The organism is Nonomuraea sp. NPDC050383 (genome assembly GCF_044459125.1).
GTDB lineage: Bacteria > Actinomycetota > Actinomycetes > Streptosporangiales > Streptosporangiaceae > Nonomuraea.
The window spans coordinates 226,866-338,773 of sequence record NZ_JBITIP010000001.1 but is presented as its reverse complement, the minus strand read 5'-3'; the positions used below and the strand labels follow the sequence as shown (position 1 = coordinate 338,773).

Below are 111,908 nucleotides of genomic sequence, written 5' to 3'. Positions count from 1 at the left end.
TGAGGCGACCGGCGTGATCCGCGAGCTGCGGCCGGACGTCGTGCTGATGGACATCCGTATGCCGGGCCAGGACGGCCTGGCCACGACCGAGACGCTGTTGTCCTGGCCGGAGCCGCCGCGGATCCTCGTGCTGACCGCCTTCGACGCCGACGACATGGTGCTGCGGGCGCTTCGCATCGGTGCCGCCGGGTTCCTGCTCAAGGACACCCCGCCGGCCAGGATGGTCGCGGCGGTCCGCGCCGTGGCCGCCGGCGAGCCGGTGCTGTCGCCGAGCGTCACCCACCAGGTGATCGCCGCCGCCACCGGGGGCCACGAGCCGCGCCGCGAGGAGGCCCAGCGCGAGCTGGCCACGTTGACCGACCGCGAACGGCAGGTCGCCGTCGAGGTGGCGAAAGGCCGTTCCAACACCGAGATCGCGCAGCAGCTCTACATGAGCGTCGCCACGGTCAAGGCCAACATCACCCGTATCTTCGCCAAGCTCGGCACCGACAACCGCGTCCAGGTCGCGATGAAAGTCCGCGATGCCGGCCTCCTCTGAGCAGGAGGGCGACGGCGAGACACCACCTCGGCAGCCGGGCGGGCGTCGTGCTCGCACGCCCGGGCGGCTCGGATCGCCTGCGACCTGATCAGCGGCTCCTGGCGACGACGTGGACCAGCACGGATTCGTCGGGGAACAGCGGCGGCACGGCGATGCCCGAGCCGGCCAGCGCGGAGCCGGGCAGGGCGAAGTCGCCGGTCGTCCAGGCCGGGGCGGTCCCGTGCGAGGTCACGGGCATGAGCGGGCGCACCGAGTAGACGGTCGCCGGGTCGAGCCCGGGCAGCCGGAGCCGGCCCGGCGGCCAGGTGGACGGGCGGTCCAGCATGGCGATCTCGTAGACGGCCTCGGAGGCGTCGGCGGCGACGACGCCATAGGCCTGCACACTCTCGGGAGCGTCGTCCACGCGGACCACCACGCCCGTGTGCAGCAGGTGGCGGTGCCGTTTGTGCAGGGCGACCCACGAGGCCAGGTCGTCCAGCTCGCCGTCGGTGAGCGTGGTGAGGTCCCATTCGATCCCGTAGTGACCGAAGAACGCGGTGGCGGCCCGGAAGGCGAGATCGTGGCGGCGACCGGTGGTGTGGGAGCGGCCGGCGCCGATGTGGCTGCCGATCAGCTCAGGCGGCAGCAGTTGCCCGGTCCAGCGCATGATCTGCCGGCGCTCGGCCGGGTCGATGCAGTCGCTGGCCCAGACGCGGTCGGTCCGCTCCAGGATGCCGAGGTCCACCCGGCCGCCGCCGCCCGAGCAGGACTCGATCTCCAGGCGCGGGTGCTCGGCCCTGATCTCGTCGAGCAGCCGGTAGACGGCGTGCGTCTGGGCGTGGACGGAGGCCCGGCCGCCTCTCGCCGTGGAGCCCGCGTCCACGAGGTCGCGGTTGTGGTCCCACTTGATGAAGTCGAGGTCGTACTCGCCGATCAAGGCGAGCAGCCGCGTCCTGACGTACGCGTACGCCTCGGGGTTGGTCAGGTCCAGCACCTGCTGATCGCGGGCGAGCGGCGGCAGGCGGTCGCCGGTCTGCATGATCCAGCCGGGGTGGGCACGGGCCAGGTCGGAGTCCGGATTGATCATCTCTGGCTCGAACCAGAGCCCGAACTGCATGCCGAGCTCCCTGACCCGCTTGACCAGCGGCGTCAGCCCGTCCGGCCAGACGGCGGCGTCCACGGTCCAGTCGCCGAGCCCGGCCCGGGCGTCGCGGCGGCCGTGGAACCAGCCGTCGTCCAGCACGAACCGCTCGACCCCGACCCTGGCGGCCCGGCCGGCCAGCTCCAGCAGGCGGTCGAGGTCGTGCTCGAAGTAGACGGCCTCCCACGTGTTGAGCATGACGGGCCGGGGCCCGGACGGGTGCGCGGGCCTGGCGCGCAGGTGCTCATGGAAGCGGCGGGCCGCGGCGTCCAGGCCGCGCCCGTAGGTGGCGTAGAGCCAGGGGCTTTCGTAGCTCTCACCCGGCGCCAGGATGATCTCGCCGGGCAGCAGCAGCTCGCCGCCGCCCAGCATGGTCCGGCCGCTGGAGGTGCGCTCGGCGTAGTGGCGGTGGTTGCCGCTGAAGCCGACGTGCAGGCCCCAGGCCTCGCCGCGCCGGAAGCCGAGGTCGGAGGTGCCCGCGAACAGGACGGTGGCGGCGTCGGGGCCGGTCCTGCCGCGGCGGTTCTCGCGCAGGTGGATGCCGGTGGTGAGGGAGCGGCGCTGCGGGATGCGCTCCTTGGCCCACCGCCCGGCCTGGTCGAACAGGTCCGTGGGGGTGCCGGGCACGGGGAAGGCGAGGTTGAGCGTGTCCAGGTTGTAGGGGGACTCGGACTGGTTGCGCAGGTCCGCGCGGGCCCGCAGGAGGCCGGAGTCGCCGAGTTCGATGACGATCGTGAGGCAGAGGAGGGCGTGCTCGTCCCTGGCGGTGGCGGTGAGGGTCTGCCCGGTCCGCCGGTAGACGACGCTGGTGAAGGCGGGGGACCAGTTCTGTCCCAGGTGATGCCCGGACAGGCCGGGCAGGCCCATCCAGCCGGTACGCGCCTCGGGCACCAGCGGGACCCGTACGGGCACGTCGACGCCGGCGTCGAGCCGCGGACGGAGATCGGCCGTCAGGTGGGCCAGCGCCGCGTCCTCGAGCGGGCCCAGGTCCGGACCCCAGTGCAGGATCGCCGGCAGGGCATCGGGCGGACACTCGATCACCACGGACACGCCGGCGGCTCTGAAGTGCAGAATCTCCATGGACGGCTGTTTCATCCTTTCAGTCCTCCGCTGAGCAGGTCCAGCCGCCAGAAGCGCTGCAGGGTCAGCAGCAGGACGATGAGCGGGATCACCGACACGGCGGCGCCCACGATGGCGATGCCGTACAGGGTGGGCTGGCCCGAGCCCTTGCTGAGCACGGTGTACAGGCCCACGGTGATCGGGAACTTGGTCTCGTCCGACAGCATGATGTAGGGCAGCAGGAAGTTGTTCCAGCTCCCGACGAACTGCAGCAGGAAGATCGTCACCATGCCGGGCACCATCATGGGCAGCCCGATCGAGCCGAAGATGCGATACTCGCTCGCTCCGTCGATCCTGGCCGCCTCCATCGTCGTGTCCGGGACGGAGGCCATCGCGTAGACCCTGGCCAGGTAGATGCCGAACGGGGAGATGAGGCTCGGCAGCAGGACCGACCAGTAGCCGCCCACCAGGTCGAGCTCGGACATGAGCAGATACTGCGGGATGGCCAGCGTCATGCCGGGCACGAGGACGCCGGCCAGGATGGCGTAGAACAGGACGCTCCGGCCGCGAAACTCGTACTTGGCCATGGCATACCCGGCCAGCGCCGAGATCAGGGTCGAGGCCGCGGCGCCGGCGATCGCGTACAGGGCGCTGTTGGCCGTCCACCGCAGGTAGAGGCCGTTCCCGTAGGTGAACAGGTCGCGCAGGTTGTCCAGCAGGCCCGTTCCCGGCGCGAAGGTGAACGTCGAGAACAGCTCGCCGCTCGACTTGGTCGAGGCCACCAGCACCCAGGCGACCGGCACCAGGCAGTAGATCGAGCCGAGGAGCAGGACGACGGTGGGCAGGATCTGGGCGCGCCGGTGCGCGAGCACGCTGTTGGCGGCGCTCATTGCATGCCTCCGAACGCGCGCTTCTGGGTGACCTTCAGGAGCACGACCGAGACCACGAGCGTGCCCACCGCCAGCAGGACGGAGGCGGCCGAGGCCAGCGCCAGGTCGTCGCGGACGAAGGCGTCGCGGTAGATGTGCATCAAGGGCACCCAGTCTCCGGAGATCTCCGGCGTCATCGGTTTCACGGTGGTCGGCTCGCCGTACACCTGCAGCGTTCCGATCAGCGCGAACAGCCCGGTGAGCACGAGGGCCGGCGCCACCAGCGGGATCTTGATCCGCCAGGCGATCTGCCATTCGGAGGCGCCGTCGATGCGCGCCGCGTCGTACAGCTCCGGCGGGATGCCGCGCAGCGACGTGAAGATGATGATCATGTTGAAGCCGACGCCGCCCCACACCGCGATGTTGGCCAGCGACGGGTAGATGCCGCCCGCCCCCAGAAACGGGATCTCGCCCAGCCCCAGCTCCCGGGTCAGGTAGCTGAAGGGGCTGGTCGAGGGCAGGTACATGAAGCCCCACAGCAGCGAGGCCGTCACGCCGGGTACGGCGTACGGGACGAAGATCGCCGTGCGCGAGAACCTCCTGGCCCGCGAACCGGCGTGGTCGAGGAGCAGGGCGAACAGCAGCGCCAGCCCGAGCGTGAGCGGCACGCTGATCAGGCCGTAGATCGCGAGCCTGCCGAAGCCGGCGAAGAACTCGGGATCGGTGAGCGTCTTGACGTAGTTGTCGAGCCCGACGAAGACCTCTTCGCGCGTGCCGAAGATGCCTTTGCCGGTCAGTCTCAGGCCGCGCGCGCTGAGGTGGATCGCGTAGCCGATGGGGACCGCCAGGAAGGCGACGAAGAGCAGCACGGCGGGCGCCACGAAGAGATAGGGAGCCCGGGACCTGCGCTCCGCCCTGGGCAGGGCGGTCATGGGCCGGCGACCTTGAAGCCGGTGGTCTTCATGTCCGCCACCACGAGGTTGTGCGTCTTCGTCAGCGCGTCCCGCAGCGGCGTGTGGTCACGGACCGCGGTGGCGACGGCGTCCTGGTACGCGCTGCTGGCGGTGCTGACGTTCGGGCCCCAGCTGATGTGCGGAATCGTGTGCTGGGCCGCCTTCGTGGCGATGTCCCAGTAGTCCTTCTGGTTCGCCGTGAGCTTGGGCGGCGCGCTGGTTGTCGCGGCCTGCTGCCCGGCCAGCGACGCCGGGTACTCGCCCAGCTCGATCTGGACAGCGTTCGCCGCCTTGTCGGTGTTCATCCACTTGGCGAACGTGGCCGCGGCCTCGGCGTGCTTGGAGGTCTTCGTGACGGTCAGCGCGGACCCGCCCTGGAAGGCCACCCGGTCGTCGCCCGCCTTCCACTGGGGAAGCGGCGCGATGGCCCAGTCGCCCGCCTGCTTCTCCGCGATGCCGTACAGCACGCCCGGCGCCCACAACGCGCTCGGCCAGGTGAGGATCTTGCCCTGGTTCAGCTTGTTGTTCCACTCCGGGGTGAGCAGCGGCTCGGCCTTGACGAGGTCCTTGTCGATGAGCCCCTGCCAGAAGTCGGCCACCTCGAGGGAGGGCTGGTCGGCGATCCCCACGGTCCACGTCTGGTCCTGGACCTTCCACCAGGACGCGCCGGCCTGCTGCGCCAGCCCGGCGAAGTTGCCGAACTCCGCGGGTGCGAAGGTCGCGAGGTAGGTCTCCGGGTCCTTCTTGCGTACGTCCGCCGCGACCTTCGCGAAGTCCTGCCACGTGGCCGGCGGCTCGATCTTCAGCTCCTGGAAGCGCTTCTTGTTGTAGACCAGCACCATCGGGCCGACGTCCTGCGGCACTCCGTACACCGCGCCGTCGAAGCTGGTCAGGTTCCACACTTCCGGGCTGAAGGCGGTCTTGACGTCGCCGGTGTGGGCGGAGATGTCGGCCAGCGCACCGGCCACGATCATGGAAGGCAGGGTGTCGTACTCGATGCAGGCGGCGTCGGGGCCGTTGCCCGCCCGGGTCGCCGTGAGCAGCTTGGCGGCGGTGTCCGTGCCGCCTCCCACGTCGGTGTGCTTGACCTGGATGTCCGGGTGGGACTTGTTGAACGCTTCGACCTTGGGCTTCTGAGTCGTGCCCCAGCACCAGAACTCCAGCGTGACCGGCCCTGCGGCCGCTGCCGGCGTGCTGGTGCTCCCCGACGTGCCCGACGAGCAGGCCGTGAGGACGGCAGCCGTGCTGAGCACCGCGATCGAGCCGGCGAGCCTCGTGATACGCATCCGTGCCTTCTTCCTACAAAGCGGACGAGCTTTGCAACAGAGCCAACCTAGGGAGAAGGTGAGAGGCATGTCACTACTTGTGCATAGATTTCGTGCGTGTTATGTGAACGCTTCGTGACGTGGCGGACATGCTAGCTTTGCCGCGAAATCAAGTGAGAGAGGCTGGCGCTGATGCGGGTGGAGCCCCAAGGATGGTGCGGCATGTGGGACGCCTTGCCCGACGCGGCACGCTCCATCGTCAAGGAGCTCATCATCCACGGTCCGCAGTCCAGGACCGCGCTGGCCAGGACGCTGCGCCTGTCCACCGGCAGCCTGACGCGGCTGACCAAGCCCATGGTCGACGCCGGGCTCCTCGTCGAAGGCGACGTGGTCCACGACCCGGTCAACGGCCGCCCGACCCGCCCGCTGGACGTGGCCGCGGGCGAGCACTGCTTCTTCGGCGTCAAGCTGACCGCGGACCGCGTCCACGCGGTCGTCACCGACCTTCGCGCCCAGATCGTCGCGGCCCGCGACGAGCCGATCTCCGACCACCGCCCCCAGGCCGTGTGCCGCCAGATCAGAGGGCTGCTCGACGAGCTGGCCGGCGGCGAGCGGACGCCGGTCGGGGCCGGCGTCACGCTCGGCGGCGACGCCCGCTCGGCGGTCCAGCTCGGCGGTGAGCGGCTGGTCGACTCGTCGTTTCTCGGCTGGCGGCAGGTCCCGCTCAAGTCACTGCTGGAGCAGGCTCTGGGCATCCCGTGCGTGGTCAAGAACGACGTGGCGGCGCTCGGTCACCAGCATCACTGGTTCGGGGCGGCCCGCGGGCTGCGCGACTTCGCGCTCGTCTCGATCGGGGCGGGAGTCGGCTACGCCCTGGTCGTACACGATCATCTGGTGACGGCGGCCGAGTCGGACCTCGGCATGTTCGCCCACCTGGTGCTGAACGCGGGCGGGCCGATGTGCGGGGAAGGCCACCGCGGCTGCGCCTCCGCCTACCTGGCCAGCGGGTCCATCGTGACCGCCGCCGGGCAGGGGCTGCGGCGGCCGGTGACGTACGAGGAGGTGATGCGCCTGGCCACGGAAGGCGACAAGGTGTGCCTCGGCGTCGTCACCGAAGCCGCGGACGCGCTCGGCAGGCTCATCGCCCACGTCGCGACGTTCTCCATGGTCAAGACGGTGATCGTGGCCGGTGAGGGTGTGGAGCTGGCCCGCGTCGCCAAGGACGGTCTCGACCGGGCGCTCAGCGAGAACCGGCGCGGCCAGGCGAACTCGGTCGACGTGCTGATCGAGGTGGACGACTTCCGCGAATGGGCCCGTGGCGGCGCGGTCGTGGCCATCCAGAGTTACGTAACCGGCAGCGACTGATCAGCGGCCGCGACACCCCCAGTTGGAGAGAGCATGTATTTCGGCGGAGACTACAACCCCGAACAATGGCCGGAGGACGTCTGGCTGGAGGATGTCCGGCTGATGCGGGAGGCGAAGGTCAACCTCGTCACCGTGGGGGTCTTCTCCTGGGCCCGGCTTGAGCCGTCGGAGGGCGTCCACGACTTCGGCTGGCTCGATCGCGTCATGGATCTGCTGCACGACAACGACATCCAGGTCAACCTGGCGACCCCGACGGCCTCTCCGCCGCCCTGGTTCGGCCTGGCCCATCCGGACGCGATGCCGGTGCGGGCCGACGGGACCCGGCTCACCCATGGCAGCCGTGACACGTACTGCGTCAACGCGCCCGCGTACCGGGCGGCCTCGCGCCGCATCGCGACGGTGCTCGCCGAGCGGTACGGCGCCCACCCGGCGACCGCCATGTGGCACGTGCACAACGAGTACGGCACGACCTGCCACTGCGATCACTGCGCCACGGCCTTCCGCGCCTGGCTGCGTGACCGGCACGAGTCCCTCGACGCGCTCAACGACGCGTGGACCACGGCGTTCTGGAGCCAGCACTACTCGGCGTGGGAGCAGATCATGCCACCGCGGGCCACCCAGTACCGGTCGAACCCCGCCCACCTGCTCGACTACCGCCGCTTCTGCTCCGACGCCCTGCTCGCCCACTACCGCGAGCAGCGTGACATCCTGCGCGTCCATGGGCGGCAGCCGGTGACCACCAATTACGTCATGGCGGGGTGGACGCCGCTGGACCACTGGAAGTGGTCGGCCGAGGTCGATCTCGTGGGCATCGACCACTACACCGACGAGCCCGGCGACGGCGGGCTCGCCCAGGTCGCCTTCGCCTCCGACCTGGCCCGCTCCTGGGCGCGCGGGAAGCCGTGGCTGCTGATGGAGCAGGGCGTCGCGGCCATGTACACCCCCGACGGGACGCTCCCGCTGGAGCCGGGAGAGCACGCGCGGCGCAGCCTGGAGTACGTGGCCCGCGGGGCCACCGGCGTGCTGCATTTCCAGTGGCGCGCCTCCCAGGGCGGGGCGGAGCAGTGGTACCAGGGCATGGTCCCGCACGCGGGCGCCGACAGCCGGATCTTCCGTGAGATCGCCGACCTGGGCCGGACGCTCGGCGCCCTTCCGCCCGCGGAGCCCGCCGAGGCCGCCGAGGCCGAGGTGGCCATTCTCTGGGACGACGAGGCCGCCTGGGCGCTGCGGAACCCGGCCCTGCCCGTGACCGGGATGGACTTCCGCGCGTCGGTGGAGCAGGCGCACCGGGTGCTGTGGCAGCGGGGTCTCGCCACCGACTTCGTCCACCCTTCCCACGATATTTCGCGCTATCGGGCGGTGCTGATGCCGTCCCTGTACCTGATCTCTGACGAGGCCGTCGCCAACCTCACCGCGTACGTCGAGGGCGGGGGCACCTTGATCGTGTCGTACTTCAGCGGCATCGCCGACCCCGATACCCGCGTCCGGCTGGGCGGCTACCCCGGCGCGCTGCGCGACCTGCTCGGCGTCCGCGTCGAGGAGTTCCGCCCCCTGACCGGCCCCGTCGCGCTGTCCGACGGGACAACCGGCGCCTTCTGGAGCGAGACCGTCCAGTTGACCGGCGCCACGGCGACCGTGACCTACGCCGGCGGCGGCCCGGCGGTCACCCGGCACCAGGCAGGCGCGGGCACCGCCTGGTACCTCTCGACCAGGCTGGACGCGTCCGGACTCGCGAACGTCCTGGCACAGGCCGGCCTCTGACAGCGGTGGGCGCGCGCTTCCGTCGACCCGTCATGCAAGGTCAGCGCCGACGGCCGCCTGTTCGTTCCGCACTCCCGGACGTGTCGCCGGCAGCGATGCCGGCTGCTCTCAGCGACGGGTCTGCCAGGTGCACAGGCAGGCCCGGTTGCCTTCGGGGTCGGCGAGCACCCAGAAGCTCGGCGCCTCCGCGTCGCTGACCAGCGTGCCGCCGGCGGCGAGCGCCGCGTCGATGCGTGGCTGGACCTGCGCGGGATCCACCCACACGTCGAGATGCCAGCGCTGGCGAGGTTCCTCGCTGTCGGACGTCTGGAACCACACGGTCGGCAGAACGTCGGCCGGGTCGCGGAGTTCGTCGCCGAAGTCGGGGCCGGACAGATGCTCCATCGCCAGCACCGCGGCCCAGAACGGCAGAATCTCCTCCCGGGCCGCGGTGTCGAGGGCGAGCTCGAGCCTGGAGACGTTCGAGGCTTCCAACTGAGCCCCGGCGTCGGCGGCGATGGAGGAGATGACGCGGGCCAACCGGATGTCGCGGTCCGTGACCGCGCGCTCGTCGTGACTGGTCAGCCGAACGTCTACGTGGGTGTAGCGCAGGTTGAGATCGGGATGATGATCCATCTCCTCGGCTGCCGCGCCGATGGCGTTGACGACCGACAGCCCGGCCGCGAAGTTCTTGGTGTGGATACGGGCCTGCAGACCGCCGAGCAGGTATGCCCACCCGTCCAGCCCTTCGTCCGCGATCTGCTGTCCGGTCAGTTTGCTCATGAGGCATCCTCGCATGTCGGGCATCCTGGCGACGAGCCGTACGGATCTTTCCCAGGAGCACGCCGGCGTTCTACGGGCCCGCATGGCGTGAGGCGGTCCTCAGTGGCCGTGGTGGTACTGGTGTGTCACCGCGTGACCCTTGCCGCGGGAGATCAGCCACTTGTTCACCGGTGTGGTCAGCACGAAGGCCACGAGCAACGACCCGGCCAGCGCCACCCAGAACAGCCAGTTGCCAAGACCCGCGTCCATGGCCCCAGGCACGATCAGCATCACCCCGTTGTCCAGGATCTCCATCATCGCGATGGAGATGGTGTCCGCGGCCAGCGCCACCTTCAACGCGGTGCGGAAGTCGACCCCGGCCCGCAGCACGCCGCGCATGGTCAGTGCATAGCCGAACACGAAGGCCAACGCCACGGACAGAACCACGGTGGCGAGATTGGAGAGGCCGGCGGCGGTGCCGATGACCATGCCCAGAACCTCGCCGATGGCGCAACCCGTCAGGCAGTGCAGCGTCGCCTGCGCAGCCATCGCCCAGGTGGCCGTGGGCGCGGTGTGGTGCTCGTGCTCCGCCGGCAGAGCGGGTTCCGGGGACGGATGGTGACCACTGTGGTCCATGATGAGGCTCCTTAGTAGTGGAGCCAGCATCATACGAGTACGGGGTATATAAAGAAAGTGGCTGAATGACGTCACAAGTCGGCTGTCACGGCGGTTTGGGGCTGGGCCGGCATGATCGCAACTCCTATAGGTCATAGTAGTGCCGGCGCGGCCTCCTAAGCGTCGCGAGCGGCGGTTTCGCGTGCCGTGATCGCCCGCTTGAGCTTGATCAGCTCCTTGGGGGAGTTGACGGCGACGGCGCCCACCAGCACACCGTCCCGGGCGAACGCCACGGCGAAGCGATCTTCTTCGGGTGAGCCGGTGACGATGCTCGCCGAGTCCGCGAGGTGCGGCAGCCCGGCCGTCTGGATGCGGGCGCCGTGCACATGGGTGGCGAAGTTCGGCACGTCCAGGAATGGCTGGGCGTTCTCCGGTCCGGTCAGGAGGTTGCGGGCGGCGACCGCGCCCTGCTCGTTGGCGTTGGACCAGTGCTCGACGCGCACCATCTCCCCGCCGAAGAGACCGTGCGGCCAGCGTGCGACGTCCCCTGCGGCCACGATGTTCTCGGTGTCCTGGGCGAACAGCGTCGGTTCGCACAGCACCCCGTCGTTCACGGCCAGGGCGCCGTCCAGCCATTCGGTGTTCGGCACCACGCCCATGCCGCCGACGACCAGGTCCGCGGCGAGGGAGCGGCCGTCGCCGAGCAGGACCAGGCCGCCGTCCACGGCGGTGACCCGCGCCTGGGTGATGAGCTCGACGCCGTTGCGCTCATGGTGCACGGCCAGCCAGCGCGAGGCCTCCTCACCCAGCCCGGCATGCATGGGGTACGGCGCGGCGTCGACCAGGGTGACCTTCCGGCCGAGCTGCCGAGCGGTGGAGGCCACCTCGCCACCGATGAACCCGCCGCCGATGACCACTACATGCTCATGTCCCGACTCCAGCTCCGCTCGCAGTGCCAGCGCGTCGTCGATGGTGCGGAGCCGGTGCACCCCGTCGAGCTGTCTCGGGCGTGCGCCGGTGGCGATGACCAGGCCGTCGTAGCCGAGCTCGGCGCCGTCGTCGAGCGTGACCGTCCGGCTTCGGACGTCGAGGTGTACGGCCTGCCGCCCACGCAGCCACTGGTCCCCGAGTTCCTCCGCGCCGGGGAGTGTGACGTCGTCGTCGCCGCGCAGCACGCTCTTCGACAGCGGCGGGCGGTTGTAGGGCACATGCGTCTCGGCGCCGACCAGCGTGACGTCGCCCTCGAAGCCCTCCCGGCGCAGCGCCTGCACGGCCCGGAGGCCCGCCAGGGATGCGCCGACAACGGTGATCCTGCTGAGTTCGCTCATGCTTCGACGATACCCATACGGGGTATCAAGTCCGCAATGTGACATGGGTCTCCCATGTCCCCGCCGCCTGGCCCTTGCCTCGGTGATCATCACGGCGTACCCTCTCGCATGACCGCTACCCGGTAGGGGTATGAACAAAGGAGGCATGGCGATGAGCACGAGCACGTACAAGGTGTCCGGGATGACCTGCGGCGGGTGTGCCGGCAAGGTGACGACCGAGATCGGCAAGCTCGCCGGGGTCTCCTCGGTGGATGTCGAACTGGCGACCGGCCAGGTGACCGTGACCTCGGATGGCCCGCTCGACGACGAGCGGATCAGGGATGTCGTGGAAGAGGCCGGTTACGAGGTGGTCGCCGGCTGAGCACCGAGCCGATCCTTGATCGGGGCTCCCCTCCACGTAGGCGCGGCGCCGCCCGGGCCACCGCGACAGCCGCGTCTACGATCGCCGGTAGCATCGGCGGCATGATACGAGGTCTGGGCGAGCTCGAGTCCGCGATCATGGATCGGATGTGGGCCCGACGCCGGCCGGCCTCCGTCCGCGAGGTGTTCGAGGACCTCAAGCAGGAGCGGACGATCGCGTACACCACCGTGATGACCGTGATGGACAAGCTGCACACCAAGGGTCTGCTCAAGCGCCGGCCGGTCGGCCGGGCGTACGTCTATGAGCCGGTCGCCTCCAAGGAGGCGTACACCGCCGACCTGATGCGCACTGTGCTCGCGGGCGGCGGCAACCAGGCCGCCACGCTCGTGCACTTCCTCGAGCGGCTCACACCCGAGGAGGCCGCCGCGCTGGAGGCGGCGCTGCAGGTCTTCCCGCCCAAGGGGCGGCCGGAATGAGCGCCGCCGTGGTCCTGGCGCTCTACACCATCGTGGCCGCGATCTGGCTGCCCAGGCCGGGCTGGGTCGCGAGCTGGGCGGACCGGGCGCCGCGGCTGGCGATCGTGTTGTGGCAGGCGGCGGGCGTGTCGGTGGTCGCGTCCGCCGTGCTCGCCGCGCTGGCCTTCGCCGTTCCCGCCGACATGGTGGGGCACGGTCTGGCCGGCCTGTTCGAGGTGTGTGCCGCCATGCTGAACGACGGTTCCGGGCTGAGCGCGGCGGGCGTGGCGGTCCTGCTCGTGGCGGGTGCGGTGCCGGCAAGGGTGGCCTGCTGCGGTGCGGTTGTCCTGCTCCGAGCCGGGATGGAGCGTCGCGAGCACGCGGCGCTGCTCGCCCTGCTGGGCCGGCGCGACGCCGGCCTGGACGCGATCGTGATCGACCACGAGGAGAGGCTGGCGTACTGCGTGCCCGGGAGGCGCGCCCAGGCGGTCATCACCACCGGTGCGCTGCGCACGCTGGCGCCCGAGCAGGTCGCCGCGGTGCTGGAGCACGAGCGGGCGCACCTGCGTGGCCGCCATCACCTCGCGCTCGCCGGTGCCGAGGCCCTGGCCAGGGCGTTTCCCGGCGTGCCGCTGTTCGAGCGGGGCAGGACGGAGATCGCCCGGCTGATCGAGCTGCTGGCCGACGACGTCGCCGCCCGCCGTCATCCCCGCGCGCAGCTCGCCGCCGCCCTGGTCCGCCTGGCCACCGGCCGGGCGCCTGCCGCCACGCTCGGCGCGGGCGGCGAGACGGCGCTCACGCGCGTGCGCCGCATGCTGAACCCCGAAGCGCCGCTCGCCCGCCGCGAGCGCGTCGCCGGGCTGCTGACGGTGGCGATGCTGCTCGCGGGCCCGGCGACGGTCGCGCTGGTGCCCGGCTTCAGCTCCTTCCTCGCCCACCACTGCCATTCGCTCCTCACGCTCTGACCCGCCGATTCACCTGCGGCGACAGGACCGCCGGCTGCCCGGGAGCGACCCGGGCAGCCGATGTTCATGCCTACAGCCGGGCGAGGATCTTCCTCATCTGCTCGACTTCGGCCCGCTGGGCGGTCTCGATGGTCCTGGCGAGCTCCTTCGCCTCCGGGTCGGAACCCTGTGACTGCTCGGTGCGTGCCATCTCGATCGCCCCGGTGTGGTGCAGGATCATCAGGTGAAGGAACTGCTTGTCGAAAGCGGTGCCTTCGGCCTTCTCCAGCTTCGTCATGTCCTCCTCGGACATGATTCCGGGCATGCCGTGGCTCATGCCGCCGGAGGGCATCGGCTTGCCCCAGGCGGTGAGCCAGCCCTGCATGGTCCGGATCTCCGGATCCTGGGCCGCTTTGATCTTCTCCGCCAGGTCCTTGACCGCCTTGTCCGCGGCCCGGGTGCCGGCCAGGTCGGCCATGTCGACGGCCTGCTGGTGGTGCGGGATCATCATCTGCGCGAACATGACGTCCGCGTCGTTGGCCACGGCCTCCGGCTGCGCGCTCGCCGTGGTCGTGGCGGGTGCGCTGCCGGACATGGTGGAGGCGTCGTGTCCGCCCATGGAGCCGTTGTCCGTGCCCCCGCACGCCGTGAGCAGGGCCAGCACGGCTCCCGACGTGATCACGGCAGCGAAGTTCTTCCTGATGTCGATGAACATGGTGCTCTCTCCGGTGAACGAGGTACATGGGCCTGCGTCCCGGCCGACCGCCCGGTCGTCCGGGGATGGCTCGGCCTAAGTACGCATCACCGAGAGGCTCGCCAGGGGCGGTGCCAGGCGGCGCGGAGGCGACCTGGCCACCCCGCCGGCCCAGGTTGTGCTGCCGGCGATCTTCCCCATCCACCGCCAGGCCGCCGCCTGTGCCGCCATGAGCAGCAGAACGACGACCGAGGACAGCACGGCCAGGCACACGACGGTCGGATCGAGCCATGGCGATGATCCAGAGCCGGCCGAGAGTCCGCCGGACGCGTCGGCGGACGGGATCGGCTCGATGGTGGTGCGGTGGATCGGCATCGTCTCGCCGGGCGCCGTCCTCGCCGCCTTGCCCGCGTCCGCCGGAGCGTGCGAACTCGAAGCGGTGGCCTGGCCGTGGTGCGAGGACACGTGCCCCAGCGTGTGCATGCCCCACACGCCCAGCGCGAGAACGACCGGCAGCAGCCATCGCAGCCAGGAAAGAGGCAGGCGCCGGGCCGATCCGCCCATGTGCCCCCTCCTCCCGCTGCCGCTGCCTGGTGTTCGAGAAACCGGCCACCCGTCATGGGCGTCGATCGCTGACAACTATGCCCGATAGTACTAGTGCGGTGCATCGGGCGGGCTCCCGGCCCGGTGGTCGGTCGCCGGCCTCGCGGCGGGCGGACGATCGTGACGTCCGCCCGCTCAGCCGGGATCGGCGCAGAGCTGGGAGGTCAAGGCGGTGCGGGCCCACTCCTCCCACCTGTCCGGCGACCAGTCGCGGTCGCGGACGAAGATCAGGTAGAGCTGCGGGCTGAGCAGGCCGAACAGCAGGTCCGCCGCCATCTCGACGGAGAGGCCGGGACGGGCGTCGGGCTTGCCGGCCAGGGCTTCGGCCGCCGCGTGCTGCACGGTGTAACGCGGGTCGGGGCCGTCCGGCCACTGCGCGGCGATCTCAGGGTCGGTGGCCGCGGCAGCCGCGATCAGCGGCATGATCGGGGCGACCCGGCCCAGGATCTCGCGGGTGCCGCGGACGTGCGCGCGCAGTTGCCCGGCAGCGGTGGGCTCGGCGCACGCGGCGCGGAACCACTCACGATCCATGGTGGCGACCGGCTCGGCGTCCCCGGCGATGGACGTGTCGACCACGTCCTTGAACAGCGTGCGCTTGTTGTGGAAGACGAAGTAGACCGTCTGGACGGCCACGCCCGCCCGGTCCGCCACTTCCTGCAGGCTCGTCGCCCCGTAACCCTGCGCGACGAACAGCTCGCGAGCCGCCTCGACGATCTTCTCGCGGGTGCGGCGTGAGCGCTCGGCTCGCTTGTCCGTCCGCTTGACTCCATCCATACAGCGAGTGTATCTCTAGTGCATGACACTAGAGTTCAACTCTAATAACTTGGAGCAGACGATGAACCAGCCCGCCGCCGCCCAGAGCCCCGACCTGGACCTGACCCCGACGCAGCGAGACCAGGAGGAGGAGTCCGTCCACCGCGCGCTGGAGGCCTACTACCGCACCGGCAAGGCACCGTGGGACACCGGCGTGACGCCGCCCGAACTGGTCGCCCTGGTGGAGGGGCACGGCGCGCTGCCGCCCGGCCGCGCTCTCGAACTCGGCTGTGGCACGGGGACCAACGCCACCTACCTCGCACGGCACGGCTGGGAGGTGACGGCCGTCGACCTGATCGACAGCGCCGTCGATCAGGCCAGGGAGAAGGCCGAGGCGGCGAGGGTGGCGGTCCGCCTCCTGCACGGAGACGCCACCCGCCTCGGCGAGCTGGACGTGCCCGGCCCCTTCGACCTGTTCTTCGATCTGAGCTGCTACTGCGGGATCCCGCTGCACCGCCGTGACGCCTACGCCGCCGGGCTCACCCACCGCGCCGCCCCCGGAGCCCGGTTGCTGATGTTCGGGTACGGCCCCGAGCCGCTCGGCAATCCGATCCCCGAGGTCAAGTCGTGGGCGGCGGGCGTCACAGCCGACGAACTCCGCGCCAGGTTCACCGGCTGGGAGCTGCTCGACGTCACACCGGGCACCAACCCGGTGCCGACCTTCTGGTTCACACTGCGCCGCGACGCCTAGCGATCTTCGGCCGCGGGTTTCCGCGCGGCATCTCGAACTGCCCTGGGCCGGTCATCTCCCCGGTCCGGAACGGCCTGCCGAAGTGACTGACCAATTGGACCATTTGGTCAGTTCGCCGTATAGCATGGCGGGGAGCCTAGGAGAGGAGCCGTCATGACGGAGGCGGGCAAGGGCGGGCGGGCCCTGGTGGTCGGACTCGGGGTCGCCGGCATCGCCACCGCGTTGCGGCTGTGCCAGGTCGGATGGCGGCCGGTGGTGGTGGAACGGGCGCCCGCGCGCCGCTCCGGCGGATACTTCATCGCTCTGTTCGGCGCCGGCGTCGCCTCGGCCCGGCGGCTGGGCGTGCTGGAGGCCATGGGCGACCGCGGCGGCCCCGGCGTCGTCTCCTACGACGTCGACCGCAGGGGGCGCCGCCGTCCCGGGATGAACCCCTTCGCCATGGCCGCGGGCCCCCGCCCGCTGTTGCGCGGCGATGTGGAGCGGGCACTGTTCGCGGCGTTGCCGGACGATGTGGAGATCCGCTACTCCACCGTGCCCACCCACATCGCCCAGGACGACTCCGCGGCGGAGGTGACCCTGCACGACACCGCCGCGGACACCACCGTCACCGAGCGCTTCGACCTGGTGATCGGCGCCGACGGGATGCGCTCCACTGTGCGCGATCTCGTCTTCGGCCCCGAGGAGTACCTGCACCCGCTGAACTACATGGTCGGCGCCACGGTGCTGGACGGCCCGGTCGACGGCTTCGGCCCGCACGAGGGCCTGGTCCTGGCCGAGCCGGGCCGTTCGGTGTGGGCCTTCCCGTTCGCCGATCACGCCCCGAGCCTGCTGTTCTCCTACCGCACCCACGACATCGACGCCGAGTTCCGCCGCCCGCCGATCGAGTCCATCCGCGCCGCCTTCGGCCCCGAACCCACCGGCCCGCTGCTGGAGGGGCTGCTGACGCGCTATGAGCGGGCCCCCGACACGCTGTTCGACTCGGTGCACCAGGTCAAGATGCCGCGCTGGCACCGGGGCCGGGTCGTCCTGATCGGCGACTCCGCCTGGTGCGTCACCCTGTACGCGGGCATGGGCGCCTCCAGCGGCCTTGCCGGCGGCGAACTGCTGGGCACCATGCTGCAACGCCACCCCGGCGACGTGCCCGGCGCGCTACGGGCCTGGGAGACGCAGATGAGGCCCTTCATCCACCTCCAGCAGGACAGCGCCCTGCCCGGACGCCGCATCTTCACCCCGCACGACCGCAAGGAGCATCTCCTGCGTGCGGGGATGATGCGCGTGATGCGGATGCCGGGCGTGGGCAGGGCCATGGGCAGGAGGATGTTCAACAACAAGGACATGCAGGCCAAGAACATCGACGTCGCCGCTCCCTGACCGGTTCCGGGCCGGGAAGCCGGCCGAGTCGCCGTCGAAGAGCCGCCGCGCCTGCAAGCCGTTGATGAGGGAGGCCGTTGCTGACGGGCCTGCTGGCCGAGCGCGGCGGCGTTCACCTGTTCACACCTTCACACCGGACGGGCCGGCGAGCACGCCTCCGCGCTGCGCTGGTCAGCCGTGGCCGGCTGCGGAGGCGGGGCGACGGCTCGCAAGACCTGCTGCGCCGCGTCCAGCAGGCGGCCCAGGTGCAGCGTGTCAGGGGCCAGAGCCGTGACGAGGATGGCGGGGCCCGCCAGGGGGGCCAGCACGGCCTGGCCGGTTGCCGGGTCGTCGCCGAGCAGCCGGGCGTGGGGCGGTTGCTGGTCCAAAGCCGGGTCGACGACGAGGATCTGGCCGACGGCGCGGTGGCAGGCAAGGACGGCGGGGCCGTCCCAGCCGGGTGCGCCGGCGCCGTACATCGTGTGCTGTTCCAGCAGGGAGCGTCCGTCGCGGCGGACGGTGAGGCGGGTGGCGAGCCGGCCCGGCGGCTCGCCGACACGGCCGAGGACGATTTCTTCACGCAGGAGGAGTCGTGCGGTCGCGGCGAGGTCGATGGTGCAGCTCTGGCGCAGGTTGCTGCGGGCGGCGGAGATGAGCGGCCGGGGCAGCCAGTGCAGGCTGGCCCGCTCGGCCACGGCCAGGCGCACGTCGTAGGTGGCGTGCTCGGTGGTGGGGCCGCGCAGGGCGATGGTGGCGGCGGCGGTGGTGATGTGCAGGTGGGCGTCGTGTTCGGCGGTGGCCTCGATGCGCAGCCGGTCGCCGCCGAGGGGGGCGCTCATGGCGCCGAGGATGCACACCCGTGCCTGGTTGCCGTGCGGGCGGGCGCGGCGCAGGTCGAAGGGGCCGTCACCGGCGAGGACGGGCAGGACGGTGGCGTCGCGCGCGCGGGTCGCCCGGATGCGGGCGGTGGCGCGGACGCCGGGCGGGGTGCGCTGGGCCGCTGCGGGCGGAGCGGGCCCGAGGGTCATGCGGGGCCACCGGTCCAATCGGCCAGGCGCCGGCGGACCCAGTCGGCCACGGGTGTGATGCCGCCCGGGGTCCTGACCGCGGTCAGGACGGTGGGCAGGTCGCCGCGCTGGGCTTTGGCGTCGCGGGCCATGGCCGCCAGGTCGGCGCCGACATGGGGGGCGAGGTCGGTCTTGTTGATGACGAGCAGGTCGGAGGCGGTCAGGCCGGGGCCGCCCTTGCGGGGGATGTCATCGCCGCCGGCGACGTCGATGACGAAGATCTGGGCGTCGGCCAGGCCCTTGGAGAAGGTCGCGGTGAGGTTGTCGCCGCCCGATTCGACGAGGATCACATCGAGGGGGCCGAGGTGGTCCTCCAGGTCCTCGACGGCTTCGAGGTTGGCGGAGATGTCGTCGCGGATGGCGGTGTGCGGGCAGGCGCCGGTCTCGACCGCGGTGATGCGCTCGGCGGGCAGGACGGCCTCGCGCAGCAGGAACTCGGCGTCTTCGCGGGTGTAGATGTCGTTGGTCACGACGGCGATGGACATCTCCTCGCGCAGCGCCCGGCACAGAGCGGCGACGGTGGCGGTCTTGCCGGAGCCGACCGGCCCGCCGAGGCCGATGCGCATGGCGCGACGGCGGCCGCCAGGTCGCTCGAAGGAGCCGCCGGGGCCGTGGACGTGGCCTTCGGGGAAGGTACCGCTGTGGTGGAGATGCATGGCTGCTCCCGGAGGGTCGAAGGCTTGGTCAGGAGGCGAACAGACGGACGGGGCGGGCGGCGTGCTGCTCGGCGGCGATGTCGAGCAGCGGCGCCGAGACGGCCGGCAGCGCGGCGGGCCCGTCGGCGTGGACGCGCTGCGCGGCCTCGGCCGCCCGGGCCGCGACGTGGTCGATGTCGGCGGCCAGGCGGGCCAGGACGGCGGCGGCGTCGAAGGGGTCCAGCCGCAGCAGGCGGACGGCCGCGGTGACCGGGCCGCCGATGCTCTCGTACGCCGCCACGTACGCGGCGTCCAGCGGGGTCAGCCCCGCGCAGCGGGCCGCCACGCCGAGGACCACAGGCTGGTGAGCGCCCCGCGGCCGTGCCGCGGCGAGGGCGTCGAGCTCGGCGCAGGGCCAGGCGGCCCGGGAGGCCCGCAGCAGTTGCCGCCCGAGCCTGCGCGACGTCTGCCGCAGGGTGGGGGCGGCCGTGCGGGCGTCGGCCGCCTCCTCCAGCAGCAGCGGGTCGTACCCGGCTGCGGCCGCGGCCGCGAGCCCTGCCGCGACCAGGCCGCTGGTGTGCAGCCGGCCGCGGCAGAACTCCTGCAGGCTCGCCACGTCGCGCACGCGTCCCGCGGTGACGGCCGCCTCGGCCCCACCGGAGTGGGCGTGCCCGCCGGCGGGGAAACGGCCGTCGGCCAGGACGAGCAGGGCGGCGCGGCTCATCGTGCGTGGCTCACCTTTCGTTCACGTCGGTCGATCTCGTGGGTCACCCGTCATGGGGCCGTCACGGCGGCCGATCAGGTGGCGGTGATCAGAAGAGGAAGTACCGCTGGGCCATGGGCAGCGTGTCGGCGAACTGATTGCCGTCGACGAGTTGGTCGTCGATCTCGGCCTTGACGTCCTTGGCCTCCGCTCCGCCGATCTCCACCTCGAAGGTGTCGGGATCGATGCGGATGGCGGGGCAGGCGTTGTTCTCCCGCATGTCGGCCTTGAAGACCTTGCGGGTGTCGCGGATCGCCTTGAACTCCTTGCTCACCTTGACCCGTTCGGCCAAGCCGGCCCTGATGGCCTGTTCGGTGACGAAGTTGACCGCGTTGGCGCCCGGCGCCCGCCCCGTGGCCCCCCACATGGGCCGGGGCAGGACCGGCTGCGGGGTGGTGATGGAGGCGTTGGCGTCGCCCACCTGCGCGTAGGAGATCTGGCCGCCCTTGATGACCCGGTGCGGCTTGACCCCGAAGAACTTCGGCTCCCACAGCACCAGGTCGGCGAGCTTGCCCACCTCGACCGAGCCCACTTCGTGATCGATGCCGTGCGCGACGGCCGGGTTGATCGTGTACTTGGCGACGTAGCGGCGGGCGCGGTGGTTGTCGGCCCCGGCGTCGCCGGCCCGGTCGCCCTCCAGCGGGCCGCGCCTGGCCTTCATCACGTGCGCGGTCTGCCACGTCCGTATGATCATCTCGCCGATGCGTCCCATCGCCTGGGCGTCCGACGACATGATCGAGATGGCGCCGAGGTCGTGCAGGATGTCCTCGGCGGCCATCGTGGAGGGCCGGATCCGCGACTCGGCGAAGGCCAGGTCCTCCTCCACCAGCGGGTTGAGGTGATGGCAGACCATCACCATGTCGATGTGCTCCTTGACCGTGTTGACGGTGAAGGGGCGGGTGGGGTTGGTGGAGGCGGGCAGCACGTTCGGCAGGCCGGCCATGGTGATCATGTCGGGGGCGTGGCCGCCCCCGGCGCCCTCGACGTGGAAGACGTGGATCGGGTGGTCGCCGATGGCCTCGATGGTGTCGGCGACCGCGCCCGCCTCGTTCAGCGAGTCGGCGTGCAGGGCCAGCTGGACGCCGGTCGCCCGGCACACCTCCAGGCAGCGGCGCAGGACTGCCGGGGTGGCCCCCCAGTCCTCGTGGATCTTGAACCCGAGGACGCCGGCCTCCACCTGGTTGTAGAGGGATTCGGTGGACATGGTGCTGCCCTTGCCGAGCAGCCCGACGTTGACCGGGAAGGCGTCCAGCGCCTCGAACAGCCGGGCGATGTGCCAGGCGCCGGGCGTGACGGTGGTGGCGGTGCTGCCTTCGGCGGGGCCGGTGCCGCCGCCGATCAGGGTGGTGACGCCCGCGGCGAGGGCCTCGCGGACCTGCTCGGGGCAGATGAAGTGCACGTGGGTGTCGATTCCGCCCGCGGTGAGGATCTTGCCGTTGCCCGCGACGACCTCGGTCTCGGGGCCGATCAGGAAGTCCGTGGCCCGCTCGTGCCCGTCGTGCAGGCGGTCCATGGTCTCGTCGTTGTAGGCCTTGCCGAGCGCGACGATCCGGCCGTCGCGGATGGCCACGTCGGCCTTGACGACGCCCCAATGGTCCAGGATGACCGCGCCGGTGATGACGGTGTCAGGTGGCTGCGGGGCGCCGAACCTCGCGGAGTCGCGCGGCGCGCACGACTGGCCCATCGACTCGCGGATCACCTTGCCGCCGCCGAAGATGACTTCGTTGCCGCTGCGTCCCGGACCACCCGACCAGTCCTCGCTGATCTCGATCCGCAGGTTGGTGTCTGCCAGCTGGATGCGGTCCCCGACGGTCGGGCCGAACCGGTCGGCGTACTGCGTCCGGGTGAGGGGCTGCTCGATCGGCGGGACCTCCGGTGCCGGCCCGCCGTCCCGCGACGATGCCTCCGCCACCGGCTCGGCGGGCTGGTCCGCCGATGTGTCCGTCAGGGACTCATCCATCGAGCCGCCCTCCGACCTCGCCGCGCAGGCCGGCCACGATGCGCCTGCCCTCGATGGGCACGAGCTGCACCGTCCGGGTGCACCGGGGCTCGAACCGGATGGAACTGCCGGCGGGAATGTGCAGGCGCTTGCCGTAGGCGGCGGAGCGGTCGAAGCTGAGGCGGGGATTGGCCTCGTAGAAGTGGTAGTGCGAGCCGACCTGGATGGGACGGTCGTCACTGTTGGTGACGGTCACCGTCGTGACCTCGCGGCCCTCGTTGAAGGCCACCTCCGCGGCGCCCTCAGGATGGTCGATCTTCCCCGGACGGACCAGCGTCTCCGCTTCCGCTTCGGCGAAGGGGGCACGGATGGTGACCAGCTTGGTGCCGTCGCGGAACGTCGCCTCGATCTGGATGTCGGTGATCATCTCAGGGACGCCCTCCATGACGTCGTCACGGGAGAGGATCTTCTCTTCGGCGGTCATGAGCTCGTGAACGGACTTGCCGTCCCGGGCCGCCTCGAGCACATGCGCCGTGATCAGCGCGACCGCCTCCGGGTAGTTGAGGAGAACTCCCCGCTCCTTCCGCTTGCGGGCCACGTCCGCGGCCACATGGATCAGCAGGCGTTCCTGTTCGTGCGGAGTCAGATGAATCTCGGCCACCTCACCTTCGCTCTGCTCCCGGGGGTCGTCCCGGGGCCACCAACGGCGCGGATCACGCGGCATGACCGGCCTTCGGCCCCACCGCGGTCCGCTCCTCCAGCCGAGAGGCGATCCCCTCGCCCTTGCGCCCCCACGGGCGCCCCGGGACTCGGCGATCGCCACCGTCCTGCACACCGAACGTAACGTGACGATCACTGACAGTGATATGGCGCGGCGGTGAGGGGTGCGTTGCCACGGCGGCGAGGAGGGCGGGATGAGGCCCTGGGCGCGCGTTGCCGGGGTCGCGACCGTAGCCGCGACACCTCGGCGAGCAGACCGACCTGCGCGAGCGGCTGCAGCAGCCGGAACCGGCCTCCGCGGCACTCCGGAAGATCAGCGCAGCAGCGGTACGAGCTGCTCCTCCTCGTAGTCCAGGTGGGCCTCCACCTCCTGGGTGAGCCGGTTCACCCCGCTCAGCAGGGTCTCAGGGGCGACATCCTCGGCGGCCAGCAGCGCCTGGAGCTCGTCGAGCAGCCGTGCGACCACTTCGTGCTCGGCCCGCAGCCGTGCCATCACCGCGGCCAGCTCCGGATGGCGGCTCTCCAGCTCCGGGAACATGTACGCGTCCTCCTTCGCGTGGTGGCCGTGCAGACCCTGGCACATGGTCAGGCAGTTGACGCGCAGCTGCGCGGCCACGCGGGGCCCCGACCGGGCCGCCTCCGCGCGGATGAGGGCCAGCTCGCGGCGGAAACCGTCGTGCATGGTGATCAGCGCGTCGCCGAGAGCGCCGGCGGGCGGCCGGAAGGCGATCGGCATCAGCGCCACCACTGGCAGGACACGGCCCGACTGCTCCTGGTACCTGCCCCAACCGGGGTCCGCCTCGACGGCGCGGGCGAACACGCGCTCGCGTTCCTCGCCCTCTAGTACGACCGCCTTGGCCTGGTACGTCCAGACGCCGTCCTCCACGGTGACCTGCGGGTTGGCGAGCAGGTTGTGATACCAGGCCGGATGCCGGGGCGAGCCGCCGGCCGAGGCGATGACGAGCATGCGGTCGCCGTCGGGCAGGCAGCCCAGCGGCGTGGTGTGCTCGGCGCCGGTCCTGGCGCCCACGGTGGTCAGCAGGAGCAGGCGGGCTCCTTCGAAGGGGCCGCCGACCTGGCCCTTGTTGGCGCGGTATTCGTCGATGATCTGCTGGTTGAAGTCCATGGGCATGCTGAGTCCGGCTCCTTGCTGCGGGTGTCGATGACATGGGAGACCCGCACGGGCATGCCGACGCGAGCGGGTGCTACGACACCGCAAGGGGCATGGGACGACGCGCGGGCGCGGTGTGCTCAGGCACGACCGACGGTGTGAGTGGCCACGGTGTCATCCCCTTTGATTCGGCGCCTCCATGCCTCCGTCCGTCCTCCCGGCGGCGACACGCGACGCGGCGGCTATTACGCCCACATTCCGAAAGAAGTGTCAAGCCGTACGAACTCCGCAGCGGCCCGCCTTTCAGCGGCGAAGCCGCCAGGAGGCCGCACGCCCCCGAGCGCCGTGCACCAGGCTGAGGGACAGCGCGGCGAGGCCGAAGGCGGCCAGCATGATGACCGCCATGGAGACCGTGCGGCCGTTCCCGAGGAGACCCGACAAGGGGGAGGCGGCCGCGCCGAGGATGAACTGGCTGCCGCCGAGCAGGCCGGAGGCCGCTCCTGGAGCGTCGTGGCCGAGTGACTGGACGATGGTCGTGGTGGCGGGCAGCGCCGTGCCCAGGCCGGCGACGGTGACGAACAGGCAGGCCCAGGTGGCGGCGAAGGAACCGCCGGTCGTGGCCAGCGACGCGACGAGGGCCGCCGTACCGGTGCCGGACACGGCCAGCCCCGCGACGAACAGGGTCCCTGCCCGGACGCGGGCGGACAGGCGGCCGAACAGGACGCTGGAGGCCAGCATGCCGAGGGCGTTGGCGGCGAAGACGAGACTGTACCGAGAGGCCGAGAGGCCGTAGACGTCCTGGAAGACGAACGTCGAGCCGGCGATGTAGGTGAAGAGCGCGGCCCCGGTGAAGGACGAGGCGAGCACGTACCCCACGAGGGCGGGCTGCCCGGCGAGCATCGCGATGGCCTTGACCACGCCGCTCACCCCGCCCGATCGCCTGCGGGCGGCGGGCAGGCTCTCCGGCACCCAGGCGAGGAGCCCCGCGATCAGCAGGACGCCGAAGCCCGCCAGCGCGGTGAAGACGAGGCGCCAGGAGCCGATGCCGAGGATGGCCCCGCCGAGCACCGGCGCGGCCACCGGCGCCATGAACACGATCGCGGACAGGGTCGCGAAGCGACGACCCGCCTCCGGGGTGCCGTGGAAGCGGTCGGTGAGCACGGCCCGGGCGACCACCATGCCCGCCGCCCCGGCGACGCCCTGCAACAGCCGCGCGGCGTCGAAGATCTCGATGCTGGGGGAGACTGCGCAGGCCAGCGACAGCACCGTGAACAGCGCGGCGCCGGCCAGCAGGACGCGGCGGCGGCCCACCGCGTCGCTGACCGGGCCCAGGAGCAGCTGCCCCGCGGCGAGCCCGACGAGAAAGGCCGTCAGGGACAGCTGGACCGAGGAGGCCGGGGCGCCGAAGGCTCTGGCCAGGCCGGGGAAGCCGGGCACGTACATGTCGACGGCCAGGGGAGCGACCGCGGTGAGGCCCGCGAGCACGAGAACGAGCCGGCCGGTGTGCTTCCGGCCGGTGGCCCCCCTGTGTCGGCACGCCGCCCGACAGACCTGGCCCGCGATCGCTGTCTCCGCTCCGGCACGCCGGTGATCAACGGCGGTGACGATTATCCATGGTCCGCCCGAAAAATGACACCACTGGTCATGGATGATCTCTCCGATTACCATCGGCGCTGACCGCCCAGGACACATCTGTCAACGTTCAGGTCGCGAGGCCGTCATACGTATCGCCGGCCCGTGATCGGCAACCCGGCAGCTCTTCCAGCAGGCTCGTCCTTCCCTGCCGAGGGTTGTTCGTTCCACCACGTCCGCGCCGCGGCCTGCCGCGCTGAAGGAGGACGGATGCGTACATCCGACATCTACCTGCGCAGTATCGGCGTCCATCTGCCACCGGTGGTCAGCATCGAGACGGCCGTCGCCGAGGGCCGCTATCCGGCCGGCGAGATGGAGTACTTCCGCCTGCGCGGTGCGGCGGTGGCGGGCGACGTACCGGCTCCGGAGCTCGCATTGCGGGCGGCCCGGCACGCGTTCGGGCGCTCCGGCGGGATGTCGCCGCGCGACCTGGACCTCATGCTGTACGCCGACGTCTGGCACCAGGGGCCGGAGGGCTGGCAGCCGCAGTACTACCTGCAGCAGCACCTGGTCGGCGGCGACGTCCTGGCCGTCGAGCTGCGGCAGGGATGCTGCGGGATGTTCGGCGCGCTGCAGCTCGCCGCCGGGTACCTGCGGCCGGGCGGCACGGCGCTGCTGGTCGGCGCCGACAATCACGGCAGCCCGCTGGTCGACCGGTGGCGCATGATCGAGGGCTACGTGGTGGGCGACGCCGGGTGCGCGCTGCTGGTCACCACGGACCCGGGCTTCGCGCAGGTGCGGTCGGTCAACGTGACCGTGCTGCCGGAAGCCGAGGCGGTCAACGACGGCGGGGTGCCGATGTTCCCGCCGGACGCGACCGTGGGCCGGCCGCTCGACTTCGCCGCCCGGCACCGTGAGTTCCGCAAGCGACTGCTGGCCCGCGACGGCGCCGGCGTCATGCTGGCGATGCAGAGCACGCTGATGGAGCTGGTGGAGCGGACGCTCAAGGAGGCGGGGATCACGCTCGACGAGGTGGAGCGTGTGGCGTTCCCGCACGGGCGCTGGGACAACGTGGAGGAGCGGGCGAGCTGGTTCGGGCTGACCCTGGCCGACACCACCTGGGACTACGGCGCCGGCATCGGGCACCTCGGGGTCAGCGACCAGTTCGTCGCCCTCGACCACCTGCTGGCCGACGGGGCGCTGGCCCCCGGCGACTACGTGCTGCTCATCGGGGTGGGCGCCGGCAAGACCCTGGCCTGCGCCGTCCTGCAAATCCTCGACATCCCCGCGGAGTACGCCTCCGAAGGGCCCGGCGGCCCCCGTCCCACGGACGACCCGGCCGGCCACGGCTGACGCGCAGGCAGCCCGGCGAGCTCGGCCCCCATCACAGGCCGGAGCCCAGGAGCCTGACCGGCGTCAGGTCCGTCAGCCCCGCAACCGGGCGGCCCTGGCGTGCAGGTAGCGCTGCTGGGGAAAGCTCATGGCGCGCCTGGCCGCCGCCTCGTACGCGTCCCGCGCCGCCGCCAGGTCGCCGGCCATCTCCAGCAGGTGCGCGCGGACCGCGTACATCCGATGATCACCCGCGACGCGCCCGTCGGAGCGGAGTCCTTCGAGGCGTTCGAGGCCGGCCTCAGGGCCGCGGGACATGGCCAGGGCGACGGCGTGGTTGAGCGCCACCATGGGATTGTCCGACATCCGCATCAGCAGCTCGTACAGCGCCGTGATCTGCGGCCAGTCGGTCTCCTCCGCGCTCGGCGCCTCGTCATGCAGGGCCGCGACGGCGGCCTGCAGTTGATACGGTCCCGGCGGCCCCTGAGTGAGTGCCGCGGTGACGAGTTCGACGCCTTCCTCGATCTGGGCGGAGTTCCAGAGGCCGCGATCCTGCTCGGCCATCGGGATCATCGCCCCGTCAGGACCGGTGCGTGCCTGCCGCCGGGCGTCGGTGAGCAGCATGAGCGCGAGCAGCCCGGCCACCTCGGGGTCGTCCGGCAGCAGCCGGTGGACCATGCGGGTCAGCCTGATCGCCTCCGCGGCCGGCTCCGCCCGCTGCAGATCGGGCCCCGACGTGCTGGCGTATCCCTCGTTGAAGACGAGGTAGAGCACGTGCAGCACCACGCCGAGCTGTTCGGCGCGCTCGGACGCGCGGGGCAGGCGAAACGGCACGCCGCTGTCCTTGACGCGCTGCTTGGCGCGGGTGATGCGGCGCGTCATGGTGCCTTCGGGGACCAGGAACGCGCGGGCGATCTCCGCGGTGGTCAGGCCGCCGACCGCCCGCAGGGTGAGCGCGATCTGGGACGTCGGCGACAGCGACGGGTGACAGCACATGAACAGCAGCACGAGCGTGTCGTCCGAGGCGGCGAGCGGCTGGTCGGCAGCCGGCGCCAGCCAGTCGCCCGGCAGCGCCCTGGCGGCCATCGCGTCCTCGCGGCGCCGGCGCGCCTGCTCGCTGCGGAGCAGGTCGGTCAGCCGGCGCGCGGCCACCGTGATCAGCCAGGCCCGCGGGTCGCCCGGCAGGCCCTCCTCGGGCCACTGCGTGGCGGCGGCCAGCAGCGCCTCCTGGACGGCGTCCTCGGCAATGTCGAAATGCCCGTACCGGCGTACGAGCGCGCCGAGGACCTGCGGCGCCAGCTCGCGCAGCAGGTTCTCGGCCGCGGCGGCGTCGATCAGAACCCCATGTCTCCGGCGGACTCGCTGATGGGCCGGATGTCGGCGTAGGCGTCGTTGTAGGTGTCGCCCGGGTACGGGCACTGTCCCAGGCGGCCGGCGATCTCGGTGGCCCGGTCGAAGCTCTCGCACTCGACGATCCAGTAACCGGCCAGGACCTCCTGGGTCTCGGCGTAGGGGCCGTCGGTGACGAAGCCGGCGCCGCCGCGGGATCCGAGCCTGCGGGTGTGTACGGGCGCCGCCAGCGCACGGGTCTCGACCAGTTCGCCGGACTCCTCCAGCTCCCGGTTGACCGTCTCCATGAACCGCACCATGGCCGCCACGTCCTCCTGCGACCAGGCCGGCTTGCCGGTGTCCTTGCCCGACATGGCGTCGTAGTCCTGCTGGGAGGCGTACGAAAGGATCATGTACTTCATCGGTTTCCCTTCTCTCAGCAGGGACGTCGGAGCCGAGGCGCCGTTCCGGACATCGTCCCGCGGCCCCAGCCTGCCCGCGTCGCGCCAGATGCGCCACCGGACGCGTTCCGGCTTAAGATATTCCTTGACACGAATATTCGTTGTGGAGAATACTTCTCCGCATGGACGCACTCCTCACCGCACTGGCCGACCCGGCCCGCTGGCGGCTCGTGAGCCTGTTGGCCGAGCGGCCCCGGCCGGTCGGCGTCCTCGCCCAGCTCGCCCAGGCGCGCCAGCCGCAGACGACCAAGCACCTGCAGACCCTTGAGCGTGCCGGCCTCGTCACCTCCCACCGCACCGGCCGGCGCCGCGTCTACGCGCTCCAGCCCGCCCCCCTGCGCGACCTGGCGGCCGTCCTCGGCCGGCTCGCCGACACCGCCGACCAGGCCGGCGGCCCGCGCGAGACGTACGACCGCTACGGGCTCAGCCTCGACGCGGAGCGGTTCGCCGCGAAGGAGCCGGGGTGGGCCGACGGCCGCTCGTTCCGGTTCTCCCGGTCGCTGGCGGGACCCCCCGAGCTGGTCTGGCGCCACCTCACCGAGGCGCCCCTGCTCGTCCGCTGGTGGACGCCTGACGACCTGCGCGTCTCCGAGCTGGTGTTCGAGGCGCGACCGGGTGGGCGGATCATCCACGAGTACCGCGACGCCGAGGACGCCGACGGCTCCGACGTGGTCGCCGGTCGCGCGGAGGGCGTCGTGGACGACGTACACCCGGGGGAGCGCCTCGCGTACCGGCTCTCCCCGCTGCTGCCCGACGGGAGCCTCGCCTTCACCTCGCACGTCGAGTTCGACCTCCGGCCCACCGGCGCCGGCACGGACCTCGACGTCCACTGGCGGATCACCGGCAGCACCGTCGGCTCCGCGGACTTCATCGCAGGCATCGAGATCGGCTTCGGCCAGAGCCTAGACAAGCTCGCGGCGACCCTCGCCGCGGACCTGCGCGACACCGAGCACGACACCGATACAAGGAGCACGCAATGACGAACCCGGCCGGTCGCAGGGTGACCGCCAACCTCAGCCTCTCCCTCGACGGGCGTTACCACGGTCCCGGCGGGCCCAGCGACTTCGGGGCGTTCGCACCGTATGTGATCACGGAGGTCGCGCGAAACCACATGAACCGCATCTGGGAGGGCGCGACGACGGCGCTGCTCGGCCGGATCAACGCCGAGGGATTCATGGGATTCTGGCCGTCGGTCGCCGCCGACGAGAACGCCGATCCGCGTGATCGCGGATACGCCAAGTGGCTGGTCGACACGGAGAAGGTGGTCCTCTCGGCCACCTTGACCGAAGCCCCGTGGGAACGCACCCGCGTGGTGAACGCCCCCGCCGCGGACGTCGTCACCGACCTCAAGGCCACCGGTGCGGGCGACATCCTCGTCAACAGCAGCCCGAGCGTCATCAAGCCGCTCCTGTCGGCGGACCTGCTCGACCGGCTGTACCTCATGATCTGCCCCGAGATCACCGGAGGCGGGCAGCGACTGTTCGACGACGGCCTGCCGGCTTCGAGGTGGACCCTCACCCACCAGGAGACCGGCGAGCTGGGTGAGATCGCCATGGTCTACGACCGGGTCCGCTGAGCCGGCCGGCCGACCGCGCACCCGCCACGACTTGATCAACTTCTTGGTGGCTCGCTAGGGTTGGGCGCTTCGACGGCTCCGCCCCCAAGGGATGGCCATGCGTCGCTACCGTTTCGGCAGGATCGCCGCCCTGATCGCGCTCGGCTACCTGGCCGCAGTCACGGTGCTGGGCGCCTTCGCGCTGACCACCGACCGGGGCGAGCTTCTCTGGAACGTCGTCACCCGCGACTCCGGAACGGGCTGGTTCCCCGGCTCCGGCGAGGACACGTTCACCGTCTCATGGGGGCTGGCACTCGTCCTGATCCTCATCGGGGCACTTCAGGCGTGGGCCCTGTGGCAGGTGCTGCGCGGGCGGGCCGGCGGCGAGCCGGCACCCCGGGGCAGGACGGTCGGCCTGCTGCGGCTCGCCCTGTACCTGGGCGTCGGCAACGGCCTGATCGGCATCGCGAGCGCTCCGCTGGTTCTCGCCTGGGAGATCCACTGGTTCTGGTCGGTGACGGGGATCGTCTCCGGTCTGGTGCAGCTGGCCGTCGTGGCGCTGTTCTTCCTGGTGCTCCGTGACACCGTCTCCCGCGGGCCGCGGCTGTTCTCGCTCGTCGTCGGGACCGTCGCCGGCGTGAGCAGCATCGGCCAGGAGATCACGGGGGCTTTCGACCTGTACTCCGTCGCGAGGATCTTCGCTCTTGCCGACGGGTACGGCTATGTCTGGCTGGCGTGGTCCGTGTCGATCCTGGCAGCCCAGGCCAGGGATCCCCGCTGGAGCGCGGCGACCGTCCGGACAGGCGTCATCGCCCAGGTGCTGTCCGTTCTCCAGCCGAACGGGGTCGTCTCCTTCGGCGGCGGCGGATTCCCCGAGATCTTCAGGGTCTATGCGCTCCTCGGCGCCGTCAGCGTCTTCGGGCTGGTGTGGGACGCCAGGACCGCCCACGAGCTGGCGAACCCCCTTCCACCGCCGGTACCCGGGCAGGCGCCGGCGCGGGCGGCGGCCAGGCGGTGGCCGCTGCCCGCCGTGGCGATCGTGCTCCCGCTGATCCCCGCCGCCGTCAACCTCGCGCACGGCAGGTATCTCTGGATCGGCCCGAGGGGCGTCGTCGAGGAGACCGTCCGCCTGAACGGGGGCAGCGGGAACGCCCTGACGTGGCTCGTCCTGGACGTCTTCGTCGGCGTCGGCGGCCCCGCGCTGCTGATCCTGGCCGCCGTCCTGCGGCGGACCCGCCGCGTCGTGCGGATCGCGGCGCTGACGCTGACCATCGCCGCGGCCGTGGGCGTCGTCAGCGCGCTCACGGCGACGCCGGTGTCAGGAGAGGTCGGCGACTTCTTCTACGAAGGCACGCAAATCTATCCGGAGGGGCTGTTCTCCCAGGGAGAGGACGGTGAGCTCTTCTTCGGCATCTCACCGTCGTGGTACAGCGCGGCCTTGCTCGCCTCCGCCCTGCTCCTGCTGTCGCTGTACCCGGCCGCGCCCGCCCGGCGCGTACGCCACCACGTGCTGCCGGCCGGGCTCGCCACACTGGTCGCGCTCGGTTTCGTGCCCGTGGCCGACCAGGCCCGCGGCCCGGTCACCGCGGCCGAGGCCTGTCAGCCGCGCGAGACGTGGTCGCGCGAGCGCGAGAGGCCCGAGCTCACCCGGGACCAGCGATTCGTGTGCTCCCTCCGGCAGGCCGACCTGATCAAGTTCGCCGCCGCCACGCCCGACGCCGTGATCCTCGCCCACGCCCGCCGGCTGTGCGGCGTCTACACCCGCAACGATCCCCACGAGGTCGCCCGCCTCCAGGCGACGGAGGGGCTGAAGCGCGACGCCCTGACCCACCCGCTCGCGGAGATCTGCCCCAGTGCCCGCGCCGCGGTCGAGGCCGCGGCCGCCAGACAGGACCGGGAGACGCGGGAGTGGCAGGCCGACGCGCAGCGCATGTGCGACTCGAGCCCGCGCCACCGCCCGCTCGTCAAGCCGGCCACGGCGATCCGCATGAAGGAACCCCAGTGGACGGACTACGGGATCGTGGAGACGTACGAGCCCACCGAGGACGGCGGGGACCCGTTCGAGGACGACTCGTTCGATCAGGCCGGGGCCGACGGCCTGGTGACCGCCCTCCCCGGCCACCTGATGATCCGCACGCACTCCGACTACCGTCTTTGCGTCACGGTGGAGACCTACAGCCGTCGTCCGCCGGTGGAGACCAAGGGCTGGGACCAGGTCGTCGAGGTCGGCTACGAAAGCCCCACCGGTGAGATCGTGCTCAGGGACGACATGAGCGGGACGAAGTTCCCCGACCTGTCGCTCGACGGCCGCGCGGGTCACTACCGGGTCCGCGTGCACTACGACTGGTTCAGGTGGCAGGGACCGCACGAGGGCGGCCAACGCCTGCTGATCATGGCGTTCCCCGGCAAGGGGGACAAGCCGATCACATACCGCAAGCCGCCCAGGCGGTGAGCACGCCTGCCAAGGCGTGACGTCAGACGGGGAGCGTCCCTCATCATGAACGAGCGACAGCCTTCTCGACGAGATGACGGACCGCGGTCTCACCGGCTAGCCGAGGCGCCCAAGGACGGGCGCCGGCGATCGCGATGCGCCGGTCAGTCGTCCAGCAGGATGGCCTGCACGGGGCAGGCGCGAGCCGCCTCCTCCACGGCGGGCAGCAGCGCGTCTGATGGCGTGGCCTCGTACACCAGCTCGTCATCGTCGTCGAGGGCGAACACCTCAGGGGCGGCGAACACGCACTGGGCGTGGGTCCGGCACAGGGTCATGTCGACACGGACACGCATCATGAATCCTTCTCAGCTGTGGGGTTGAACCGGGAGTACTTGCCGAAGGACCACCGTTGCGGGATGCCACCGGGGATCTGGACGGCTCGTTCGACGTCGAAGTCGATCAGCCGTTGCGCGCCCGGCACTCCTGCCGCCCGCTCCGGGTCCCAGTCGATGCGGGCGCGTCCGGTCAGGTGCAGGGTGTGACCGTTCTCCCAGTCCAGGAACAGCAGCCCGCAGCGCGGCTCGAGTTCGAGGTTGCCCAGCGTCATGTACATCGAGTTGCCGGCGTAGTCGGGCCAGGTCAGCCGGCGGCTGCCGGCCACCGTGACGAATCCGGGGTTGCCGCCGCGATGGGACGCATCGGCTCCCAGCCCCTCCGCATACGTGCCGACGAAGAACGTGTCGGCCGTGCCGATCCACTGCTGTTGGCCGGCGGTGAGCTCGTCGGTGACGAGCGCCGTCCTGCTTCCCGGCGGCACGTCGTCGACGTGGGCGCGGGTCTGGATGTACTTCGGGCAGTTGGCGTACACCTGTTCGGTGCGGACGAGGAGCCGGCTCCCGTGCCGGCGGGCCCGGCCGTTGACCCGCATTCGTCTCCGGCTGGCCGGCTCGATCATGAGCATGCCCACCTGCCGCTCGGCGTCGAAGAGGCCCGCGAGCGGATCGCCGGCGCCGGGCAGCCGGTCCGCCACGACGGAGCGGTCGTCAGGGGCGGTGACGAACCCGGGCGGGCCGGTGAGCACGCTGACCCACGCCCTGCCGGTGTCATCGGCGGCCGCGATCACCGCGAGACGCTGCTGCGTGAGGAATTCCGCCGCCACCGGCGGGATGGCCGCCCCCGCGCCGGCCGACCCCCATCCGTCGGCGGTCAGACCGGCGCGGCGCTGTACTGAGCGTTCGCCTGGGTGGAGCATGGGCGACCCCTTTCCGTCGTGGGCCCGGGCCGCGGCGGCGCGGCCCGGGCACAGGTGGATCCGTCGGATCGGTTAGAAGAAGCCGCAGGTCGGCGCGCCCTTCGTGGGCGCCGGTGCGGTGTCGGCGCCGGTCGGCGCATAGATCTCCAAGCGGATGCCGTCCGGGTCGGCGAAGAAGACACCGCCGGAGGACGCGCCCTCGCCGTGCGGGACGATCCCCTCGTGGAAGGGCCGCACGCCGAGTTCGCGCAGGGTGGCCTCGGCGCGCCGGACCGCCTCGATGTCGGGCACCTGGAACGACAGGTGGTGCAGGCCGGGCCGGTCGGTGGCGAACACGCCGCCGCTCTGCTGCCACAACGTGACCAGCAGGGTGCCGTCGCGGCCGAGGAAGGCGAATCTGCGGTCGCCGTCGGTCTGCTCACCCATGATCTCGAACCCGAAGACCTGGCGGTAGAAGGCGGTGGAACGTGCCAGATCGGTCACGTTCAGACCGACGTGCCCGGTCTGCAGGGCAGGTGTGCTCATGCGGAACCTTCCATGTGGATGCGGTCGAGTTGGTGGCGGGCATGGCTGCCCGTCTGCCGGGAAGGCCGTTTCTAACGTTTAGAAACCCCTTGTGCCGTTAGAATATGCAGTACGTTTTATAACGCTGTCAACCTGGATGTAGCGTTAGAAGGGTGGAAGTGGCACACCTTGCGGATGGCGGCGCTCCGTTCCTGGGCGAACCGCCGGCCATCGAACTCGGCAACACCTCGTACGCGGTGAGAGGCCGGCCCAAGGACGGCTTGCGCAGCGTCGAGCACCTGGCCGCGTGGCTGCGCGACATGCGCCCACGTCTCGCGGTCGGACTCGCCGACGCCGACATCCACGGCGTGACGGACCACGACCTGCACCTGGCCAGGGAGCTCCGGGACGTCGTACGGGCCCTCGCCGCCGCAGCCGTGAACGAGCGCGCACCCGATCCGGACATGGTGGCGACCCTCAACCGTCACGCCGGCCACACCACGCGCTGGCGGGAGTTGCGCACCACGCCCGAGCCGCACACGACCGAGTGCACCGCGGGTCGCCCTGTCGCGGCCGCACTCGCTGCCGTGGCCGAGGACGCCGTCGACCTGTTCGCCGGGCCCCTGCGTCACCGGCTGCGCGCCTGCGAGGGCCCGGGCTGCATCCTGTACTTCGTCCGCGACACCCCGCGGCGCGAATGGTGCTCACCCGGCTGCGGCAACCGGGCACGAGCCGCCCGCCACTACGCCAAGGTGCGGCAGGGGAGTGGTGACTGAGCCGCCACGCGGGGGACCGGCGGGAGACGGCGGGCCGGCATGGGGACGGGTGCGCGAGACGGGTCCCGGCCGTCTGTGTCACCATGCTCGATCATGTCGGAATTCGAGGCGAGCGACGAGATCTTGGCCGCCATCGCCGGTCGGCACGGGATCACCGCCGAGCAGGTGCGGCCCCTTCCGGCAGGGGTGGCCAACCGCGTCTTCCTGCTCGGGGACGACCTGGTCCTGCGCATCCCACGGACCAAGCAGTTCCTCCCGGACCTGGTCAAGGAGGTCGCGGTCATCCCCGCCGCCCTGCACGCGGGCGTGCGGACGCCGGAAGTCGTCGCCTTCGACGACACGTGCTCGGTGGTGGACGTGCCGTACATGGTGCTCGCCCGAGCGCGGGGAGCAGATCTCGCAGGCCTCGACCTGCCCGCCGCCGACGCCGACCGTGTCCACCACCAGGTGGGCAGGGAGCTGGCCAAGCTGCACCGGCTGTCCCCGGCCACCGCACCTGACCTTCCTGCCGTCCCCGTGGAGGACGACGCGGACCCCTGGGCACTCACCGACCGTCTCCTCGTGGCGGGCTGGATCGACGCGGAGGCCGCCCGCTGGCTCACCGGCTGGTTCGACCGGCTCTCGGAGCATCTCCCCGCGGAGCCGTCCCTGGTCCTGGTCCACGGCGACATCGCCCCGCAGAACCTCCTTGTCTCCCCGGCGACAGCCGAGCTCAACGGCATCGTGGACTGGGGCGACGCCCAGTGGGCCGACCCTGCTGTCGACTTCGCCAAGATGCCCCTGACCGGCATCCCGGCCATGCTCGACGGCTACCGGCAGGCGACCGGTGAGCGAGTCTCGGCCAGCACACCGAGCTGGGAAGCTCGCGTGCTGTGGTTCCACCTCACCTGGGCACTCGGCCGCCTGCCGGATCCCGTCCCGCGCCCCGGCGAACGCCATTGGACCGCCCCGCCAGCCGGCCGGCTCCTGGGCCTGCTCCGCTTCTTCGCCTCGGCCCCGCCGGCCCCTTGGGCCGATCTGGCCTGATCCGGCGGTGTCCCTGGAGATGGACGGGTCCGGTCGCCGCCGCAGGTCACGGACATGCCGCCTGCGCGGGCGGTGCGCTTCAGCGCGGCTGGTTCGTGGGCTCCGCTGCCCGGGAGCGGGTGGCCGCCAAGCTGGCGAGGAGCTTGAGCCGGTCCTCGGAGGTGGTGCCCGGCTCCGCGGTGTAGATGGTCAGGTCGTGCACTGCCCGGTTGGACATCGGCAGGTCCAGGGACTGGTAGGTCAGCTCCAGGTGGCCGACCTCGGGGTGCCGCAGCCGCTTGACGCCGTCGTGGCGGATACGGACGTCGTGCGCGGCCCACTGGGCGCGGAAGCCGGGACTGAGCGTGGACAGCTCGCCGATGAGCTCACGCAGGGCCCGGTCGTGGGGCTCGCGCCCGGCTTCGGCGCGCAGCAGCGCGGCGGTGGCGGCAGCGGCGGCGTCCCAGTCGGCGAAGAAGTGGTGGGCGCCCGGGTCGAGGAAGATGTAGCGGGCGATGTTGGCGCGGCCGCGCCTGCCGATGGTCTCACTGGCGAACACCGGCGCGAACAGGGCTCCGGCCAGCGCGTTGCTCGCGACGACGTCCATGCGGCCGTTCTGCACGGAGGCGGAGGACATCGTCATGGAGTCGAGCAGCCACTGGACACGCGGCGCGACCTCGACATCCTTGCGCCGGGAAGGCGTGCGGTGGGCGGGCCGGGCTGACCGGGCCAGGTCGAACAGGTAGGTGCGCTCGTCCTCTCCCAGGTGCAGTGCCCGGGCGACCGCGTCGACCACGTCCTCCGACACGCCGCTGATGTGGCCCTTCTCCAGCCGCGTGTACCACTCCGTGCTCACGCCTGCGAGAACGGCGACCTCCTCGCGCCGCAGCCCCGGAACCCGGCGTCGGCCGCTGGTCGGCAGCCCGACCTGCTCCGGGGTGATCCTGGCGCGCCGGCTGGCGAGGAAGTCCCGGATCTCGGAGCGGTTGTCGGGTCGCTGGTCCATGCCTTCCACGGTAGCCGCCGGCCGCCGTGGAGGGAGGTTGAGCTTGTACCCCCCATAAACCCGACCTTCTCCACACGCCGGGAACCCGGTTTCGTGGGATCGACCGCTCGAACACGACCCCGATGGAGATGGAAGCATGAGCACGCGAGGAGGAGTCCTCCACGCCCCCGGCGACGCGCGCGTCGAAGACCGCGAGCCTCGGCCGGCCCGGCTCCCGTTCGTCATCCATGTGCTGGCGTTGGGCACGTTCCTGATGGGCACGACCGAGTTCGTGGTGGCGGGCCTGCTGCCGCAGATCGCGGGTGACCTGCGGGTGAGCGTGGCCCGGGCCGGACTGCTGATCACGGTCTTCGCGGCCGGGATGATCGTCGGCGCGCCGCTGACGGCGATGCTGACGCTGCGCCTGCCCAGGCGGTCGACGCTGATCCTGGCCCTGTGCGTCTTCGCGGCCGGACATGTCATCGTCGCGCTCGGCTCCAGCTTCGCGCTGCTGCTGGCGGCGCGGTTCCTCACGGCGCTGGCGACCGGGGCCTTCTGGGCGGTGGCCAACGTGGTGGCCACCCGCGTCGCCGGCCCCGGCGCGAGCTCCCGCGCCCTGGGCGTCGTGGGCTCCGGCGCCATGCTCGCCAACGTCGTCGGTGTGCCGCTCGGCGCTCTCGCCGGGCAGCTCATGGGCTGGCGGGGACCGTTCTGGGTGCTCGCGGCCCTCGCGGTGGCCGCCATGGGGCTGATCGCCCGCTACGTCCCGCACGACGGCCCCGGCCGTCAGGCGGTGTCGATCCGGTCCGAGCTGTCCGCTCTGCGCTCCGGCCGGCTGTGGCTGGCGCTGGCGGCCTGCGCGACCACGACCGGCGGCGTGCTGTCGGCGTACTCCTACGTCTCGCCGCTCATGACCGACCGGGCCGGCCTCGCCGCCGGCCTCGTGCCGCTGGTGCTCGTCGGCTTCGGCGTCGGCGCCCTGGCGGGCTTCCTCGTCGGAGGGCGTCTGGGCGACGTACGCCCGCATGCGACGACCATCACGGCGGCCGCGGCGACCACGGTCCTGCTGCTGGCGATCTGCCTGCTGTCCGGCTACGCCGTGCCCACGGCCGCGCTGGTCGCCCTGCTCGGGCTCTTCGGGCTCGGCGCCAACCCCGTGCTGATCTCCCTGGCCGTCCGCTTCGCGGGCAGGGCATCCACCCTGGGGTCCGCCCTCACCGTCTCGGCGTTCAACTTCGGTACCGCCGCCGGCTCCTCGTTGGCCGGCCTGGCCCTCGGCTCCGCCCTCGGCGCCACGGGTCCCGCCGCGGTCGGCACCGCCATCGCCGCACTGACCCTGATCCCCACGGTCACCATGGCCCTCACCCGGCGCCGCCGCCTTTGCCCGGCATTTGCCCGATACGAGCCACAGTGAACTAGTGCCTGATCTGGGCAAACACTGCTTCCGCACCACCACCCGAAACGGAGAACACCTGATGCGCGCAACTCTGCTGCACGGCGCCGGCGACGTCCGAGTCGAGGAGGTCCCCGACCCCGTCATCAAGCAGCCCACCGACGCGCTCGTCCGCGTCACCGCCTCCTGCATCTGCGGCAGTGACCTGTGGCCGTACGGCTCGCTGTCCCCGGCGGACGGTCCCGCACGGATGGGGCACGAGTTCATCGGCATCGTCGAGGACACCGGCTCCGAGGTGACAACCGTCAAGAAGGGCGACCTGGTCGTCGCTCCCTTCGCCATCTCGGACAACACCTGCGAGTTCTGCCGCGAGGGCCTGCACACCTCGTGCGTCCACCCGGAGGCCGGTTTCTGGGACGGCGAGCCGGAAGAGGGCGGCCAGGCCGAAGCGGTCCGCGTCCCGCTCGCCGACGGCACCCTGGTCAAGCTCCCCGTCGCGGCGGACTCGGCCCTCATCCCGTCCCTGCTGACGCTCTCCGACGTGTTCGGCACCGGCTACCACGCCGCCGTGGCGGGCGGCGTGAACGAGCGCACCCGCGTCACCGTGATCGGTGACGGCGCCGTCGGCCTGCTGGCGGTCCTGTCGGCCAAGCGCCTCGGCGCCGAGCAGATCATCCTCATGGGCCGCCACACGGCGCGCACCGAGCTCGGCCGGGAGTTCGGCGCCACCGACGTCGTCTCCGCCCGCGGCGAGGAGGGCATCGACCAGGTCCGCGGGCTGACCGGCGGCCACGGCACGCACGTGGTCCTGGAGGCCGTCGGCAACATGCCCGCCTACGAGCAGGCGGTCGGGGTCGTCCGCCCGGGCGGCGTGATCAGCCGCGTCGGCGTCCCGCAGTACGAGGAGGCCCCGGTCGGCTTCGGCAGCCTCTTCCGCCACAACCTGCGTCTCGCCGGCGGACCGGCACCGGTCCGGGCCTACATCGAGCAGCTGATGCCCGACATCCTGGACGGCACCATCGAGCCGGGGAAGGTCTTCGACGCCACGACCACCCTCGACGGCGTCCCCGCCGGCTACCGGGACATGGCCGACCGCAAGACCCTCAAGGTCCTCGTCAAGCCCTGACAGAGGTGACGGTGACGAGCACCTCCCGGTGAGGCCCATGGTAGGTACTCCCGGCATGGAGTTCGCCCTCCTGACCCCGGACCGGTACGCCGGCATCGAGGTGCACGACTGGGAGTTCGGCGGGCGGCGGTAGGGAGCACGTGACCGTGCCGGGGCTCGGGCCGGCCGCGCGGGCTAGGATCCGGCCATGCCCCTGTCCGCGGACGACATCGAGCGTTTCGAGGACTCCAGAGCGCGACTGGAGGCCGTCGCCTATCGTCTTCTCGGCTCGGCGGGGGAGGCGGAGGACGCCGTGCAGGAGACGTGGCTGCGCTGGCAGGCCGCCGACGTCGACCGCATCGAGGTCCCCGAGGCCTGGCTGACGAAGGTCCTCACCAACCTGTGCCTCAACCAGCTCACCTCCGCGCGGGCGCGGCGCGAGACCTATGTGGGCCCATGGCTGCCCGAGCCGCTGCTCGCCGGGGACCCGATGCTCGGCCCGGCCGACACCGCCGAGCAGCGCGAATCGGTCTCGTACGCGGTGCTCACCCTCATGGAGCGCCTCTCGCCCGACGAGCGGGCGGTGTACGTGCTGCGGGAGGCCTTCGACTACCCGCACCGGGAGATCGCCGAGATCCTCGGCATCACCGAGGCCGCCGGCCAGCAGATCTTCCACCGCGCCAAGAAGCACGTCGCGGACGGCAGGACCCGCACCAAGGTCGACGAGGCCGCCGCCCGGCGGATCGCCGAGGAGTTCCTGGCGGCCGCCGCCAGCGGCCGGACCGCGCCGCTCGTGCGCCTGCTCACCGACGACGCCATCGCGATCGGCGACGGCGGCGGGAGGATCCCGGCCCGCACCAAGGCGTTCGAGGGCGCCGTCGCGGTCGCGAAGTTCGTGTGGGGCCTGCTCAGACCCGGCGTGGCCAAGCGCGCCCTGGTCGGCGGCACGCCCGAGGTCTACGCCTGGACCGCCAACGGCGAGCCCGCCGTCGTGGCCGTCGTGGCCGGCCGGGTCGTCGGCGTCATGTGCCTGGAGGTCACCGCCGAGGGCATCGCCGCGTGCCGCAACCAGCTCAACCCCGACAAGCTCGAACGCGCGACCGCGCACTGGGCGACCGCCGACCACGGGGAGCCCCTGTTCAACGCCTTCTGAGCGCTGTGTGAGGTGTTTCACATCGCGTCCCTGTCAGGAAACGGCGGGCTGCCCGGTTCAAGGGGCAGACCCGCGCAAGAGACAGGAGCGAGGACATGCAGCATCGCATCATCGTTCTCGGCGCCGGATACGCCGGAGCCACCGCCGCCGGCCGCCTCGCCAAGCGGCTCCGCCGCGAGGACGTCGCCATCACCCTCGTCAACGCCGAGCCCGACTTCGTCGAACGCGTCCGCATGCACCAGCTGGCGGCCGGCCAGGACCTCAAGTCCCGGCCGTTCAGCGAGATGTTCGCGGGCACCGGCGTCGTACCGAGGCTGGCGACGGTCACCGGCGTCGACGTCGACCGCAAGACCGTCACCGTCACCGACGCGAACGGCGCCGGCGCCGGAGAGCTCGTCTACGACACGCTCGTCTACGCCCTCGGCAGCGGCTGGGACGCCCAAGGCGTCCCCGGGACCGCCGAGCACGCCTACGAGATCGCCGGCCGACCCGGAGCACTCCGGCTGCGCGAGCGCCTCGCCCGCCTCGACGCCGGACAGAGCGTGGTCGTCGTCGGCGGCGGCCTCACCGGCCTGGAGGCCGCGACCGAGATCGCCGCGGCCCGCCCGGACCTCGACGTCGCCCTCGCCGCCCGCGGCGGCCTCGGCGACTGGCTCTCTCCCCAGGGCCGCGAGCACCTGCGGAAGGTCTTCGGCAAGCTCGGGATCACCGTGCACGAGCGCGCCGCCGTCACCGGCGTCGAAGCCGACCGCGTCACCACCGCCGACGGCAGGGTCATCCCGGCCGCGGTCACCGTGTGGACCACCGGCTTCGCGGTCCACCCGATCGCGAAGGCGAGCGCCCTGGAGGTCACCGGCACCGGCCAGATCGTGGTGGACGGGACCATGCGCTCGGTCTCGCACCCGGACGTGTACGCGGTTGGCGACGCGGCCATGGTGATGGGCCCCGGGGACAAGCCGCTGCGGATGTCGTGCGCCTCGGGAGGTCCGACCGCGTGGCAGGCCGCCGACGCGATCGCGGCGCGCCTGACCGGCGGAAAGCTCCCGAACGTGTCGATCCGCTACGTCAACCAGTGCATCTCACTGGGCCGCAAGGAGGGCTTGATCCAGTACGTCACCGCGGACGACCGCGCCGTGCGGGCGGTCCTGACCGGACGGCTCGCCGCCGTCTACAAGGAGCTGGTCTGCAAAGGCGCCGCCTGGAGCGTCGCCAACCCGACGCTCGGGCTGCCGGCCCGGCGCCGCCGCGTCACGCGGAAGCCGGCCGCGGCGGGAGCAGCCTTCCGGATGCCGGCGTAGAGCCCGAAGCGAGGCGCTGGTGTCAGGCGGTGGCGTGCTCGCCCCCGGTGCGCAGCCGCGGCAGCACCACTCCGTACATCCGGTCCGCCGGGCACAGGCCCCACTGGCACATCACCGTGGAGCAGGGTCGGGGTCATGCTGCCGCCCCGCACGGTGACGGTGGACAGCGGCAGCCGCGCCGCCGGCGCGGCCCCGATCACCAGCGCCACCGCGCCGGCCCAGCCCAGGGCCTGGCTCATCCGGCGGCCACCGTGGTCGGCACCGCGCCGTCCTGCCCGGGCGGCGACGCGGCCGGGTCCTCCTGGTACCCCTCCGCCTGGGTGCGGAAGAGCTGGGCGTAGACGCTGTCCGGGGACGCGGTGAGGGAGGCGTGGTCGCCGCTCTCCAGGATCCGGCCGTCCTGCACGACGACGATCCGGTCGGCCCGGCGGACGGCGCTGAGCCGGTGGGAGACCAGGACGCTGGTGGACCCCGCGCGCAGCTCCCGCAGCCGGTCGTGGACCGCCGCCTCGGCCACCGCGTCCAGCCCGGAGCTGGGCTCGTCCAGGATCATCAGATCCCGGCCCTGACGCATCAGCCCGCGGGCCAGCGCCAGGCGCTGCCACTGCCCGCCGGACAGGTGGACGCCGCTCACCTGCGCGGCCTCCTCCCCGTCCTCCTCCTCTCCCGGGTGGAACACCCTGCTCAGCATCGTCCGGTAGCCGGCCGGCAGCCGCTCGACGATCTCGTGCGCCCCGGCGCGCTCGGCGGCGGCCCGGACCCGGTCCTGGTCGTCGATCGCCGCCAGGTCGCCGAGTCCGATGTTCTCGGCGGCGGTGAGGTCGTAGTCCATGTAGTCCTGGAACACCGCGCCGATCCGCTGACGCAGCTGCGCCACCGGAACGTCGCGGATGTCCACCCCGTCCCACAGCACGGAGCCGCGCTGCGGATCGTAGAACCGGCAGAGCAGCTTGACGAGGGTGCTCTTGCCGGCGCCGTTGAGCCCGACGACGGCCACGCTGGTGCCGTACGGGATGGTCAGGTTCAGCCCGCGCAGCACCCACGGGAAGTCCTCGCCGTAGCGGAACCACACGTCGCGCAGCTCGATGGAGTGGGCCAGCGGGGCGAGCTGCCGGGGCTGCGACGGCGCGGCCAGGTCGTCCCGCACCTCGACCACCGTCAGGTAGTGCTGGAAGACCAGGGCGGACTGATGTCCCATGGCGATGCCCTGCACCAGGACGCTGAGCCCGCCCTGGAGGCCGGCCAGGGAGGCGATGAAGACCGACACGTCGCCGATGCTGATCGTCCGTTCGGCCGCGGCGTGCACGGCCCACAGCAGCCCGCCGGCCGACAGCAGCGCCCCGAGGGCGGCGAGGGAGACCTGGACGCGTACCACGCCCCGCTCCAGCCGGTCCTCGGCGTTGTTGGCGGCGCGCAGTTCGGTGAGCATCCGCCCGTGCAGGAAGCCGCCCAGCCCGAACAGGCGGACCTCCTTGGCGGCCTGCAGGTCGGTCAGCAGCATCTGGTAGAAGATCTTGCGCCGCATGCCCGGGCTGGTGCGCCACATCAGCCCTGCCCGCTGCCGGCTCAGCGTCAGATGGGCGATCATCGCGGGTGCGGCGGCCACCAGCGCGGCAGCCGTCATGACCGGGTTGATCGCCACCAGCGTGCCCAGGAACCCGGCGATGCCCAGGGTCCCCTGCAGGCTGGACAGGCCCATGTGGATCAGCTGGTCCGGGGCGTGCTCCGCGGACTGCTGGGCCAGTCGAAGCCGGTCGTGGAAGCGTGGCTCCTCCAGGCGGGCCAGCCCGCTCATCCGGTTGACCGCGTCGAACAGCCGGTCCTGCGAGTGCAGGCCGATGGCCCGCCGGGCGCGTCCCTGCGCGTACTGCGTGACGGCCGAGGTGGCGGCCATCGCGATGCCCAGGGCGCCGATGCCGGCCGCCATCCACACCAGCGCCCCGGTACGGGGGTCGGTGGCGGTGAGCTCGTCGAGGACGACCTTGGTCAGCCAGGCGGTCGCCACCGGCGCCACGCCACTGATCACCGCCGTGACGAGCTGGAGGAGCAGCATGCCGGGGGAGGCCTGCCAGGCGAGCGCGTAGGCCGCCTTCATCCCGCGGACGACGGAGACGCTCGGCTCCGTCACGTCATCGTCGCCGCTCACGGCGCCGAAGGATGCGCGGTCCGGGCCGGCCCCCGCAGGCCGACACCGGCGGCGGTGGCGACCGTCGGGGCCGTAGAGGGCGATGCCGGGGTAGAACGCCCTATAACAGCGAATATCACGACATGCGTCCTCTCCCAGAACCTACGGGAACCGGTACGGCCGCGGCCACTCGACGATGATCGCTTAAAAGGGGTCCAACCGCAATGCCGGATATTTCTGGGCCGGTTTGCTGGTGTCATGAGTTGTTGTCGGGTGTCGTTTGTTGCGGTGTCTCTGCCGTGTGAAGGGTTATGTCGGGTCTTTCGCGGTGAAACGCAGGCTCTGGAGTAGGAAGTCGCCCCGCTGAAGCCGGTCAGGCGCGCGACAGGACCACCTTGAGCGCTCCGGTCACCTGTGGGTCGGCGAACGTCTCGTAGGCGGCCGTCATGTCACACAGGGCGAAGCGGTGGGTGATGAACCCGCCGGGATCCAGCCGTCCGGCGGCGACCATGGCCAGCAGGGCCGGCGTGGAGAAGGTGTCGACCAGGCCGGTCGTGATGGTCAGGTCGCGGATCCACAGGTCCTCCAGATGGAGGGCGGCCGGTTTCCCGTGCACGCCGACGTTGGCCACATGGCCTCCGGGCCGCACCAGGCGGGTGCAGAGCTCGAAGGTCTCCGGCACACCGACGGCCTCGATCGCGACATCGGCGCCCAGCCCGTCCGTCAGCTCGGCGATCGCCGCCGCGGGGTCGTCACCAGCGCCGACGACCACGTCCGCGCCGAGCCGTCCGGCGGCTTCCAGCCGGGCCGGAGCGAGATCGACGGCGATGATGTGGCTGGGCGTGAAGAGCCGGGCGGTGGTGATGGCGGCCAGTCCGATCGGCCCCGCGCCGACGACCGCGACCGTGTCACCGGGCCTCACGCAGCCGTTGAGGACGCCCACCTCGTAGGCGGTGGGCAGGATGTCGGCCAGCATGAGCGCGGCCTCGTCGGAGACCCCCTGGGGCAGCAGGTGGACGGAGGTGTCCGCGAACGGCACGCACACGTACTCGGCCTGGGTGCCGTTGACGCGGTGGCCGAGGATCCATCCGCCGCCGCCCAGGCACTGGCCGAACATGCCGGTCCGGCAGTAGCGGCAGCGCCCGCATGCCGAGATGCAGGAGACCAGGACGCGGTCTCCCGGCTCGACGGTGGTGACCGAGGTCCCGGTCGCGGTGACGGTGCCGACCGCCTCGTGGCCGAGGATCGTGCCCGGCCGTACGGCGGGCACATCGCCCTTCAGGATGTGCAGGTCGGTGCCGCAGATGGTGACAGCGTCCACCCGTACGATCGCGTCCGTCGCCTCGGTCACCCGCGGATCGGGAGTCTCCTCCCACGAACGCTGACCCGGCCCGTGATAGATGAGCGCCTTCATCGTGCCTCCTCGTCGGCCTTCCTCTCCCACGCTCGTCGGAAATGGGCCGAACCGGGCAGGGGCGAAGGTCCCTCACCCGGACGGCTTTGGCCTCCGGAGGCCGGACCGGGAGACGTCGCACGACGGCAGCCACTTCGCGCGTGCCCCCGATCCAGCCCGCGGATGGCGTCCTCGACCGGTCGCCGGTCAGCGCAGGCGGCGCAGCAACGGCGAGGGCGGCGGCTCGCAGGGCGCCACCCTGATCCGCGCGTCCACCGTGGTCGCGCCGTCCGGGGTGACGATGACGGGGTTCAGGTCGAGCTCGGCCACGTGCGGCAGGTCGTCGAGCAGCCTGCCGATCCGCGTGACCTGGTCGGCCAGGGCGTCGACGTCGGCGGGTGGCGAGCCGCGGTAGCCGTGCAGCAGCGGGGCGCACCGCAGCTCGCCGATCATGTCGGCGGCGTCGGCCACGGGCGGCACCCGGAAGGCGCGGTCGGCCAGCAGGTCCGCCATCACCCCGCCCATGCCGACCATGACCAGCGGCCCGAACGCCGGGTAGTTGACACCGCCCACGATGATCTCCACGCCGCCCGGCAACAGGGGCTGCACGATCGCGCCGGTCATGTCGTCGCCGATCTGAGCCGACATCTCGCGATACGCCAGCCGTACCTCCTCCTGGGTCCGCAGGTCGAGCCGGACACCGCCGACGTCGCTCTTGTGCACGGGACCGACGGCCTTGAGCACCACCGGCAGCCCGACACGCCCGGCGGCCCGGACGGCGGCCTCGGGGCTGTCCGCGTCGATCGACTCCACCAGTCGCACGCCGTAGCAGCCCAGCAACCGGGCCGTGGCCTCCGGGGACAGCCAGCCGCCGTCCGGTGCTGCCTCCAGCCGCGCTTCGACGATCTCCCGCGCCGCTCTCTCGTCCGCCGAGGGCGGGGCGGCGGGTGGTTCGGCGGGGCGGCGGCGCCATTCGGCGTAGCGCACCACCTGGGCGAGGGCCTGGACCGCCTGCTCCGGGAAGGCGTAAGCGGGTACCCGGCCGTCGATCAGTTCGTCATGGCCGATGACGCAGGCCAGCACGGTCTTGGCCGTGTCCTTGGTGGCGTCCGCGATGGCCTGGCGGCTCGCGTCCAGGCCGTCTCCGAACGGCGGCGTGTAGACGACGAGGACCACGTCCACCTCCGGCGCGGCGGCCAGCGCCCCGACGGCGGCGCCGATCTCGGCGGCGGTGGCGTCCGCGGTCAGGTCCACCGGATTGCTCAGCGCGGCGGCGGCGCGGGCCTCCAGCAGACCGGGCGGCAGCTCCGGAACGACGAGACCGTGCTGCTCGCAGGCGTCGGCGGCCATGGCCTGCGGGCCGCCCGAGTTGCCGACGATCGCGACGCGGCGTCCCGCGGGCAGCGGCTGGGCGGCCAGGAGCCTGGCGGTGTCGATCAGCTCATGGACACTGTCGAGCCGGATGACACCGGCAGCGCGCGTCAGCGCGTCCACCGCCACGTCGGGCGTGGCCGCGGCGGCGGTGTGCGAGCGCACCGCCCGGCCGCCTGCCCCGCTGCGGCCGCTCTTGACGAGCAGGATCGGCTTGCGCGCGCCGACGCGGCGGGCGATGCGGGCGAACTTGCGCGGGTTGCCGAACGACTCCAGATACAGCGCGATCACGTCGGTGCCGGGGTCGTCCTCCCAGTATTCGAGGAGGTCGTTGCCGCTCACGTCGGCCTTGTTGCCGACCGACACGAACGAGGAGACCTCCAGGCGCTCCAGCAACGCCGCCCCCACGGCGCCCGACTGCGACATCAGCGCCACCCGCCCCCGCACCGGGTGGTGCGGCAGGAAGCTGGCGTTCAGCCACGCCCCGGTGTTGACCACGCCCAGGCAGTTGGGGCCGATCAACCGGACACCGGCCGCTCGGCAGATCGTCAGCAGCTCCGATTCCACGCCCCGCTGCCCGGCCTCGGCGAACCCCGAGCTGAGCACCACCAGCCCGGCCACCCCTGCCGCCGCGCAGTCGCGCGCCACCTCCAGCACGTGCCGGGCGGGCACTGCCACCACCGCCAGGTCGACCCCCTCAGGCACCCTGGGGAGGCAGGCAAGGCCCGCCACCGACGTGGCGTTGGGGTTGACGGGGTGGATCGTCCCGGGGAAGCCGCTGTCGAGCAGGTTGCCCAGCACCTTGTGCCCGACGGCCCGCTCGTCGCGGCTCGCGCCGATCACCGCCACGGAGCGGGGCGCGAGCACCCGCGCCAGCGACGCCTGCCCGGCCTCGTGATCGCGGGCCGAGATGGCCTCGCCCAGCTTGCGGGTGGGCTCGACGGCGATGCCGAGGTGCAGCGTCCCGCCGTCGCAGCGTCGGGAGACGTCCAGGCCCAGGTCCCGCAGCACCCGGAGCATGGGCAGGTTCTCACCCAGAACGTCGGCCACCAGCTCCCGTACCCCGTGCGCGGCCGCGTCCAGCACGATGTGCTCCAGCAGCAGGGTGCCGAGGCCGTGCCCGTGGATGGAGTCGTCCAGAAGAATGGAGAGGTCGGCGTGGCCGTCGTCGATGGGGATGTACTCGGCGACCGCGACCAGCCGGCCTCTCAGGCCGGCCACCAGCGCATGCCCGCGATAGGTGCCGCTGGTGATGCGGTCCATGTACGCGTGCGCGGTGCCGCGCCCACCGGTGAAGAAGCGCAGGTACGCCGAACGCTCCGAGGAGCGCTCCACCAGCTCGTGCAGGGCCTGCCGATCGGCGGGCCGCAGCGGGCGCACGTGGGCGATCCCGCCGTCGCGCAGCAGGACGTCGTAACCCTCAGACATGCCGGATCTCCCGCTTCTCACTGCCGCGCAGTGCCGAGTCACTGCCGGGTCACCACCGAGGCTCTCCGAAAGGCGGGCGCGACCGGAGTGCCGGACGTCCCCGGCCTTGCGGCCGAAGGTCCCTGCCCCGTCGCCCGGCCCTCCTGGCGCACGATCGCGACCGCTTTGCCCATTCCGGTCAGAGCCTTGACGCGGATGGCCGGGAGGGATGCAGGATCCGGTCGAGGCGGACGGCGGCGTAGCCGAGGATCGACAGCGCGCCGACGATCAGCAGATCACCCGGGGCGAGGGGTTCGGTGCCGAGCAGCTCCTGGAGCGGCGGGAGGTACAGCCCGGCGAGCTGCAGGACGAGCGCACCGGCGACGGCGAGCAACAGCATGGGGTTGGCCAGCGTGCCGGGCCGGGTACGGGACCCCAGCGCGACGCCGAGCTGGGTGGCGCCGAGGGCGAAGAAGGCCATGCTCTGCCACGGTCGTCCGGTCTGATGGCCCCAGACGGCGACGCCGAGCGTGACGGCGGTCAGGACGACGGCGATCCGGACCAGGCGCTGCCACAGCCCCGCGCCCAGGATGCTCTGGCCCGGAGGCCGCGGTGGGACGGCCATGGACCCCGGCACGGACGGCTCGCCGCCGAGGGCCACACCGGGCAGCCCGTGCGTGAGCAGATTGATCCACAGGATCTGGGCGGGAAGCAGGGGGAGCGCGAGGCCGGCGAACGGCCCCAGCAACATCACCGCGATCTCGGCGGCTCCACCGGACAGGCCGTACACCAGGAACCGGCGGATGTTGGCGTAGACGCGGCGACCCTCCTCGACGGCCGCGACGACGGTGTCCAGGTTGTCGTCGGCGAGCACGAGGTCGGCCGCCTGACGGGCGACTTCCGTGCCGTGTCTGCCCATGGCCACGCCGATGTCGGCGCGTCGCAGCGCGGGGCCGTCGTTGACGCCGTCACCGGTCATCGCGAGGGTCTCGCCACGAGCCCGTAGACCCTCGATGATCCCGAGCTTCTGCCCGGGCGTGGCGCGGGCGTACACACCGATGTCGCCTTGGTCGGGCATCCCGGCGACCCGGAGGTCCACGACGGGATCGCCGGCGGCGATGATGCCCAGATCGGTGGCGACGGCCCGCGCGGTCCCAGGATGGTCGCCGGTGATGAGGAGCGGCCTGATGCCGGCCCGCTCGCAGGCGGCGATCGCGGCGGCAGCGGCCGGACGCGGCGGATCCAGGATCGCGACCAGCCCGAGCAACGACAACGCGGTCTCCGGCGCTGTTCGCGGAACGGTGTCCAGATCGCGGCTCGCGACCGCCAGGACCCGGTATCCCTCCTGGGCGAATCGCTCGGCGCGCTCGGCGGCGCGGGCCAGCAGCGCCGGGTCGTCGACCAGGACAGGCGGCCGGAGCAGCATGTCGGGCGCGCCCTTGCAGATGACCCTGCCGTGTCCGCCGGGCAGGGAGTGCGCGGTGCTCATGCGCTTGCGTTCGCTGTCGAAAGGGCGTTCGGCCACCCGGGGGCAGCGCTCCTGCAGGTGCCCGCGGTCCAGGCCGAGCTTGGCGGCGGCGGTGAGCAGGGCCGCCTCGGTGGGATCCCCCAGCGCCGTCCATTCCCCGCCGGGGTCCTGCGGCGGCGACAATCTGGCGTCGTTGCACAGCACGGCCGCCACCAGCAGGTCGGTGAGGCTCGCACTGTCGAGGGTGCCGTCGCGCACGATCTCGCCGTCGGGGGCGTATCCGGAGCCGGTGATCACGGCCTCTCCGGCAGGGGTCCAGAGGTGCCGGGCGACCATCCGGCCCTCGGTGAGGGTCCCGGTCTTGTCGGTGGCGAGCACGGTCACCGCGCCCAGCGTCTCCACGGCGGCCAGCCTGCGTACGAGAGCGTCGCGCGCGGCCATCCGGCGGGCTCCCAGGGCGAGACTCAGCGTCACGACCGCGGGCAGGGACTCGGGCACGGCCGCGACCACCAGGCTGATCGCGGTCACCACCATCAACTCGACCGGTTGCCCGCGGACCAGCCCGAGCGCCAGCACCACCGCGGACAGCGCCACCGTGACGCCGGCCAGCAGGCGGCCGACATCCACCAGGCGCCGCTGCAACGGCGTCAGGCCGGCCCCCTCGACCATCATGGACGCGATCCGGCCGCTCGCGCTCGCCGCTCCGACGGCCGTGACCCTCGCGCGGCCACGTCCCCGCACCACGACGGTTCCGGAGGAGACCGGATCGCCGCCGGTCTTGTCCACCGGCACCGACTCTCCCGTCAAGGACGACTCGTCGACGAGCAGGGCCGCCGACTCCACCACCGTGGCGTCGGCCACGACGATGTCGCCTTCGGCCAGGACCAGCAGGTCTTCCACGACGATGTCGGCCGCCGGGACCTCGGTCTGGGAGCCGTCGCGGATCGCGCGCGCCACCGGGGCCGTGAGCTGTGACAACGCCGTGATGGCCCGGTCGGCGCGCACCTCCTGCACGACTCCGACGGAGGTGTTGACGACGATCACGAGCATGATCACGACGGTGTCGGTCCAGTCGCCCGTGGCGACGGTCAACGCCGCCGCCACGAGCAGGACGATGATCAGCGGATCGCGAAGCTGGGCGGCGACCCGCCGCCACAGCGGGACCGGCGGCTGCTGCGGGAGCAGGTTGGGGCCGTCCCGCTCCAGGCGCACCGCCGCCTCGGCGGACGACAGTCCCGACGGTACGGCAACCACCGAGCTCCTCCTTGGTGAACCACGGACATGAGGGCGGTGCGAGGGCCGGAGACCGGGACTCAGCCGTCCCCGCCGGGCTGGACCGAGACGCCGCCTGGGTGAAGAGGCAGCCGGCGGCCGCTGATCGTGCCCGGACGCAGGCGTACGAACACCGGCTCCGTCATCGCGACCCACGGCGCGCCGAGGAGCGCCTCCAGACGGCGCACCTGCTCGGCGTCGTCGACGATCTCGGCGTGGCCGCTCAGCAGAACGCTCCAGCCCACGCGCAGGGCCGGCTCCACGTCGTCCACCTCGAAGGACACCGGCACACCACGCTCGACGGCGGTGAGCTTGCCACCCCGCGCGGTCCTGAACACGAGGTCGTCGCCGTCCACCACGAAGTTCACCGGGATGACCTCCACCCGGCCGTCGGGGTGCGGCCAGGCGACGCGACCGATGACGGCGGCCGACAGGAGGGCCATGCAGGCGTCGCGATCGAGGATCTCACCATGGCTCTCGCCCGGGAACGCATGGGAACGGTCGGCTGGATCCACGTGCGAATACCTTCCCGTGGCCCGGCGCGGCCCCCCGCCCGCCCGTGCAACGCGGTGCAAGAACTCGGTCAAATCCCCTTTCCCGACGGCCGGCCGGCAGGCACGACCGCGACGGGGCACAGGGCGGTCTCGGTCATCGCCCTGGCGACCGTGCCCAGCTGTCCGCCGGGTCCGGTGCGGTCCGCACCCACGACCAGCAGGGCGGCTCCGCCGGAAGCGGTGCGCAGCGCATCCCTCGCCGAGGCGATGACGGTGCGGATCTCGACGTGGATCGCCGGATGCCTGTCACGCCATGCCGCCAGGCGATCGTCCATGCGCGCACGGACCGCCTCCGCGAGCTGATCCAGGCACGGGGGAGGGGCGACCTTCATCCCCCACTCCGGCTCCCGGAGGTCGACAGCGTGCAGGGCGGTCAACCGCAGGCCCCGTAGAGCGGCTTCGGCGAAGGCGAACTCCACCGCGTCCTCGGGAGTGGCGGAGGCCAGCCCGAGCACGATCGGGCCGGGTTCCGCCTCCGCGGGGATGGGCCCGGGACCACGGACGACGACCACCGGCGCCCGGGCACCGGCCGCGACGTGGCCGGCGACGGAGCCGACCACGGAGCGGGCGGGCGCACCCAGGCCGCGCGAACCGACCACGACCAGGCGCGCGCCGGCGGACAGCTCCACGAGCCGCTCGGCCGCCGAGCCCTCGTACAGGTCGGCGACGACGTCGCCGACCGCGCTGGAGGACCGGGCGCAGTCCGCGCCGTGCTGGAGCACGTGCTCCGCGGCCTTGCGCAGGTGCAGCTTCGCTTCCTCGGACGCCTCCCCGTACGGCCAGCTCCACGCGTGCGCGACCGTCAGCTGCGCGTGTCTCAGCTCACACTCGTCAAGAGCCCAGTCGAGCGCCTGCATGGAGAAGTCGGAGCCGTCGTACCCGACGACGACGCGAGATCCGGTCATGATCTTCACCTCGCTCGTTTCCCGTCTGCACCCCGTGACACGGCGGGACTGAGGGCCCCGCGGGTGATGGCGGCGGTGGTGGTGAACCGGTGCGCCCTGCGGTGCAGGGGATGGGCGGGCGTGCGTTCACGGCCGGCCGGAGCCGCGGGCGTGGTCCGGTAGAACCACCGTTTGCCCACCTCGATGAGGGCCAGGTAGGCGGCGACCATCAGCAGCAGGATGAGGAAGAACGGGGCGGGGAGCGGCTGGAAGCCCAGAGCGGGGGCGACAGGCGTGAAGGGGACGACCGCGCCGGCGGTCACGACGCCGAGGGCCGCCAGCAGCAGGGGGACACTGGGGCGGCTGCGGAAGAAGGGGACCCGCCTGGTCCGGATCACGAAGATCACCAGGACCTGGGTGGCGAGGGATTCGACGAACCAGCCGGTCCGGAACAGCGGCGGGCCGGCGTGGAAGACGCCGAGCATGACCGCGAAGGTGGCGAAGTCGAACAGCGAGCTGATCGGGCCGAAGAAGAGCATGAACCGGCGGATCAGCCGCACGTCCCAGCGGGAGGGGCGGCTCAGCTGCTCGGCGTCGACGGTGTCGGTGGGGATGGCCAGCTGGCTGGAGTCGTAGAGCAGGTTGTTGAGCAGGATCTGGGAGGGCAGCATCGGCAGGAAGGGCAGGAACGCCGAGGCCGCGGCGGCGGAGAACATGTTGCCGAAGTTGCTGGACGTGCCCATCAGGACGTACTTCATGGTGTTGGCGAAGATGCGCCGGCCCTGGGTGACGCCGTCGGCCAGGATGCCGAGGTCCTTCTCCAGCAGGAGCACGTCGGCGGCGTCCTTGGCCACGTCGGTGGCCGCGTCGACGGAGACGCCCACGTCCGCCGCGTGCAGCGCGAGGGCGTCGTTGACGCCGTCGCCGAGGAAGGCCACGTCCAGACCGCCGCGCCGCTGGGTCCGCACGATGCGCGCCTTGTGCTCGGGACTGACGCGGGCGAAGACGGAGCACTGCTCGATCAGTGAGGCCAGCCGGGAGTCGTCGGCGGCGTCGACGTCCGCTCCGGTGAGCACGCGTCCGCTCGCGAGGCCGAGCTCGGCGCAGAGCTTCGCCGCGACAGCCGGGTTGTCCCCGGTGAGGACCTTGACGGTGATGCCGAGGCCGGAGAGCCGTTCCAGCGCGTGCCGGGCGCCGGCCTTGGGCGGGTCGAGGAAGACCAGGAGGCCGCGGAAGGTGAGGCCGTGCTCGTCGGCCGGAGTCAGGGCGGCGACCTGCGAGGCGGCGTCCGGGAGCCGCCGGGTGGCCACCGCCACCACGCGGTTGCCCGCGGCGAACTCGGCCTCCAGCATGGTCCTGGCCTGGTCGCCGATGCCGGTGCACAGCTCCAGCACGGTCTCGGGGGCACCTTTGGTGACGATCAGGCGATGGCCGTCGTCGTGTTCGAGCAGGACCGTCACCCTCCGCCGTTCATGGTCGAAGGGGACGATGGCCAGGCGCCGGTAGCGGCTCAGACCGGCTAGCGTGCCCGCGGCGGGCGCGTTCCACAGCGCGACGTCCAGCGGGTTGCCGCCCGCGACGCCACCGGGCCCGCCGGCCTGGCCGCTCCGGCGGTCGACGACGGCCTCGTTGCACAGCAGGCCCAGCTCCAGCACCTCGTCGGCGGGCCGGCCGTCGGGGCCGGGCGAGCGCATGAAGCTGATCCGTCCCTCGGTGAGGGTTCCGGTCTTGTCGGTGAACAGCACATCGATGTCGCCCAGGTCCTCGATGCAGACCAGGCGCTTGACCAGCACCTTGTGCTGAGCCAGCCGCCGCGTGCCGGCGGCCAGGCCGGTCGAGACGACGGCGGGCAGCAACTGGGGGGAGATGCCCACGGCGATCGCCAGCGAGAACAGCAGCGCGTCGAGAACCGGGCGGCGCAGGACGATGTTGATAACGAAGATCGCGACGGTCAGCACGGCCGCGACCCGCACCAGCAGCAGGGAGAATCTGCGCAGCCCGACCTGGAACTCGGTTTCCGGATGACGCTCGCCCAGCCGGAGCGCGATCCGTCCGAACGTCGTCCGTCCCCCCGTGGCCACCACCACGCCTGTTCCCGAACCGGTGTGCACCACGCTGCCCATCAGCGCGCAGCAGGACAGCTCGGCCAGCGCGGCACCCGCGCCGACGGGCCGGGTGGACTTGGCCACCGGCATCGACTCGCCGGTCAGCACCGACTCCTCGCACTCCAGCTCCGCCACCCGCAGCAGCCGCAGATCGGCCGGTACGACGTCGCCGAGCCGCAGCTCCACGACGTCGCCGGGAACCAGCGCGGTCACGTCGACGAGACCGGGGTGACCGTCACGCCGTACCAGGCAGCGGTGCCGGATCTGGGAGTGCAGAGCCTCGGCGGCCTTTTCGGCGCGGTACTCGTTGAAGAACCCCAGCCCGACCGACGCCGCCAGGATCACGCCGATGATCAGCGCGTCCGCCGGCTCGCCGAGGAAGAACGACGCGGCCGCGGTGACGGCCAGCAGGATCAGCAGGGGCGAGCGCAGCTGGCGGGCGAGCACCGCGGCGCGCCGGGCCCGATGCGTGCGCAGCGCGTTCGGACCCACCGCCGCCAGACGGCGCTCCGCCTGTGCCCGGCTCAATCCGTCGTCCGTGCCGCCCAGACGGGCCAGCACCTCGTCGGCGCGCAGCGCGCCCGCGGCGGCGACATCAAGCCCGGCCTCGCCGCTCACCTCCGCTGTCAGCGCCATCGCCTGCCCCGGCCCCGTTCCCGTTCATGCCCGACCGGACGTGCTGTCGTCACGCCCGGCCACCGCGGCGCCGCGGACCACCGCGACGGGACACTGCGCGTGGTGGAGCACCTCCCGGCTGACCGAGCCCAGGAGCAGCGAGCCGACGGCGCCCAGCCCCCTGGACCCGACCACGAGCAGGTCGGCGCCGACGGAGGCGTCCACCAGCGCGGGGACCGGCGGGCCGTGCCTGAGATCTTCCCTCACCTCGACGTCGGGATACCGCTCCCGCCAGCCGGCGAGCCGGTCGGTGAGGACTGATCCGGTGCCGGGTTCGCTCGAACGCTCCTGCGGCGACCGCCGGGCGTGCACCGCGCGCAGCGCGCACCCACGTGCCCGGGCCTGCTCGAAGGCGAACTCCAGGGCGGGCTCGCACCCGGGGGAGTCGTCGACGCCGACGACGATCTCGCCGGACCCGGCGCGCTCAGGCCGGACCACCACCACGGCGCCGGGCGCGTGACCCGCCGTCTGGACGGGCACGGAGCCCAGCAGGGCCCCGGCCGGACCGCCCACGCCGCGGCTGCCGACGACCAGTTCGGCCGCCGTCGCGGCCTGGTCGCGAAGAACCTCGCCCGGCGGCCCCTCGGCCAGGGCGGTCACCACGGCGACGCCCGGCTCGCATTCACCGGCGGCACCGGCCGCCTGGCGGAGCATCCGCTCCCCGGCGGACACTCCGGGGTCGGCCTGGTCCGGCGCGGGCACCCCGTAGGGGCGGTGATCCACCACGTGCACGATGCGCAGGGGCAGAGCGCGGCGGGCGGCGTCGCGGGCGGCCCAGCGCACGGCTGCTACGGCGAGATCCGACCCGTCTGTGCCGACAACAATGTATTCGTCCATTGAGGTCCCCTTCTTCATGACACTCCGACACCGACGGCTCCGCAAGGCCGTCTTCGTGTCCTCGCGGCGTCCGAGGGAAGGGAGTAAGCCGTGACGTGCTGCGCCGAGGTGGATCTCGCCCGGATCGTGGCGGCGGTGTTCGACACCGACGGGGTCGTCACCGACACCGCCCGGGTGCACGCCGCCGCCTGGAAGCGGGTGTTCGACGCGTTCCTGCGCGAGCGGGCCACCCGGTACGGCGAGCCCTTCCGCCCTTTCGACGCCGGGGAGGACTATCTGCGCCATGTCGACGGCAGGTCCCGTACCGATGGCGTGCGTGGCTTCCTCGGCTCGCGTGGCTTGCCGTACGACCCGGACACGGTGCGGGAGCTCGCCTCCCGCAAGGACGCCTGCTTCCTCGCCGAGATCCGGGACCACGGCGTGGCCGCGTTCCCGTCCAGCGTGGAGCTGGCGCGCGAGCTGCGGCGCCGGGGCGTGCGCACGGCCGTCGTCTCGGCGAGCCGCAACTGCGCGGAGGTCCTGCGGGCGGCCGGGGCCGACGGCCTGTTCGACGTGCGGGTCGACGGTGTGGACGCCGCCCGGCTGGGCCTGGCCGGCAAGCCCGATCCCGCGCTGTTCCTGGAGGCGGCCCGGCGGCTCCGCGCGGCACCGGAGCGGACGGCCGTGGTCGAGGACGCGCTCGCCGGGGTGGAGGCCGGGCGGCGAGGCCGGTTCGGTCTCGTGGTGGGCGTCGACCGGCACGCCCGGCGCGCGGACCTGCTGGCCGCGGGCGCCGACGTGGTCGTGGCCGACCTGGCCGACCTCCGACTGCACGGGAGACGACGTGAATCCCTGGCTCCTGACCTATGACGGCCTCGACCCCGTGCGGGAAGGGCTGAGGGAGGCGCTGACGACGCTCGGCAACGGGTACGTCGCCACCCGGGGCGCCGCCGCCGAGGCGCGCGCCGACGGCGTCCACTACCCGGGCACCTACCTCGCGGGCTGCTATGACCGGCTGACCTCGCAGGTGGGCGGCCGCCCGGTCAGCAACGAGGACCTCGTCAACGCGCCGAACTGGTTGCCGCTGACCTTCCGCACCGGCGGCGGCCGGTGGTTCGCCCCAGGTGACGGGGCCGAGATCCTGACGTGGCATCGGCGGCTCGACATGCTCTCCGGCACCCTGACCTGGCTCGTACGGGTGCGCGACCGCGCCGGGCGGACCACGCGGCTGGAGGAGCGGCGCCTGGTCTCCATGGACGACCCGCACCTGACCGCCCTGGCCGTCACGATCACGCCCGAGGACTGGAGCGGATCGCTGGAGGTGCGTTCCGCGATCGACGGCCGTGTCGTCAACGCCGGGGTCGCCCGCTACCGGGCGCTGGAGGGACGCCATCTGGTCCCGATCTCCGCGCACGCCTCCGGCGAGGTGACGGAGGTGCTGGTGCGTACGGCGACCTCCCGGGTGGAGATCGCGCTCGCCGCACGGACCACGATGGCGGGCGCCCGCCGCCACGCGCGCGCCGGCGAGGGATGGGCCGCGGACGAGCTCGCGGTGGAGGTACGGGCCGGCGAGGCGGTTCACGTGGAGAAGGTCACGGCGGTGCACACCTCGCGGGACCGCGCCATCGCCTCGGCCGGGGAGGCCGCCAGGACCGCTGTCATGAGGGCGGCGGGCTTCGCGGTCCTCCTGGAGCGGCACGCGCGGGCCTGGGAGCGCCTCTGGTCGCGGGCGCACGTCGCCTCCGAGGACGCCGAGGTGCAGCAGATCCTCAACCTGTACGCGTTCCACCTCCTGCAGACGGCGTCCCCGCACGTGGTGGAGCTCGACGCCGGGCTGCCCGCCCGGGGCCTGCACGGCGAGGCGTACCGCGGGCACGTCTTCTGGGACGAGCTGTTCGTCTTCCCCTACCTGGCGCCCCGTTTCCCCGACATCGCGGAAGCACTGCTGCGCTACCGGTGGCGCCGCCTGCCGCAGGCGCGCCGGGCCGCCCGCGACGCGGGCTTCGCCGGCGCCATGTTCCCCTGGCAGAGCGGGAGCGACGGTCGCGAGGAGACTCCCGAGGTGCACTACAACCCCCGCTCGGGCCGCTGGCTGGCCGACCACTCACATCTGCAGCGTCATGTCGGGCTCGCCGTCGCCTACAACGTCTGGCGGCACTACCTGGTGACGAAGGACATCGCCTTCCTGGCCGGCTTCGGCGGGGAGCTGCTGCTGGAGGTCGCCCGCTTCTTCGCCTCGCTGGCCGTCCTGGAGGGCGACCGATACGCGATCCGGGGCGTGATGGGGCCGGACGAGTACCACGACGGCTACCCCGGCAGGGCGGCACCGGGCATCGACAACAACGCCTACACCAATGTGATGACCGCCTGGCTGATGCGCCGCGCACTGTAGATCCTGAACCTGGTGGGTGCCCGCGATGTGACCGGTCAGGAGGCCGAACGGTTCGCCGACCTGGCCGCGCGGATGCGGGTGGACTTCCATGACGGGGTCATCAGCCAGTTCGAGGGCTACGGCGACCTGCGGGAGCTGGACTGGGAGCACTACCGGCGCCGTTACGGTGACATCCGGCGCCTGGACCGCATCCTGGAGGCCGAGGGTGACACCCCCAACCGCTACAAGGCCTCCAAGCAGGCCGACGTGCTCATGCTCTTCCATCTGCTCGGCGAGGAAGGGGTGGCGGAGCTCCTCGCCGGGCTCGCCTACGACTGGGGCCCCGGGGCCGCGGCGCGGACCGTGGACTACTACCTGGCCCGCACCTGTCACGGCTCCACGTTGAGCGCCGTCGTCCACGCCGGGGTGCTGGCCCGGGTCCGGCCGGGCGCCTCGGAGCCGTTCCTGGTGGAGGCGCTCAACAGTGATGTCCGCGACGTCCAGGGCGGCACGACGGCCGAGGGCATCCACCTCGGGGCGATGGCGGGCGTGCTGAGCCTGTTCGGCGCGCCGCCGGCGGACGACTCGCAGCGCTAGATCGCGGTGACGTTTCTCGCCTGTCCGAGGCCGAGGGCCTGCAGCAGCGCGGGGTCCCACCCGCCGGTGCTCTCGTCGTACAGGGCGAAGGTCGGCCCGAAGGACCAGTAACCCCACGAGAAGCCGTGCTCCTCGGCCAGGCGCCGGTTGACGGCGGCCCAGCGCGCGCGTGAGCCCGGGTCGGCGTTGCCGGAGGTGCCGAACTCGCCGACGAAGATCGGCCTGTCGTGCGCGCGCGCCCACTCCGCCAGGCCGGCGAAGGCGTCGGACAGCACGGAGCGCTCCTCGTGGCTGCCCTGCCACGTCGTGCCCAGCCAGGAGACGGGGTCGCCGAACGGGGTCTCGGTGCCGAGCCAGGTCTCACCCTGCATGGTGAAGGTGATCGGCCAGTACTGGTGCACCGTGACGATCAGGTTGCGGTCGTCCTCCGGCAGGCGGAGGTCCGGCAGGCGCCGCATGTTGTTGTAGGAGGCCGGGCCTATGACGACGGCTCGGGCGGGGTCGGCCTCGCGCAGCGCGGTGAGGATCTGTCGCAGGTAGTCGTTCCAGAGGGGATCGAGCGGGCCGCGGGGCTCGGCGAGGGGTTCGAGGATCACCTGGGCGGGGCGCCCGGAGAAGCGCTCGGCGACCTGGTGGGTGGTGGCGAGCAGCCGGTCGAGGTGACGGGGTGGGTCGGCCACCAGCTCGGGGTCCTGCAGATTGTTCAGGACGACGGTCAATCCGCGTTCGGCGGCCTGGTCGAGGAGCAGGTCGACGCTGTCGAGGATCGCCGGGTCCACGGTGAATCGTCCCCGGGATTCGATGGTGTGCGCGGCCCAGCAGGTCGCCAGCCGGACGGCGGAGAATCCGGCCTCGTGGCACAGGTCCAGATGACGCGGGCCGACCGGGACGGTCCATCCTTGTTCGAGTGCGGCGCCGAAGTCGGCGCCGATGTTGACGGTGCGGGCCAGGAGGCGGTTGGTCTCATGAGGGGAGGACGCGCTCATTTACCTGCGCTCTTTCGTCGGGGAGTCGGAACCGGGGCCGGGCCAGTGCGTGGCCGGGTCGCGGAGCTGGGTGGTGAATGCGCGTAGCCAGTCGAGCTCGGCCCGGCGCAGGGCCTGAGGGAAGGCGTGGTCGGCCAGGAACACCGGCGCGACGCCGTCTCGCGCGGCGGCGTCCAGGGCGTGGCCGGTTTCGTCGACATGCTCCCGCATGCGCTCGGCGCGGCGTTCGAGGAGAGCGATCACCTCGGTCCTGGGCAACGCGAACATGAACATCAGCGCCACCGTGAAGCCGGAGGTGTCGTCCTCGGGACCGTCGAGCAGTTCGCGCAGCCAGTCACGTAGCGTCGAGCCGCCTGCCTCCGTGATGCGGTGGACGGTCCGCTCGGGCCGGGCGCCCTCGCGAACGGTCTCGCCTTCGCTGATCAGGCCCGCGTTGACCAGGCGGGGCAGGGCGTCGTAGAACGACGCGTTCTTGATCTTCAGAGTGCGGTCGTGGCCGCGTTCGCGCATTGCGACGCGCATGTCGTAGACGTGGCGCGCGCGCTCGGCCAGCAGGCCGAGCACGGCCACGGTCATCGGGGTACGCAGGGGGCGTGCGGGCACCGGGGCTCCAGATAGTCGAACGCGACTAGACGAATTCGACTATATAGCACTCGCGATCACGTCGGACCGTCCGGCACGGAGTGCCCCGGGCGCAGGCGGCTACCCGCCGGTGTGAGGGTCGGTGCCGGGCCTGGTGAAGTAGGCGGCGCTCTCCGCGTCCGCCGGGTAGTACGACTCGATCGAGACCTCGTCCAGGGTGATGTCCATCGGGGTGCCGAACGTGGTGGTGGTCGAGAACAGCCGCACTTCCCGTCCGCCGAAGCTGAAGATCATCGGGATCACGACCTCGGACTCGACGGGGTGGCTCACGTCCCCGGAGCCGGGCGTCAGCAGTTCCTCGTAGAGCGCGGTGAGCTCGGGGTCGGGAGCAGCGGCGAGCTGACGCGAGATCCGGGTCCGGAGCACCGCGCGCACCTGGGCCAGATTGACGATCCGGGGAGCGAGCCCGCGCGGGTCCAGGCCCAGCCGCACCATGTTGATCGGCGGCTGGAGCAGGTCGGGGGCGACGTCCGCGAGGAACGGCTCAAGGGCGCGATTGGTCATCACGATGTTCCATCGGCGATCCACGGCCAGCGCCGGGTACGGCTCGTGTGCGCGGAGCACCCTCCCGACCGCCTCCCAGGCCGCCGACAGCGCGTCCCCGTCGAGCGGCCGCTCGGCGTAGCGGGGCGCGAAGCCGGCGGCGAGCAACAGCCGGTTGCGCTCACGCAACGGCACATCGAGCTGATCCGCGAGCCGGAGCACCATGTCGGCGCTCGGGTTGGACTTGCCGGTCTCCACCAGGCTGACGTGACGAGCCGAGACGTCGGCGGCGATCGCGAGATCGAGCTGGCTGAGTCGCCGGCGATGCCGCCATTCCCGCAACAGTTCCCCGACCGTGTGCATGGCCGCCGATGCTACTCCTCGTGCGGCCGTACGCCATGACATGCGAGTTCATCGACAATCGTCGCGACGGCGGAAAAACTGCTCCCATGACTACGCAGAACATGACCACGGACAACAAGAGCATCGTTCAGAAGGCGCTGACGGAGCTGGTCGGAACGGGCGACGTCGACGCGCTCGCGCCGTTGCTGAGCGACGACTTCGTCCATCACAGGCCGGATTCGACCTCCTCCACCAAGGCGGAATGGCTCGCCGCCGTACGCGCCGCCCTCGTCCCGCTCGCCGGTATGCAGGTCGAGATCGATCACGTGCTGGCCGACGGCGATCACGTCGTGATGCATTCCCGGCGCCGGCTTCCCGGGGGCGGGCCGGAGATCGTGGTCGTCGACATCTGGCGGATCGACGACGGGCTGATCGCCGAGGCGTGGGAGATCATCGAGCCGGTGGCCCAGGCGGCCGCCCATCTGGTGTGGTGGGAACCCGCCGATCACTGAGCCGGCCTGCCGCCGCAGCATCACCCGGAGGCGCCCGGCAGCGGGGCGCCGCGCTCCGCGAGCACCGCCAGGAAGTGCGGACAACCGGCGAGGTCCTCGTGATCGCAGCCGAGCGCGCAGTCGATGAGCTCCAGCGATGCCTGGGCCTCCGCGATGCGTCGCGCCAGATCGTCCCGGTTGCGCTGGAGGATCCGTCTCCGGACGACGGGGTCGGAGGTGATGAGCATCTCCCGGACGGCCTCCAGGCTGAAGCCGGCCTCCTTGGCCCGCAGGATGATCGCGACGCGGTTGAGGTCGGCGGAGTCGTAACGGCGGTGCCTTCCCGCGACCCGGGCGGGCGAGAGCAGTCCCATCGTCTCCCAGTGCCGGAGAACGTGGGTGGCCAGGCCGAACCTCGCCGCGACGGCACCGATGGCCATCGCCGTGCTTGACTTCATGTCGACATTAAGTCGGATGCTGGGGCGCATGTCGAACACCAGTGAACTCATCACGCGCCTGGACGAGCTGGACGGCGTTGCCGCGGCCGTGGCCCTGCGCGCCCGGTCGTACGAACTGCTTCGGCTCGGACCCGGGGCCGGCGTCGTGGACGTCGGCTGCGGGACCGGCCGGGCGGTCGCCGAGCTGGCCGGGCGGGGATGCCGGTCGATCGGCGTGGACCTCAGCGACGAGATGATCGCCGTCGCGCGCCGGAGATGGCCCGAAGGGGACTTCAGGACGGGGGACGCCTACGCCCTGCCGCTCGACGACGGCGAGGTCGCCGGGTACCGGGCGGACAAGGTGATGCACGAGCTGGCCGACGCCGGCCGCGCCGTGCGCGAGGCCGGCCGTGTGCTCGCCCCGGGAGGCCGTATCGTGCTCACCGGCCAGGACTGGGACGCGTTCGTCATCGACTCCGGCGACCCGGCCCTCACCCGGACCATCGTGCACGCCGGCGCCGATCAGATCCCCGATCCCCGCGCCGCCCGCCGCTACCGGAACCTGCTGCTGTCAGCGGGCTTCGGCGACGTCCACGTGGAGATCCACACAGTGGTCTTCACCGACGCGAAGGCGCTGCCCCTGCTCACCGGCAGGGCGGAGGCGGCCTTCGCGGTGGGGGCCATCAGCCTGGAGCAGCGTGACGCCTGGACCGCGGAGCAGACGGAACGGGCCCGGCGGGGGCGGCTGTTCCTGGCCGTCCCGCTGTTCGTCGCCTCGGCCACCCGGAACCGGGGAGCTATGCCGGATGATCGGCCGGTTCGAGTCCGGCCAGGAGGTTGAAGGAGCCGGTCAGCAGGTTGAGGGCGACGAGGCCGGGGAGCTCGGCGATGACGCGGTCGCTCCAGCCGTGCGCCCGGAGGTCGGCGACGTCCTGGTCGGTGATCGAGGACGGCTCGGCGAGCACGCGGACGGCGACGGCGATGAGCGCCGCCTCGCGGGCGTCGGTGGAGGTGCCCTGGCGGGCCAGGGCGATGTCCGGCTCGCTCAGCCCCGCCGCCCGGGCGCCCTGGGTGTGGGCGTCGAGGCAGAGGCCGCAGCCGATCCACTCCTGTACGGCCAGTGAGATCTTCTCGCTGAGGGCGCGGGGGAGCTTGGACCGCTTCATGGCGCGGGAGAAGTCGAGGTAGCCCTGGAGCAGCGCGGGGGAGTGGGCCATGGTGGCGACCATCTCACCGACGCCACCTCTCCTGGCGATGATGTCGTCCAGCAGCTCACGGGATCTCCCCGGCGCTTCGGCGGGGTCGAGTGCGGTCAGTCGTCGCATGTGGGTTCCCTTCTCAAGCATCCGGTTCGGGATACTATACCCCCGCACCGTATATCGAGGAGGCAGGGAATGACACCTGAACGACGACTGTCCGAGCACCTGGCCCGCTGGCTCGGCGCGTGGCCGCCCGCTTCCGGCCTTGACGTCGTCGGCGAGCCGGGACGGACGCGGCCCGGCTGGGACGGCAGGCTCCATCCGGTCCTGGGAGTGGCGGGGCCGGAAGGCGGCGTCCTGTCGGTCCCGCCCGAGCATGCCGGGCCGGTTTCGCGGCGATACGCCGCCGACGGTGACCTCGCCGTGGTGGGGCCGCAGGTCCCGGCCATGGTGGGGCATCCGCAGCGGGGATGGTTCACCGCCGTGTACCGGTGGACCCTCCGGCCCGCGTCGCTGCCCGAGGCCGGAGAGTGGGTCCCCGCGGACGACCCGCACGTCCCGGCGTGGTTGCGGCCCTTCGGCGGCGACGTGCTGGTGGCCCGGGATCCGGAGACCGGGGCGCATCTCGCCGGCGTCGGGATCAAGCGCCACGACGCGTACGGGCACGAACTGGCCGTCGTGACGGCACCCCAGGCTCAGGGGCGGGGGCTGGCACGCGGACTCGTCGCCCAGGCCGCCCGCCGGGTCCTCGACGAGGGGGCGGTCCCCACGTACATGCACGCCCCGGACAACTTGGCCTCGGCCGCCGTCGCCGTGGCGGCCGGTTTCCCCGACGGCGGCTGGACCTCTTTCGGCCTGACCGAAGAGACTTCGTAACCGTTCTCGGGGCGCGTCCCGCTTCTTGGCCCTCGACGTGCCCCTGTGCGTCGCGGGGGTCGACAGCGGCCTTCGTCACGCGGGTACGAGCAGCGTGGTCAGGTCGTGCGGGCTGACGAGGCCGGGCAGAGTGCCGTCGTCGTGCTGGACGAGGGCCGGCCCGGAGAGCATGGAGCCTCGGGGGTGGCCGGCTACCTCCGGCGCCTGCTGTACATCCCCTCCGTCAGGGACACGCCCAGGGCGGCGAGTGCGACCTGGATGGCCAGCTCGATCCAGTCGATCCCGCGGGTGTCCGCGACCCCGAGTGCGGTGGCGATGGCGGTGCCGATGAGCGCGGCAACGATGCCGATCAGAATCGTGAGCCAGATCGGCAGATGCTGCCGGCCCGGAATCACGAGCCTTCCGAGAGCGCCGATCGCGATGCCGATGATGATGGCGGAGATGATGCCGGTGATTTCCATGCTGCCGCTCCTGAGGTGGGCCGCTGAACGACTCACCTCCGACAACGATCGGCGCTGGTCCGATGGTTCCTCGACGCCTCGGCGGGAGACGTCACCAGCGCAGCGCGAGTGCCACGCCGGCCGGCGGCAGGTCGGGGAAGGCCGGGGCGGCGCCGCCCTCGGGGGCCTGGTAGCCGGGCACCGGGTCGCCGTAGACGAGGCGGAATCCCTCGGTACTGAACCGGCCGGGGAGGCGAATGAACGGCGGCCATTGCGCGGATCTTGGTTATGCCGCCGTTGTATCGTGCTGCCGTCGATCTGTCGCGGTCTGATACGGGGGCCGCGTTCGCCGCCGCCGGCTTCGGGGCGTCGCGGCGGTCGACCGATGATGATCAGAGCCGGGCCGGGCGCCGCTTGAGCGGTCCCACCGGCCGATCGACGATGGGAGCACTGTGCGAAGAAGGTCATCTCTGCTCGCCGTCGCCTTCGTGGCGATGGCGACGCTGTTACCCATGTCGCCGGCCGTCGCGGCGGGCCCTGGAGCGGAAGCCAGGACGACCCCCGCCCCGACGGCGTCGTCCACGCCGACGACTTCGCCGACGTCCTCGCCGAGCCCGCAGCAGCCGGCCTCGGGCAAGGGCCGCATCGCCTGGGCGCCCTGCGAGGAGGAGCCCTCCGCCGAGTGCGGCAAGCTGGCGGTCCCGATCGACTGGTCGCGTCCGGCCGGGGCCACCATCGACCTGGCCGTCGCCCGCCGCAAGGCCACCGACCCGGCGGCCCGCGTCGGCTCCCTGGTGATCAATCCGGGTGGTCCGGGCGGGTCGGGCGTGGAGGCCGCCTTCGGCGCTCCCGGGTTCTTCACCGAGGAGCTGCAGAAGCGGTTCGACATCGTCGGCTTCGACCCCCGGGGTGTCGGCCGCAGTCACCCGGTGATCTGCTCGGCGTCGGTGTACAACCAGATCCCGTACGCCGTCATGAAGAGCCAGGCCGACTTCGTCAGGTGGAGCGCCTTCGCCAGGAAGCTGCGCGCGGACTGCCGGGCCCGTACCGGCCCGCTGTACGACCATGTGGACTCGGTCAACGTCGCGCGCGACGTGGACGCCCTGCGCGCCGCGCTGGGCGAGGAGAAGCTCACCTTCTACGGGGTCTCGTACGGGACGCTGATCGGCCAGATGTACGCCGAGCTGTTCCCGGACCGGATCCGGGCCATGGCCCTGGACAGCAACATGGACCACAGCCTCGGCGTCAAAAACTTCCTCGACACCGAGGCCGCGGCCGTCGAGGACGCCTTCGACGAGTTCGCCGGCTGGTGCGGGCAGGATCCGAGCTGCGCCCTGCACGGCAAGGACGTCCGCGCGGTGTGGGAGAGCATCCTGGCCAAGGCGCGCAGCGGCCGGCTGTACTACCCGGGCGTCCCGGACCGCCCGATGACCGAGATCCAGGTCCTGTGGAACGGCGTGCTGGGCACCGAAGGGCCCGCCTGGCAGCTGCTGAGCGAGCTGCTTCGGGCCCTGGACGGCGGGGAGCCGTCGTCGTGGGTGCCGCCGATGCCCGGACGAGGGCCCGTTTCGGGGGACGTCGCCCAGCTGCCCACCGCGATCCTCTGTCAGGACTACCGGCTCCGGGTGCGCAACTACAGGGAGTACGCCGCGCTGCTGCGCAGCTCCAACCGCCGCGCCCCGGACATGCGCTACAACCCGATGCCGATGGAGGACCTGCCCGTCTGCCTCGGCCACCCCACCACCAACCCGCAGCACCGGCTGCGTTACACGGGCAGCACTCCGATCCTGCTGGGCAACTCCTTGCACGACCCGTCCACCCCGTACTCCTGGTCGGCCGGCGTGGCCCGTCAGCTCGGCTCCAAGGCGCGCCTGATCACCTACGAGGGCTGGGGGCACCGCATCTACGGCAAGGACGAGTGCAGCACGGTGCCGATCGACGACTACCTGATCTCACTGACCCTGCCCCCGCAGGGTTTCCGGTGCCCGGTGGGCGGCAGGGTCGAGACCCTGCTCAAGAAGCGGCAGCGTGAGCTGTGGCCGACGGACAAGCTTCCGTGGGGCGCTCCGCTCGTGACCTCCGCCCGGCCGCCGGCGACCACGGCCGTCGCCGGCCGGCCGAGGACGTCCGGCTGAGCTCCGGCCGGCTCTGACCCGGCTCCGGCCTGCTCCGCCGGCCGACACCGACGCGCCCCGACTCGTCACCGAGCCGGGGCGCGTCGCCGTACCGGCGCCTTCGACGTGCGCCACCCCTCAAGGGCCGCGAGCCCTCCGGCTCGGCGCCTCCTTCAGTCGTCGCCGTGGTGGGCGCGCAGCTCGCGGCGCGCCCGGTGACGGCTTCGGCGGCGCTCCTCGCGCCGGAAGTGGTACCACTCCCGGTTCCCGCCCCTGGTGCCGCAACCGAACACGTAGGGGATGGGGGAGCCCCAGTGACAGCCACTCGTGCGGTGGCTCAGGGACGCGCTGTCGGCGGTGATCTCGCCGGGCAGCGTGCACGGCCCGAACCGGTGGTCGTGGACGGGCAGGCAGGTCACCATCGGCGCGTCTGCCATCCGCACCCACCAGGGCCGGGTCTTGTCGGTCTTGCTCATACGGTCACCTTTCGGCTCCGTGACACCCCGGGCTGGGGCTGTCATGAGACCGGATGCACGGTGATCACCTCCGACTTCCGCGCACGATGAGCCAGGACTGGAGCCGGCCGGGGTTGAGGTGCCGGGCGTGGCCGACGGCTTGTCAGGGCTGGGTGAGGCCGAGGTTCACCGGCAAGGACAGCGGGCCGATGGTGAAGAACGACGGGGAGTACGGGATGACGCCGGGGTCGATCGCGAGGCTGAGCCGCGGCAGCCGCCGGTACAGCGAGGCGAGCGCCAGCCGGCTCTCCATCCGGGCCAGCGGCGCCCCGATGCAGTAGCGCGGGCCGTGCCCGAAGCCGAGGTGCCCGGTCTGCTCGCGGGTGATGTCGAACCGGTCCGCGCTCTCGCCGTGCTGAGCCGGATCGACGCCACTGGCCTGGTAGACCACGCCCACCGCCCGGCCCTTGGGGATGTGCACCCCGGCGACGTTCACGTCCTCGGCCGTGAACCGGAAGCTGGTCATCATCACCGAGTGGCGGTAGCGCAGGGTCTCCTCGACCACGTCGGCCCACCGCTCCCCGGCCTTGGCGAGGTCGAGCTGGCCGGGGCTCTGGGCCAGCGCCACGATGGCGTGCCCGAGCAGGTGGACGGTGGTCTCGTGGCCGGCGACGAGCATGAGCCACAGGACGCCGACCAGCTCGTCGGTGGTCAGGCTGTCCCCCTCGTCGCGGGCCTGGACCAGGCCGGAGGTGAGGTCGTCGCCCGGTTCGCGCTGCTTGCGCTCCACCAGGTCGTGCAGGAACGCCTGCAGCTCGTTCTGCGTCGCGAACGCCACCTCCGGCGGTGTGGTGTGCGCCAGCAGCGCGGCGGTCCACTCCCGCAGCCGGAGCCGGTCCTCGGCGGGCACGCCGAACAGCTCGCAGATCACCCACATCGGCAGCGCCTCGGTGAAGGCGGGCACCAGGTCGACGCCGTCGCCGGCGGCCACCACGTCATCGAGCAGGCCGTCGATGATCTGCTGGATCCGCGGCTCCAGGGCCTGCACCCGGGCCGGGGTGAACGCCTTGCCGACGAGGCCGCGCAGCCGCCGGTGGTCGGCGCCGTCCATGGTGGCCAGGTGACCGCCCTGGACGATGGCGCGCAGCGGCCAGTCCTCGGGGATCGACCCGTCGTGCAGGGCGGGCCAGTGGCTGGGGTCGCGGAGGAAGGTCTTGTTGTCCCCGGCGAGGATCTCTCGTACGGCCGTGTGGGTCAGTGCCAGATAGGCGGGCACGCCTCCGGGGAATTCCACTTCCACCACGGGAGCGATTTCGCGTAACCGGACGCAGGTGTCGAGCGGGTTCTCGTTAGCGACAGGGAAGGAGGGGAGTTCAGACGCCATACGACCCCCATCTGACAAAAGTCAGTGAGTAGACATGTTTATCACCGAATGTCCGCTTTTGGTCTTACAAGCGGCATGACTCGATGACGAGTGACGCCACAGCTTAACCGTGTCCGGCCGCATATTCCTGGCTGCCCAGGACAGGCCGCCGATACCGGCGGCGCACCCCATCCCCGACCGCCACGCGTGGGCGGACAAATCGGCCGGGACCACCGGTACACCCTCAGGTGTACCGGTTCAGGTAGCCTGGTCAGCCACATTCCCGACTTGTGCCGATCGCGCGCCCGATGCATTTTTCCGCGGGTGCGCGGTAGGAGACACGGATGTTCGACGCTCTCGGCGTCGGCAGCAGGGCAGGAGATGCCCAGGTCGGCTCAGGGAAGGGGGGCCATGGGCGAGGCCGGGCGGCAGTTGCGGTGCCCGATCACCGAGAACCTGAGCCGGCTGCGCGATCTGGTGACCGCCTTCGCCGCCGACGCCGGTCTCGGCGGGGATCGCCTGGACGATCTGGTGCTGGCGGTCAACGAGGCGGCCGACAACGTCCTGGAGCACGGCGGCGGCACCGGCACGCTCGTCGCGGGCACCGACGCGGCCGGGATCTGGGTGGACGTCATCGACACGGCCGGCACCTTGACCAGCGAGCACGTGCGCCGCGGCGCCGACGCCACGCCCACGGTGGCCTTTCGCGGCTACGGCCTCTGGCTGATGCACCGGCTGTGCGACGAGGTCACACTCGATCACCTGGACGACCGCTCGCGGCTGAGGCTGCGCATGCGCCACCCCGCCGCCGGCGGTTACGGCGCCTCAGGCCGCTGACCTCGGCCTGGTCGCGCGAACCGTACGCGGTGGTCAGCCGGTCGCCGCCCAGCGGGAGGCGTGTTCGAGGCTGTCGTAGGGCGGAAACCGGTCGACCAGGTGGGCGACGGTGAGCAGCCGCGCCATGGTGCCGCGCACGCCGATCAGGCGCAGCCCGCCACCCGCGCCTTCGGCCTGCCGCTGGCCCTCCATCAGTCCCCGCACGCCCCTGGAGTCGCAGAAACGGAGCCCGGCCACGTCCACGACGATCCTGGGCCTGGGGGCGTCCAGCGGAGGCCGCAGGGCCGTGGCGAGCTGGCCGAGGGTGCCGCGGTCGAGCTCTCCGCTCAGGCACACCAGGTCCACGCCGGATCGTTGTCGCACGCTCACGGTAAGGGGGGTCATGTGTCCGCTCGCTCCTCTGCCTCTGACGATGCCGTTGCCGTAAGCCACGACATCAGCAGGGATCACCTGCCATCGTAGCCTGACGGCTCTGGTGCCTCCCGACTTCGCGACCTTGCTTGATCCTTTCGGACGGGACGAATAGCGTGCGGATCACCCACGTTGGCCGGCACCCCATGGACGGAGTCGCACCCCTGATGACGATGAGGACGAAGTCGGCATTCGCGGCATCGTTGGCCGCGATCACCTTGGTGGCCGCCTCGCCGGCGGCGCACGCCGAGGCGGCGGCGACCCGTGCGGCCGCCTGCCCGCTGGTCTTCGGGCACGGCGGCTACCCCACGGGTGCCAGCCCGTGGACCAGGGACCAGGTGCGCCAGCCCAACAACCTCAGAGCGGTGAACGACCAGAAGACGTGGGGCGCCGACGGCGTGGAGGGTGACGTCCAGCTGACCAAGCAGGGCACCAAGGCCGTCATGTGGCACAACACCTCCACCAACGGGCTGACAGGCGTCACGAAGAACATCCCGGACATCTGGTGGACCGCCGGAAGCGACAACCTGCGCGACCGGCGCATAGCGCGCGGCCCGTACGCGGGGGAGCAGGTCTACACGCTCCGGCAGTGGCTCGACCACGTCCGCTCCCGTGGCCTGGTCGCCCTCCTGGAGGTCAAGCCCGAGACCAAGGCCCTCCTCTCCAGCACCGCGTACGCGACGGCGGCCTGGAAGGAGATCTCCGACCCGATCAAGGAACGCCAGGCTTCGCAGCGCATCCTCGTCTACTCCCAGGACTCCTGGATCCAGGCCGAGCTCGCCAGGCGCCACCCGGGGCTCCTCAAGGGCTCCGAGGGTCGCTGGACCGACAGCGTGGGCTGGGAGGAGCCGCCGCCCGCCTGGAGCGGCAACGTGAGCCGGTGGCAGTCCGTGCTCGCCCAGGCGTCGAAGAGCGTGATGACGAACTACACGAAGGAGTACCGCGCCTGGCTCAGCGGCAAGTGCGGGTAGCCCGCCCGCACCGCCGGGGCCGGGCGGCGGTGGCCGGGGATCCCGGGCCACCGCCGCCGCCGTGAGCCGGGATCAGCCGTCGAAGCTCACGGTGGCGTACTGGTACCTCGTCCTGCCGTTCTCGTCCCCGCTGTGGGAGCGGCCGACCATCACCTTGCCGGCACTCGCCTGCCAGATGTGGCTGCTCTCCTTGTACTCACCGGTCCAGAGCGGATCGGTCAGCCGCACCTGCCGCCCCTGCCAGTACAGCGCCGCGCTGAGGTACTGCGTCATGCCGTTCTCGTCGCCGGTGTGCCACCTGCCGACGACGACCTGGTCCGCGGGAGCGGTGTAGCTCGACCTGTTCTCCCGCTGGGGAGAGCTCCAGTCCCCGGTGTGCACCTCGGCCTGCTCGCCGTTGACCAGGATCCGGCTGCAGTAGTACGTGGTCGGCTTGCCCTCGTCGCCGTAGTGCGAGCGGCCGGTGAGCACCTGGTTCGGCGGGCAGGCGAACTGTGCGCCCGCCTCCCACACGGTCTGGGAGGAGATGCTCTCCACCTTGATCGTCACCGCCGCCGCCGCGGGAGAGGCCATGGTGGCGGCCGACAGAGCGGCGGCCACGACGACCGGTATGGCCTTGCGGTACATCCTCATCTTCTGCGGTTCCCTTACCTACGTGATGGTGTGCTGAACGGCGATCGGGTCAGTCCGCGACGGTCACGGTGGCGTACTGGTACTTCGTCCTGCCGTTCTCGTCCCCGGTGTGCGAGCGGCCGACCATGACCTTGTTGTAGTCCGCCTGCCAGGTGTGGCTGCTCTCCTTGTACTCACCGGTCCAGAGCGGATCGGTCAGCCGCACCTGCCGGCCCTGCCAGGAGATCGTCGCGGGGCGGTACTTCGTCGTGCCGTTCTCGTCCCCGGTGTGCCACCTGCCGACGAGCGCCTGATCCGCGGGGGCGGAGTAGCTGGACCTGCTCTCCTTCTGGCCGGCGGTCCAGTCGCCGACGAACACCCGGGCCTGCTCGTCGTTGATGAAGATGAAGCTGCAGTAGTAGGTCGTCGCGTTGTTCTCGTCGCCGTGGTGCGAGCGGCCGGTGAGAACCATGTTCGTCGGACAGGTGAACGGGTCGAACCACTCTCGCACCGTCTCGGTGTAGCCGCGCTCGACCCTGATCGTCACCGCCGAAGCGGACGCCGGAGCGGGAGCGGCCATGGTCACGGCCGCGAGCCCGGCCAGGGCGGCCGTCACGGCGGACAGAGCTTTCTGCCTCATATGTATGTCTCCTGGGACGCGATTTCGCTGTCACCACGGAGCATCACAGCGCCTTCTGGTGATCCACTTGCGCCTGGGTTGCGACCGCGGCCGAGGTCCTGGTGCGGCGCGGAGCGGCGAAGCCCAGGACGTCCTGGCCGTCGAGATCGAGCTCCATACGCTTTCACCGCTCGCCCCGGACTGACTTTTGATCACTAATTGACTACGTACGGTTATATTTCAATTGCGAGGCGTGGCGACATATCGGCTTCCTTGACCGCTCGGGACCGCCGGTGCGAGTCGCGGTCCTCGCGCCTCTCATGTCCTCGCTCGAACATCGGAGCAACGATGCGTAAACCATTTGCCGTGGCCGCTGCGGCCATCGGCCTCGGCCTCGTGGCGGCGACCGCCCCGCCGGCCGCGGCCGACGACACCGAGGTCACCTTCACGATCACCGGTGGCACTCTCACGATCGACGCCCCCACCTCGGCGAACCTCGGCTCGGTGGTGTCCGGCACCACGAGCATCTCGGGGCCGATGGGTGCCGTCACGGTGACCGACGACCGCGGCCTCCTGGACGGCACCTGGACCGCCACCGCCATCAGCACCGACTTCACCACCGGGGGCGCCACCGCGCCCGAGACGATTCCCAACGTCAACGTCACCTACTCGCCGGGCTCGGGCACCCACACGGGAACAGGCACCTTCACGTCCGGGCCGGGCGGCATCATCAACGTGCCGCGCGTCGCCTTCACCGGGACCGACCTCGTCGGCGACAACACCGCCACCTGGAATCCGACGCTCGACATCACCATTCCGGACGGGACGGTCGTCGGCGTCTACACCGGCACCGTCACCCACTCGGTCGGCTGACCGGCCCCGGGACAGCGACAGCCGTGCGTCTTCACAACCTCCTTGCCTGGCTGCTGGTGGCCGGGGCGCTCACCCCGGCCGCCGGCATGCTGCACGCGCCGGCCTCGGCAGCGGCCGACCAGCGTGGGAACGGCATCGGGATCCGCCTGGTCGACGCGCCGGTCCAGGCGCGAGCCGACTCGCGAGCCCGGCGCTACATCGTCGACCACCTCAAGCCGGGTTCGGTCATCCACCGGCGGGTCGAGATCGCCAACACGACCGACTCGCCCCAGCGGGTGGCGCTCTACCCGGCAGCCGGGGAGATCCGCGACCGGACCTTCCAGTTCGCCCCCGGCCGCACCGCCAACGAGCTGTCCACGTGGACCAGCATGAGCCGGGACGAGGTGACCCTGGCCCCGCAAGCGCACTCGATGGTCACCGCGACCATCGACGTGCCGAAGAACGCCGCCCCCGGTGAGCGCTACGCGATGATCTGGGCCGAGGTGTCCGGCGACCCGCCTCCCGGAGGGGGCCTCCGGGAGGTCAACCGCGTCGGCGTCCGGATCTACCTGTCCGTCGGCGGCGGCAACGCGCCCGCCGCGGGCTTCACCATCGACTCGTTGACGGCCCAACGGTCGGCGGACGGGCGGCAATCCGTCCTGGCCCAGGTGCACAACACCGGAGGCCGCGCGCTGGACCTGAGCGGGGAGCTGAGACTTACCAGCGGCGGCCTGAGCGCCGGCCCCTACAACGTCGAAACGGGCACGACACTCGCGCCCGGCGACACCGGATCGGTCGTCGCGCTCCTCACCGAACAGGTGCCCGACGGCCCGTGGCACGCCCGGATCCATCTGGTGAGCGGACTGACCGAAGGCACCGCCGCGGCGGACATCCGGTTCCCGTCCGCCGCGGGGACGGCCGAAGCGGTCGCCGCGACCATGGAGGGCCATCTCCCCGTAGCGGCGATCGGCACCGGCGCCGGCGTGTCGGCGCTCGCGGCGGTTTCCTTCCTGATCGTCCGGAGACGGCGCCGCTCACGGGGGGAACGGACCACGGGATGACGAGGCGTGGCCCGCGGGGAGCACGAGAACCGCGGGCGCGGCTGTCACAGGCCGTGACGCGCCTGCTCGGCCAGGAAGTCCTCCCAGGTACGGCGGCCGACCGCCCGCCCCGGCGCGAGGTTGGCCCCCTCCCGGAACGCGGCCGCGGCCCTGCCCGGGGTCCGCATGGGCACGACCAGCCGGCGCTTCCCGCTCGCCCGCAGGTAGTCGCGGGCGAGCTCCTCCATCGTGTGGACGCGCGGCCCCGCGATGTCCGGCACCAGCCCGGCCGGCGCACCGAGGGCCAGCTCGGCGAGCCGGGCCGCCACCTCGCCGGAGTCCACCGGCTGGAACCGCACGCCGCCCCAGGTCGGCAGCAGCACCGGCGGCTTGGCCAGCTGCCGCAGCGTCATCAGGATCCACTCGTGGAACTGGGTGGCCCGCAGGGTGCTCCAGGGAATGCCCGATCCGGCCACGACCTGCTCGGCGGCCCGCTTGGCGGCGAAGTAGCCGAACATGGCCCGGTCGATCCCGCTGACGACGGGGACCCGGTCGGCGCCCACGATCGAGATGTACACCAGGTGCCGGACGCCCGCGCCCGACGCCGCCCGCACCAGGTTCCGGGCCTTGTCCTCGTCGCCCTTGGCGCTGCCGGCGCAGTGCACGACGACCTCGGCCCCGCTCACCGCGGCCTCCAGCCCTTCGCCGGTGGTCACGTCGCCCGTCACGAACTCGACGCCGCCCCCGGGCTCGCTCCGTGCGCCGCGGCTGAGCACCCGCACCTCGCGCCCGGCCTCACGCAGGAGCGGTACGACGAGGCGTCCCAGCGTGCCCGTGCCACCGGTGACCAGGATGGTTGACGTCATGGCTGCTCCAAGGTCCTTGCCGGCCTCCAGGACCGGATCTCGTGGGTCTGCCCTCTCGACCCCCGGGACGCCGGGAATGTGACACGACCGGAGAACGCCATGACAGGCGGCCCCGCCCGCCACCTCTGCACGGTCACCGGCGCCGAGCCACGCGGCGCGGAGCCGTGCGCGATCGTCAAGGGCGACATCGGGTCGGGGGCCGCGAGCGCGTACGAGCCGGCCGCCGGCACGATGGCCCGGCGAGGCGCGGTGTTCGTGCCGGCGGGGGACGGGGGAGGGACGCCGTGCTGCTGGAGCCGGTGGTGCCGGGGGAGCGGTACCGGGACGCGCCTCCGGTGGTGGTCCACCGGACGTACGACGAGCTGTACGGGCACGCCTCGCGGGCGCACCCCGCGGCAGGGCCGGGGGCGCGGACAGGGGGGGCGTGGAGGCTCGGGCGCTGACAGGCGGGCACGGGCAGGCGGGCACGGTCGGGTGCGGGCACGGGCAGGCGGGCACGGCCGGGCGGGCGTGGAGAGGTCGCGTCCGGAGTGATCGACAGGGAGAGATGGTGGCGTGGAGAGGCGCGGCAGGGCTGCCGCCCCGCGAGAGCGTGTCTCGCGGGGTGGCAGCCCGTCATCGTGCGGCTAGTGGTTCCAGTTGCCGCCGCCCCAGCCGCCGCTTCCGCCGCCGCTACCGCCGTGGCCCCAGTGGCCCCAGTGGCCGTTCCCGTGGCTCCAGCCGCCGCTTCCGCCGCCGCCGCCGCCCCGGCACCACTGGAGCTCCCAGGCGCCGTTGTGCCAGCAGAACCAGCACCTGCGGCCGTTCCAGGAGCGCCACCGGCACCTGTTGGCCGAGCCGGCGGTAGTGACGTGCTGCGACATGGGCGTCGCGCACTTGGGGGCGGCGCTGGCGGCCTGTGCGTTGGCCGCGCCGCCGACGACGAGCGTGGAACCCGCCAGAGCGGCGGTGATGATGAGACGCTTGAGCATCAGAGATCACTCCCTGAGATGAGGGCCGCCCGCCGGATGTGCGAGGCGGTCTGGCAGGAGCGTCGAATTCGGTTTCTCCCGGGATACGCCGGATGCGGCGCACTGAACTCAGGCTATGGGCGGTGATTGGCGGAGTCTCCCGGCAAGAGGCAAAGCCTTATTTCCGGATATATCACTGCATGGCAGGAAATATCTGATATGTCCAACCGGCAGGGAGGCGGGCTCCGCGGCGCCCGCTGAGGGCCAAAAGATTCCACGGCCCACGTAATTACACCGCCCCGCGGGTTTGAACAGCGGCCAGATGCAAACCCACCCAGGTGGCGGATGTGCGCCCCGGCCGGGCGGGCGAATCGCCGGTCTGGGCGTACGTCCGCCGTGGTCGTGGCGGTCGGCCGGGTGGCGCGAACGCGCTCGTGGCGCGTCCGGCAAAGGCGGCGGGGCGCGTCCGGCAAAGGCGGCGGGACGCGCCCAGCAAAGGCGGTGGGAAGCGTCCAACGGGAAAGCGGGAGGCGTCCGGGGCCAGAGGTGAATCCGCGCGATCCCGGAAGCCCGCCGCGGCCCTCCCGGATATCGCGTCGGTTCCTCGTGAACGGCCGTCCATGGTTCTGGGACAAACTCGGCATCGATCGCTTTGACTGTGATTTGAGATATTTCATGCTTTATGCGGCTGTGTACGCGCATACAGCGGAGCCGTCACAGGTCAGGTCGCGGTGGCGGCGCACAGGTGGGCGTCGTCGTGCGGATCGTCGAGCCGGTCCAGCCGGGCCCGGCCGCGCGGGCGCATCAGCGTCACCGCCCCCGCGGCCAGCAGCGCCCCCGCTCCGCACACCGTCCAGCGCGGCCCCAGCCAGTCGGCCGCGAGCCCCTGGAGCAGCCCGCCCACCGGCAGCGACGCCGTGTAACACGCGATCCGGCACGCCATCACCCGCCCCCGCATGCCGTCGGCCACGATGACCTGGATCGAGGTGTTCACCGAAGAGATGACCGCCAGGAACGAGCCCCCCACGACGATCAGCGCCACCACCCCCCAGGCGTACCCGGGAGCCGCCGCGAATCCGATCATGGAGAGCCCGTACAGCATCAGCCCCCAGCGGACCACCGGCCCGAGACGGAGCTTGTGGTGCCAGCCGGAGACCAGCGGCGCCGCCACGACCGCGCCCAGCCCGAGCGCCGCGTTGAGCAGTCCCAGCCCGACCGGCCCGGCCCGGAAGACGCTCTCCGCGAAGACCACCGTGAACTGGAAGATCGGATGCCCGAGCATCCCCACCAGCACGGACACCACCAGCGACATGACGATCCCCGGCTGGCGCCGGATGTAGCGCGGCGCCGCCAGGAACTGCCGGGTCATGCCCGCCGGCGCCGCCTGCTGGGGCCGGCCGGCGCGCGGGTGGATCGCCGCCAGGGCCGCGAGCACGAACAGGAACGACACGGCGTTCAGCAGGAACGTCCACGAGGGCCCCAGCACGGCCAGCAGCAGCCCGGCGATCGCCGGGCCGAGGGAGCGGGCGGTGTTGAACTGCAGGCTGTTCAGCGTCACCGCGGAGTGCAGGTCGCCGCGCGGCACCAGGTCGCTGACGAACGACTGCCACGTCGGCATGTTGAACCCGGCGAAGACCCCGCCGACGCCCACCAGCACCAGCATGACCGCCGGGTCCCGCTGGCCGGACGTCCACACCGCCCACAGCAGCAGCGCCGAGACCGCCATGCCCGACTGCGTGGCCAGCAGGATCCGCTTGCGCGAGCGCCGGTCGGCCAGCGTCCCGCCCGCCGGCGCCAGGAACACGCTCGGCACGAACTGCGCCACGCTCACCAGCCCGACCCAGAAGGCGCTGCCGGTGATCTGGTACAGCACGTACGGCACGGCGAGGTTGCTCAGCCAGCTCCCGGTGCTGGAGACGAGGGCGCCGCACCAGAAGATCGTGAAGTCGCGGTGCCGGAAGGCCCGCAGGGAGTGGCGCACCCCGCTCGGCGTGCCGGCGTGCCCGCCGGCCGGCGAGGGGGAGTGGGGGGCGCCGCCTGCCGGGGGCGGCTGGGACGGGGGCGGCTGGGACGGGGGATGGCGTTCCTGCTTCACTCGTGCATTCCTCCCCCGCCGGAGCGGCCCGGCAGCGCCGGAGGCCCGCCGATTGCGGTTTCCGCGCCCGGCGAAACGGGATGCGCGGCGGAGTCCCGGCGGGCGCGGGTCTGCGGGGCGCACGTAGACGGACGGCTGGAGGGGGCGTCTAGGGTGGTTTCCATGGGAATGGTCGGAACGGTCGGGCTGGTGCTGCATCCGCGACGCGACTCGGAGGAGGCGATCGGCGACATCCTGCGCTGGGCCGACGAGCGCCGGGTCACGGTGCTCGGCCTCCCCGAGGAGGTGGGCCGGATCGACTGCAGCGCCGTGGCCGTCGACGCGGAAACCCTCGTCGAGCGGGCCGACCTGCTGGTCAGCCTGGGCGGCGACGGCACCATGCTGCGCACGATGCGGCTCATCGCCGGCCGCCCCACCCCGGTCCTGGGGGTCAACCTGGGCCGGCTCGGCTTCCTGGCCGAGATCGACGTGCGCGACCTGCCCGCCACCCTCTCGGCCATCGACGGCCACGCCTACGCCGTCGAGCCGCGCATGGCCATCCGCGCCAAGCTGGGGGAGGAGGAGGTCACCGCGTTCAACGACATCGCGCTGGCCCGCATCCCCGGTGAGGGCCTGGCGGCCGTGACCGTCACCCCGGCCGGCGACCCGTTCGTCCGCTACGCCGCCGACGCGGTGATCGTGGCCACCTCCACCGGGTCCACCGCCTACAGCTTCTCCGCCGGCGGGCCCATCGTGTCGCCGCGCGTCGAGGCGGTGCTGGTGGTGCCGGCGGCGGCCCACTCGGTGTTCAACCGCGCCCTGGTGCTGCCCGCCGACGAGGAGGTCACGCTGGAGGTCATGCCGACCAGCGGGCGGGTGGCGGTCGAGGTGGACGGCGCGGTGCACGCCCACCTGTGCCCGGGCGACCAGGTGTCGATCGTCGCGGTGCCCGGCGCGGCCAACGTCGTGCGCCTGGGCACCACGTTCTACGAGCGGGCGCGCCGCAAGCTGGGCGTCGAGGGCAGCAGCGCCGTCGGCTGAGCCGTCTCACCCGGGAACGCGCCGCGCCGCGAGGCCACCAGCGCGGACAGGGCCGTGGTGATCGGCACGGCCGAGATGAGCCCGAGGGTGCCCACCACGCTCCGGATGATCTCCTGGGCGATGACGGGCGTCCCCAGCACCTCTCCGAGTGGCTGCGCGCCCACGCTGAACAGCAGCAGCAGCGGCAGCGACGCCCCCGCGTACGCCAGGATGATCGTGTTGATGACCGAGGCGATGTGGGCGCGCCCGACCCGGCTGCCCGCCCGGTAGAGGCGGCGCCAGCCGTACGACGGGTTGGCGGCGGCCAGCTCGGTGACCGTGACCGCCTGCGTGACCGTCACGTCGTCCAGCACGCCGAGCGCGCCGATGATGACGCTGGCCAGCAGCAGCCCCTGCGTGTCGATCCTCGTGCTGAAGCCGAGCATGAACGAGCTGTCGTCGGTGACGCCGGTGAGCCGCGCGAACCCGATCGCCCCGTACGCGAGCAGGCCCGTCACCGTGAGGCTGGCCAGTGTTCCGAGGACGGCCATGGACGTCGTCAGCGTGAACCCGTGCGTCAGGAACAGCACGGTCAGCATGATCGCCGCCGCGCCCACGATGGCGACCAGCATGGGCGGCTCGCCCTCCAGGATGCCGGGGATCACGAACGCCAGCAGCAGCACGAACGTGATCGCCAGCCCCACCAGGGCCGTCACCCCGCGCCAGCGGCCGAACGCGATCACCGCGAGCGCGAACGCCACCGCCGACAGCCACAGCGCGTCCGTACGGTCGTGGTCGGAGAGCTGGTAGCCGGGCTCGTCCTCCGGGTCCTCACCGCCGCTGACGCGGATGAGCACGACGTCGTCACCCGCGGCGAAAGGCTGCGTCCCCGGTCCCGTGGGGAGCGCCAGCTTCACCTCCCGCCCCAGGTCGGGGCCCTCCTCGACGCGTACGGTGGCGTGACCGCAGGTCGCCGGGTCCGGCGGCGCCGCGCCCTCCGGCACCTGCGCGCACTTCCCGGGCAGGACGGCCGTCACCGTGCCGCCGAGCTGGTCGAAGCCCGCCCCCGCGGGCTCCGCGCTCCGCCCGGACGGCCACAGCCAGACCAGCATGACGAGCGTCGCCACCGCGAGCGGCACCAGCACGGCCAGCGTCGCCACCACCGCCCGCCGCGAAGCGGGAACGCTCCCGCCGTGGTGATGCCCGTGCCCGTGTCCGGCGCCCATCCGCACCCCTGTCCCGTGCCGCCACCTGTCGCTTTCCGCCACCGCGATCAGTGACAGTACTGCAACCACGGCCGGGTATTCGCCGCCGCGCGGGGTAGGCGCAGCTCATGACGACCTGGGTCGGCACCTCGGGGTGGCAGTACAAGGACTGGCGCGGCGGCCTGTATCCCGACGGGGTGCCGCAGCGACTGTGGCTGGAGACGTACGCCGAGACGTTCCGCACCGTCGAGAGCAACAACGCCTTCTACCGCCTGCCCTCGCCGGAGTCGTTCGCCGGCTGGCGGGAGCGCACCCCCGACGGGTTCGTGATGGCGGTCAAGGCCAGTAGGTTCCTCACCCACATCAAGCGGCTCGCCGACCCGGAGGAGCCGGTGCAGCGGCTCATGACCGCGGCCTCCCAGCTCAAGGAGAAGCTCGGCCCGGTCCTCCTCCAGCTCCCGCCGACGCTCAAGGCCGACCCCGAGCGTCTCGACCGCTGCCTGGCCTGCTTCCCCTGCGGGGTGCGCGTCGCCGTCGAGTGCCGGCACGAGTCCTGGTGGACCCCCGAGGTCCGCGACCTCCTCCAGGCGCGCGGCGCCGCGCTGTGCTGGGCCGACCGCCTCGGCCGGCCGGTGGCGCCGCTCTGGCGGACGGCCCCCTGGGGGTACGTGCGGCTGCACGAGGGGCGCGCCACGCCGCGGCCCTCGTACGGCGACACGTCGCTGCGCACCTGGGCGGGCCGCGTCCGGGACGCGGGCTGGCAGGACGCCTACGTCTACTTCAACAACGACCCGGGGGGCGCGGCGGTGCGGAACGCCACCCGCTTTGCGAGACTCCTTTAGGTGCACACACGCCTGTACCGCAACGGTGTCCTCGAAAAGGAAGGGTTTCCCGTCGAGGACGTCTCCGACTACGTCCGCGACCCGGACAACACGGTCTGGTTCGACCTGTGCTCCCCGACGCGGGAGGAGCTGGGCGTCCTGGAGGAGGAGCTGGGCCTGCACGAGCTGGCCGTCGAGGACGTCGTCTCCGGCCACCAGCGCCCCAAGGTGGACATGTACGACAAGCATCTGTTCATCACCGTCTACGGGGTCCACGTCGACGACGGGCGGATCGACCCCGTCGAGGTGGACATCTTCGTCACCGCGAACGCGCTCGTCACCATCCGCGAGAACGAGCGCTTCGACATCGGGGAGGTGATGAGGCGCTGGGACGCCACCAACGGGACCCTCGGCGGGAACGGCGTCGCCTTCCTCCTCCACGGGCTGCTCGACTACGTGGTCGACGGCCACCTCGACTACGTGGAGGACATCGACGGGCGCGTCGAGGACCTGGAGGAGCAGCTCTTCGACGAGAGCCGGCCGATCGACGGCCCCGCGCTCCAGCGCGCCATCTACGAGCTGCGCCGGAACCTGACCCGGTTCCGCAAGATCGCCATGCCCATGCGGGAGGTGCTGGGCACCCTGCTGCGCCGCAACCACGGCCTGGTCGCCGGCACCGCCATGGCCCCCTACTACGAGGACGTCTACGACCACGTGATCCGCGTCGACGAGTGGCTGGAGTCCACCCGCGACCAGGTCGCGAACCTGCGCGAGACCCGGCTGGCCCAGCAGGGCTTCCGCCTCAACGAGATCATGAAGCGGCTCACCGGCTGGGCCGCCATCATCGCCGTGCCCACCCTGATCACCGGCTTCTACGGCATGAACGTGCCCTACCCGGGCTACGGGGCCGAGTGGGGCTTCTGGCTGTCGGCCGTGCTGATCGCCGGGATCTCCGTGGGGCTGTACGCCGCGTTCAAGAAACGGGACTGGTTGTGAGCGCCGATGCGCCGGCTGCTCGTAGTCGTCCGCCGAACGCGGCCAACCACGAGTGCGGCGGACACGGCCCACCCCGGCCCCGCAGGACGAGCCGTACCGTCAGCCGGAGCTCCCTGGCCCCGGAGGCGGGATAGAGCGGCAGGCAGCGCCCGCCGGCGACGAGCGTCCTGCGGCCGATCGGGGTGGCGATGACCGGCAGCTCCTCGTACGTCGCGGGGACGGCCAGGCGCAGCACCCAGTCACCGTCCGGGGTACGGCCCCGCGTCCCCTCCAGGGCGTAGTAGTCGAGGACCCCGCCACTGGCCGAGACCACGGCCCGCATGGTGAACCGGCCGCCGCGCGCCGTGAACACCTCCGCCGACGGAGCCCGGTAGACCGAGTGGACGTACGCGAGGGCGAAGACGCCCGAGGGCGGCAGCACGAGCCCGCCGACGGCCGGACGCCCGGCTCCGGCGGCGGGGGCGAGCGCGAGCACGCACGCCAGCGCGCCCGCCAGGGCGAGGCGGCGGGTCAGCCCACCTCCCCGCGGGCGGGTCAGGCGTTCTCCTTGTAGTAGCGGGCCGCCCCGGGGTGCAGCTGCACGGGCGCCACCTGCTGCCCCAGCTTCGGGTCCAGCTTGTTCGCCTCCGGGTGGACGGCCGCGAGCTGCGCCTTGCGCTCGAACAGGACTCTGGTGATGTCGTAGGCGAGCTGCTCGCTCATGGAGTCGGGCACCAGCAGCACGTTGGCGACGCCGACCGTCTTGATGGCGCCCGTCAGCTTGTAGACGGACAGGTCGATGTCGAGGCCGACGTACTCCTCGCCGTACTTGGCGCGCATGCCGGCCAGGGCGTCGGAGGTGTCGAGCATCCTCATGTCCGGCCGGCTGCTGGCCAGGTCCACGACGCCTGCCGTGGGCAGGCCGCCGACCCAGAAGAACGCGTCGATGGTGCCGTCCTTGACCGCCTGCACCGACTCGTTGATCGAGAGCTGCTGCTTGCTGACGTCGGTGTCGGGCGCGAGGCCGACCGCCTCCAGCATGCGGCGGGCCACGACCTGGGTGCCGGAGTTCGGCGGGCCGAGGGAGACGCGCCTGCCCTTGAGGTCGGCCACCTTGTCCGCCTTGACGCCCGGGGCGACCACGACGTGGGCGTAGTTGTCGTAGATGCGGGCGATGGCCTTGACCGGCTGCTTCGCGGTGAACGTGCCCGTGCCGTTGACCGCGTCCGCGGCCGTGTCGGACTGGGAGAAGCCGATGTCGGCCTTGCCGGTGGCCAGCAGCTTGATGTTCTCGACCGAGGCCGAGGTGACCGAGGCCGTCGCCTGGGTGTCGGCGATGCCGTCGCTGAGCTGCTTGGCCAGGCCGCCGCCGTACACGTAGTAGACGCCGGTCGTGCCGCCGGTGGCGATCGACAGCCGGTTGCCCCGCCCGCCGCCCGCCCCGCCGCCGCAGCCGGCCACGCCGGCGGCCAGGACGGCCGCGGCGAGCACCGCGATGATCCGCTTCACGTTCGGTGTCTCCTTCGCCTGATGAGGTGGACGGCCGCCGCGACCGCCAGCACGGCGAGGCCCGCGGCGATGGGGACGGGTTCGAGGAAGAGCAGCAGCACGGCGGCGACCGCCGCGAGCAGCCGTTCCGGCACGCCGGGCAGCCCGCCGGTCGCCATGGCCAGCGCCGCCACGGCCACGGCCGAGACGGCCGCCATCAGCAGCACCGTCCCGATCGGGCCCTGCCCGAGCAGCGCCTGGCCGTTGGGCGTGAGCACGAACGCGAACGGCACCAGGAACGCCGGCAGCGTGTAGCGCCAGGTCATCATCATCGTCTTGTACGTGTTGCCGCCCGTGATGGCCGCCGCCGCGACGGCCGACAGCGCGGTCGGCGGGCTCACCTCGGACAGGACCGCGTAGTAGAAGACGAACATGTACGCCTCGGCGGGCGTGACGCCGAGCTGCGTGAGCGCCGGCTTGATGATCACCGCGGCGATGATGAAGCTCGCGGTGACCGGCACGGCCAGCCCCAGCAGCATGACCGCCACGGCCGCGAGGACGGTCGTCAGCACGAGGCTGCCCGCGGCGACGTCCACGATGATCGAGCTGAGGTTCAGGCCCAGGCCGGTCTGGGTGATGACGCCGACGATGATGCCCGCCGCCGCGCACACCGCCGTCACCGGCAGCACCTCCAGCGTGCCCTTGGCCAGCGCCTCGCCGACCCGGCGCGGCCCCATGCGGTGCGCCGGGTCCAGGAACGACAGCGCGAACGCGATCGCGGTGGCGATGACGACGGACTGGAAGGCCGACCGGTCCAGCGCCATCAGCACGATGATGAGGACGAGCGAGCTGAAGTGGTAGCCGAAGCGCAGCAGCAGCCGGCTCGCGCTGGGCGCGTCCACCTCGACGGCGCGGGTGCCGAAGCGCCGCGAGTCGACCTCGATGGCCAGGAAGATGCCCAGGTAGTACAGCAGTGTCGGGATCGTCGCGTAGAGCAGCACCTCCAGGTAGCTGACCTGGAGCAGCTCGGCGATGATGAACGCCGCCGCCCCGAGCGTCGGCGGGGACAGGATGGCGCCGATGCCGCCCGCCGCCAGGATGCCGCCGGCGGGCTCCCTGGGGTAGCCGGCGCGCCTGAGCACCGGCCAGGCGACGCTGCCCAGGCTCACCGTGGTCGCCACACCGGAGCCGGACACCGTGCCGAGCAGGAACCCGGCCATGGTGACCGTCCGGCCGGGGGCGGAGCGGGAGCGGCGGAACGCGGCGAAGCTGAGGTCGATGAAGAATCGGGTGGCGCCGGAGAAGTCGAGGACCGCGCCGTAGATGGTGAAAAGGATGATGTAGCTGGCGGCCACCTGGAGGGGAACGCCGAAGAATCCCTCGGTGCCGGTGTAGAGCTGGGACACGATTTGGGAGATGTCGAATCCGCGGTGCCCGATCGGCCAACTGATAGGCAAATAGGCACCGAAATAGGCATAAATCAAGAAAAGTGCGCAGATGATGGTGAGGGACCAGCCGACCGTGCGCCGTACGGCCTCCAGCAGCAGCACGGTCAGCACCACGCCCGCCAGGAGGTCGAGCGTCGTCAGGGCCGAGCCGGAGCCGCGGTCGCGGAAGGCGTCGATCCCGAGCAGCGGGTAGACGAGCACGGCGAGGGACGCCGCGGCGAGCGCCCAGTCGGCCACGGTCGGCCGCTCGCCACGCCGCACGCCCTCCTCCTCGGGCACCCGGACCCGCCGGGCCGGCCACGGCCGTCCCGACCGGTAGCAGAGGAACACCAGCGGCAGCGCCACCGCCAGGAACGTCATCCGCTGCTCCAGCGCCTCCACCGGCCGGAACACCACGACCAGCGAGTAGACCGACAGCGCCGCGCCCACGACGCGCACACCCGTCCAGAGGGGGCCGGTGAGCACCCGGGCCGGGCGTTCCTGCTCCTGGGCCGCCGCCGGCTCCGGCGCGCGATCGCTCACCTCGGTCAACAGGGCCCTCCCCGACACGGCGTCTCGGGGAATGTACGTTCCCTTTACCGGTCCAGGGAAGGGGCCGTTACCCTTCCTTGACAACAAAGATCACGCATCGGTCGAAAACGCCGTTCGGGACGGCGGTTCAATGACCGAAAACAGCAATGCCGTCCGACCGGAAAAGCACCGCGCGTCAGCGTGCCGAAGTCGCGCCGCAGGAGCGTCGGCGTGGAATTCAGCCCTTGCCTGCCGCGTTCACGATGCGGGTGGTGGAGCGGTCGGGGATGGCCTCCAGCTCCCAGCACTCGGCGCCCAGCAGCGCCGCGGCGGCGCGCCGGCCGCCCGCGTGGGGGTCGCCCGCGGTGTGCGCGAGCGCGCCGGGCCGCATGGGGGCGAGCAGGTCGATGTAGTCCTCGGGGCCGTGCGCCTCGGGCGGGCCCGTCACGATGAACACGCCCGCCACGAACCGCAGCGCGGCCATCACCTCGGCCCGCTCGGCGGCCGGGTTGAGCGGCCGGCTCGGCCCCTTCCAGGCGCGCACCCGCGGGTCGTCCTCCACGCCCACGACCAGGGGAAGCCCGCGCTCGGCGACCTCCCCCAGGTAGCGCACGTGACCCACGTGCAGGATGTCGAACACCCCGGTGACGACCGCCGCCCCTGGCTGGGCGTACGGCTGCACCCAGACGGCCTCCAGGCTGCTCACGTGGGCACTCCTCTTCGTCGATGCGTCGATCGCAGACTACTCGGTCATCCGGACGGGCCGCGCTGGCGACCAACGGAAAGGGCATTCCTACCTTTTGGCGATATCTCAGTGCTTGGGGTGGCGCGTCTTATGACGTCGCCGGAATGGGGGAGGCCGCAGTGACGCCACCGCACGCACGCAACGCCCACCAGGGAGTCCACCCGGAGCAGGAAACGGGCACGAAGCGACCGCCAGGCACGCGGGACCTGCTCGTCCACTTCCCCGGGGTGCCGTCACAGGTGTCCAGGACGAGGCGGCTCGTCGCGGCGGTCCTGGGCCGCGACCACCCGCTCTACGACGACTGCGCGCTCCTCACCAGCGAGCTGGCCACGAACGCGATCCTGCACTCCCGGTCCGGGGCGGGCGGCTGGTTCACGGTGGGGGTGCGCGCCTCCGGGCCGGCGGTGCGGGTCTGGGTGGCGGACGCCGGCTCCGAGGAGCCGCCCTGCGCCTGCCGTACGACGGGGGACGGGGACGACCCGGAGAGCGCGCACGCCACGAACGGGCGCGGCCTGCCGTTGCTGGAGGCGCTCAGCCATCGCTGGGGCCTCAGCCGCGCCGACGGGGCCACGACGGTCTGGTTCGAGCTCACCCCCGCCTGACACCGCAGGGCTAGAGGTCCAGGCGGCACAGGCCCTCGGCCAGGGCCTTGGTGGTCAGGCGCGTGCGGCTGTCGCAGCCCAGCTTGGTGAAGATGTGCTCCAGGTGCGTGGTGACCGTCCGGACGCTGAGCACCAGCGCGGCGGCGATCTGCGGGTTGGAGTCGCCGGCCGCGACACGGGTGAGCACGTCCACCTCCCGCCCCGTCAGCTCGTACGGCAGGGCGCACGGCCGTTCGGCGACCACCGCGCCCTGGATGGACCCTTGGAACCCGACCCCGGCGCGCAGCAGCCGCAGCTCGTGCCAGCGGCCGTCGCGCCCGAGCCAGAGCCCGTGCCGGTTCAGCTCCCTCGCGTCGATGAACGCCCGGGCCAGCGCGGCCAGGCCGGGCTCCCCGGTCAGCGCCGGCGACGCGGTGAACCCCGGCACGTCGCGGCGCGTGCCCAGCCGGTCGAACGTCACCGCGCTGAACCCGGGCGGCAGCCCCACCGGGTCGATCACGCACCGCGTCAGGTCGGTGACGTGCGCCAGCATCGGCGCGACGGCTGTGACCAGCGGCTCGGCCAGCTCCGGGAACGCGCCGCGCGACGCCAGGTGCAGCAGGCCGGTGTACCGTCCCCCGGACAGGAACAGGGGCGTGGTCAGCCCGGCCGTCCAGCCGTACGGGGCGAGGTGGCGGCGGAAGTAGCGCTCGGTGCCCGGCTCGGGCATGCTCACCGGAGCGCGCGTGGTCATGGCCCGGCGGTAGGCGTCGAGCCCGGTGTACTCCTCGGCCGCGTCGCCGTCGATGCGGTGGTGGCCGTCGGAGACGACGCTGTGATGCCTCCCGGTAGCGGGGTCGAACGCGACGAACTCGTACGCGTCGAGCGGCACCACGCGGCGCAGCGCGGCCATCGCGGCGTGCGCGCCGCCGCCTCCCGCGACCTCGTAGCCGACCTCGGCGAACGCCTGCAACTGGCGGACGTTCAGGGTGATCTCGGCCACGGTTCTTTATATCCCACGAGGCCCTGACCTTTCGCCCAGCCACGCTGAACCCGGATGCCTCCTCCACACCGCCGGCACCGGCGGGCCACGGCCCACATGATCGCGTAATCTTTGCTGGCATGACGGCCGACCAGATGGCGCGGAGGGTGACGGACCTGCTGGCGCCGCAGGTGCTGGTGATCGCCATGCCCCCCGTCGTGGGGCTGATCGCCCAGGGCTGGACCGGCGCCCTGTGGGGCCTGCTGGCCTCCGTCCTGTGCGGTGGCGTGCCGGCCCTGGTGATCGCGCTCGGCGTCCGGTCCGGGCGGCTGGACTCGCACCACATCGTCGACCGGGCCCGCCGCACCGGGCCGCTGCTGTCGGCGGTGGCGGCCGTGCTCGTCGCGCTCGTGCTGCTCATCGCGCTGGGCGCGCCGACCCTGCTCGTGGCCACCGTGGCCGGCATGCTCGTCGCCCTGGCCGTGACCGTGCCCGTCACGCTGCGCTGGAAGATCTCCTTCCACGCCGCCGTGTCGGCGGGCACGGTCGTGGTGCTGGCCCACGTCCTTCCGGCCGTCCCCACCGCGCTGGCGGGGGCGGCCGTCGTGGCGTTGGTGTGCTGGGCCCGCGTACGGCTGGCGCACCACACGGCGGCCCAGGTGGCGGTGGGAGCCCTGGTGGGCGTCGCCGCCACGTGGGCCACGCTGGCGGCCTTCGGCGTCGGCTGAGCGTCGCCGGTTCACCCCGCGGGCCTTGCCGAGCCCTCTCAGGCGGCGCGGCGCCGGTCCTCGCCGACGACGTCCCTCAGCACGTCCGGCCGGTTGGTGATGATCCCGTCCACGCCGTGGCCGAGCATCCGGCGCATGACCGCCGGGTCGTCCACGGTCCAGGCGAGCACGCGCATGCCGCGCGCGTGGACGAGCCGCACGTACTCGGGCGTGACGTCCTGGTACGGCGGGTTGACCTCGTCGGCGAATCCCGCCACGTCGGCGAGCCGTCCCGTGGACGGCTTGCCGAGCAGCCCGATCGGCACGTCCGGCATGAGCGCGTGGAACCTGCGCATCGAGTCCCAGTCGAACGACTGCACCACCAGCCGCCCCGGCTCCAGCCACGCCGGGGCGCGGCGCAGCTCGGCGGCCACGCGGGACTCGATGCCGGGGTACAGGTGCGGCGCCTTGATCTCCAGCAGCAGCCCGAGCCCGCTGCCGCTCATCGCGCGCAGCGTCTCGGCGAGCGTGGGAACCGGCTCGTCGGCGTAGTCGCCGTCGAACCAGGAGCCGGCGTCCAGCTTGCGGATCTCGGCCAGGGAGAGGTCGGAGACCGGCCAGGGGGCGCGCCCGGGGAAGACCTTCTCGGCGTCGGTGGTGCGGGCGAGCGTGTCGTCGTGCATGAGGACGAGCCGGTGGTCGCGGGTCTCCTGGACGTCGAGCTCGAACAGGTCGGCGCCCTGCTCGGCGGCCAGCTCGAAGGCGGCGATGGTGTTCTCGGGCGCGTACGCGGAGGCACCGCGGTGCGCGACGACGGACGGCACGGGGGCGGGTCCCGCCGCCGAGGCGGCGGGCGGAGGGATGACGGCGGCCAGGACGGTCAGCGCGGTCACGATGACGAGACCGGGTCGTCGGCTCATGAGTCTCCTCGGGTCCGGGGGAGCGGTTCCGCCTCTGAACCTGACAATCCTGCATGACCAGCTGTTGAGTTCCGGGTGTCTCCGAGATGTCGAGTGGAGGATGTGGCGCTCAGGTCTCCAGAGCGTGTCCGGCGAGGCACCCCGATCCGTCATGACATGGTGCGAAAAATGGTTGCGCCTGGCCAGTTTCCGTAACCAACAGTGCACTGAGGGCGATGTCGGAAGGAGGGGCTGGGCGAGGGGGTGCGGTGTCGGAGCGCGTGAGGCGCCATACCGAGGCGCGCATGGCCAGGATGATCGCCTACACCCGGGCGGGCACGACGCCGTTCGTCTACATCCCGCTGCTCGGCTGGCACCACCTCCAGCACCCGGCCCTGTCCGTCGTCTCGGCCGCGGCGGCCACGGCCGAGGCCGCCTGGTTCTTCCGCCGCGCCTGGCGCTCCGGCGACCTGCGCGACCCGCTGCTCGTCTGGGGCGACGTCGCGTTCTGCGTGGTGCTCATGCTCGCCGGCACGCGGGCCGCGTTCCCGGCGGACCGCAACGTGATCACGACGGAGTTCCTGCCGTTCAGCCTGGTGGCGCCGGCGGCGATGGGGTTCGGGCTGGGGTTCGCCGCGCGGGCCGTGCCGGGGCTCGTGGCGCTGTGCGTGTCGTGGGTGGCCGCGCTCTACCCGCACTACGCGCTGAAGCTGGTCTCGGACCTGCTCGGGTTCGTGCTCTGGTACGGCATCGCGGTGCTGATCGGCCGGGAGCTGCGCACGCTGGCCGGGGCCGCGCAGAGCGCCCAGGAGGCCACCCGGTGGGCCGAGCGCCTGCTCGCCGAGCAGGAACGCCTCCACATGATCACCCGGCATCGCGAGCTGACCCACCGGGAGATCCATGACCACCTGCTGCCCATCGTGGACCACGTCGCCGCCGGCCAGCACGTCGATCCCGGGCTGGCGCGGCAGGCGCGGCTCGGGGCGAACCGGGCGCGCCGCTTCATCATGGACCCGCGGGCCGCCGACGAGCTGCCGTTCGAGCAGCTGATGGAGGAGGTCTGCGACACGTACATCGCGCGGGGGCTCGCGCTGACGTCGGTGATCCTCGTGGACGGCGACCCGCCCGAGGAGGTGGGGGAGGCCGTCGCCGCGGCGGCCCGCGAGGCGCTCACGAACGTGCTCAAGCACGCCGGCGAGGACGCCCGCGTGAACCTGTTCGTGGAGTCGGGACCCGACCGGCTGGAGGTGGTGATCCGCGACCGGGGGCGCGGGTTCGCGACGGGGCAGGCGCGGCCGGGCGGCGGGTTCCTGCGCACGTTCGCCGCCGTCGCGGGGCACGGGGGCGTCTGCGACGTCACCTCGGAGCCCGGCGCGGGCACCCGCGTCGCGATCCGCTGGCCGGAAGCCGCCCATGCCGGATAGCGCCCCGGGCGGACCTCCCGGCGCGTCCCCGGGCGCGGCCTCCGCCAAGCTGATCATCGTGGACGACCATCCGTCCGTCACGGAGTCCATCACGCTGCGGCTGCTGGACGCGGGCTTCGCGGTCCTGCCCGCGGTGACGGACGTGGAGGACATCGACTGGGCGCTCACCCCGGACGTCGCGATCTGCGACCTGCGGCTCCTGCCCGGTCTGTCGTGGGGCGGCGCGATCCGGCACCTGGCCGGCCACGGCTGCCGGGTGCTCGCCATGTCCGGGGTGGCCACGCCGGAGCAGGTGCTCGACGCGATCGAGCAGGGGGCGCGGGGGTTCGTGGAGAAGACGTCCATGCCCGCGGAGTTCGTCTCGGCGGTCGCGGCCGTCGTCGAGGGCCGCCACCACGTCTCGGCCCGGCTGGCCGGCTACATCCTGGAGGACGTCCGCCGCCGCCCGCTCGCCGACGGCGAGCTGGGCGCTGTGGAGCTGGGCGTGGTGCGGGCGTTCGCGCAGGGCGACAGCGCCGTGGAGGCCGCGCTGCGGGCCGGGGTGCCCGAGGCCGAGCTGCACGCGCTGGTCGCCAGGGTCTTCGAGGTCGTACGACGCCGTCGCAGGGACCGCCGCTACCGGCTGACCGGGCGCGAGCGGGAGGTGGTCCGGCTGGTCGGCCACCTCGGCATGACCCGCCACGAGGCGGCCCGCGAGCTGGGCGTCGGCGAGGACCGGCTGTCGGATCTGCTGGCGGGCGTGCGGGACAAGTACGTGGCCTGCCATCCCGGCGAGAGCCGCAACCTGGCGCCGCTGAGCGCCGCCATCCGCTGGGCCAACGAGCTGGGAATCCTTCCCTAGCACGGCGGGGCGCGACCGGCAATACCCGGCTTTCCGGGGCTACCGGACCGTTCCAAGGGCCGGTACCCATGAGAGTGACGACGGCTGGACCGGAGGGGAACATGGGCACGGAGCATGCGAGGCGCGGGCCGGGCGGGTGGCGGATCCTGGCCGGGGTGGCGCTGATCGCGGGACTGGGCGTGCCGGCGGTCGCGCCGGCCCAGGCGAACGCGCGGGCGTTACCGGCGACGGCGTACGCGGAGGCGACCTCGGCGGCGGCATCGTCAGCGGCCGCATCGTCAGCGGCCGCATCGGCGGTGGCGTCAGCGGCGGCGGCGCGGGCGGTGGTGGTGCTGCGGACCGGGCAGATCCTGCGGTTCCAGCAGGTCAAGGGGGCGCCGAGCAGCCGCGCCCGGGCCCGGGTCGCCAACGCCGTCCTGACGTTCTTCGAGAACGGCACCTTCGCCTTCACCACCACGGACGTCCGCACCGACCTGTACCCGCTGCGGGGCCGCTACCGGATCGACGGCAACCGGGTGAGCTTCGCCGCGAACGGGTCCTCGCGCATCGGTGGCAGCAGCGCCTTCACCGAGCTGATCGGGAGCATCGACTTCTCGTCCCGCCCCGGGGTGATGACCCTCGACTGGGCCAGCGGGGCCGGGTACGGCGCGGTCGTGAACGGCACGAGGTTCGGGACGGGCGCCTCCTCGCAGATCCACGCCCAGGTCACCGTGGTGCAGGGCTGACCCCGCGGCGCCCGCCGAGGGACGGGCGCGGACGGCCGGAGGGGACCGCCCGCGCCCCCGACCCCCCCTTCTCACGTTCAGTGATCTCGTCAATCCGGCGCGCTGTGCGCGTGGCGCGGCGCCGGGCGGTCTACCATCCGGTGAGGTGAGCACGGACCCCCACGCGCGCACGGCGCTGGACCACCTGTACGAGACCTTCGCCCGGCACCCGCTGCCGGAGCACACCGTCGTCTGCGACCACTGCGTCTCCCCGGACGTGGTGCGGGCCGCGCGCACGGGGCCGCTGCGCTCCCTCGGCGCGGAGGTCCTCGAACCGTACGCCTGGAACCACGGGACGTGGGGTGACGAGGCCGACTTCAAGCACTACCTGCCACGCCTGCTGGAGCTGCTGATCACCGAGGAGATGGACGGCTGGTTCGTCGCGCCGGACCTGGCCGCCCGGACGGCGCGGGCCTGGACCGGCTGGCCGGACGACGAGAGGGAGGCCGTCGTGGCGGCCGTCGGCGCGTGGTGGCAGGTGACCCTGAGCGCCTACCCGCGCGAGCTCGGCGCCCCGGAGCTGATCGCGCTCATCGGCGACGGTTACCGGCTGGACCCGCTGCCGTACCTGGCCGTATGGGAGGAGGCGGCCGGTGAGGAGGCGGCGGCCCGGCACCTGGCGGGCCTCATGCGCGACTGGCCGGTCCGGGCGGCGGCCGAGCGCGCGTGGTACGCGGAGGTGGACCGGTGGATCGCCGGGCCCGCCCCGGTCCGCCTGCTCGGCGAGGGCCTGGCCGCCACGCGCTCGCCGGCGGTGGAGCGGGAGCTGCGCAAGGCGCTGGAGCTGTGGGAGAGGCGCAACCCGGTCGGGCTGCACGAGCCCGGCTGATCCTGGCCGGGCGGATTCTGGCCGGGCTGATTCTGGCTGGGGTGATTACTGTCGGTGGGGGATGGCACGCTGGGCCGGCATGAGCGATGACACGAGCGGCCGCATGAGCGGGCCCAGGGCCGTGGACGTGAGCCTGCGGGCCGTGACGGAGGCCGACCTGGAGGTTCTCTTCGAGCAGGAGCAGGACCCGGAGGCGACCCGGCGCTCCAGGTTTCCGGCGCGGGAGCGCGAGAGGTTCATGACCCACTGGCGGACGCGGGTCCTCGGCGACCCCACCGTCCTCGTCCGGGCGGTCGTCGTGGACGGTGAGGTGGCGGGCAACGTCGTCGCCTGGTGGGAGGGCGAGCGGCGGTTCATCGGCTACTGGTTCGGGCGCGCGTTCTGGGGGAGAGGCGTCGGCACCCGGGCGCTCGCGCTGTTCCTGCGCGAGGAGAAGGCCCGTCCCCTGTACGCCGACCCCTTCGGCGGCAACACCGGGTCGGTGCGGCTGCTGGAGAAGAGCGGGTTCCGGCGCGAGGGCACGGTCCTGCACGGCGAGGACGAGCACATCATGTTCGTGCTGGACGAGCTCTAGGACCCCGGCATGGCGGCCGGGACGGCACCATGCCGTCCCGGGTCCCGTCAGGAGGCCGGCGGGACGGCCGTCCGCACAAGGATCAGGCCGCGGGGGTCCAGCGGGGGTCGCGGCCCAGGTAGCGCAGCAGCGCCGCCACGTCGTCGTCGCCCTCGGCCGCCGGCAGCACCGCCGCGTACGCCCCCCAGGCGCGCAGCGGCTCGACGATCCGCCGGGCCACCTCCAGCAGCTCCCGCGCCATGCCGGCGGTCAGCGGCGACGGCTGCCCGGTCGCGACGGCGATGTCCCACGCGTGCACGGCGGCGTCCAGCGCGCAGGCGCCCGCCCCGAGCGACGGCTCCATCGCGTTCGGCGGGATCGGCACGGGCACCTGCTCGGCGTCGCGGTCCACGCCGGCCCAGGCCGCGGCCGAGCGTCCCAGGGCCGACTCCGTGTACGCCTCCGGGTCCTCGGCCAGGGTGCCCGAGGGCGCGAACGGGTCCTCGGCGGGGCCCGGCTCGCCGGTGAGGAACGCCGCGAAGCCCACCTGGTCGCCGGCGGCGTGCTGGAGCACCTGGGTCACGTCCCACTTCGCGCACGGGGTGGGCAGGTGCCACGCGTCCGCGGGGACCCCGCGCACGACCCGGCGCAGCGCCTCGTGGGAGAGGTCCAGCACGTCCCAGCCGGTGTTCACGATCTCGCTCATGTTCCGCAGCCCTTCCGTTTCGCTGATGTCATCATCATATCAGAACGGAATGCTTTGTTCCACTGTTGTGGCGAGCCGTTCCAGGGACCTGTCACGGCACGGCGGGACTCAGGTGAGCAGGCGGGTGAGGACGCGCGTGCCGAACTCCAGCCCCTCGACCGGCACCCGCTCGTCCTTGCCGTGGAACATGCCGAAGTAGTCCAGGTCCGGCCGGAGCATCAGCGGCGCGAACCCGTAGCCCTCGATGCCGAGCCGGGCGAACGACTTGGCGTCCGTGCCGCCGCTCATCACGTACGGCACCGGCCGCGCCATCGGGTCCTCGGCCACCAGCGCCCCCGCCAGCTCGTCGAAGAACGGCGACGGGTACGACGCGGCCGGGGCGTCCTCCAGGTTCACGAACTCCCGGGTGATCTTCGGCCCGAGCAGCTCGTCGATCGTGGCCAGGAACTCCTCCTGCAGACCCGGCAGGTAGCGCCCGTCCACGTGCGCCTGGGCCGTGGACGGCACCACGTTGACCTTGTAGCCCGCGTCCAGCATGGTCGGGTTGGCGGAGTTGCGGATCTGCCCCTTGAACAGGGTGCCGAGAGCGCCGAGCCGGGCCGCCTCCTCATCCAGCCGGTCCAGGTCCACGGGCTGCCCGGTGATCTCCGACAGCTCCTGGATGAGCGCCGCCACCGACGGCGTGAGCCGTACCGGCCACTGGTGGGAGGCGACGCGGGACAGGGCGTGGACGAGCGTGGCGACGGGGTTGTCCACGGCGGGCCGCGAGCCGTGGCCCGCCACGCCGTGCGCGGTCAGCCTCATCCAGGCCGTGCCGCGCTCGCCCACCGCCACCGGGTAGACCCGGTGCTCGCCCGAGGCGACGCTGAAGCCGCCCGACTCGCTGATCGCCTGCGTGACCCCGTCGAACAGGTCACGGTGCTCGGTGACCGCGTGCCGCGAGCCGTAGTCGCCGGTCGCCTCCTCGTCGGCGAGGAACGCCAGCACGACGTCGCGCCTCGGCCGCTGCCCGCGCGCCCGCATGCCGAGCACGGTCGCGAGCGTCATCGCGCACGAGCCCTTCATGTCGACCGCGCCCCGGCCGTACACGCAGTCGTCGACGATCTCGCCGGAGAACGGGTGCATGCGCCACTCCGCCGGGTCGGCCGGGACCACGTCCAGGTGGCCGTGCACGAGCAGCGCGTCGGGCGAGGCGCCTTCCAGGCGGGCGACGACGGTCGTGCGGCGGGGCGCCGACTCGAACACCTCCGGCTCCAGGCCCGCGTCGGCCAGCAGCGTGGCCACGTACTCGGCCGCCGGCCGCTCGCCCGAGCCCGGGTTGGTGGTGTCGAACCTGATCAGGTCCGAGCAGATCTCGGCAACGCTCTTCACGCTCTTCCTTCCAGTTTCAGCGGCGGCACCTCGGGCGTCTCGAACCCGAAGATCAGCCCGTAGAACGCCAGCTCGGCCTCCAGCGCGGAGACGATGGTCTCCTCGCGGCGCCAGCCGTGCTGCTCGCCGGGGTAGGTCAGCAGCGCCCACCGCCTGCCGTGCCGGTCCAGCTCGGCCGTGAACCGCTCGGCCTGGCTCACGTCCACGATCGCGTCCTCCAGCCCGTGCAGCATGAGGCACGGGCCGGACGCGTGCGCGGCGCGCAGCAGCGGCGAGCGGTCGGTGTAGCGCTGCCGGGTCTCGGGCAGCGGCCCGATGAGCCCGTCCAGGTAGCGCGACTCGAAGTCGTGCGTCTCGGCGGCCCAGCTCTCCGGGTCGGTGATCGCGTAGTGGGCGACGCCGCCCGCGAACACGTCACTGTGCACCAGCGCCGCGACCGTGGTCCAGCCGCCCGCGCTGCCGCCCCGGATCGCGATCCGCGCGGCGTCGGCCCTGCCCATCTCGACCAGGCCGCGCGCCACCTTGGCGCAGTCCTCGACGTCGACCACGCCCCACTGGTGGCGCAGCCGCTCCCGGTAGGCCCGGCCGTAGCCGGTGGAGCCGCCGTAGTTGACCTCGGCCACGCCGATGCCCCGGCTGGTGAAGTAGGCGATCTCCAGGTCGAGCACCATCGGCCGGCTCCCGGTCGGCCCGCCGTGCACGAAGATGACGTACGGGGCGGGCCCGGGCGCCCCCGCGGGCGGGTAGACGTGCGCGTGGACGCCCTCGATCGTCAACGCCTCCGGGCCGGGCAGCAGCTCCCGCTCGGGCAGCGGCTTGGGCGCCGACACCACCTCGCGCGCGCCGCTCGCCAGGTCCACGAGCGTCACCTCCCGCGGGGTGTACGGCGTGGCCGACACGCCCACGGCCTTGCCGCCGGCCGCCGACACCGTCGAGGCCCAGTACGTCGCCTCGCCGCCCACGTCCCGCAGCTCCCCGGTCGCGGGGTCCAGCACCGACAGGAACAGGCGGTCCGCCGTGCCGTGCACCACCACCAGCCCGGACTCGGCGACCGCGAACCACGACGCGCCCGGCTTCCACGGCGCGTCGCCGAACTCCTCCTCGCGCGGCGTGAGGTTGCGCGCCGGCCCGCCCTCGCGGCCCACCAGGTGGAGGTTCCACCAGCCGGTCGCGTCGGTGACGGCGTACAGAGAATCCTCGTCGCGCCACTCCGCCTGCACGACCGACTCCGCCGGGCCGCCCGCGACCACCGCGCGCGGCCCGGCGGTCCCGTCGGGGCGGAGCGGCGCCACGCACAGCTCCGTGCCGTCCCACGGCATGTTCGGGTGGTCCCAGCCGATCCAGGACACGTGGCCGCCGCCGGGCGACAGGCGCGGGCACATGAGGAAGTGCTGCGCCCGCACGATCACCCGCACCGGCCCGCCGGCCAGCGGCACGGCGACGAGGTCACGCGTCGTGCCGGTCTCGCGCACCGCCCACACCTCGTCGCGTCCCGGCGCCAGGTAGAGGTCGGCGTAGCGGGCCGGGCCCTCCGGCGTCAGCGCCACCGGCTCGCCGTCGCCGTCGAGCCGGTACAGGCGCTGGTCCGCCCAGTTCGTGAACACCAGCCCGCCGCCCGGCAGCGGCCGCCAGGACCGGCCGCCGTACTCGATGACGCGGTTGCGGGCGTTCCAGCCGGCCGGGAGCGCGTCCACGCGCGACCCGTCCGGCAGGCGCCGCACCACGCACCGCCGGCCGCCCTCGTGCGGGCGCGGCTCGTCCCACCACACCTCCACCCCGGCGGGCGTGGCGACGGCCTCCACCCACAGGGGGCCGCCGTCGGTACGGGCCACGTCGATCGGTCGAATGCTCATGGACTCACCAGTTGCCATCGGAGGGAGGAAGGGCATGGCCGGGCGGATGGAGCACGTAGACGATGCCCCCGCTGCCCGAGCCCCGCAGCCACACGTTCTCGAACGCGGCCCGCGGATAGACCCGGCGCACGTCGGCGTCGCTCGGCGCCGCCGGGTCGTTGACGACGACGTCGCCCCCGGCGGTGAAGCCGGTGACGACCATGATGTGCCCGCCCGTCGAGTAGCCGGAGCCGGGCAGCTCGTGCGCCTTGAACGACTGCGAGGTGACCACCGGGATCCCGGCCCGGACGAACGCCTCCAGCTCGGCCGCCGAGCGCAGCCGCGTGACGAACCCCGACAGCCCGAACCGGCCGGCGTAGGCCACGTTGAACGGCCAGTTTCCGGTGCCCTGGTAGCTGGAGTCGTAGGTGTCACGGGCCGCGTGGTCCACGAGCGGCGACGGGTCGCCCGCGCCCACCCAGGCCAGCTCCTCGGGCGCCGGGCCGAGCCCCCAGTAGCCGAGCACCATCGCCACCGCGGCCGGGCCGCACCAGTTGGCGCCGCCGCCGTCGATGTGCGGGTGGTGGCCGGCGTGCTCGTGCTGGGAGTGACGGGGGACCGCGAGCTCGACGGCGGCCGCCCCGTCCCGGCCCGGCTCGTACGCGGAGACGACCGGGAACGGCGGCACGGCCGAGGCCATCACCCCGAGCGAGCCCATCCGGACGCCGGGGCCGCACGGCGTCACCCGCACCTGGAACGCCGTCACCGGCCGCCGCGCCACGAACGTGTCGACGGCCACGTCACCGTCGTCGTCGCCCTGGCCGGGCACGGAGGTGCGCGGGTCGCCGTGCTCGGACCAGCGGCCCATCACGTACCACTTGGTGAGAGCCCCGGCCGCCGTCCTGGCCCGCAGCTCGACCTCCACCCACGAGCCGGGCGGGGTGCGCGCGGTCCACGACGGGACGAGCTGGGTGGCGGGGAAGCCGATCGGCACCTCGTCGCCGGTCCACGGGGCGAGCCCGCCCGGGACGCCGGTCGCGGTCCCGAAGGACACGGCCAGGCGGCGGAAGGCGACGCGGGCCGGATCGACGGTGAGCACCATGCCGATTGTGGTCCCCGGCCTGGTCGCCCGCATCGGATGGTTTACGTACGCACCGCCCCCGGGGCGAGGGTCAGAGGTAGAGGCCGGTGGACTCGTCCGAGGCGTGGACGGGCACCGCCCGCCCCGAGCGGGCCGCGTACAGCTCCGCCAGCGTCGCCCCCGCCGGGCCGACCCCCTCGGAGGAGCCGAGCCAGCCGACCGCCTCGTCGCGCGTCAGCGGCCCGACCTCCAGCTGCGCCAGGCAGCGGCCGGGACGGACGACGGCGGGGTGCAGGCGGGCCAGGTCCTCGTTCGTGGTGATCGCCACCAGCACGTCCCGGCCCTGGCCGAGCAGCCCGTCGGTGAGGTTGAGCAGCCGCGACAGGCCCTGCCCGGTCTGCGACTTGGCCGCCGAGCTGATCAGCTCGTCGCAGTCCTCCAGCACGAGCAGCCGCCAGCGGTGCCGGTCCTCGTCCGTGTCGTAGCCGACGGCGACCTCCATGAGGTAGCCGGGGTCGTTGAACAGCCGCTCCGGATCCAGCACGCAGTCGACCTGGCACCACTCGCGCCACTGCTTGGCCAGCGAGCGCAGCAGCGTCGTCTTGCCGGTGCCGGGCGGGCCGTGCATGAGGATGAGCCGGCCGTGCACGTCCGCCGGGGTGACCGTCATCAGCGCGTCTAGGGAGCGGCGGACCTGCGCGGAGTAGTTGCCGCTGATCTCCTCCCACGGCTGGGCCGTGATCGGCTTCTCGGAGCGGGTCCCGCCGTGCATGCCGCGCCACCAGAAGCCCATGTCGACGTGGTCGGTCTCCGGCTCCGGCTCCACGGCGCCGTCCGTGCTCTCCTTGAGCACCGAACGGGCCAGCTCCTCGGTGACGGCGGTGACGCTCACGGTCGCGGTGCGGTTGCGGTGCCGTACGATTCGCAGCGTCCAGCCCTCACCGCAGATCAGGCGCGACTCCGAGCCGTCCTGGACCTGCGCGGTGCGCACGAGCCGGCCCTCGGCCGGGCTCAGCGTGGCGTCGGGGCGCACCCGCTCCAGGTTGGCCAGGCGCGACCAGGGCTGCACGCCGGTCGCGAACGGCGACAGCGCCAGCGCGTCGATGACGTCGATCGCGGAGTCGGCGTCGTCGATCCAGATGTTCATCGGGAGGTCTGGCGACTCCGGGCTCGGGAACGGCACCTCCTTCATCACGGACATGAGGATAATGATCCACTCAGGGCGGCGGTCTGTCGAAGGGTTTTGCGATCTGGCGCCATCCCGGAGCCATACCGATATGTCATGGCGCCCGGCCCCGGAGCGGGTGGGAGACCGGGACGGGGCATATCGCCAGGTCACCGGTAACGCTGCGGACGGGCCGATCCACCGGTACCTTGTTGCCTCGGTGTTGTGTCGGTCAAGTGTGCGAATGGTGGAGGTAAACCGGGGTGGCAGGGGTGACGTTCCGCGAGCGTGCGCGTTACTGGTTCGACAACACGATGTCCCGGGGGACCGCCTCGCTCGTCGGCCTGCTGGCCGTCCTGTCCGTGGCCCTGGTCGTGGCGGTCGCGGGCCTGACGCTATGGCTGGCCCCCCACGAGCCCGAGGGCGTCGGCGGAGCCGGCGAGGTGCTGTGGGTCGCGCTCATGCACGCCCTCAACCCCGGCAAGGTCGCCGGCGACAAGGGCTCCACGGCGTACATGACCGTCATGTTCGCGGGCTCCCTCGGCGGGCTGTTCGTCGTCAGCATGCTCGTCGGCCTGCTGTCCAACGGCCTCAAGCTGAAGGTCGACCGCCTGCGCCGGGGGCGCTCGCGCATCGTCGAGAAGGGCCACACGGTCGTGCTCGGCTGGTCGGACCAGGTGTTCACGATCGTGGGCGAGCTGGTCAAGGCGCACGCCAGCCAGCCGGGCTCCGTCATCGCCGTCCTCGCCGACCGCGACAAGCTCGACATGGAGGAGGAGATCCGCGAGCACGTCGAGCTCGGGCGCACCCGGCTGGTCTGCCGCACCGGGCGGCCCACCGAGCCGCGCGACCTCGCGCTCATGAACCTCCAGAGCGCCCGGTCCGTCGTCGTGCTCTCGCCCGACGGCGAGGACCCCGACGCCCACGTCATCAAGATCCTGCTCGCGCTGGCCAAGCGGGCCGGGGCGCACCCGCCGGTCGTGGCCGCCGTCGCCGCCTCCGGCAACATCCCCGCCGCCCGCCTGGCCGGCGGGGGAGAGGTCCACCTCGTCGACGCCGACGACACCGCCTCCCGGCTCATCGTCCAGTCCTCGCGCCAGTCCGGCATGTCCGTCGTCTGCATGGACCTGCTCAACTTCGACGGCGGGGAGATCTACCTGCGCTCCGGCGCCGAGCTGGCCGGGCGCACCTACGGCGAGGCGCTGCACGCCTACGAGACGGCCAGCGTCCTCGGCCTGCGCGGGCGATCGGGCGTCGTGCTCAACCCGCCGTCGGACACCGTCATCGGCGGCGACGACCAGGTCGTCGTCATCGCCCACGACGACTCCCACGTCCGCCTGGCCACCGGCGAGCCCGTCGTCGACGAGGAGGCCGTCGTCTGCGCCCCGCCCACCGCGCCCGAACCCGAGCGCACGCTGGTGCTCAACTGGAACGGCCGGGCCGAGCACATCGTCCGCTACCTCGACGGCTACGTCGCGCCCGGCTCGGCCCTGGAGGTCGCCGCCGACCACCCCAAGGCCGGGGCGGGCCTGGACGGCCTGGCCAACCTCACGGTCAACGTCAAGGAGTGCGACACCACCGACCGCTACCAGCTGGAGGCGCTCGGCCTCGGCCTGTTCCAGCACGTCATCGTGCTGTCGGACGACCGCTTCGACCCCCACCACGCCGACACCCGCACCCTCATGACGCTGCTGCAACTGCGCGACATGCAGACCGCGCGGGGCGAGCACTACTCGATCGTCAGCGAGATGCACGACGAGAGCAACCGCGTCCTCGCCGAGGTCACCGAGGCCGACGACATCGTCATCAGCGACACGGTCATCGGCCTGCTCCTCGCCCAGCTGGCCGAGAACCGGCATCTGGCGGACGTCTTCAGCTACCTGTTCGACTCGCACGGCTCGGAGATCTACCCCCGGCCGGCGGGCGACTACGTGAAGACGGGCACCGAGGTGACGTTCTCGACGATCATCGAGGCGGCGCGGCGGCGCGGGGAGACGGCGATCGGCTACCGGGACGCGGGCGAGCGCAACACGCCGCCGCACTACGGCATCGTCCTCAACCCGCCGAAGTCGCAGGCTCTCGTGCTCGCGGACGGCGACTCGGTCATCGTCCTCGCCGAACACTGACCACCCGATCTCGTCCATGTGATCCCGGAATGGTGGCGAATCGACCGTAGTCGGTTAGCGTGCGGAGAGTGCGGACCATTGACTGGGTGGACGGGGCGGTCGAGCTGGTCGATCAGACGCGGCTGCCCGACGAGTGCGTCATGGTCAGGATCACCACCGTCGACCGGCTGATCGACGCGATCCGGCGGCTGGCCGTGCGCGGGGCGCCCGCGCTGGGCGTCGCCGGAGCGCTCGGCGTCGTGCTGGCGGGCGGGGACCGCGACGCCATCGCCAGGCTGCGGGCCGCCCGGCCCACGGCCGTCAACCTCGCCTGGGGTGTGGACCAGGCCGCCGCCTGGCTGCCGAAGGGCCGCGAGGCGGTCCTGGCGACCGCCCTGCGCATCCGAGACGAGGACATCGCGGCCTGCCTGGCCATGGGGGAGCGGGGAGCCGACCTGCTCACCGAGGGCCGTCCCGGCGGCGGGCTGCGCGTCATGACGGTGTGCAACGCCGGCGGCCTCGCGGCCGTGGAGCGGGGCACGGCGCTCGGCGTCGCACAGACGCTGCTCGAACGCGGCCGGCTGGCCGAGGTGCTGGCACTGGAGACCCGCCCGCTGCTCCAGGGCGCCCGGCTCACCGCGTGGGAGCTGGCCCGCATGGGCGCGCCGCACCGGCTGGTCGCCGACGGCGCGGGCCCGTACCTGCTGGCGAGGGGCGGCGTGGACGCGGTGCTCGTCGGCGCGGACCGCATCGCCGCCAACGGCGACACCGCCAACAAGATCGGCACGTACGCCCTGGCGCTCGGCGCGGCGCGGGCCGGGGTGCCGTTCGTCGTGGTGGCGCCCGAGACGACGATCGACTTCGCCACTCCCACGGGTGACGGGATCGAGATCGAGGACAGGGGCGCCGAGGAGATCGTCACGGTCCGGGGGATGCGGCTGGCGCCCGAAGGCACGGACGCGGTCAACCCCGCGTTCGACGTGACCCCGCACGACCTGATCACCGCCATCGTCACCGACAAGCGAGTGATCCGTCCATAAAGCGAATAATCGTCGATTCACCCATCTGTCCGCATAGGCCACGTTACCCTCGGTTGTCACATATTCGACCATCCGGAGAGCACAACGGTGGCCATCGATCTCGTGACACGACGTGACTGGGGTGCCCGCGCGCCCCGGGGAAGCTATACGCAGCTCGCCTCCACCAGGGGGGTGAAAGTTCACTACACCGGCGGAGTGGTCAATCCCGGCATCGTCGCCGACCACGCGGGCTGCGTGTCGCTGGTGCAGTCCATCCAGCGCGGTCACCAGGACGGCAACGGCTGGCTGGACATCGGCTACTCCTTCGTGGCCTGTCCGCACAGGAAGGTGTTCGAGGGGCGGGGCCTGCACCACCTGCCCGCCGCCAACGGTCCCGGCCTCAACTCCGGGCACTACGCCGTGCTCGGCCTCGTGGGCAACGCCGGGCTGGTGGAGCCGACCGACGGGGTGCTGCACGCCATCCTCGACGCCGTCGAGTACGTCCGTCAGCACGGCGACGCGGGCCTGGAGATCAAGGGGCACCGCGACGGGTACGCGACCGACTGCCCCGGGGAGCCGCTGTACGCGTGGGTGCGCCGGGGCGCGCCGCGGCCCGGCGGTGACGGCGGCGACGGGGACGGCGGCGACGGCGAGCAGCCCGCGGCGCCTCCGTTCCCCGGCCGGCTGCTGCGCTATCCGCCGGTGACGCGCGGGGAGGACGTGCGCACCTGGCAGCAGCAGATGAAGGCTCGCGGGTGGGACCTCGACGTGGACGGCGCCTACGGGGCGTCGTCGCGCGACGTCTGCCTCCGCTTCCAGCGCGAGCAGGGGGTGGAGGCGGACGGCGTCGTCGGCCCGGTCACCTGGCGCCTGGCCTGGGAGGCCCCCGGCTCCTGACCGGCCCACCGGGGCGGCCGGGCGTTTCGCTGGGGGACCCCTGGGGTTACCCGGTTCGCGGCGTTCCGCCTACTATCCGAATCATGGACCTGGCAGCCGGTTTTCCCGCGACCACTCGCGACGACTGGCGGGCGCTCGCGCTCGCGGTCCTGCGCAGGTCGGGGGTGGAGGCCGCGTCCCCGGAGGAGGCCCTGTCCGGCCCGACGTACGACGGGGTGACGCTCTCCCCGCTGTACGACGCCGACGACCTGCCGGCCGCCCCGCCCTTCGACCGGGCCGCGCACGCGGCGCGGGCCGCCGGGGGCTGGGACGTGCGGCAGCGCCACGCCGTCCCCGACCCGGAGGCCGTGCTGGCCGACCTGGAGAACGGCGTCACCTCGCTGTGGCTGGCCGTCGGCGACGGCGCGATCCCCGTGGGCGAGCTGGGCCGGGTGCTGAAGGGCGTCCACCTCGACCTCGCGCCGATCACGCTGGACGCCGGTCACCGCACCGCCGAGGCGGCCGAGGCGCTGCTCGCGCTGGCCGCCGAGCGCGGCACCCCCGCCCGGGGCAACCTCGGAGCCGGTACGGCCGGCGGCCGTGACACCGCCGTGCGGCTCGCCCGGCGGTGCGTGGCCGAGTTCCCGGGGCTGCGGGCCGTCACCGTGGACGCCACGCCGTACCACGACGCGGGCGGCGGCGACGCCGACGAGCTGGGCTGCTCGATCGCGCTGGGCGTCGCCTGCCTGCGCGCGCTCACCGACGCCGGGCTGGGCGTCGAGGAGGCGTTCGGGCAGCTGGAGTTCCGCTACGCCGCGACCGACGACCAGTTCGCCACGATCGCCAAGCTGCGGGCCGCGCGCCGCCTGTGGGCGCGCATCGCCGAGCTGTGCGGGGTCGAGACGGGCACCCCGGCGGCCGGGGCGTCCGGGGCGCAGCTCCAGCACGTGGTGACCAGCTCCGCGATGATGACCGCGCGCGACCCGTACGTGAACATGCTCCGCACCACCGTGGCCTGCTTCGCCGCCGGGGTGGGCGGGGCCGACGCGGTCACCGCGCAGCCGTTCGACGCCTGCCTGGGCCCGCCCGACGCGTTCTCCCGCCGCATCGCCCGCAACACGCAGGCGCTGCTGCTGGAGGAGGCCGGGGTCGGCCGGGTGGCCGACCCCGCCGGCGGGTCCTGGTACGTCGAGCGGCGCACGGCCGACCTGGCCGAGCGGGCCTGGGAGTGGTTCCAGGACATCGAGGCGGCGGGCGGCATCGAGCCGGCGGCCGGCCTGGTGGCGTCGCGGGTCGCCGCCACCCGCGAGCGCCGCGCCGCCGACGTCGCGCACCGGCGCTTCCCGATCACGGGCGTCAGCGAGTACCCGCAGCCCGGCGAGAAGCCCCCGCGCCGCCTCCGGCGGGGCGGCCCGTGGCCGGCCTCCTCCCGGGAGGGGACCCCCGCGGGTCTGCCGGTGATCCGGTACGCCCAGGAGTTCGAGGAGCTGCGTGACGTGGCCGACGCGCTGCCCGAACGCCCCAAGGTGTTCCTCGCCACGATCGGCCCCGTCGCCGCCCACTCGGCCCGCGCCGCGTTCGCCGCGAACCTCTTCCACGCCGGCGGGCTGGCCACCGAGACCGCCGGCCCGGGGGCGGAGCCCGACCAGATCGCCACGGCGTTCGCCGTCAGCGGCACCACCGTCGCCTGCCTGTGCTCGACCGACCGCCTGTACGCCCAGCACGCCGAGGCCGTGGCCGCCGCGCTCAGGAAGGCCGGGGCGCGCCTGGTCTGGCTGGCCGGCCAGGGCTCGTACGACGGCGTGGACGCCTGCCTCCACACCGGGTGCGACGCGCTCGGCGTGCTCCGCACGACCTTCGACGTCCTGGAGGTGGCCCGATGATCCCCGACTTCACCGGCGTGCCGCTGGAGGGCAAGGCGCCGCCCGAGGCGTCCCCGCCGGCGGAGGGGCGGGTGTGGGAGACGCCCGAGGGCATCGCCGTCAGGCCGCTCTACACGGCCGCCGACCTCGACGGCCTCGACTTCCTGCGCACCTACCCGGGCGCGGCCCCGTACCTGCGCGGCCCGTACCCGACCATGTACGTCAACCAGCCGTGGACCATCCGCCAGTACGCGGGCTTCTCCACCGCCGAGGACTCCAACGCCTTCTACCGGCGCAACCTCGCGGCCGGTCAGAAGGGCCTGTCGGTGGCGTTCGACCTGGCCACGCACCGCGGCTACGACTCCGACCACCCGCGCGTCGAGGGCGACGTGGGCATGGCCGGGGTGGCGATCGACTCGATCTACGACATGCGGCAGCTCTTCGACGGGATCCCGCTGGACCGCATGTCGGTGTCGATGACCATGAACGGGGCCGTGCTGCCCGTCCTGGCGCTCTACATCGTGGCGGCCGAGGAGCAGGGGGTGGAGCCGGAGCAGCTCGCCGGGACCATCCAGAACGACATCCTCAAGGAGTTCATGGTCCGCAACACCTACATCTACCCGCCGGCCCCGTCCATGCGGATCATCTCGGACATCTTCGCCTACACCAGCGAGAAGATGCCGAAGTTCAACTCGATCAGCATCTCCGGCTACCACATCCAGGAGGCCGGGGCCACGCTCGACCTGGAGCTCGCCTACACGCTGGCCGACGGCGTGGAGTACCTCCGGGCCGGCATCGCGGCCGGCATGGACGTCGACCGGTTCGCGCCCCGGCTGTCGTTCTTCTGGTGCATCGGCATGAACTTCTTCATGGAGGTCGCCAAGCTCCGCGCCGCGCGGCTGCTCTGGGCGAAGCTGGTGTCCGGGTTCGGGGCGACGAACCCCAGGTCGCTGTCGCTGCGCACGCACTCGCAGACGTCCGGCTGGTCGCTGACCGCGCAGGACGTCTTCACCAACGTCGCCCGCACCTGCGTCGAGGCCATGGCCGCCACGCAGGGCCACACGCAGTCGCTGCACACCAACGCGCTGGACGAGGCGCTCGCGCTGCCCACCGACTTCTCCGCCCGCATCGCCCGCAACACCCAGATCCTGCTCCAGCAGGAGTCCGGCACGACCAAGGTCATCGACCCGTGGGGCGGCTCCTACTACGTCGAGCGGCTCACCCACGACCTGGCCGAGCGCGCCTGGGCGCACATCGAGGAGGTCGAGGCCGCCGGCGGCATGGCCCGCGCCATCGAGGCGGGGCTGCCGAAGCTGCGCATCGAGGAGGCTGCGGCCCGCACCCAGGCCCGTATCGACTCGGGCCGCCAGCCGGTCATCGGCGTGAACAAGTACCGGCCCGACGCCGACGAGCCGATCGAGGTGCTCAAGGTCGACAACAGCGCCGTACGGGCCAGCCAGCTCGACAAGCTGCGCCGCCTGCGCGCCGAACGCGACCCCGAGGCGGTGGGCCGCGCGCTGGAGGCGCTCACCGAGGCCGCCGCCGACCCCCGGCCGGGGCTCGACCACAACCTGCTCAAGCTGGCCGTCGACGCGGCCCGGGCCAAGGCCACCGTGGGCGAGATCTCCGACGCGCTGGAGCGGGTCTTCGGGCGCCACGCCGGTCAGATCCGTACCATTTCCGGCGTGTACCGCGACGAGGCCGGCCCGGCCGGGAACATCGAGCGGGTACGGCAGGCGTGCGCCGACTTCGAGCGCGCCGAGGGCCGCCGCCCGCGCATCCTGGTGGCCAAGATGGGCCAGGACGGCCACGACCGGGGCCAGAAGGTGATCGCCACGGCCTTCGCCGACCTGGGGTTCGACGTGGACGTCGGTCCGCTGTTCCAGACGCCGGAGGAGGTGGCGCGGCAGGCGGTGGAGGCCGACGTGCACATCGTCGGCGTGTCGTCGCTGGCGGCCGGCCACCTGACGCTGGTGCCTGCGCTCCGGCGGGCCCTGGCGGACCTGGACGCCTCCGACGTCATGATCGTGGTGGGCGGGGTGATCCCGCCGGACGACTTCGCCGCCCTGCGGGCCGCCGGGGCCGCGGCCATCTTCCCGCCGGGCACCGTGATCGCCGACGCGGCCCTGGACCTGCTGAACGACCTCCGCGAGCGCCACGCGTAGGTGCTCCCCGGGCTGGCCGGACGGGTGGGCTGCACAGGAGGTCATCGTTACGGCCGGCGTGACGTCCGGCCGCGGGTGGGGAAGCGCCCCTCTACGGCTGCGGGCAGAACGTCACGGACAGCGAGCGCTGGCGGGTCACCGGGGTGGTGATGCGCAGCGTGACCAGGTGGGTGCCGCCGTCGGCCGCCAGGGTGCGGGGCGCGTTCAGGACGAGCCGGCCGTCCGGGGCCACGACGGTCGTCGCTCGGCCGGTGACGCGCCCGTCGACCATCCACACGTAGCCGAACGGAAGCTGGTCGCCGGCGCGCTCCACCAGCGCGGTCAGAGCCACGTGGTCACCGGCCCAGCAGGTGCCCTCCCTGGTGCCGACGGCGCGCACGTACGTGAGGGTGAGCCGTCCCGTCACCGGAGCGTCGGTGGGAGAGGCGGTGCCGTCGGGATCGGCGGAGCGGGTGGTGACCGGGTCGGCGGTGCCGGGGTGGGCCGGGGCGGGGGTGCGCGTCCTGGTGGGCCGCTTGCGCGACGGGGACGGCGACGCGGTGGGGGAGGTGCTGGAGGAGGCGCCGACCAGGCTCTGCGACCTCGGCTGCGGGGAGGAAGGGGTCAGCCAGACGATGGCCGCCCCCAGGGCGAGCGCGGTCAGGCCGGAGGCCGCGGCGATGACCAGTGTCTTGGCGCGCCGCCTCCGTGGCGCCGCGGGGGCCGGCTTCCCGCCGGGCTCCGGCTGCCGCTCCCCGGCCGCACCCGGCCCGGCCACCGACTCGTCCTGCGGCCAGGAGTCACGTCGGGGTCCGTCCTGGGGCCACGGCTCGCGCCGGGGTCCGTCCTGCGGCCAGGGGTCACGCCCGGCTTCGTCCTGGGGCCGCGGGCCGCGCGGCGTTCCGTCCTGGGGCCACGGGTCCTCGGGGGCTCCGTCGGCCGGCCACCGCTCACCTTGATCGGCGGTACGGGCCCACGAGGCCGCCTGCGCGGCACCCGCCCCGGCGGAACCGGCCGCGCCCGTGGCGGGTGCGTTCTGACCCCATGTGCTCGGGCCGGACGCGCTCGGGCCGGACGCGCTCGGGCGAGGCGCGCTCGGTGCGGCCGAGGGCTGGGGGGTGTCGAAGGAGTGGTCCTGGGTGGTGGCGGCGGGTGGCCAGACGGGGGCCTGCGGGCCCGTCACCGGGCGGACCGGGTCCGTGGACTGGGAGATCGGCTCCTGCCGGACCGCGGTCTGCGGCGCCGTGTGCCACGCGTCCCCGTGCGTCCCGTGCGGGTCCGTACCGGGAGAGCCCGGCGCGCCGGCGGAGACCGGAGAGCCCGGTGAGCCCTGAGAGCCGGGTGAGGACGCAAGGTCGCCGAGGAGGTGGAGCAGGACCTCGTGCATGGTCGGGCGCCCGGCCGGGGCCTTGGTCAGGCAGCGGGCCACCGCCGCGCGCAGCGGCTGCGGCAGCTCCCCGAGGTGCGGCTCCGCCCGCAGGATGCGGTTGATCACCGCGGGCAGCGAGTCGTCGCCGAACGGCGGCACCCCCGTGGCCGCGAAGACGATCACCGACCCCCACGCGAACACGTCCGCCGCCGGCCCCACCGCCTGTCCCGCGAGCTGCTCAGGCGCCATGTACGCGGGGGTGCCGACCACGTTGCTGGTGGCCGAGAGCTTGGAGTCGAGCGCGCCCGTGACGCCGAACCCGATCACGCGCGGCCCCCCGGGCCCCAGCAGCACGCCGGCCGGCTTGAAGTCGCGGTGGACGAGGCCCGCCCGGTGGATCGCCGCGAGCGCCGTGGCGGTGGCGACCGCGAGCCGCTGGAGCTCCGCGCCCGCCTGCGGTCCCGCCTGCTGCAGCGACGGCCCGTCCACGTACTCGCTCACCACGTACGGCCGGCCGCTGACGGACGCGTCGAGCACCTGGGCGACGTTGACCGGGTCGACCTGGCGGGCGGCGGCCATCTCCCGGGCCAGGCGGTCGTCGCCGGCGAGTCCCTCGTGCAGCACCTTGACCGCCACCGGAGCGCCGTTCGGCGCCTGGGCGAGATAGACGACGCCCTGGGCGCCGGCGCCGAGACGGCCGGCGAGCCGGTAGCGCCCCACCGATGCCGGGTCGCCCTCGCGCAGGGGTTCGACATGGGGCATGAGGGGAGTGACTCCTGTGACGGGTGGGACGACTACGCTCTGCACCTTAGCGTCAAAAGTTATGACTTGGCGGGAGTTAAGCTGATCAAACGGGAAACTCCTAGCAGGTTGGGCCGGCAGGGCAGGGAGGGCGCGTGCGGTCGCTGGAGGACTACGCCGAGGGTGTGCGCGACGGCTCCCGCACCTGGACGGCCCGCGCGATCACGCTGGTCGAGTCCACCCGGCCCGACCACGCCGCCCTCGCGCAACGCCTGCTGGTGGAGCTGACCCCGCTGTCCGGCCGGGCGCGCCGCGTCGGGGTCTCGGGCGTGCCGGGTGTGGGGAAGTCCACATTCGTGGACGCCCTCGGCACCATGCTCACCGGACAGGGTCACCGGGTCGCCGTTCTGGCCGTGGACCCGTCCTCGACGCGTACGGGCGGCAGCATCCTGGGCGACAAGACCCGCATGTCGCGCCTGGCGGCCGACCCGGCCGCGTTCATCCGGCCCTCGCCCACCTCCGGAACCCTGGGCGGCGTCGCCAAGGCCACCCGGGAGGCCATGGTCGTCGTCGAGGCGGCCGGGTACGACGTCGTCCTGGTCGAGACCGTGGGCGTGGGGCAGTCGGAGACGGCGGTCGCCGACATGGTGGACACGTTCCTGCTGCTCACGCTGGCCCGTACCGGAGACCAGCTGCAGGGCATCAAGAAGGGCGTGCTGGAGCTGGCGGACGTCATCGCGGTGAACAAGGCGGACGGCGAGCACGCGACGGCGGCGCGCAAGGCGGCGCGCGAGCTGGCCGGGGCGCTGCGCATGCTCCGCTCCGACAGCACTCCGCCGCCCGTGCTGACGTGCAGCGGGCTCACCGGCGACGGGCTGGCGGAGCTGTGGGAGCACGTGCTGGCGCACCAGGAGGGCCTGGACCTGGACGACAAGCGCCGTCGCCAGCAGGTGGGGTGGACGTGGACGCTGGTGCGCGACCGGCTGCTGTCGGAGCTGCGTCACGACCCGCGGGTCGCGGCCATCGCGGAGGAGGTGGAGAAGGAGGTCCTCGCGGGCACCCTCACCCCGTCGCTCGCCGCCGACCGCCTCCTGTCCGCCTTCACCCGCCCCCGATCAGCCCCTGAACGCTCCTGACCCGCCCCTGAACGTCGCTCGTCGCCGCGCCACGTCTCGTCCGCCGGTCATCGCAGGGCCCGGGGCTACGCTGGACGGCGATGGACATCAAGGCGTTGCTCCGGGACCATCCCGGCTGGCTGGACCACCTGGAGTCCCTCGGCGGCATCGACGTGCAGTTCCCCCGCGATCCCGTCGCCGAGCTGCTGCGGCTGGCCGTCCCGCACGAGGACGTCAACGGCGTCGTCTCCACCCTGCCCGAGCGCGGCACCCCGCAGTGGTGGCTGGTCGAGCGGTGCGTCCACTCGCTCGTCGCCGCGATGGGCCTGGTCGAGCGCGGCCCCGCGTTCCCCGACCGGTTGCCCCCTGAGCTGGGCCCGTACGTGTTCACGCACGTCTTCCTGGGCGCCCTGCCGTACACGAGGGGCTACCACCGGGAGCGCGGCGTCCCCGAAGCGGTGTCCTGGGCGACGTTCACCGACCTGGGCCGCACCATGGCCGCCCACCGCAGGCGCCACGGCGGGCCCGGCCTGCACGCGCCCTGGTGGTTCGCCCTGCACGCCCGCGGCCTCATGTACGACCTGGGCCGCCTCCAGTTCGAGCGCACCCGTCTGGGGCGCACCACCGCCGAGGGCGTCGCCCGGGCCGGGCTGCCCGTCGCCCCGGGAGACGCCGCGCTCGCCGTGCACGTCCCCGACTCCAAGGGGCCGATGACGCCCGAGGC

At 72.5% G+C, this 111,908-nt stretch carries 103 protein-coding genes and 1 pseudogene (2 of these 104 cut by a window edge); 46 read left to right on the top strand and 58 right to left on the bottom strand.

The annotated features are described in order from the left end of the window. Nucleotides 1-538, top strand: the 3' portion of a protein-coding gene (locus ACIBG4_RS01510) for a response regulator transcription factor (protein WP_310711807.1). Its footprint begins 110 nt before the window's first position; the window shows 538 of its 648 coding nt (coding positions 111-648); the start codon falls outside the window, past its left edge; it ends in the stop codon at nucleotides 536-538. 88 nt (nucleotides 539-626) lie between these two features. On the opposite strand, the gene ACIBG4_RS01505 is transcribed toward ACIBG4_RS01510, so the two are convergent. The 4 genes from ACIBG4_RS01505 to ACIBG4_RS01490 are packed head-to-tail and all read right to left on the bottom strand — an operon-like array spanning nucleotide 627 to nucleotide 5,825. Further along, nucleotides 627-2,738 (bottom strand): alpha-galactosidase, encoded by a 2,112-nt coding sequence (locus tag ACIBG4_RS01505; protein WP_397200187.1) that lies wholly within the window; start codon nucleotides 2,736-2,738, stop codon nucleotides 627-629. A gap of 11 nt (nucleotides 2,739-2,749) precedes the next feature. After that, nucleotides 2,750-3,607 carry a carbohydrate ABC transporter permease gene (locus ACIBG4_RS01500; RefSeq protein ID WP_397200186.1) on the bottom strand — a complete coding sequence of 286 codons (858 nt, stop codon included), beginning with the start codon at nucleotides 3,605-3,607 and terminating at the stop codon, nucleotides 2,750-2,752. After that, entirely contained in the window at nucleotides 3,604-4,518 is a 915-nt protein-coding gene (locus ACIBG4_RS01495) for a carbohydrate ABC transporter permease (protein WP_397200185.1), read from the bottom strand. The genes ACIBG4_RS01500 and ACIBG4_RS01495 overlap by 4 nt, the downstream gene beginning before the upstream one ends. Continuing rightward, nucleotides 4,515-5,825, bottom strand: coding sequence for an ABC transporter substrate-binding protein (locus ACIBG4_RS01490; RefSeq protein WP_397200184.1), 1,311 nt, complete (start codon nucleotides 5,823-5,825; stop codon nucleotides 4,515-4,517). The genes ACIBG4_RS01495 and ACIBG4_RS01490 overlap by 4 nt, the downstream gene beginning before the upstream one ends. Nucleotides 5,826-6,026: 201 nt before the next feature. Here ACIBG4_RS01490 and ACIBG4_RS01485 point away from each other — a divergent pair, with 201 nt between their 5' ends. Together ACIBG4_RS01485 and ACIBG4_RS01480 are read left to right on the top strand one after the other, a co-directional pair. Next, complete coding sequence (locus tag ACIBG4_RS01485; protein WP_397200183.1) at nucleotides 6,027-7,169, top strand: ROK family protein; 1,143 nt, start codon at nucleotides 6,027-6,029, stop codon at nucleotides 7,167-7,169. A 33-nt stretch (nucleotides 7,170-7,202) separates the two neighbouring features. Then, nucleotides 7,203-8,930 (top strand): beta-galactosidase, encoded by a 1,728-nt coding sequence (locus ACIBG4_RS01480; protein ID WP_397200182.1) that lies wholly within the window; start codon nucleotides 7,203-7,205, stop codon nucleotides 8,928-8,930. A gap of 108 nt (nucleotides 8,931-9,038) precedes the next feature. Here the strand turns inward: ACIBG4_RS01480 and ACIBG4_RS01475 are convergent, their stop codons facing one another. The 3 genes from ACIBG4_RS01475 to ACIBG4_RS01465 all read right to left on the bottom strand — a co-directional run bounded on the left by ACIBG4_RS01475 (nucleotide 9,039) and on the right by ACIBG4_RS01465 (nucleotide 11,614). Beyond that, complete coding sequence (locus ACIBG4_RS01475) at nucleotides 9,039-9,716, bottom strand: 4a-hydroxytetrahydrobiopterin dehydratase (protein ID WP_397200181.1); 678 nt, start codon at nucleotides 9,714-9,716, stop codon at nucleotides 9,039-9,041. A gap of 75 nt (nucleotides 9,717-9,791) precedes the next feature. Next, on the bottom strand, nucleotides 9,792-10,307 hold the full coding sequence (locus ACIBG4_RS01470) for a DUF4396 domain-containing protein (protein ID WP_397200180.1): 516 nt from the start codon (nucleotides 10,305-10,307) through the stop codon (nucleotides 9,792-9,794). A gap of 155 nt (nucleotides 10,308-10,462) precedes the next feature. After that, nucleotides 10,463-11,614: an NAD(P)/FAD-dependent oxidoreductase gene (locus ACIBG4_RS01465; RefSeq protein WP_397200179.1), complete on the bottom strand. Its 1,152-nt coding sequence runs from the start codon at nucleotides 11,612-11,614 to the stop codon at nucleotides 10,463-10,465. A gap of 151 nt (nucleotides 11,615-11,765) precedes the next feature. On the opposite strand from ACIBG4_RS01465, the gene ACIBG4_RS01460 reads away from it, so the two are divergent. The 3 genes from ACIBG4_RS01460 to ACIBG4_RS01450 all read left to right on the top strand — a co-directional run bounded on the left by ACIBG4_RS01460 (nucleotide 11,766) and on the right by ACIBG4_RS01450 (nucleotide 13,395). Further along, on the top strand, nucleotides 11,766-11,975 hold the full coding sequence (locus ACIBG4_RS01460) for a heavy-metal-associated domain-containing protein (protein WP_397200178.1): 210 nt from the start codon (nucleotides 11,766-11,768) through the stop codon (nucleotides 11,973-11,975). Between the two features lie 101 nt (nucleotides 11,976-12,076). After that, nucleotides 12,077-12,451: a BlaI/MecI/CopY family transcriptional regulator gene (locus ACIBG4_RS01455; RefSeq protein WP_397200177.1), complete on the top strand. Its 375-nt coding sequence runs from the start codon at nucleotides 12,077-12,079 to the stop codon at nucleotides 12,449-12,451. After that, nucleotides 12,448-13,395: a M56 family metallopeptidase gene (locus ACIBG4_RS01450; protein ID WP_397200176.1), complete on the top strand. Its 948-nt coding sequence runs from the start codon at nucleotides 12,448-12,450 to the stop codon at nucleotides 13,393-13,395. Before ACIBG4_RS01455 ends, ACIBG4_RS01450 begins: the two co-directional genes overlap by 4 nt. 70 nt (nucleotides 13,396-13,465) lie before the next feature. On the opposite strand, the gene ACIBG4_RS01445 is transcribed toward ACIBG4_RS01450, so the two are convergent. The 3 genes from ACIBG4_RS01445 to ACIBG4_RS01435 all read right to left on the bottom strand — a co-directional run bounded on the left by ACIBG4_RS01445 (nucleotide 13,466) and on the right by ACIBG4_RS01435 (nucleotide 15,445). Further along, nucleotides 13,466-14,089, bottom strand: coding sequence for a DUF305 domain-containing protein (locus ACIBG4_RS01445; protein ID WP_397200175.1), 624 nt, complete (start codon nucleotides 14,087-14,089; stop codon nucleotides 13,466-13,468). A gap of 75 nt (nucleotides 14,090-14,164) precedes the next feature. Continuing rightward, nucleotides 14,165-14,632 (bottom strand): hypothetical protein, encoded by a 468-nt coding sequence (locus tag ACIBG4_RS01440; protein ID WP_397200174.1) that lies wholly within the window; start codon nucleotides 14,630-14,632, stop codon nucleotides 14,165-14,167. A 174-nt stretch (nucleotides 14,633-14,806) separates the two neighbouring features. Next, nucleotides 14,807-15,445 (bottom strand): TetR/AcrR family transcriptional regulator, encoded by a 639-nt coding sequence (locus ACIBG4_RS01435; protein ID WP_397200173.1) that lies wholly within the window; start codon nucleotides 15,443-15,445, stop codon nucleotides 14,807-14,809. A 61-nt stretch (nucleotides 15,446-15,506) separates the two neighbouring features. Between ACIBG4_RS01435 and ACIBG4_RS01430 the strand changes: the two genes are divergently transcribed. Together ACIBG4_RS01430 and ACIBG4_RS01425 are read left to right on the top strand one after the other, a co-directional pair. Continuing rightward, nucleotides 15,507-16,175, top strand: coding sequence for a class I SAM-dependent methyltransferase (locus ACIBG4_RS01430; RefSeq protein WP_397200172.1), 669 nt, complete (start codon nucleotides 15,507-15,509; stop codon nucleotides 16,173-16,175). A gap of 153 nt (nucleotides 16,176-16,328) precedes the next feature. Next, nucleotides 16,329-17,546 carry an FAD-dependent monooxygenase gene (locus ACIBG4_RS01425; RefSeq protein WP_397200171.1) on the top strand — a complete coding sequence of 406 codons (1,218 nt, stop codon included), beginning with the start codon at nucleotides 16,329-16,331 and terminating at the stop codon, nucleotides 17,544-17,546. A gap of 128 nt (nucleotides 17,547-17,674) precedes the next feature. Here ACIBG4_RS01425 and ACIBG4_RS01420 read toward each other — a convergent pair whose 3' ends face one another. The 7 genes from ACIBG4_RS01420 to ACIBG4_RS01390 all read right to left on the bottom strand — a co-directional run bounded on the left by ACIBG4_RS01420 (nucleotide 17,675) and on the right by ACIBG4_RS01390 (nucleotide 25,428). After that, entirely contained in the window at nucleotides 17,675-18,553 is an 879-nt protein-coding gene (locus tag ACIBG4_RS01420) for an urease accessory protein UreD (protein ID WP_397200170.1), read from the bottom strand. After that, nucleotides 18,550-19,158 (bottom strand): urease accessory protein UreG, encoded by a 609-nt coding sequence (gene ureG, locus ACIBG4_RS01415; protein WP_397200684.1) that lies wholly within the window; start codon nucleotides 19,156-19,158, stop codon nucleotides 18,550-18,552. Before ureG ends, ACIBG4_RS01420 begins: the two co-directional genes overlap by 4 nt. Before the next feature lie 118 nt (nucleotides 19,159-19,276). Beyond that, nucleotides 19,277-19,951, bottom strand: coding sequence for an urease accessory protein UreF (locus ACIBG4_RS01410; RefSeq protein ID WP_397200169.1), 675 nt, complete (start codon nucleotides 19,949-19,951; stop codon nucleotides 19,277-19,279). A gap of 88 nt (nucleotides 19,952-20,039) precedes the next feature. After that, nucleotides 20,040-21,950, bottom strand: a complete 1,911-nt coding sequence (locus ACIBG4_RS01405; RefSeq protein ID WP_397200168.1) for an urease subunit alpha — start codon at nucleotides 21,948-21,950, stop codon at nucleotides 20,040-20,042. Beyond that, nucleotides 21,943-22,590 carry an urease subunit gamma gene (locus ACIBG4_RS01400; protein ID WP_397200167.1) on the bottom strand — a complete coding sequence of 216 codons (648 nt, stop codon included), beginning with the start codon at nucleotides 22,588-22,590 and terminating at the stop codon, nucleotides 21,943-21,945. The genes ACIBG4_RS01405 and ACIBG4_RS01400 overlap by 8 nt, the downstream gene beginning before the upstream one ends. 372 nt (nucleotides 22,591-22,962) lie before the next feature. Then, entirely contained in the window at nucleotides 22,963-23,781 is an 819-nt protein-coding gene (locus ACIBG4_RS01395) for a nitroreductase/quinone reductase family protein (RefSeq protein ID WP_397200166.1), read from the bottom strand. Nucleotides 23,782-24,063: 282 nt separating this feature from the next. Then, on the bottom strand, nucleotides 24,064-25,428 hold the full coding sequence (locus tag ACIBG4_RS01390; RefSeq protein ID WP_397200165.1) for a multidrug effflux MFS transporter: 1,365 nt from the start codon (nucleotides 25,426-25,428) through the stop codon (nucleotides 24,064-24,066). 174 nt (nucleotides 25,429-25,602) lie between these two features. Here ACIBG4_RS01390 and ACIBG4_RS01385 point away from each other — a divergent pair, with 174 nt between their 5' ends. Beyond that, nucleotides 25,603-26,685, top strand: coding sequence for a ketoacyl-ACP synthase III family protein (locus tag ACIBG4_RS01385; RefSeq protein WP_397200164.1), 1,083 nt, complete (start codon nucleotides 25,603-25,605; stop codon nucleotides 26,683-26,685). 72 nt (nucleotides 26,686-26,757) lie between these two features. Here ACIBG4_RS01385 and ACIBG4_RS01380 read toward each other — a convergent pair whose 3' ends face one another. Then, nucleotides 26,758-27,996, bottom strand: coding sequence for an RNA polymerase sigma factor (locus tag ACIBG4_RS01380; protein ID WP_397200683.1), 1,239 nt, complete (start codon nucleotides 27,994-27,996; stop codon nucleotides 26,758-26,760). Then, nucleotides 27,996-28,412, bottom strand: a complete 417-nt coding sequence (locus tag ACIBG4_RS01375; RefSeq protein WP_397200163.1) for a YciI family protein — start codon at nucleotides 28,410-28,412, stop codon at nucleotides 27,996-27,998. The genes ACIBG4_RS01380 and ACIBG4_RS01375 overlap by 1 nt, the downstream gene beginning before the upstream one ends. A 161-nt stretch (nucleotides 28,413-28,573) precedes the next feature. On the opposite strand from ACIBG4_RS01375, the gene ACIBG4_RS01370 reads away from it, so the two are divergent. The 3 genes from ACIBG4_RS01370 (at nucleotide 28,574) to ACIBG4_RS01360 (ending at nucleotide 32,458) form a co-directional block, all read left to right on the top strand. After that, nucleotides 28,574-29,431 carry a metalloregulator ArsR/SmtB family transcription factor gene (locus ACIBG4_RS01370; protein WP_397200162.1) on the top strand — a complete coding sequence of 286 codons (858 nt, stop codon included), beginning with the start codon at nucleotides 28,574-28,576 and terminating at the stop codon, nucleotides 29,429-29,431. Beyond that, nucleotides 29,428-30,027 (top strand): dihydrofolate reductase family protein, encoded by a 600-nt coding sequence (locus ACIBG4_RS01365; protein WP_397200161.1) that lies wholly within the window; start codon nucleotides 29,428-29,430, stop codon nucleotides 30,025-30,027. Before ACIBG4_RS01370 ends, ACIBG4_RS01365 begins: the two co-directional genes overlap by 4 nt. Before the next feature lie 97 nt (nucleotides 30,028-30,124). After that, on the top strand, nucleotides 30,125-32,458 hold the full coding sequence (locus tag ACIBG4_RS01360) for a hypothetical protein (protein WP_397200160.1): 2,334 nt from the start codon (nucleotides 30,125-30,127) through the stop codon (nucleotides 32,456-32,458). Between the two features lie 143 nt (nucleotides 32,459-32,601). Here ACIBG4_RS01360 and ACIBG4_RS01355 read toward each other — a convergent pair whose 3' ends face one another. The 3 genes from ACIBG4_RS01355 to ACIBG4_RS01345 form a co-directional block, all read right to left on the bottom strand. Then, nucleotides 32,602-32,793, bottom strand: a complete 192-nt coding sequence (locus ACIBG4_RS01355; protein ID WP_397200159.1) for a ferredoxin — start codon at nucleotides 32,791-32,793, stop codon at nucleotides 32,602-32,604. Further along, complete coding sequence (locus ACIBG4_RS01350; RefSeq protein WP_397200158.1) at nucleotides 32,790-33,689, bottom strand: pyridoxamine 5'-phosphate oxidase family protein; 900 nt, start codon at nucleotides 33,687-33,689, stop codon at nucleotides 32,790-32,792. Before ACIBG4_RS01350 ends, ACIBG4_RS01355 begins: the two co-directional genes overlap by 4 nt. Nucleotides 33,690-33,761: 72 nt before the next feature. Then, the gene (locus ACIBG4_RS01345) at nucleotides 33,762-34,214 is read right to left on the bottom strand and encodes a VOC family protein (RefSeq protein ID WP_397200157.1); all 453 of its coding nucleotides are present in this window, start codon (nucleotides 34,212-34,214) and stop codon (nucleotides 33,762-33,764) included. A 152-nt stretch (nucleotides 34,215-34,366) separates the two neighbouring features. On the opposite strand from ACIBG4_RS01345, the gene ACIBG4_RS01340 reads away from it, so the two are divergent. Together ACIBG4_RS01340 and ACIBG4_RS01335 are read left to right on the top strand one after the other, a co-directional pair. Beyond that, nucleotides 34,367-34,969, top strand: coding sequence for a CGNR zinc finger domain-containing protein (locus ACIBG4_RS01340; RefSeq protein ID WP_397200156.1), 603 nt, complete (start codon nucleotides 34,367-34,369; stop codon nucleotides 34,967-34,969). A gap of 93 nt (nucleotides 34,970-35,062) precedes the next feature. Next, entirely contained in the window at nucleotides 35,063-35,995 is a 933-nt protein-coding gene (locus tag ACIBG4_RS01335) for a phosphotransferase family protein (RefSeq protein ID WP_397200155.1), read from the top strand. A 79-nt stretch (nucleotides 35,996-36,074) separates the two neighbouring features. Here ACIBG4_RS01335 and ACIBG4_RS01330 read toward each other — a convergent pair whose 3' ends face one another. After that, complete coding sequence (locus ACIBG4_RS01330) at nucleotides 36,075-36,980, bottom strand: helix-turn-helix transcriptional regulator (protein WP_397200153.1); 906 nt, start codon at nucleotides 36,978-36,980, stop codon at nucleotides 36,075-36,077. 136 nt (nucleotides 36,981-37,116) lie between these two features. On the opposite strand from ACIBG4_RS01330, the gene ACIBG4_RS01325 reads away from it, so the two are divergent. From ACIBG4_RS01325 to ACIBG4_RS01310, 4 genes are all read left to right on the top strand, one after another. Continuing rightward, on the top strand, nucleotides 37,117-38,373 hold the full coding sequence (locus ACIBG4_RS01325; RefSeq protein ID WP_397200152.1) for an MFS transporter: 1,257 nt from the start codon (nucleotides 37,117-37,119) through the stop codon (nucleotides 38,371-38,373). Between the two features lie 61 nt (nucleotides 38,374-38,434). Then, complete coding sequence (locus ACIBG4_RS01320) at nucleotides 38,435-39,478, top strand: zinc-dependent alcohol dehydrogenase family protein (protein ID WP_397200151.1); 1,044 nt, start codon at nucleotides 38,435-38,437, stop codon at nucleotides 39,476-39,478. Between the two features lie 187 nt (nucleotides 39,479-39,665). Continuing rightward, on the top strand, nucleotides 39,666-40,610 hold the full coding sequence (gene sigJ / locus ACIBG4_RS01315; RefSeq protein WP_397200150.1) for an RNA polymerase sigma factor SigJ: 945 nt from the start codon (nucleotides 39,666-39,668) through the stop codon (nucleotides 40,608-40,610). Nucleotides 40,611-40,705: 95 nt separating this feature from the next. Then, complete coding sequence (locus ACIBG4_RS01310; protein WP_397200149.1) at nucleotides 40,706-41,908, top strand: NAD(P)/FAD-dependent oxidoreductase; 1,203 nt, start codon at nucleotides 40,706-40,708, stop codon at nucleotides 41,906-41,908. A 235-nt stretch (nucleotides 41,909-42,143) separates the two neighbouring features. Here the strand turns inward: ACIBG4_RS01310 and ACIBG4_RS01305 are convergent, their stop codons facing one another. The 8 genes from ACIBG4_RS01305 to ACIBG4_RS01270 form a co-directional block, all read right to left on the bottom strand. Continuing rightward, complete coding sequence (locus ACIBG4_RS01305; RefSeq protein WP_397200148.1) at nucleotides 42,144-44,054, bottom strand: ABC transporter ATP-binding protein; 1,911 nt, start codon at nucleotides 44,052-44,054, stop codon at nucleotides 42,144-42,146. Nucleotides 44,055-44,406: 352 nt separating this feature from the next. Next, entirely contained in the window at nucleotides 44,407-45,447 is a 1,041-nt protein-coding gene (locus ACIBG4_RS01300) for a zinc-dependent alcohol dehydrogenase family protein (RefSeq protein WP_397200147.1), read from the bottom strand. A 186-nt stretch (nucleotides 45,448-45,633) separates the two neighbouring features. Next, nucleotides 45,634-48,225, bottom strand: a complete 2,592-nt coding sequence (locus tag ACIBG4_RS01295) for a GNAT family N-acetyltransferase (protein WP_397200146.1) — start codon at nucleotides 48,223-48,225, stop codon at nucleotides 45,634-45,636. 178 nt (nucleotides 48,226-48,403) lie between these two features. Further along, a complete protein-coding gene (locus ACIBG4_RS01290; RefSeq protein WP_397200144.1) occupies nucleotides 48,404-50,926 on the bottom strand; it encodes a cation-translocating P-type ATPase in 2,523 nt (840 codons plus the stop codon). Between the two features lie 59 nt (nucleotides 50,927-50,985). Further along, nucleotides 50,986-51,459, bottom strand: a complete 474-nt coding sequence (locus tag ACIBG4_RS01285; protein ID WP_397200143.1) for a pyridoxamine 5'-phosphate oxidase family protein — start codon at nucleotides 51,457-51,459, stop codon at nucleotides 50,986-50,988. Nucleotides 51,460-51,527: 68 nt separating this feature from the next. Continuing rightward, a complete protein-coding gene (locus ACIBG4_RS01280) occupies nucleotides 51,528-52,403 on the bottom strand; it encodes a universal stress protein (RefSeq protein ID WP_397200142.1) in 876 nt (291 codons plus the stop codon). Nucleotides 52,404-52,408: 5 nt separating this feature from the next. Beyond that, nucleotides 52,409-55,123, bottom strand: a complete 2,715-nt coding sequence (gene mgtA, locus ACIBG4_RS01275; RefSeq protein ID WP_397200141.1) for a magnesium-translocating P-type ATPase — start codon at nucleotides 55,121-55,123, stop codon at nucleotides 52,409-52,411. 24 nt (nucleotides 55,124-55,147) lie between these two features. Beyond that, entirely contained in the window at nucleotides 55,148-55,999 is an 852-nt protein-coding gene (locus ACIBG4_RS01270) for a universal stress protein (RefSeq protein ID WP_397200140.1), read from the bottom strand. Between the two features lie 90 nt (nucleotides 56,000-56,089). Here ACIBG4_RS01270 and ACIBG4_RS01265 point away from each other — a divergent pair, with 90 nt between their 5' ends. Together ACIBG4_RS01265 and ACIBG4_RS01260 are read left to right on the top strand one after the other, a co-directional pair. Then, nucleotides 56,090-56,848: an HAD family hydrolase gene (locus tag ACIBG4_RS01265; RefSeq protein ID WP_397200139.1), complete on the top strand. Its 759-nt coding sequence runs from the start codon at nucleotides 56,090-56,092 to the stop codon at nucleotides 56,846-56,848. Then, nucleotides 56,823-58,946: pseudogene (locus ACIBG4_RS01260) on the top strand (glycoside hydrolase family 65 protein). The gene ACIBG4_RS01265 and the pseudogene ACIBG4_RS01260 overlap by 26 nt, the downstream one beginning before the upstream one ends. Here ACIBG4_RS01260 and ACIBG4_RS01255 read toward each other — a convergent pair. The 3 genes from ACIBG4_RS01255 to ACIBG4_RS01245 all read right to left on the bottom strand — a co-directional run bounded on the left by ACIBG4_RS01255 (nucleotide 58,943) and on the right by ACIBG4_RS01245 (nucleotide 61,420). Then, a complete protein-coding gene (locus ACIBG4_RS01255; protein WP_397200138.1) occupies nucleotides 58,943-59,932 on the bottom strand; it encodes a glycoside hydrolase family 5 protein in 990 nt (329 codons plus the stop codon). The pseudogene ACIBG4_RS01260 and the gene ACIBG4_RS01255 overlap by 4 nt on opposite strands. After that, a complete protein-coding gene (locus ACIBG4_RS01250; RefSeq protein WP_397200137.1) occupies nucleotides 59,933-60,535 on the bottom strand; it encodes a PadR family transcriptional regulator in 603 nt (200 codons plus the stop codon). 99 nt (nucleotides 60,536-60,634) lie between these two features. Further along, nucleotides 60,635-61,420, bottom strand: a complete 786-nt coding sequence (locus ACIBG4_RS01245; RefSeq protein WP_397200136.1) for a helix-turn-helix domain-containing protein — start codon at nucleotides 61,418-61,420, stop codon at nucleotides 60,635-60,637. Between the two features lie 20 nt (nucleotides 61,421-61,440). Between ACIBG4_RS01245 and ACIBG4_RS01240 the strand changes: the two genes are divergently transcribed. Continuing rightward, nucleotides 61,441-61,911 carry a nuclear transport factor 2 family protein gene (locus tag ACIBG4_RS01240; protein WP_397200135.1) on the top strand — a complete coding sequence of 157 codons (471 nt, stop codon included), beginning with the start codon at nucleotides 61,441-61,443 and terminating at the stop codon, nucleotides 61,909-61,911. Between the two features lie 20 nt (nucleotides 61,912-61,931). Here ACIBG4_RS01240 and ACIBG4_RS01235 read toward each other — a convergent pair whose 3' ends face one another. Next, a complete protein-coding gene (locus ACIBG4_RS01235; RefSeq protein WP_397200134.1) occupies nucleotides 61,932-62,348 on the bottom strand; it encodes a MerR family transcriptional regulator in 417 nt (138 codons plus the stop codon). A 28-nt stretch (nucleotides 62,349-62,376) separates the two neighbouring features. Here ACIBG4_RS01235 and ACIBG4_RS01230 point away from each other — a divergent pair, with 28 nt between their 5' ends. Next, nucleotides 62,377-63,168: a methyltransferase domain-containing protein gene (locus tag ACIBG4_RS01230; RefSeq protein ID WP_397200133.1), complete on the top strand. Its 792-nt coding sequence runs from the start codon at nucleotides 62,377-62,379 to the stop codon at nucleotides 63,166-63,168. Here the strand turns inward: ACIBG4_RS01230 and ACIBG4_RS01225 are convergent. Beyond that, nucleotides 63,125-63,652: a carboxymuconolactone decarboxylase family protein gene (locus tag ACIBG4_RS01225; RefSeq protein WP_397200132.1), complete on the bottom strand. Its 528-nt coding sequence runs from the start codon at nucleotides 63,650-63,652 to the stop codon at nucleotides 63,125-63,127. The two genes, ACIBG4_RS01230 and ACIBG4_RS01225, sit on opposite strands and share 44 nt — an antisense overlap. Nucleotides 63,653-63,721: 69 nt before the next feature. Between ACIBG4_RS01225 and ACIBG4_RS01220 the strand changes: the two genes are divergently transcribed. Further along, on the top strand, nucleotides 63,722-64,402 hold the full coding sequence (locus tag ACIBG4_RS01220; RefSeq protein WP_397200131.1) for a GNAT family N-acetyltransferase: 681 nt from the start codon (nucleotides 63,722-63,724) through the stop codon (nucleotides 64,400-64,402). A gap of 191 nt (nucleotides 64,403-64,593) precedes the next feature. On the opposite strand, the gene ACIBG4_RS01215 is transcribed toward ACIBG4_RS01220, so the two are convergent. Further along, nucleotides 64,594-64,863, bottom strand: coding sequence for a GlsB/YeaQ/YmgE family stress response membrane protein (locus tag ACIBG4_RS01215; RefSeq protein WP_397200130.1), 270 nt, complete (start codon nucleotides 64,861-64,863; stop codon nucleotides 64,594-64,596). A 431-nt stretch (nucleotides 64,864-65,294) separates the two neighbouring features. On the opposite strand from ACIBG4_RS01215, the gene ACIBG4_RS01210 reads away from it, so the two are divergent. Then, complete coding sequence (locus ACIBG4_RS01210; RefSeq protein WP_397200129.1) at nucleotides 65,295-66,977, top strand: alpha/beta fold hydrolase; 1,683 nt, start codon at nucleotides 65,295-65,297, stop codon at nucleotides 66,975-66,977. A 152-nt stretch (nucleotides 66,978-67,129) separates the two neighbouring features. Here ACIBG4_RS01210 and ACIBG4_RS01205 read toward each other — a convergent pair whose 3' ends face one another. Together ACIBG4_RS01205 and ACIBG4_RS01200 are read right to left on the bottom strand one after the other, a co-directional pair. Beyond that, nucleotides 67,130-67,432, bottom strand: a complete 303-nt coding sequence (locus tag ACIBG4_RS01205; RefSeq protein ID WP_397200128.1) for a hypothetical protein — start codon at nucleotides 67,430-67,432, stop codon at nucleotides 67,130-67,132. A gap of 142 nt (nucleotides 67,433-67,574) precedes the next feature. Further along, the gene (locus ACIBG4_RS01200; RefSeq protein WP_397200127.1) at nucleotides 67,575-68,714 is read right to left on the bottom strand and encodes a cytochrome P450; all 1,140 of its coding nucleotides are present in this window, start codon (nucleotides 68,712-68,714) and stop codon (nucleotides 67,575-67,577) included. Nucleotides 68,715-69,185: 471 nt separating this feature from the next. Here ACIBG4_RS01200 and ACIBG4_RS01195 point away from each other — a divergent pair, with 471 nt between their 5' ends. Beyond that, nucleotides 69,186-69,611 (top strand): ATP-binding protein, encoded by a 426-nt coding sequence (locus ACIBG4_RS01195; protein ID WP_310713941.1) that lies wholly within the window; start codon nucleotides 69,186-69,188, stop codon nucleotides 69,609-69,611. Between the two features lie 33 nt (nucleotides 69,612-69,644). Here ACIBG4_RS01195 and ACIBG4_RS01190 read toward each other — a convergent pair whose 3' ends face one another. Then, on the bottom strand, nucleotides 69,645-69,995 hold the full coding sequence (locus tag ACIBG4_RS01190; protein ID WP_397200126.1) for an STAS domain-containing protein: 351 nt from the start codon (nucleotides 69,993-69,995) through the stop codon (nucleotides 69,645-69,647). Nucleotides 69,996-70,189: 194 nt separating this feature from the next. Between ACIBG4_RS01190 and ACIBG4_RS01185 the strand changes: the two genes are divergently transcribed. After that, nucleotides 70,190-70,993, top strand: a complete 804-nt coding sequence (locus ACIBG4_RS01185) for a glycerophosphodiester phosphodiesterase (RefSeq protein ID WP_397200125.1) — start codon at nucleotides 70,190-70,192, stop codon at nucleotides 70,991-70,993. Nucleotides 70,994-71,065: 72 nt separating this feature from the next. Here ACIBG4_RS01185 and ACIBG4_RS01180 read toward each other — a convergent pair whose 3' ends face one another. Next, nucleotides 71,066-71,626 carry a hypothetical protein gene (locus tag ACIBG4_RS01180; RefSeq protein ID WP_397200124.1) on the bottom strand — a complete coding sequence of 187 codons (561 nt, stop codon included), beginning with the start codon at nucleotides 71,624-71,626 and terminating at the stop codon, nucleotides 71,066-71,068. 49 nt (nucleotides 71,627-71,675) lie between these two features. Next, complete coding sequence (locus tag ACIBG4_RS01175) at nucleotides 71,676-72,245, bottom strand: hypothetical protein (RefSeq protein WP_397200123.1); 570 nt, start codon at nucleotides 72,243-72,245, stop codon at nucleotides 71,676-71,678. 327 nt (nucleotides 72,246-72,572) lie between these two features. On the opposite strand from ACIBG4_RS01175, the gene ACIBG4_RS01170 reads away from it, so the two are divergent. Both ACIBG4_RS01170 and ACIBG4_RS01165 read left to right on the top strand, forming a co-directional pair. Continuing rightward, nucleotides 72,573-73,097 carry a hypothetical protein gene (locus tag ACIBG4_RS01170; protein ID WP_397200122.1) on the top strand — a complete coding sequence of 175 codons (525 nt, stop codon included), beginning with the start codon at nucleotides 72,573-72,575 and terminating at the stop codon, nucleotides 73,095-73,097. A gap of 23 nt (nucleotides 73,098-73,120) precedes the next feature. After that, nucleotides 73,121-74,137, top strand: a complete 1,017-nt coding sequence (locus tag ACIBG4_RS01165) for a peptidase (protein WP_397200121.1) — start codon at nucleotides 73,121-73,123, stop codon at nucleotides 74,135-74,137. A gap of 44 nt (nucleotides 74,138-74,181) precedes the next feature. On the opposite strand, the gene ACIBG4_RS01160 is transcribed toward ACIBG4_RS01165, so the two are convergent. Further along, nucleotides 74,182-74,982: an SDR family oxidoreductase gene (locus ACIBG4_RS01160; protein ID WP_397200120.1), complete on the bottom strand. Its 801-nt coding sequence runs from the start codon at nucleotides 74,980-74,982 to the stop codon at nucleotides 74,182-74,184. Nucleotides 74,983-75,266: 284 nt separating this feature from the next. Between ACIBG4_RS01160 and ACIBG4_RS01155 the strand changes: the two genes are divergently transcribed. Next, a complete protein-coding gene (locus tag ACIBG4_RS01155) occupies nucleotides 75,267-75,425 on the top strand; it encodes a hypothetical protein (protein WP_397200119.1) in 159 nt (52 codons plus the stop codon). A gap of 183 nt (nucleotides 75,426-75,608) precedes the next feature. Here the strand turns inward: ACIBG4_RS01155 and ACIBG4_RS01150 are convergent, their stop codons facing one another. Together ACIBG4_RS01150 and ACIBG4_RS01145 are read right to left on the bottom strand one after the other, a co-directional pair. Continuing rightward, a complete protein-coding gene (locus ACIBG4_RS01150) occupies nucleotides 75,609-75,953 on the bottom strand; it encodes a hypothetical protein (RefSeq protein WP_397200118.1) in 345 nt (114 codons plus the stop codon). Between the two features lie 700 nt (nucleotides 75,954-76,653). Next, entirely contained in the window at nucleotides 76,654-78,027 is a 1,374-nt protein-coding gene (locus ACIBG4_RS01145; RefSeq protein WP_397200117.1) for an MFS transporter, read from the bottom strand. Between the two features lie 162 nt (nucleotides 78,028-78,189). Between ACIBG4_RS01145 and ACIBG4_RS01140 the strand changes: the two genes are divergently transcribed. After that, nucleotides 78,190-79,047 (top strand): NAD(+)/NADH kinase, encoded by an 858-nt coding sequence (locus tag ACIBG4_RS01140; RefSeq protein ID WP_397200116.1) that lies wholly within the window; start codon nucleotides 78,190-78,192, stop codon nucleotides 79,045-79,047. On the opposite strand, the gene ACIBG4_RS01135 is transcribed toward ACIBG4_RS01140, so the two are convergent. Next, nucleotides 78,993-80,252, bottom strand: coding sequence for a YibE/F family protein (locus ACIBG4_RS01135; RefSeq protein WP_397200115.1), 1,260 nt, complete (start codon nucleotides 80,250-80,252; stop codon nucleotides 78,993-78,995). The two genes, ACIBG4_RS01140 and ACIBG4_RS01135, sit on opposite strands and share 55 nt — an antisense overlap. Before the next feature lie 107 nt (nucleotides 80,253-80,359). Between ACIBG4_RS01135 and ACIBG4_RS01130 the strand changes: the two genes are divergently transcribed. Both ACIBG4_RS01130 and ACIBG4_RS01125 read left to right on the top strand, forming a co-directional pair. Then, a complete protein-coding gene (locus ACIBG4_RS01130) occupies nucleotides 80,360-81,073 on the top strand; it encodes a DUF72 domain-containing protein (protein ID WP_397200114.1) in 714 nt (237 codons plus the stop codon). Beyond that, complete coding sequence (locus tag ACIBG4_RS01125) at nucleotides 81,074-82,048, top strand: magnesium transporter CorA family protein (protein WP_310713975.1); 975 nt, start codon at nucleotides 81,074-81,076, stop codon at nucleotides 82,046-82,048. On the opposite strand, the gene ACIBG4_RS01120 is transcribed toward ACIBG4_RS01125, so the two are convergent. The 4 genes from ACIBG4_RS01120 to ACIBG4_RS01105 all read right to left on the bottom strand — a co-directional run bounded on the left by ACIBG4_RS01120 (nucleotide 82,026) and on the right by ACIBG4_RS01105 (nucleotide 86,179). Beyond that, nucleotides 82,026-82,523, bottom strand: coding sequence for a DUF1850 domain-containing protein (locus ACIBG4_RS01120; protein ID WP_397200113.1), 498 nt, complete (start codon nucleotides 82,521-82,523; stop codon nucleotides 82,026-82,028). The two genes, ACIBG4_RS01125 and ACIBG4_RS01120, sit on opposite strands and share 23 nt — an antisense overlap. Before the next feature lie 59 nt (nucleotides 82,524-82,582). After that, entirely contained in the window at nucleotides 82,583-83,536 is a 954-nt protein-coding gene (locus ACIBG4_RS01115; protein WP_397200112.1) for a TAXI family TRAP transporter solute-binding subunit, read from the bottom strand. Continuing rightward, entirely contained in the window at nucleotides 83,533-85,485 is a 1,953-nt protein-coding gene (locus tag ACIBG4_RS01110; protein ID WP_397200682.1) for a TRAP transporter permease, read from the bottom strand. Before ACIBG4_RS01110 ends, ACIBG4_RS01115 begins: the two co-directional genes overlap by 4 nt. A gap of 226 nt (nucleotides 85,486-85,711) precedes the next feature. Beyond that, nucleotides 85,712-86,179: an adenylyltransferase/cytidyltransferase family protein gene (locus ACIBG4_RS01105; RefSeq protein WP_310713983.1), complete on the bottom strand. Its 468-nt coding sequence runs from the start codon at nucleotides 86,177-86,179 to the stop codon at nucleotides 85,712-85,714. A 158-nt stretch (nucleotides 86,180-86,337) separates the two neighbouring features. Here ACIBG4_RS01105 and ACIBG4_RS01100 point away from each other — a divergent pair, with 158 nt between their 5' ends. Further along, the gene (locus ACIBG4_RS01100) at nucleotides 86,338-86,820 is read left to right on the top strand and encodes an ATP-binding protein (protein ID WP_397200111.1); all 483 of its coding nucleotides are present in this window, start codon (nucleotides 86,338-86,340) and stop codon (nucleotides 86,818-86,820) included. Nucleotides 86,821-86,830: 10 nt separating this feature from the next. On the opposite strand, the gene ACIBG4_RS01095 is transcribed toward ACIBG4_RS01100, so the two are convergent. After that, nucleotides 86,831-87,802: a response regulator transcription factor gene (locus tag ACIBG4_RS01095; RefSeq protein WP_397200110.1), complete on the bottom strand. Its 972-nt coding sequence runs from the start codon at nucleotides 87,800-87,802 to the stop codon at nucleotides 86,831-86,833. A gap of 119 nt (nucleotides 87,803-87,921) precedes the next feature. On the opposite strand from ACIBG4_RS01095, the gene ACIBG4_RS01090 reads away from it, so the two are divergent. Beyond that, nucleotides 87,922-88,509, top strand: a complete 588-nt coding sequence (locus tag ACIBG4_RS01090) for a hypothetical protein (RefSeq protein ID WP_397200109.1) — start codon at nucleotides 87,922-87,924, stop codon at nucleotides 88,507-88,509. Nucleotides 88,510-88,547: 38 nt separating this feature from the next. Here the strand turns inward: ACIBG4_RS01090 and ACIBG4_RS01085 are convergent, their stop codons facing one another. Then, nucleotides 88,548-89,408, bottom strand: a complete 861-nt coding sequence (locus ACIBG4_RS01085) for a glycerophosphodiester phosphodiesterase (RefSeq protein WP_397200108.1) — start codon at nucleotides 89,406-89,408, stop codon at nucleotides 88,548-88,550. 284 nt (nucleotides 89,409-89,692) lie between these two features. Between ACIBG4_RS01085 and ACIBG4_RS01080 the strand changes: the two genes are divergently transcribed. The 5 genes from ACIBG4_RS01080 (at nucleotide 89,693) to ACIBG4_RS01060 (ending at nucleotide 93,819) form a co-directional block, all read left to right on the top strand. After that, complete coding sequence (locus ACIBG4_RS01080) at nucleotides 89,693-90,811, top strand: sensor histidine kinase (protein ID WP_397200107.1); 1,119 nt, start codon at nucleotides 89,693-89,695, stop codon at nucleotides 90,809-90,811. Further along, complete coding sequence (locus ACIBG4_RS01075) at nucleotides 90,801-91,652, top strand: response regulator (protein WP_397200106.1); 852 nt, start codon at nucleotides 90,801-90,803, stop codon at nucleotides 91,650-91,652. Before ACIBG4_RS01080 ends, ACIBG4_RS01075 begins: the two co-directional genes overlap by 11 nt. A 101-nt stretch (nucleotides 91,653-91,753) precedes the next feature. Then, entirely contained in the window at nucleotides 91,754-92,377 is a 624-nt protein-coding gene (locus tag ACIBG4_RS01070) for a hypothetical protein (RefSeq protein ID WP_397200105.1), read from the top strand. Nucleotides 92,378-92,522: 145 nt separating this feature from the next. Next, nucleotides 92,523-93,245 carry a hypothetical protein gene (locus tag ACIBG4_RS01065; RefSeq protein WP_397200104.1) on the top strand — a complete coding sequence of 241 codons (723 nt, stop codon included), beginning with the start codon at nucleotides 92,523-92,525 and terminating at the stop codon, nucleotides 93,243-93,245. 79 nt (nucleotides 93,246-93,324) lie between these two features. Further along, entirely contained in the window at nucleotides 93,325-93,819 is a 495-nt protein-coding gene (locus ACIBG4_RS01060) for a GNAT family N-acetyltransferase (RefSeq protein ID WP_397200103.1), read from the top strand. Nucleotides 93,820-93,901: 82 nt separating this feature from the next. Here ACIBG4_RS01060 and ACIBG4_RS01055 read toward each other — a convergent pair whose 3' ends face one another. The 5 genes from ACIBG4_RS01055 to ACIBG4_RS01035 form a co-directional block, all read right to left on the bottom strand. Then, entirely contained in the window at nucleotides 93,902-94,504 is a 603-nt protein-coding gene (locus tag ACIBG4_RS01055) for a TIGR03086 family metal-binding protein (protein WP_397200102.1), read from the bottom strand. A gap of 108 nt (nucleotides 94,505-94,612) precedes the next feature. Beyond that, nucleotides 94,613-95,875 carry a M20/M25/M40 family metallo-hydrolase gene (locus ACIBG4_RS01050; RefSeq protein ID WP_397200101.1) on the bottom strand — a complete coding sequence of 421 codons (1,263 nt, stop codon included), beginning with the start codon at nucleotides 95,873-95,875 and terminating at the stop codon, nucleotides 94,613-94,615. Then, entirely contained in the window at nucleotides 95,872-97,728 is a 1,857-nt protein-coding gene (locus tag ACIBG4_RS01045; RefSeq protein WP_397200100.1) for a prolyl oligopeptidase family serine peptidase, read from the bottom strand. The genes ACIBG4_RS01050 and ACIBG4_RS01045 overlap by 4 nt, the downstream gene beginning before the upstream one ends. A gap of 4 nt (nucleotides 97,729-97,732) precedes the next feature. Continuing rightward, nucleotides 97,733-98,809 (bottom strand): peptidase C39 family protein, encoded by a 1,077-nt coding sequence (locus ACIBG4_RS01040; protein WP_397200099.1) that lies wholly within the window; start codon nucleotides 98,807-98,809, stop codon nucleotides 97,733-97,735. A 70-nt stretch (nucleotides 98,810-98,879) separates the two neighbouring features. Beyond that, complete coding sequence (locus ACIBG4_RS01035; RefSeq protein WP_355448771.1) at nucleotides 98,880-99,989, bottom strand: DUF5925 domain-containing protein; 1,110 nt, start codon at nucleotides 99,987-99,989, stop codon at nucleotides 98,880-98,882. A 236-nt stretch (nucleotides 99,990-100,225) separates the two neighbouring features. Between ACIBG4_RS01035 and ACIBG4_RS01030 the strand changes: the two genes are divergently transcribed. The 5 genes from ACIBG4_RS01030 (at nucleotide 100,226) to scpA (ending at nucleotide 107,980) form a co-directional block, all read left to right on the top strand. Next, nucleotides 100,226-102,079, top strand: coding sequence for a potassium transporter TrkA (locus tag ACIBG4_RS01030; protein WP_310714016.1), 1,854 nt, complete (start codon nucleotides 100,226-100,228; stop codon nucleotides 102,077-102,079). A gap of 68 nt (nucleotides 102,080-102,147) precedes the next feature. Continuing rightward, nucleotides 102,148-103,098 carry an S-methyl-5-thioribose-1-phosphate isomerase gene (mtnA, locus tag ACIBG4_RS01025; RefSeq protein WP_397200098.1) on the top strand — a complete coding sequence of 317 codons (951 nt, stop codon included), beginning with the start codon at nucleotides 102,148-102,150 and terminating at the stop codon, nucleotides 103,096-103,098. Between the two features lie 171 nt (nucleotides 103,099-103,269). Next, complete coding sequence (locus tag ACIBG4_RS01020; protein WP_397200097.1) at nucleotides 103,270-103,974, top strand: N-acetylmuramoyl-L-alanine amidase; 705 nt, start codon at nucleotides 103,270-103,272, stop codon at nucleotides 103,972-103,974. An 83-nt stretch (nucleotides 103,975-104,057) separates the two neighbouring features. Next, nucleotides 104,058-105,836 (top strand): methylmalonyl-CoA mutase subunit beta, encoded by a 1,779-nt coding sequence (locus ACIBG4_RS01015; RefSeq protein WP_397200096.1) that lies wholly within the window; start codon nucleotides 104,058-104,060, stop codon nucleotides 105,834-105,836. Further along, nucleotides 105,833-107,980 (top strand): methylmalonyl-CoA mutase, encoded by a 2,148-nt coding sequence (gene scpA, locus ACIBG4_RS01010; protein ID WP_397200095.1) that lies wholly within the window; start codon nucleotides 105,833-105,835, stop codon nucleotides 107,978-107,980. The genes ACIBG4_RS01015 and scpA overlap by 4 nt, the downstream gene beginning before the upstream one ends. A 91-nt stretch (nucleotides 107,981-108,071) precedes the next feature. On the opposite strand, the gene ACIBG4_RS01005 is transcribed toward scpA, so the two are convergent. Continuing rightward, nucleotides 108,072-110,090: a protein kinase gene (locus ACIBG4_RS01005; protein ID WP_397200094.1), complete on the bottom strand. Its 2,019-nt coding sequence runs from the start codon at nucleotides 110,088-110,090 to the stop codon at nucleotides 108,072-108,074. 134 nt (nucleotides 110,091-110,224) lie between these two features. Between ACIBG4_RS01005 and meaB the strand changes: the two genes are divergently transcribed. Together meaB and ACIBG4_RS00995 are read left to right on the top strand one after the other, a co-directional pair. Next, nucleotides 110,225-111,205 (top strand): methylmalonyl Co-A mutase-associated GTPase MeaB, encoded by a 981-nt coding sequence (gene meaB / locus ACIBG4_RS01000; RefSeq protein ID WP_397200093.1) that lies wholly within the window; start codon nucleotides 110,225-110,227, stop codon nucleotides 111,203-111,205. 80 nt (nucleotides 111,206-111,285) lie between these two features. Continuing rightward, a protein-coding gene (locus ACIBG4_RS00995; RefSeq protein WP_397200092.1) for an acyltransferase domain-containing protein crosses the window boundary here: on the top strand, nucleotides 111,286-111,908 show its 5' portion. It continues 322 nt past the right edge of the window; the window shows 623 of its 945 coding nt (coding positions 1-623); its start codon is at nucleotides 111,286-111,288; its stop codon lies off the right edge, out of view.

Coding starts and splice junctions, on each gene's coding strand:
- ACIBG4_RS01175 (WP_397200123.1), bottom strand. CDS start 72,245: ATGAGGCAGAAAGCTCTGTCCGCCGTGACGGCCGCCCTGGCCGGGCTC.
- ACIBG4_RS01440 (WP_397200174.1), bottom strand. CDS start 14,632: ATGGGCGGATCGGCCCGGCGCCTGCCTCTTTCCTGGCTGCGATGGCTG.
- ACIBG4_RS01505 (WP_397200187.1), bottom strand. CDS start 2,738: ATGGAGATTCTGCACTTCAGAGCCGCCGGCGTGTCCGTGGTGATCGAG.
- ACIBG4_RS01170 (WP_397200122.1), top strand. CDS start 72,573: ATGCGTAAACCATTTGCCGTGGCCGCTGCGGCCATCGGCCTCGGCCTC.
- ACIBG4_RS01045 (WP_397200100.1), bottom strand. CDS start 97,728: ATGAGCATTCGACCGATCGACGTGGCCCGTACCGACGGCGGCCCCCTG.
- ACIBG4_RS01490 (WP_397200184.1), bottom strand. CDS start 5,825: ATGCGTATCACGAGGCTCGCCGGCTCGATCGCGGTGCTCAGCACGGCT.
- ACIBG4_RS01325 (WP_397200152.1), top strand. CDS start 37,117: ATGAGCACGCGAGGAGGAGTCCTCCACGCCCCCGGCGACGCGCGCGTC.
- ACIBG4_RS01070 (WP_397200105.1), top strand. CDS start 91,754: ATGGGCACGGAGCATGCGAGGCGCGGGCCGGGCGGGTGGCGGATCCTG.
- ACIBG4_RS01480 (WP_397200182.1), top strand. CDS start 7,203: ATGTATTTCGGCGGAGACTACAACCCCGAACAATGGCCGGAGGACGTC.
- ACIBG4_RS01500 (WP_397200186.1), bottom strand. CDS start 3,607: ATGAGCGCCGCCAACAGCGTGCTCGCGCACCGGCGCGCCCAGATCCTG.
- ACIBG4_RS01225 (WP_397200132.1), bottom strand. CDS start 63,652: ATGCGACGACTGACCGCACTCGACCCCGCCGAAGCGCCGGGGAGATCC.
- ACIBG4_RS01450 (WP_397200176.1), top strand. CDS start 12,448: ATGAGCGCCGCCGTGGTCCTGGCGCTCTACACCATCGTGGCCGCGATC.
- ACIBG4_RS01280 (WP_397200142.1), bottom strand. CDS start 52,403: ATGACCGGATCTCGCGTCGTCGTCGGGTACGACGGCTCCGACTTCTCC.
- ACIBG4_RS01040 (WP_397200099.1), bottom strand. CDS start 98,809: ATGGTGCTCACCGTCGATCCGGCCCGCGTCGCCTTCCGCCGCCTGGCC.
- ACIBG4_RS01190 (WP_397200126.1), bottom strand. CDS start 69,995: ATGACCCCCCTTACCGTGAGCGTGCGACAACGATCCGGCGTGGACCTG.
- ACIBG4_RS01470 (WP_397200180.1), bottom strand. CDS start 10,307: ATGGACCACAGTGGTCACCATCCGTCCCCGGAACCCGCTCTGCCGGCG.
- mgtA (WP_397200141.1), bottom strand. CDS start 55,123: ATGGCGCTGACAGCGGAGGTGAGCGGCGAGGCCGGGCTTGATGTCGCC.
- ACIBG4_RS01495 (WP_397200185.1), bottom strand. CDS start 4,518: ATGACCGCCCTGCCCAGGGCGGAGCGCAGGTCCCGGGCTCCCTATCTC.
- ACIBG4_RS01475 (WP_397200181.1), bottom strand. CDS start 9,716: ATGCCCGACATGCGAGGATGCCTCATGAGCAAACTGACCGGACAGCAG.
- ACIBG4_RS01385 (WP_397200164.1), top strand. CDS start 25,603: ATGCGTACATCCGACATCTACCTGCGCAGTATCGGCGTCCATCTGCCA.
- ACIBG4_RS01015 (WP_397200096.1), top strand. CDS start 104,058: ATGGACCTGGCAGCCGGTTTTCCCGCGACCACTCGCGACGACTGGCGG.
- ACIBG4_RS01360 (WP_397200160.1), top strand. CDS start 30,125: ATGCGTCGCTACCGTTTCGGCAGGATCGCCGCCCTGATCGCGCTCGGC.
- ACIBG4_RS01390 (WP_397200165.1), bottom strand. CDS start 25,428: ATGGTAATCGGAGAGATCATCCATGACCAGTGGTGTCATTTTTCGGGC.
- ACIBG4_RS01255 (WP_397200138.1), bottom strand. CDS start 59,932: ATGAGCGCGTCCTCCCCTCATGAGACCAACCGCCTCCTGGCCCGCACC.
- ACIBG4_RS01035 (WP_355448771.1), bottom strand. CDS start 99,989: ATGTCCGTGATGAAGGAGGTGCCGTTCCCGAGCCCGGAGTCGCCAGAC.
- ACIBG4_RS01085 (WP_397200108.1), bottom strand. CDS start 89,408: ATGAGCCGACGACCCGGTCTCGTCATCGTGACCGCGCTGACCGTCCTG.
- ACIBG4_RS01410 (WP_397200169.1), bottom strand. CDS start 19,951: ATGAGCCGCGCCGCCCTGCTCGTCCTGGCCGACGGCCGTTTCCCCGCC.
- ACIBG4_RS01445 (WP_397200175.1), bottom strand. CDS start 14,089: ATGTTCATCGACATCAGGAAGAACTTCGCTGCCGTGATCACGTCGGGA.
- ACIBG4_RS01075 (WP_397200106.1), top strand. CDS start 90,801: ATGCCGGATAGCGCCCCGGGCGGACCTCCCGGCGCGTCCCCGGGCGCG.
- ACIBG4_RS01300 (WP_397200147.1), bottom strand. CDS start 45,447: ATGAAGGCGCTCATCTATCACGGGCCGGGTCAGCGTTCGTGGGAGGAG.
- ACIBG4_RS01460 (WP_397200178.1), top strand. CDS start 11,766: ATGAGCACGAGCACGTACAAGGTGTCCGGGATGACCTGCGGCGGGTGT.
- ACIBG4_RS01335 (WP_397200155.1), top strand. CDS start 35,063: ATGTCGGAATTCGAGGCGAGCGACGAGATCTTGGCCGCCATCGCCGGT.
- ACIBG4_RS01485 (WP_397200183.1), top strand. CDS start 6,027: ATGTGGGACGCCTTGCCCGACGCGGCACGCTCCATCGTCAAGGAGCTC.
- ACIBG4_RS01060 (WP_397200103.1), top strand. CDS start 93,325: ATGAGCGATGACACGAGCGGCCGCATGAGCGGGCCCAGGGCCGTGGAC.
- ACIBG4_RS01230 (WP_397200133.1), top strand. CDS start 62,377: ATGTCGAACACCAGTGAACTCATCACGCGCCTGGACGAGCTGGACGGC.
- ACIBG4_RS01370 (WP_397200162.1), top strand. CDS start 28,574: ATGGACGCACTCCTCACCGCACTGGCCGACCCGGCCCGCTGGCGGCTC.
- ACIBG4_RS01435 (WP_397200173.1), bottom strand. CDS start 15,445: ATGGATGGAGTCAAGCGGACGGACAAGCGAGCCGAGCGCTCACGCCGC.
- ureG (WP_397200684.1), bottom strand. CDS start 19,158: ATGCGCATCGGCCTCGGCGGGCCGGTCGGCTCCGGCAAGACCGCCACC.
- scpA (WP_397200095.1), top strand. CDS start 105,833: ATGATCCCCGACTTCACCGGCGTGCCGCTGGAGGGCAAGGCGCCGCCC.
- ACIBG4_RS01430 (WP_397200172.1), top strand. CDS start 15,507: ATGAACCAGCCCGCCGCCGCCCAGAGCCCCGACCTGGACCTGACCCCG.
- ACIBG4_RS01345 (WP_397200157.1), bottom strand. CDS start 34,214: ATGAGCACACCTGCCCTGCAGACCGGGCACGTCGGTCTGAACGTGACC.
- ACIBG4_RS01180 (WP_397200124.1), bottom strand. CDS start 71,626: ATGAGGATGTACCGCAAGGCCATACCGGTCGTCGTGGCCGCCGCTCTG.
- ACIBG4_RS01215 (WP_397200130.1), bottom strand. CDS start 64,863: ATGGAAATCACCGGCATCATCTCCGCCATCATCATCGGCATCGCGATC.
- ACIBG4_RS01320 (WP_397200151.1), top strand. CDS start 38,435: ATGCGCGCAACTCTGCTGCACGGCGCCGGCGACGTCCGAGTCGAGGAG.
- ACIBG4_RS01420 (WP_397200170.1), bottom strand. CDS start 18,553: ATGACCCTCGGGCCCGCTCCGCCCGCAGCGGCCCAGCGCACCCCGCCC.
- ACIBG4_RS01355 (WP_397200159.1), bottom strand. CDS start 32,793: ATGATGCGTGTCCGTGTCGACATGACCCTGTGCCGGACCCACGCCCAG.
- ACIBG4_RS01140 (WP_397200116.1), top strand. CDS start 78,190: ATGGGAATGGTCGGAACGGTCGGGCTGGTGCTGCATCCGCGACGCGAC.
- sigJ (WP_397200150.1), top strand. CDS start 39,666: ATGCCCCTGTCCGCGGACGACATCGAGCGTTTCGAGGACTCCAGAGCG.
- ACIBG4_RS01130 (WP_397200114.1), top strand. CDS start 80,360: ATGACGACCTGGGTCGGCACCTCGGGGTGGCAGTACAAGGACTGGCGC.
- ACIBG4_RS01310 (WP_397200149.1), top strand. CDS start 40,706: ATGCAGCATCGCATCATCGTTCTCGGCGCCGGATACGCCGGAGCCACC.
- ACIBG4_RS01235 (WP_397200134.1), bottom strand. CDS start 62,348: ATGAAGTCAAGCACGGCGATGGCCATCGGTGCCGTCGCGGCGAGGTTC.
- ACIBG4_RS01295 (WP_397200146.1), bottom strand. CDS start 48,225: ATGTCTGAGGGTTACGACGTCCTGCTGCGCGACGGCGGGATCGCCCAC.
- ACIBG4_RS01395 (WP_397200166.1), bottom strand. CDS start 23,781: ATGCCCATGGACTTCAACCAGCAGATCATCGACGAATACCGCGCCAAC.
- ACIBG4_RS01005 (WP_397200094.1), bottom strand. CDS start 110,090: ATGCCCCATGTCGAACCCCTGCGCGAGGGCGACCCGGCATCGGTGGGG.
- ACIBG4_RS01455 (WP_397200177.1), top strand. CDS start 12,077: ATGATACGAGGTCTGGGCGAGCTCGAGTCCGCGATCATGGATCGGATG.
- ACIBG4_RS01160 (WP_397200120.1), bottom strand. CDS start 74,982: ATGACGTCAACCATCCTGGTCACCGGTGGCACGGGCACGCTGGGACGC.
- ACIBG4_RS01195 (WP_310713941.1), top strand. CDS start 69,186: ATGGGCGAGGCCGGGCGGCAGTTGCGGTGCCCGATCACCGAGAACCTG.
- ACIBG4_RS01330 (WP_397200153.1), bottom strand. CDS start 36,980: ATGGACCAGCGACCCGACAACCGCTCCGAGATCCGGGACTTCCTCGCC.
- ACIBG4_RS01220 (WP_397200131.1), top strand. CDS start 63,722: ATGACACCTGAACGACGACTGTCCGAGCACCTGGCCCGCTGGCTCGGC.
- ACIBG4_RS01055 (WP_397200102.1), bottom strand. CDS start 94,504: ATGAGCGAGATCGTGAACACCGGCTGGGACGTGCTGGACCTCTCCCAC.
- ACIBG4_RS01135 (WP_397200115.1), bottom strand. CDS start 80,252: ATGGGCGCCGGACACGGGCACGGGCATCACCACGGCGGGAGCGTTCCC.
- ACIBG4_RS01205 (WP_397200128.1), bottom strand. CDS start 67,432: ATGAGCAAGACCGACAAGACCCGGCCCTGGTGGGTGCGGATGGCAGAC.
- ACIBG4_RS01245 (WP_397200136.1), bottom strand. CDS start 61,420: ATGCACACGGTCGGGGAACTGTTGCGGGAATGGCGGCATCGCCGGCGA.
- ACIBG4_RS01080 (WP_397200107.1), top strand. CDS start 89,693: ATGGCCAGGATGATCGCCTACACCCGGGCGGGCACGACGCCGTTCGTC.
- ACIBG4_RS01350 (WP_397200158.1), bottom strand. CDS start 33,689: ATGCTCCACCCAGGCGAACGCTCAGTACAGCGCCGCGCCGGTCTGACC.
- ACIBG4_RS01375 (WP_397200163.1), bottom strand. CDS start 28,412: ATGAAGTACATGATCCTTTCGTACGCCTCCCAGCAGGACTACGACGCC.
- ACIBG4_RS01405 (WP_397200168.1), bottom strand. CDS start 21,950: ATGGATGAGTCCCTGACGGACACATCGGCGGACCAGCCCGCCGAGCCG.
- ACIBG4_RS01365 (WP_397200161.1), top strand. CDS start 29,428: ATGACGAACCCGGCCGGTCGCAGGGTGACCGCCAACCTCAGCCTCTCC.
- ACIBG4_RS01425 (WP_397200171.1), top strand. CDS start 16,329: ATGACGGAGGCGGGCAAGGGCGGGCGGGCCCTGGTGGTCGGACTCGGG.
- ACIBG4_RS01270 (WP_397200140.1), bottom strand. CDS start 55,999: ATGGACGAATACATTGTTGTCGGCACAGACGGGTCGGATCTCGCCGTA.
- ACIBG4_RS01185 (WP_397200125.1), top strand. CDS start 70,190: ATGACGATGAGGACGAAGTCGGCATTCGCGGCATCGTTGGCCGCGATC.
- ACIBG4_RS01090 (WP_397200109.1), top strand. CDS start 87,922: ATGACGGCCGACCAGATGGCGCGGAGGGTGACGGACCTGCTGGCGCCG.
- ACIBG4_RS01150 (WP_397200118.1), bottom strand. CDS start 75,953: ATGCTCAAGCGTCTCATCATCACCGCCGCTCTGGCGGGTTCCACGCTC.
- ACIBG4_RS01465 (WP_397200179.1), bottom strand. CDS start 11,614: ATGAGCGAACTCAGCAGGATCACCGTTGTCGGCGCATCCCTGGCGGGC.